Source organism: Francisella sp. SYW-9 (assembly GCF_008711465.1).
GTDB lineage: Bacteria > Pseudomonadota > Gammaproteobacteria > Francisellales > Francisellaceae > Francisella.
On the sequence record NZ_VXKQ01000007.1, the window covers coordinates 257,918 to 353,013 of the forward strand.

Genomic DNA, 95,096 nt, shown 5'->3' on the forward strand with positions numbered 1-95,096 from the left:
GCTTTGTTACTATATGATTGCTAACAGTTATTTATATTGTAACTTTATTTGACTACTACGAAACTAATATATCAGAAGTTTATTTCCAATATTCTATCCTTTATAAGTAAATCGTTAAAGTTTAAAACTAAGCCCAATGTGATTTAACTTACATAAAACAATAAACAAAAGGAAATAAAACAATGAGACAAGGTACTATTAAGTTTTTCAATACGACTAAAGGATTCGGATTCATAGAGCCTCAAGATGGCGGTAAAGATGTGTTTGTTCATATCAGTGCAGTTGAAAATTCTGGTTTAAGCTCTCTACGTGAAGGCGAAAAAATAAGCTTTGAAACTGAAGAAAACAGAGGCAAAATGGCTGCTATTAATATCAAATCTATCTAATTCTATCCCTATAAAGGATATTCTTTTCTCTTTTTTAGAGTCAAATTAATTTTTAATACTAATCACTTCGAGAAAAACAACTCAATAAGCTTTTTAACCTTTGGTTAGACAATATCCATATTTTTATAAAACATATTACTTATAGTTGAAAGGTTGTATTAAGCTAGAAAACCCTATCCTTCTGTAGTGCTAATAAGTTCAATTAATCCGATCCCCACTGTCCTTGTGTATAGCCTGGTATTTGCTGTAGTCGTGAATATAGCTCATCTGTATTACCAAGCCCTCCACCAAGACCTTTAAGTTCAAAAGACATTAAAAATGTATCTGTAAGGCCTCCTAGCAAGGTAGGTTCATTAGGATCTTGGTTTGTATAAGCACTTACTTGGTATAAGAATCTCAGAGCCCATGATTTAGCATTATATTGAACACCTACAAAAGCATTAGCTATCTGTTTTTGTTGAAAATTATAGTTCCATAATCCTGCTACTGCCCAATGGTTTGTAAGATTTAATACTCCTCCTAACGTGATAGTCTCTTGATGTGGCGGAGCAACTCCATCATCTATTTGCTGTTGTGTTAAAGAATTCCAGTCATTTGCAATATTGTTATATGAAACACTAATTACGTTCTCACTCTTATCCTTATATATTAGCGAGTAAACCTGATAATCTAAGTTGTTTCTATTAATCCTATAGTTTATCTGACCATTAAAGTATAAATCTTTTGTTATATACATATCAAAAGAAGTCATTACTGGAGAAAAAGTATCTTTTGAAAACTCATCCATCATACCAGGGTCAGGACACTTTGAATTACCTTGACATAAAGTTACTCTCCTATCTGCTAAATATAACATCTGTCCTATTTTTGCTTTAGCTAAAGCACTACCATCAGATTTATCTAACATTGAGGTTTCTAATGCATATGTGACCTGATTAGCATTATTGATCCTGTCGTGCCCTGTAAAACGGTTAACCTGAAACATCTGTTGATACTGCTCATTCTGTAAACTTGTATCAAATAGAGGGATATCCGTCTGGTCTTGATATGGAATATATGTATAGAACAATCTAGGGTGTAGTGTTTGTGTAAATGAACCTACACTAGTTGTAACATCACGATCAAAATATGCTCCAGCATCAATATTAAATATTGGAATTATACTTGTCACAGAACTATTATTAAACTTAATAGTATCTGTTGGCTTTCTTTCTAACTGATAGTAACGAATAGGTACTTCTAAAGATGGCTTTATATAGCTCCAACTATTAGTATAGTTTCCAGCAATCTTTGGCGACTCATAACCTCTAAAAGCATTCACATTTGTTCCCAATGCCGCACCAGGATCTCCTGATATAGGACCAGGTGATTTTTGGAAAAATGTATTAAGGGTATTTGCACTTACTGTTAGATAGTTTGGAGTATAGCCTTGAGATGTAACATTAAATCTCACTTCAGGTAACTTTGCATATGGTGTGTTATCAACTGTTAAGGTCGGATTTACTTTACCATAATCTAAAATTGTAATGCCTGAATTGATATAGCTATTTTTATAATCTAAATCAAACTCTCTATCAAGTAATGTTTTAGTAACTAAATCAATATTACCAACTGAAAAGTCATTATAATACTGCGCATCACTTACATAATCATATTCAAAGTTTGTCGATATACCATTTTTAAAGGCACTCTTGCTTGTCAAAGTAAATGCTCCCCTCATTTCTTGTGCCTGAAAGTCATAAGGGACTATAGATCCTTCAAACTGCTCTTGGGTATTCTCTGACATATACCTAAAAGTACCATTCTCCATCAGACCTCTTTTTGACCAAAGCACTGTATCTAGTAATAAATCATAGTTTGGTGCAAGGTTAAAATAATAAGGAATAGATATACCATAACCAACATTTGTATTTTGGAGGATACTCGGCATTAAAAATCCTGATCTTCTTTTATCATCAATAGGATGAGAATAGTAAGGTATATACAAAACTGGTATATCTTTGATTTCAAAATAGCCATTTTTTATATATGCCATATTTGTTTTAGTATCTATATCGATATTTCTCCCAGTTAATCTCCAATCATTATCATATGGACTACCTGTGGTTATATAACCATCTGATATAAGAATGTTATTTTTTTTCTTAAGAAAAGATTTACCATAACCTCTTATATAGCCACTAAAGTTTTCTTTATTATACATCCTAGTACCTGATGTCTCTCGAGCAAACCTAAAATATGTAGGTCCAGCGCTATATGTATCATCATTTAAGTTTGCGCTCAGATCTTTTGTACGTATAACAAGTCCTGTTCTTGGCTTTCTCACGACCACATTACCAATTGCCTCTATAGACTCAACCGAAGATAAATTACTATTAAATCCAACAATAGCATTCTTAGCATATATTTCTTGATTACATTGAAAAAACTCAACATTACCAGAAGCAATCAGATTTCCATCTGAATCATATTGGGAACTTTCATTAGATATCTTTGTTGCTTTGGATTTACATAGCGCCTTAGTAAATTGAGTATCGTTATTATAATACCCCCCGACCATATACGAAGGTTTACTAACCCAACCCAAATCATTAGCTAGTGCTTTTTGCTTCTGGCTAGCCTTTAACTCTTTTGCAAAAACATTCTTTGGCTTCGGCGATTTACGACAATCCCATTGGCCATCTTGACCCACAGTACATGCCCAATCTTGTTTGGTGGGATTTCCATCTGTAATTCGTGAAGCATTTGCCTGAGAAAAAAAGATAGCAAATATGAATATATATATAAGACGACTATAGGACATTTATAGGTTTGAAACAAAATTAAAAATTAAAGCAAACTTAATATTAAAATAAAAAAATAATTATTGCAAAATATTTATCTAATATATAATTAATATAAATGATGTTTCAATAATATATAAATAAATCTAATATTAATTATATATTAAAATATGCCGGCATATATTCTACTAACTCTACTTCGATGTCTTTCCACATATAGTGCATCAACTACACCTTTTCTAAGTACATTCAGCTCATTAACAAATATACTTGAGCCCAAGATAGACAATATAATGAGATGCTAACTTTATATACACTTGGAGAAAACTATTGATCTAATACTCAAGCCATAAGCTCAGGATGGAATGTATAGTAGGTTAGAATGTTAATAAATATTTAGCTATATAATATAACCAATTCGCAATACAATGGTATATTTGGCGGATTAGGTGAAGGCGTAATAAATCTGAGTGACCATACAAGTACTGACTGGGCAAACTTAGCAGGTGAAACTACTGGTGCTTGGGATGTTGCGGAGGTCTTAAATTTGAACTCTCAAAACACCCTCAAACAAGTGTTGACTATAAATATATTCAGACAATGGCCCCTAGTGATTTGATCGGATATAATGGTAGGGTATCAATATGATATGTGCTAGTTTAACTTGGTTCTTCGGCAAATAATGCTTATTCACGCTTTATCTATTCAAATATATGAATAATAAACATGTCTTTATTATGAACCGTATAAAAACATGTACATGCATACCTTCTATTTATTTGTTTTTTAGATGGATGTATAGCCATTACCCACAAGAAATCAATAACTATCAATACTCCAAAAGCACAAGATATCAGAACATCTCCTGATTGGCTAATTCTAACTCGAACACTGCAAACTTTGATGACTTTAAAGTTACAGCTCAAGATAATGGTAGAAAAGCTCATAAAACTTGCCCTACTGATATAATATTACTTATACAGGATAAACTAATCATTCTAAAAAAAGCTAGCAACCGTAACTCTTGAAGCGGTTGCAATGATTCTTTTACTATGATTGTTGCAAAAGATAACCTTAGGTAATTACAACACCATAAAGGCCAATCTTGATGGAACTATAAATGATTCATCATTTTCCAATAACATAAATGATAGTAATGCAAGCTGTATCCCTGAAAAAGACTAGCCCTCCTAGTTTTTTATATGGTATATAAATACTGTATCCTAGTACAATTAGGATTTATAATTAATATTATAGTCTTTTTAATAAAATCAGATGAATGAAATCTTAGATTGGTTACATCTCAAAAGACGCAAATGGCCAGCTAATGATAGTTATTGGGATTTAAAATTTAAGATACATACTAATCCTAAGTTGATAGATACTTTAGAAGCAGATATACAAAATGCCAAACATATATTCTCTTCTGCTAAGAAAATAAGAAAACCAAACAATCAAACATCAATAATTTGGGATGCTAAAGATTCTATCGCTCTTAAGTATTTAGCTAGAGATATCCTGGATAAATATAACTTCAATAAGTATTGCTACTCTAACAAATATCACGGAGGTGTACCAAGAGCTAGAAAAGTTCTGACTAAGCTCCTAGAAACTCATAAGTATATTTACAGATCAGATATCTATAAATTTTATAACTCTATTGATCATGAGATTCTTCTCTCAAGGATTAGACGTTTTACAACTTCTAATCAATTTAAGCTTATTGCTAGACATTTAGATAGAATACAATGGCAAGATGGTAACTATGTAGAGATTCAAAAAGGTATATCAAAATCCTCACCTCTGTCACCTGTATTAGGTTGCATATATCTAAATGAGCTAGATCAAGCTATGCAAAGATTAAATGTAAAGTATCTACGCTATGCTGATGATTGGATTATCTTAGCTCAATCAAAGCCAATGCTTAGAAAAGCTGCCAAAATAACCAAACAAATATTAAATAAATTAAAGTTAGAAGAACACCCTGATAAAACTGATTATAGAAATTTAAATAACCCAAACTCAAGGCCTTTTATATTTTTGGGTCAAGAGTTTAATTTAAATAAAAAAGTTATAAATATAACTAAAAGAATTAATAATAATTAATAGGGCTTTATGAGTCACTCTAAATATTAATAGCGACCACCGACCGACTTGATAGTAAATATAAATTATTCTGTTGTGGGGGCGGAGTAGATATAGGATAGAATGTTGGACCTCTATTCGTCTCGCTCGTTCTCTTCTTCTTGTTTAAATTCCCTATTCTCCCTCTGACTTCCTTTTTATGTGGCTTTTTTTTTTGTCCACTCATATTTTTTTTCTTCACTCTCTCTTCGTTATCAACACTGATCTACCGTTAAGGACCCTCGCCCGGACTGGGTATTAGGTATCTCGCTGTATAAGGCTGTGCCAGCCGAGAACCAATACAATGTCGTATGTGCAATTTCTTTTCCACTGCTGCTGTATCCTTTCGCTTCTATCGTGTAACTACTACCTGGATAATCATGCATTCCATTACAGCTCGAAACATGACTACCGTTAAATACATCTGCGGAGTCGGCGGCAAACCAGTGAGAGCCTTTCGAACTTACGTTATGCGTTGAGCCTCGTATAGGCCGAGCAAGAGACGGTGCGCTTGATCCATATCCATAGTAAAGTTTTACTACTGCAATATTTGAGTCTTGTACATTAACTTGATATTGATTTATTCCTACATTCGGAGGGCCGGCCCAGATGAATTCTGCGCTTGTCAATTGTAGGGGCGTGGGTGGTGCGGGTTCTGTCGGTTTAAAATTACTATTAGTTTTGGCCGTCGCTTGAGATTTTGAGTCAGTAGCCGTTAAAACTAATTTGTAACTATCACCCGATTTATTCCCAGAAAAATCAAATGTTATTGATCTGCCATCGTTAGAATCGCTTATTTCAGGAGAAACACTAATTCGGGCATCTTTACCCGCTGTAGTATCCGTGACAGCAACGTCGTAACTGAATCCTCGACTTGACCCTCCACTCGCTTTAGTAAATGTCGCTGTACACTTCATATTGTTAGTAGAACAATCAGGTACTGTTAAACTAGGAGCAGTAATCGGTCCGGGTCTATAGTTCTCTTTACTCGAGTCTTTAGATTTAGTAGTATCACCTTTATCTGTGGCAGTAAATTTTACTTGCTGTTCCCACCCAGCTGTTTCATCAGATACAGTGAATCTAACTGACAAAGGATCGGATGTTTTTGCAGGTATGGTTGTTAGGATACTCGGTTTAGGGTCGTTATGACCTGTAATAGTACTTGAATCGGATATAGTATAGTCAAACCCTTCTCCGGTACCACCACTAGCTGGTGTTAACGTTGTAGTACACGTAAACTTATTAGATGAAGCAGGTGTACATATGACGGATGAAATTGATGGTCTTATTACAGGTTCCGCACTAGGTGTTACAGTTGCGTCCGGTGAGTGATTACTTATAGCACTGGAAGTGTTATCTTCTGCAACTGCATATACAGTATGATTTCCGTCACTTTCCCCAGCAAAGTCTAACGTAATTGGAGAGGATATATCCGTGATACTTGCTTTTATTGGTTTGCTCGTATCAGCTTTATCATAGATTGCGTATGTAAATCCATTAGTGGATCCACCAGTTGCTGCAGTTATTGTAACGTTGCAGCTCATCCCCGTACAAGAGCCAGCTGTTAAACCAGGAGGATTAATTGGTCCAGGTGTATATTCCTTTGTATTCGAGTCGCGAGATTTAGAAGTATCACCTTTATCCTTGGCAGTAAATTTTACTTGCTGTTCCCACCCAGCTGTTTTATCAGATACAGTGAATCTAACTGACAAAGGATCGGATGTTTTTGCAGGTATGGTTGTTAGGATACTCGGTTTAGGGTCGTTATGACCTGTAATAGTACTTGAATCGGATATAGTATAGTCAAACCCTTCTCCGGTACCACCACTAGCTGGTGTTAACGTTGTAGTACACGTAAACTTATTAGATGAAGCAGGTGTACATATGACGGATGAAATTGATGGTCTTATTACAGGTTCTACACTAGGTGTTACAGTTGCGTCCGGTGAGTGATTACTTATAGCACTGGAAGTGTTATCTTCTGCAACTGCATAAACAGTATGATTTCCGACACTTTCCCCAGCAAAGTCTAACGTAATTGGAGAGGATATATCCGTGATATTTGCTTTTATTGGTGTGCTCGTATCGGCTTTATCATAGATTGCGTATGTAAATCCATGAGTAGATCCACCAGTTGCTGCAGTTATTGTAACGTTACAGCTCATCCCCGTACAAGAGCCAGCTGTTAAACCAGGAGGATTAATCGGTCCAGGTGTAAATGGATCGGAAGTGTCAGAATCAGCGTAATCTGCAGGTGTTGTTGCATCTGTAGCTTTCACCCTTAGAGTCTGAGGCCATCCTGCTCCATCTCCATTTGTTGTAAATGTTATAGTTTGAGTATCTGAACTATATGATTGGTTTGCTATAGCACTAACATGACTTCCACTAGTATTAATTACAGCTGTATAATTAAAGCTTCCAGAACCTCCAGCTGCTAAAGTACTCAACTTAACGGTACAGTTTAGTCCTGTACAAGTTGGTTTGCCTATAGTTGGAGGAGTAAGAGCCACATATATAGACTTAGATACAGGACCATACGTTTGATCACCATAATTAATTTCAACTTTTACTTCTCCTGATACAGGAAATGTTCCATTTGGCCCGACAACTATTTGCTTAGCCTTTTTATCAGGAGATGAACCCTCAAATTTCCAACCCTTAGGCAAAGTCCAAGTATAGTGATCTCCATCTGGCAGGTTATCTCCGGTTGCAGTTAAAGTTGTATATTTACCTACTGACACACTAGTTGAAGAAGCAGTTATTGATCGTAATTGAGGAACATCAGTAACTATATCAATGAGGGGATTAGATATAGTTTTGCTTTGATTTCCGTTACTATCAGTGACATAGAGTTTTATATTACCTTGCTTTATTCCATATTGATCATCCGCAGGGAAACTTGAAATATATAAAGTCTGAGTTGTATTATCAGGGCTTAATGTGTAATGGTCTATAGGGTAACCGTAAGGATAAACATTATGAAAACTCCAACTGTAAGTATATGGAGGCTTCCCTTTACTTACATTAGCAGTAACGGTCATACTTTTACCTACGGTAGTTGTATATGTACTAGGAGTCATACTAATAGTTGGTCCATCTTCTTCTCCATTTATATGTACTACAGTAGAAGGATGAGCTGTAATAGTATTCCCTGCCGGATCTGAAACTGTTACTGTTAACTTATTTGATGGATCAAAGTTATATCCACTATCATCGGTATTCTTTGCTACATTTAAATAAATTTCTGATCCATCAGCACTTGTATGATCAAACGTAATAGACGCTGGTAAATTATTTTCAGCCCATGTATATGTTAATGTACCAGATTGGTCCTTCCCAGGACTATAGCTAGCTTTGTATTCAATTTTATCACTACCTCCCGTATTACCAACTGGTGTTGCAGATTTTAAAGCAATAGTTCCTTGAGGAGCATTTGCCTTTCCATTTATCGTAACATTCTCAGATGATTGTATTTCACCAGGCTCATCGCCGTCGCCATCTTGTATATATACACCAAAATCAGCACCCAATAATTTTCCTGCCGTTGCATCAGGTTTAATTGTGAATACAACTGAACCTGGTAGTGTACCTCCTCCATGAGCAACAATATCTTTATTACTATCCAGACCCTTTGTATCAATTTGAACAATTGAAAAAGGCTTAGTACCTTTAACAGTAGCCAGACCATATTTAATTTTTCCAGGATTTATATCATTATAAGGTAATGCACTCGGTGGTGTAGGACTTAATACTACATATGTAATCTCAGGTAGATTAGAGGATCCATTAATTGTAAGCTTTGGCGCCTGACCTAATCCTTTATCGCCATCCGCATCCTCCGCAGTTACAGATATATCTCCTTTTGATAATGTTTGTGGCTTATCCATCCCAGATGCTGTATCATCAACATCTAAAACAAGTTTATCGCCTGATTTACTTTTTATAGAGACACCGTTCAAGCTTTTTACTTTTTCAACATCCCATTTAAAGTTACTTAAAGTAACGCCTGCTTCTCCAGAGGCAGTAAATGTAACAATTTGAGAGCTCTTCCCAGATATAAATGGCAAAATACCCGTTTTTACTAAAGTAGGTATGCCCATACTCACGGTAATTGTAGGCGTACTACTTGATCCATTGATAGCCGCTGCTGGTGCATCAACTTTAGACTTATTACCAGTAGCATCAGTTCCTATAACAGTAATATCTCCTTTAGCAATAGACAACCCTCCTGGAGCTATTTCTTTATCATTAACAGTTAATGTTAATGTCGCCGTATCTTTTCCTGCAACACTTATACCTTGCGCCTTTGATACAGTAGCCGGTACAGTCCAACTATAACTTCCTCCTACTCCGGCTCCTTGAGCTTTAAATTCAAGCTTCTGGCTAGTATTATCTGCGTCATATGGAATTTTACCTGATGCAGGGGTCATAGTTATCGTTATATCAGGCGCACTACTTGAGCCATTTATCTTAACTTCAGGTCCTGGACCTGTAACCTTATTACCTAAACTATCTTGTGCTACTACGCTTACAGCTCCATTAATAATAGATTCACCAGCAGTATCTACCTTACTATCATCAACATCCAATACAAGAACGCTTCCTTTCATACTACTACTTGACTTATCAACACTTACTCCGTCCGGAAGATTTGAAACTGCCCAAGTATAACCTAATTTACCTATAGCTCCTTTTGCTAATTTATACTTAGCAGTATATGTTACTTCTTGAACGTCTCCTGTATACAGTAAAGTCGGCTTATCTACTTTTACACTACCTGTAGGAGCTCCTGCTGAACCATTTATCCTAACACCAGGTCCTGAACCTGTAACCTTATTACCTACGTTATCTTGTACTACCACACTTATAGCACCTGCTTTAATAGATTCATAAGTAGCATCCACCTTACTATGATCAACAGCCAATACAAGAACGCTATCTTTCATACTACTTGACTTAACACTTACTCCATCTGGAAGCTTTGATTTGTCAACTGTCCAGGTATAACCTAATGTACCTGTAGTTCCTTTTGCTAAAGCATAATTAGCTGTATATGTTATTTCTTGATCATCTCCTGTATATGGTAAAATCGGCTTATCTACTGTTACATCACCTGTAGGAGCAGCTGATGAGCCAGTTATCTTAACTCCCGTATTAGCAACTCCATAGTTTATATTACCATCATTACCCTTAACACCTAGCTTTATATCTGAGGGATCTATTTCTCCAGCAGCAGCTTTAGGCTTAACTGTTAATGTGATTGTCGCTTTACCACCTCCATCATTAGTCACTGAAGCATCTGATAACTCTGATCCATATTTAGCTATTAAACCAACAGAGTCTATAGCATAATTATATGGCTCTTTACCTCCGTTAACTGTCGCTAAATATGTTATTTCTTGTGAATTAATTCCATCATATGGAACTACTTTAGAACTAGTTAATACAATACTGCTAACACTCGGAGCACTTGATGATCCATTTATCTTAACTTCAGGTCCTGGACCTGTAACCTTATTACCTAAACTATCTTGTGCTACTACGCTTACAGCTCCATTAATAATAGATTCACCAGCAGTATCTACCTTACTGTCATCAACATCCAATACAAGAACGCTTCCTTTCATACTACTACTTGACTTATCAACACTTACTCCGTCCGGAAGATTTGAAACTGCCCAAGTATAACCTAATTTACCTATAGCTCCTTTTGCTAATTTATACTTAGCAGTATATGTTACTTCTTGAACGTCTCCTGTATACAGTAAAGTCGGCTTATCTACTTTTACACTACCTGTAGGAGCTCCTGTTGAACCATTTATCCTAACACCAGGTCCTGAACCTGTAACCTTATTACCTACGTTATCTTGTACTACCACACTTATAGCACCTGCTTTAATAGATTCATAAGTAGCATCCACCTTACTATGATCAACAGCCAATACAAGAACGCTATCTTTCATACTACTTGACTTAACACTTACTCCATCTGGAAGCTTTGATTTGTCAACTGTCCAGGTATAACCTAATGTACCTGTAGTTCCTTTTGCTAAAGCATAATTAGCTGTATATGTTATTTCTTGATCATCTCCTGTATATGGTAAAATCGGCTTATCTACTGTTACATTACCTGTAGGACCCCCTTTTGAACCATTTATTCTAGCAGCTGGAGCATCTGCTTGAGATGCAATACCATCACTATCTGTTCCTATAACCGTAATAGCTCCTTCAGCAATAGACAATCCTCCTAGAGCTATTTCTTTATCATTAATAGTTAATGTTAATGTCGCTGTATCTTTTCCTGTAACACTTATACCTTTCGCATTTGATACGGTAGCCGGTACAGTCCAACTATAACTTCCTCCTGTTCCTGCTCCACTAGCTGTATATGTAAGAATCTGACTACTACTTCCTGCGTCATATGGAATTATACCTGTCGCAGGATCTTGAACTACCGTAATTTTAGGAACAGCTTTAACTGTTGCTGTCGCCATTACCGGATCCGACTCTATAGAGGCCACATCGGTAACTGTGACTGTTGATTTATATATATTGCCTTTACTTCCTGTAGCATATTTAGGAGCCTTCAATGTTATAGTTGCATCGTGAGCTCCACCTCCACTAACAAAAGTCCAACCAGTAAATCCTGACATCACCTTACTCCAATCAAAAGTATATGGTCCTCCATAACCAGGAGTGCTAAGGTTTACTGCAATTGTCAATTTTTTACCTTCAGCTACACTTCCATCTGTCCTTCCACTTGCACTTTCATACGACAACGTGAATTCTGGCTTACTTGTACTCTCAGCTATAACAGTTCCAGTAACACTTACAGGATCTGATGATACCGATGCAGAGTCACTAATTGTCATATTTGCATTATATTTACTTACTCCAAAACCTGTAGCATATTTAGGAGCCTTCAATGTTATAGTCGGATCGTGAGCTCCACCTCCACTAACCAAAGTCCAACCAGTAAATCTTGACTTCACCCCATCCCAATCAAAAGTATATGGTGCTCCATGACCAGGAGTGCCAAGGTTTACTGCAATTGTCAATTTTTTACCTTCGACTACACTTCCATCTGTCTTTCCACTCGCACTTTTATACGACAACGTAAATTTTGGCTTACTTGTACTCTCAGCTACAACAGTTCCAGTAACACTTTCAGGATCTGATGATACAGCTAATGAATCACTAACTGTCATATTAGCATTATATTTATTTACACCAAAACCTGTAGCATATTTAGGAGCCTTCAATGTTATAGTCGGATCGTGAGATCCACCTCCACTATCTACTGTCCAACCAGTAAATCCTGACTTCACCCCACTCCAATCGTAACTATATGGTGCTCCTCCAGAACCAGGTTTAATAATATCTGCTGTAATTGTCAACGTGTTACCTTCAACTACACTTCCATCTCCTTTCCCACCTGTACTGTCATATTTAATTAATACTACAGGAGGATTCTTGATTATCTTTATTGGTTCATCTAATAACACAATCTTGCTTGGATTACCTTTAACATCATGTGCTACCACTCCTATAGAATCTATTGGTATCTCACTAAACCTAGATGCATTTTTCTCTAACTGAATCTTAACTGTATTTGATGTGTTTTTAGGATCTACTATACTAAAATCATCCGCATATAAAGGTACTACTTTCCACTGATACCCTTTTGGATCCACATCTTTTTGAGGTTCAAAATCTTCTGCTGTAAGAGTTACTATTCCTCCAAAAGGTACAGTTGCAGGTACAGGAACCGCTATCCTACCTCTCTTAAGGTCACTTCCTTTTATAGCTACAGGATCTTTCGAATATACCACCTTACCATAATGACGCTTTTTATCCTTACCTATATCACTAGCCTGAACCCCAATCACCCCAGCAGGAATACTAGTTAAATTAGGATTCAACACAGTAACTGCATTATTAGCTGTCGTACTATTACCTAATCTAAAATCATCTTGGTATGGTTGTTTTATAATCCACCTATAACCATCTTGATCAACAGTTCCAGATATATCACCTTCCATAATATTTAGTAGTCTAGATGACGCCGAACCTCCTCCTACAGTAAAGTTCTTTGCATTATATATAACTGTCGAACCAGCTTTAACACTACCAGATGTCGGATCAACTTCACCTCCAGTAGGGCCTTGTGAGCTGTCATACATTGTTATATGAAGAGAACCTGTACCAACACCTTTCTCACTTACTTTTATAGATGCCGACGGTAAGACATTTTTAGATGTCTCAACTGTTACCACCTGTGCATGAGCAGGAGTTCCTTTCTTAATACTCCAGCCACTTGGCAAAGTCCATATAAAATTATTTGAAGGCTTATCTGAACTTGCTTTATATACGTGCTCCGATGAACTATTAATAGCGTCATATGTATACTCCGATGAAGTAGCAACATTAGTTTCACCTTCAACTGTCAAATGCAAGCCACCAGATGTAGATAACTTAAGTTTATTTGACGGCGGTGACTGGTCACCATTCTTATCTACAGCAACCATCTGTAAGACCATATCATTACTAAAACTCTTAAATGTATAATCTAACTTACCTTTATTACTATCATCACTTCTTGTCTGTGCTATCTGTTTATTATTTAACAACCACTTATAATAAAATGGAGAATAACCTCCTTTTGGATCTTTAGTCACCTCAAAACGACATTTTGAATGAACTGAACTACATACACCATCTGTTGCTATTGTTGGCGCACCTAAATTATTAAACTTTATTTTAGTTGATAAATTAACAGGATAAATTATATTATTAATTGATGCTTCACCTTTAACATGTACTATAGCATGGGTAGCATTTCCATCAAATCGAAGACCAGTGGGGTTACTATTTAAAGTACACTGATTGTTAGTACAACTTATTAGATTACGCTCATCTAATTCTTTCTCACTCGCAAGTGCTGCCTTACTTTGACTATTTGCAAACCACCTAATAGTTGTCTTTACATATCCATTAGGATATGGTTTAGAATAAAGAAATTGATCTGTAATCAAATCCTGCTCATATACTGCATCTAAAGGGACCAGTGTTAAACTACAAACTCTATCATTAGTACAAACATATGTTACCCTAAACATTGGCTTATCATGTTTACCACAAGCACTTAATAACAAAGCTGAAAATATTATTAAAAATAAAAAACCTAACTTAAGTTTTAGATTATTGATTAAATTATCCATATATAGTCATTACTCATTAATTTATTTAATATTACATACCCAATTTTATATTAACATAGAATTAACAATATTCAATTTAAATTTAATTATTAATAATATAAAACCAATATATATTGAATAATAATTACTAATAATAATCAGTATCAACAACCATTCACAACAGAATCAACTTTTTCCTAAAAAATCATTAAAAGCTTAAGGTATATTGTTTGGATGCTAACTTCTTTTAGTCAGAGAATGGGTATGTTAGACCAAGAAAAGAAGAAAGCAAACTAATACTAAAGATTTAGTAAGCTTAACTCAACTTTTTCTATGGCTAATCTAGAATAAAATTCTTAGAATATTTGCTAAAGTACCAAGCATTTAGACTTCTACAGACATTTCGTAACTCTCTTAACTAAGAATACAATACTATAATAGTGATCGTCCAGTTTAGAAAAACTTTAATAAAAATAAAGCATAGGTTACTTCGAGAAAAACAACTCAATAAGCTTTTTAACCTTTGGTTGGACAATATTATTTTTCTCATAATAGATACACAAATCAATGGTTTCAATATTATCAGGTTTAAGTATCTCAACTAGAGATCCTTCTTTTAGCTCTTTCTTTACAGCATAATCATGGAACTGACCAATACCCATATTTTGTAAAACACAAGCTTTCATAGCTTCAACACTATTTAAATATAAAAAAGGTTGCAATTTCTCTGCTGTATTTTCAAACCCAGGTAAAACATGCATATTACTTTTTGTTCTTATTGTATGGGTAATAAGCTTATGATTATGCATATCTTTAACTGTCCTTGGCTCACCATATCTACAAATATATTCCGGAGATGCACAGGTAAGATAAGAGGTCTGTTTATATTTACGCGAAATAATATGTTGTGGCGGTGGCCAATTAAAACCAAATGCTATATCTATTGCTGTTTGTCCAAAATTAACAGGTTGCTCCGTCAAATCTATATTAATAGTAACATCAGGATACATCTGAGTATAAGTGTCTAACTTCTCTAATAAATCAGATGAAAATAACAAAGGGTTACAAATAATATTAAGTGTGCCACTAGGATTAGCATTTATCGCAGAAATCATATTCCTAGCTATATCTAACTCACGCTTAATATTCCTACACTGCTGATATAGCCTCTCTCCCTCAACTGTAACTTTCAATCTCTTAGTTGATCGCAAAATTAAAGGAGCGCCTACCTGCTGTTCCAATAGCTTAATATTCTTACTAACAGCCGCTACTGTAATACCTAGTTTTTTAGCTGCATTTGTGAAACTACTCTCTTCAACAACTGTTAGGAAAACTTCAAAGTGATCTAATGATGGCTTCAAATCTGGTGTTTTTAGCATAATACCTCACTCTTTTTAACTTTTAGTTAACTATGTTTAACTTTTTAAGCTCTTATTAATCTTAAGTTAAAAAGATATAATAATCAAAGTAAAGTTAAAACTTAGAAAAAATTATAAATTTTAAGGAGTAATCACAATGAACATAGTATTTGCAATAATTTGTTATTTAATAGTTCCTATGTCTGGCTTATGTATTGATCTATATGCACCATCTTTACCAGCAATTAGTTCTGCATTTGGTACACCTGAGGTTCTTGCAAAATATACGATCTCATTTTATCTACTTTCATTCGCTTTCTTTCAGCTATTTGCTGGACCTGTGACAGATAGCTTTGGTCGTAAAAAGCCTATAATCGTATCACTGATAATCTTCATAATTATCTCTTACTTAATGACATTAACAACTAGTATGACTGTTTTTATGGTATATCGTATACTACAAGGTGTGTGTATAGCATTTGTTGGAGTATCTGCTAGAGCAATTATTCCTGATATTTTTGAAGGTGCTCAATATAAAAAAATGATAAACTATATGACTATCATCTGGGCATTGGGTCCTATTATTGCTCCTTTCATAGGTGGCCATTTACAACACTACTTCGGTTGGAAATCATGTTTCTACTTCTTTAGTATATATGGAATTTGTGTACTACTTTTGGTCACCTTTATCTATCGTGAGACAGCTAAACAAACACACAAAATGTCTTTAGGCAAAGCCTTCTCAAACTACTATGAGATGGCTACTCATAACCACTTTGTTCTTGGTACACTTTGCATTGGACTACTTTATTCATTCCTTGTGATATTTAGTACAGTAGGAGTATTTGTTATAGAAGATACTTTACATTACTCAGCAATTACTTTTGGAAATATTGCACTATTAATGGGCTTTGCTTGGTTCTTAGGAAATATGGCTAACAGATTTTTACTACACCTAAGTGAAGATTTTAATAGAATGAAGTTAAGCTTAGCTGTTAGCATATCTGCAATATCTTGCTTAATACTAATGATTATTAGCATCCTCTTGCCAACTAGCATTGTAGCGCTAGCAGTATTTATGTTTATTGCATTCTTCTTTGCAGGAATTGTTTTCCCTAACTTCTTTGCTCTATGTATTGGTCTATTTAGTCATATTGCTGGTAGTGCAAATGCATTAATGGGTTCATTCTTTATATTTTTAACTAGTATATTAGTATTTATATTTGGCCTAGTGCATATTCATACAATCCTAGCTTTAGCTTCGATTATATTTATACTATCGCTAGTAAGCTTTATATTAATAAAACTTTTCTTTGCTTTAGAATTAAAAAAATAATGCTTATCTCACAAGAAATATTATAAATATCTTACTCATTAATAATCTACAAAGCCTAAAGCAATATCTTTCTCATAACTTTCAATAAACTTTCTACCATTACTTCTAAAAACTGACAAAGCCATCATATATGTACTTTTCTAAAAGAAACAATACTTCATAAAGACTAAATACCCATATATTAATAGATACAATATCTCAAAATCATCAACTCTTTGACTCTAATTTCATAAGTTCTGATAAAACATTCCTATTTATAGTTGCCTGATTAATATAGTCTTTATCCTCACCATTTTTGAGCCACATTTCTTCTGCAGCCTCAAGAGATTCATTATCATAAGCTTTAAACTTATCTACTTTAAGTTTAGCAATTCTCTTATCTTCACCCAGTCGAACTAATGTCTCAACAGCTGCAGAACTTGCTGATTCAAAGGTTTCTCTAATAGTATAGTTAGCCCCGGCATTCTTAAGTTCATACACATGATGTCTATCCTTTGCTCTTGCTATAATAATAATTTCTTTCTGATGCCTTCTGATCATAGATACTAAATCTATTTGACCATCCCTATCATCAATAGCAGCCACAAAAACTTTTGCTTCACGCGTACCTGCTGAGATTAAAAGCTCGGGATTCAGCGCATCTCCATAATAGGCAATATTTCCATATTTACGAAATGTCTCTATCGTATTTATATCGTTATCAAGAATTACTGGGTTATAATCATTTGCTTTTAATACACGTGCTATTATTTGTCCAAACCTTCCTGCTCCAGCAATAATAACTTTACTACAATGTTCGATATTATCTGCATCACGATTATTTTGATTTTGGCATATAGGTAGAATAATTTTCTCATATAACATAAATAATAGAGGTGTTAATAACATAGATAAAATAACTATTAAAGTAATTATATCGACTGTATTACTAGGAATTAATTTGATAGTTAAAGTAAAGCTAAGTAATACAAAAGCGAACTCTCCTCCTTGAGTTAGAGATAAGCTAAATAGCCAAAAATTTGATTTATCAAACTTATATATCTTTGCTATGAACATTAGTACAAGCATTTTACTAGACATCAGTAGAAAAACTCCTAAAAGAACATACTCCCAATTTGTAACTAAAATGTGGAAACTTATACTGGCTCCTATAGATATAAAGAACAACCCCATTAGAAGCCCTTTAAATGGGGATATCTGGCTCTCTATTTCATGACGATATTCACTTTCTGAGAGTATTACACCAGCAATGAAAGCTCCTAATGCGGGAGATAAACCTAAATAATTCATAAATATAGAGACACTAATGACTATTAGCAATACTAACCCTGTAAAGATTTCCGGAAGCTTTGTTTTTGCTATATATCGAAAAATATGGCGCAATAATAACTTACTTACAATAATCATTATTAATATAGTTATAAATATTATTATTGCATGTATTACTGGTGAACTTACTATAAAGTTATTATGGTGACGATCTATAGAAACAACTGTATGTTTAAGAATTAATAAAGGAAGTATTGCAAAAATAGGTATTACAATAATATCTTGACTTATAAGCACTGATAATATTGATTGTCCAGCCTTTGTATTGGATTGTCTTGCCTCTTGAAGACTTTGTAAAACAATTGCAGTTGAAGATAATGATAAAATTAGTGAAATTGCTAATGCTTGGTTCCAAGATATATTAAATATAAAAATACAAATAAAAGTCAATAATACTGTAGATATAATTACTTGTAATCCACCTAAACCTATTAAGCTATAACGTAATTCCCACACCTTCTTTGGCTTTAGCTCTATCCCTATTAAAAACATCATCATAACAACACCAAATTCTGCAAAATGTTGTATTGACTCAACGTTATCGTGTATTAATCCAAAAAGAGGTCCAAGTAATACACCCGCTATTAAATAACCTAAGATAGAACCTAATTTAAGTCTTTTTGTAATAGGAACAACGATAATTGCGAAAAATAAAAATAAAGTCGCTTCTGTTAGCATAACAAATATAAATATATTATTTTCAATATTTATTAATTATAGATTTAACCGTTATATTAATCTATTAGCTACAGCTTTAAAGAGAAAATAAAAGTTTAAATTGTTTTTATATATCTATATGCAAAAATATAGGCAATCAAACCTAAGATCATACTTCCTAAACTTTGACTTATTAAAATACCTTCAGCACCATAGAGACGTGCTCCAAAATATACAAAAGGTATAGTAAAAATAGTCGCCTTTAAGAGGTTAATTATAAAAGAATAAAATGACTTACCTAGATTATTAAATGTTGCATTCGCTATAAAACCTGCTCCAACAAGAATATAGCTTATAGACACGAAATGGGTAAACAAATACATAAGCCTAGCAGCATCTCCAGTTAGGTTAAATAAATAAACTAGATAATTATTTAAACATAAGAGCACTAAAGATACTAAAATTACAACTACAAGAATAAATAAAAATGATTGCACTAATGTTTCTTTAACTCTTTGAATATTTTTTGCTCCCAGATTTTGACCTATAATTGATCCTATAGCCCCTGATACTGCAAAAACCATAGCAAAAGCTACTGGAGATAACCTACCTATCACAGACATCCCAGCAACTGCAGAATCCCCATACTTTGACATTTCCGAAATAGTATAAGCAGTTCCTATAGGGGTAGTTATATTTGTTAATATTGCAGGCAGTGCTATTTTTGTTATAGGTGATAAGGATTTTTTAAAACTATTAAAGTTAAAAGTTAGAGATACTTTATATTTAATTAATAAAGTAAAAAATGCTACTAATAATATTGTAATTCGTGCAAATACAGATGCTATAGCAGCCCCCTTAACATTCATAGAAAATGAAAATATAAAAATAGGATCTAATACTGCATTGACTAGACCTCCTAGTAAAGTAGAGCACATTGAAAACTTAGCATCTCCAAATGCTCTCAATGCTGTGCTAGAAGCTATTCCAAGTGCTAATATTGGGAAAGAAGGTATTAAAATTTGTAAATATTGAGTTGCAAACTCTAAGGTTTTTCCTTTTGCTCCTATAAGCATCAACAAGTTTGGTATGTAGAACCATATACAAATAGCGATAGGTATTGTAATTATCAAAGTCACTAAATAAATATTAATTAAGTAACAGTTTGCTAAATGCTTTTTACCTTCACCAATTGAACGAGATATTAATGCCCCCATAGCTATACTAATACCTATTGCTATAGATGTCGTGAAAAAAGATATAGTTCCTGCATACCCAACTGCAGAAGCTAATTCAACTTCTCCAAGTATACTAAGAAAAAACATATCTAATAGATCAACAATAAATATAGCTATAAGACCTATTGAAGTACTTAAAGACATAATAATGACATGTCTTAATGTAGACCCTTGTGTAAACTTTGCTTTACTCTCTTCTTGTAAGCTTTCAGCAGCTACAGCTGCACTTTCTTCTATAGGTTTTTTACTTAATAATATAGTCATGTAGAATTAACATTAATATAATGAGTATTTTGACAATAATTTAAGACATACTATCAAAACCTAGTTGAAAATTCTAATAAAACTCATACACTATATTTATCTCAGTATTTAGCATAATATCTTTATATAGTCGATGATTACGTATGCTCTACTCAACTGTCAGACGTTTTAGTCTCAAAGCTACTGCAACCACTGTTACAGATGACATAGCCATTGCTAAAGATGCAATTACAGGACTAAGCATAATACCAAAAAATGGATATAAAACTCCTGCAGCAACAGGTATGCCACAGATATTATATATAAATGCTCCAACTAAAGTTTGCTTAATATTAGTAATAATTTTCTTTGAAAGGATAATTGAGTTATTAATATTTTTCAGCTCTCCAGAGGTCAAAGTAATATCAGCACTTTCTATAGCTATATCTGTACCATTACCCATGGCAAAACCAACATCTGCTTTCACTAAGGCTGCTGCATCATTGATACCATCACCAACCATACCAACTTGGAATCCTTGTTGTTGTAGATCATCAACAAATTTAGTTTTATCTTCAGGCATTGCACTAGCAAAAACCATATCATTATCAATTCCAACTTCTTCAGCGATTACTCTTGCTGTATGCTCATTATCTCCTGTAACCATTGCAACTTTAAGACCAGATTTTTTAAGTTGAGATATAACTTCTTTACTCTCTTTTTTGACAGGATCCTTAACAGCAAAAATCGCAGCTATCTTATTATTTATAGCAAAGATTATAGGTGTTGCACCTTGGTTAGCATAGCCATCTAAAACCTGCTCAACATTATCATCTATATCTACGTCATTTTCTGACATTATCTTCATATTACCAATAAGAACATCAGTTCCTTCAACTTTTGCTGAGATACCTTTGCCTGAAGTTGTCTCAAAATCACTTGCCACTAAATTTTTATTATATGCTTTACTATAAGTACTTAAAGCAAGTGCAAGTGGATGTTCAGATTTTGCCTCAACTGCATAAAGATGACTTAAAACTAAGTCTTCATCTGCAATGAAATGACTATTTGTAACTGCAGGCTTACCTTGTGTAACCGTCCCAGTCTTATCCATAACAATATGTGTTAAATTACTAACATTTTGCAACACTTCACCATTTCGAATCAAGATACCATATTCTGCAACTTTACCCATACCAACCATCATTGACATTGGTGTTCCCAGACCAAGTGCACAAGGACAAGCTACAACTAAGACAGCTATCCCAGCAGTTATCGCTAAAGGTAGGCTAAAAAAGCTCCACACTATAAATGTAAATACTGCAATAGCAATAACCACTGGTACAAATACAGCTGTAACTTTATCTACTATCCTAGTAATTTCTGGTTTTGAGCTTTGTGCAGATTTAATAAGCTCAATAACATTTGCTAAAGCTGTCTCATCTATAGATTTAGTCATCTTGACTCTTAAGCTACCATTTTGGTTTATAGTTCCAGCAAAGACTTTATCATCTACTTTTTTACTAACAAAGTCTGACTCACCTGTTAGCATTGATTCATCAACACTAGCTTTACCATCAATAACCACACCATCTACTGGAATCTTTTCACCTGGGTAGATAATGATAGCTTGTCCTACTTTTAATAGTTCTAATGGTATATCAACTTCTGCATCATCATGGATCACATGAGCATTTTTAGGCTGTAAATGAATTAGCTTTTCAATAGTCTCAGATGCTCTACCTTTTGATTTGATCTCCATGGCATGACCAATATTTAGAAATCCTAAGATAAGAACACTAGTATCTAAAAAAACATGTAGCATTTGCTCAGGTAAATAAAACTCAAATAGTATGACAATAACAGAATATATCCAAGCAGCTCCAGTACCTAATGCAACTAAAGTATCCATATTTGAAGATAGATGTTTTAGTTGTCGCCAAGTCCCTTGATAAAAACGCTTCCCGGAATAAAACATAACTACAGATGTGCCAATAGCTAATATAATCCAGATTATAAGTCTTTCGATACTATCATTATTTGAAAAATATAAAATACTATCTTGGTTTTCTGAATGCATTTGGATAGCCATAAGAATAGCACCCGCCACAAATGCAACTATTGCTTGTTTGATACTTGTTCTGATTTCCTTTTTAGCTCTATCTATATCTCTAGTTTGTGATTTTTTCTCTAGAACTCCTGGCTTACCTATTTTATCTAAAGTGGCAAAGACTTCGGTAACATCCATACTACCTTCGATCTCTAATATCTTATCAACAATATTAACGCTAACCTTCTCAACACCAGCAACCACTTTCAAAGATTTCTCTATCTTTGCTACACAACCAGAACAAGAAATTCCCTCAATAAAAATACGATATTTACTACTACTTTTTTCTTGCTGCTGTAGTTCTCCAGGATAGCCAATCTCTCGTAACTTATTTTGTATAGGGTCGGTCAAAGACTCCTCAGCTTCAACAAATACACTTTTATCAACAATATTTGCTTTAACACTACTAACACCATCTATACCTAGCAAAGCCTTCTCTATCTTTGCTACACAACTTGAGCATGACATTGATTCAACGATAAACCACATAACAATAAAACTTAAGCATAATAATCAATATACAAATTATTGTAGATAAAATATTAAGACAATACAATTAACTTGAAATAATAGATCCTTATATTGTTAATCCGAAAGGAGTTTGTCATTCTACGATACTGAATCAAGTTCAGCACAGGCTTTGATCGTAGAATCTAATTTTGAGACTTATTATGAGCAGATCCTATGATCACACTTTGACTCCGTGGTTACTGAGCGACCGGAGAGGATGACAAAAAATTTTCAAAAGATATTAGGATTAACTATATATCTAAGCTATCTAAATATTTAGCTATATCATAAACAGTATTCTGTGCTGAAACCTTATCTGACTTAGCTGAAATCTTTAGATAATTATACACACCAGCTATGGGAGCGCCTCCTAAAGGCCTACTTGAAGGTATTTGTCCATAAAACACAAAATCTACTCTTTTAGGTTTAAACTTTTGAATATTTTCTAAAATATTCTCAAAACTAATCCTTGGCATAAATACTTTTCTACTATTTAAAATATAGTACCAGCTATTACTAAAGTATGAGTAGTTATCAACATCATATTCTTTGGGTGCATGGTAAAAAGTCTGTAAACCTAGAAAACTTAGAGAACTAGGATTTTCTATAAATTGCGCTCTATATAGTGCATGTAGAGCAGTATTCACACAGTCGTAAGAAAGTCCTCCTGTATCCCCAGAAATACGCATATAATTAAGATCTTTATCAATGACATTTTTCATTTTTTTAATTTTTAGTTTATCAACCCCATATATAATAAGCGTATATGTTGGTCTGTAATTTTGTTGACCTTGAGATAAACTCCCAAAATAATCCATATATGAAATTTTTGCAGGAATCACCATCTTCTTATTTTTAGTTGTATAAAAATTAAAAAGATCAAAATTTCTAAGCATATTATTATCGATAGTAGCTTCACCTAAAACAAAGTGTCCCCCCACAGTAGCGAAATCATCACCTTGTCGTCCCGACAAACTAATTATCAAAGCTCTATCATTATTTCTGACTTTAGCATTATTAATTAGTGTGGCTTTAAATGGCTGTAAATTTTGACTCAACTTATCCTTCATTAAGGTTTCAGTGATAAACTTTTGATAATTTTTATCCAAAAGGCTTTTATATTTACTGTTAATTGGAAACTTCTCACTCATATTATCAAAAATATTACTTAGCAATATAGCTGATATATGTAAATATCCACCATCTGAACTTCCAATAACATTAACTTGCTTATTTATATAATAATCTATAGACTTTTTATCAAAATGATTGCCTCTAAAATCAATTCCATAAAGGAACTTAACTGGGATCTTACTATCAGATGACGTTACTATAAATAATTTTTCACCTTCTGCTACTAACTTTCCACTAAGCCTAATACTGCCACTTATTGAAGATGGTACCTCATTAAGAAACAAAGTGTTTCCAGTTATTTTAATGTAGTTATTAACAACAACTAAGCTACACAGAGACATTAAACTTTTTGACTCTTCTATAGTTTCTTTATCACCCTTTAAATTAAATTTCTTATCTTTAGTTACAAGTAAAAACTTCCCATCCTGGATATTTAATTTACCTACTAATGCCCATGTTTGGCTAGTAGTTACAAATACAAATAATAAGCAAACAAATATTTTAACTAAAGCTCTTGGCTGTATACTTTTCTTAAACCGGTTAATCATTCATGAACAGGAGACACTCGAATTTGTCAGCATATAATATCACAATTAGAAAAAATATATACTAGTAACAAACCAATTATATATCTTTAGCTGTAAAGGATACTCTTAACACCTAAATACTGACACATCATAATAGGCGATAGAACTTACCTATTAATCAGACTTATTACTAAAATATTTATAAGAAAGCTTAAATACTACTGGACTAAGCAACAGTAATGCTACTAAGTTTGGTACTGCCATAAGCCCATTTAAAGTATCTGCTAATAACCAAACAACATCAATTTTAAGTACAGCTCCAACAGGGATAGCTACAATCCATAAAATACGAAATGGTATTATAGATTTAATTCCAAAAAGAAACTCAACACAACGTTCTCCATAGTAACTCCAACTTAAAACTGTTGTAAATGCAAAGAAAATCAATCCTAAAGTAACTACCCAGCTACCAAAACCAGGAATTAAAGTATCGATTGATTCTGAAGATAAACTTGCTCCATTAAGACCACTATTCCATTGACCAGATAGAATTATCACAAGAGCAGTCATTGTACAAATTACAAGAGTATCGATAAAAGTCCCAAGCATTGCTACACATCCTTGCTTAACAGGACTATTTGTTTTAGCCGCAGCATGAGCGATTGGTGCTGAACCTAAGCCTGCCTCATTTGAAAATACTCCGCGAGCAACCCCCATCTGAATAGCAAGCATCACCCCTGCTCCAGCAAACCCTCCGGTTGCAGCTGTAGGAGTAAAAGCATTATCAAATATAATATAAAATGCACCAGGTAATAATTTGAGATTTAATAAAATTGCAATTGCACAACTCACAAAATATAGAATAGCCATAATTGGTACAATCTTACTAGCAACCTCTGCAATTCGTTTAACTCCCCCTAATAAAACTGTTGCAATAAGAATAGCGACAAAAATACCTGTAATATAATCTGGAATATATAAGTTTTTCTGTACCACATCTGCCATTGAATTAACTTGAACCATATTACCAATACCAAAACTAGCAACTGATCCAAATATTGCAAACAGTACACCAAGCCACAGAAATCTTTTACCCAAGCCGTTTTTAATATAATACATAGGCCCTCCAACATAAGAGCCTTTTGCATCTACTTCACGATACTTAACTGCTAAAACTGCTTCAGAATATTTTGTTGCCATACCAACTAGAGCTGTACACCACATCCAAAAGACAGCACCAGGTCCACCTATTGCAATAGCTGTCGCAACACCAGCAATATTTCCAGTTCCAATAGTAGCTGATAAAGCTGTCATCAATGCTTGAAAAGGCGTTATTTCACCATCATCCTTATTTTTCTCTTTACTAAAAAGTAATCTAAAAGCAAAAATGATTTTTCTCAAGGGTAAAAAGCATAACCCCAGCATTAAGAATAAACCTACACCTACAATCAACATAAGCATCTGAGGCCCCCAGACATAGCTATTTACTATTTCAACTGTCTGCTGAAACAAGCCTTTTTCCATAGCATTATTTCCTCCAGAAATTCTCTTTTAGGTTATAGTTTGCTTAAATATCTTTAGCTGCAGATAATGCACTTATCATCTCAGAAGTTAGATTATTAAAACCTTTAGGTGAGTTTGGTGTAAATATCACATTTGATTTACCAGATTTAGTCATATTTTCTAGAGTATCTAAATACTGATACATCATAACCAAAGATGATATGTACTCTGAAGATATATTATCCCCAGCGCCTTCTTTAACATCCTCTATAGAAACACGCAAACCTCTGGCTATTGCTTTACGCTGCTCAGCGATACCCTCACCAAGAAGTTTCATTGATTCTTTTTGACCTTCAGCCTCTTTTATCTTTATAAGCTTTTCAGCCTCAGCTTTTGCCTTTGTAGCTTCAAGCTGCCTTTGAGCTGCATTTATCTCATTCATGGAGCGTTTTACATTCTCTTCTGGATTTATATCAACGACTAAAGATTTAATAATTGTATAACCATAAGTACTCATCTCTTCAGAAAGTTCTTTTTTGATATCTAACGCTATTGCATCTTTATTCTCAAAAGACTCATCCAAACTCATACGAGGTAATGATGATCTAATCACATCAAACACATACGACTCCATCTGTGCTCTAGCATTTGTAAGCTTATAAAATGCATCAACCGCACTAGCTTCCTCTACCAAAAACTGAACTGATACTTTCATATGTACAAACACATTATCTCTAGTCTTTGTCTCAGCCATTATATCTAGTTGCTGAACTCTCAAACTAACTCTACCAGCAATTCTTTCAATAAAAGGTATTCTAAAATTAAGACCTGCTCTTTGAATTCTTACAAACTTTCCAAATCTTTCTATAATATTGACAGACTGAGTCTCTACAAGGCTTATTGATAAACCTAGCAAAATAATCAATACAACAATTATAGGTACTAACCAAACCATAAACATCTCTTATCTCCTTTTATTTGCTATTCTACTGAGGAAAATCAACAATTATTTTATAATCATCACTCTTATTCTTTTGCCAAACAAGCAAATCATGACCTGTAGCTACTTTACCAGTAGGACTAGTCCATATAAATTTCAATATTACTAACTGATGATTCTTATCAATATTTCTACAATATTGATAATTAAGTTTCAATTTACCAAAATTTCTTTTACCTGAGCTATTTGTAGCAAAACCATCAACGTAATGCTTTAATACTTTAGCTTTACTTCTATACGGTTTGCCACCACTCATATATATAAAGTCATCATCATAAAATGAAACTAACTTATTAGCATTGGCTGAGTCCCAAGCTTTCTCCATCTGCACAGCTTGATTTTTTATTGCATCAAAACTTTTATCACCACAGTCTCCAGTTGCATACATATTCATCACTATAAATAATCCCACCATCAACAAACATATTTTTTTCATTAACATCTCTCTCCTAATTTAACAATGACAATACAACTATATCTTTTTTCAAAATTTTTGGATTACTTTCAAATGGTCTAAAACACTCAAAGTGTAATACTACTTTATAAGGCACTTTCCTAAATTTCTTAGTAAGCTTTAATTTAAAATTATCCATGCCACCCCACTTTGAATTTTCGATATCCACACTCTCATGTGAATAACCAACATCATCAACATAATCATAATCTGGTGGTACAAGAAACCATCTATATCCATCCGTTGAGTCTACCGGCAGTTCAACATTAAATGTATAGTGCTTTTCATCTAGAACTATGGGCTTTGTATATAACTTATCAATCTCTGACTGAGTCATATCTGCTAAAGCCAAAGAAGGTACAAGTACAATTAAAATACCTAAAACTCTAAATATCTTCAGCATATTACAAATACAAACTTATCATATAGGTAAAATTATTATACAATTACAGCTGTTACAAATATACATATTAGTTTTAAATAAAATGGCATTAGAAAAATTTGAACTAGAATTAGTTTCTTTTAAAGATATTACAGATAATGTTAGACACTTCGTTTTCAAAAGGACAGATGGCAAACCGCTTAACTTTATCGCTGGGCAGTTTATTACATTCATGTTTGATGGAGATGACGGAAAGGTTAAGCGTCGTAGTTATAGCTTAGGCTCTCTTCCTTCTGATAATATGCTTCTAGAAATTGGTATCACTTATGTAAAAGACGGTATTGCTTCTGAGACATTCTTTAATATGGAAGTTGGTGGTAAAGCAAATGCAATGGGCCCAGCTGGTAGACTGATTCTAAAAGATGAAGATGTTAGGAAAATAATCTTAGTAGGCACTGGTACAGGTATTGTCCCTTATAGATCAATGTTTCCTGAGCTATTAGAAAGAGCCGATAATGTTGAAATACACATACTACTTGGCTGCCAGTATCGTAAAGATGCTCTTTATCAAGAAGACTTTATCGAATTTGCTAAAAAACATGAAAATATTCACTTCAAACTTTGCCTAAGTAGAGAAACTCAAGATCTTAAAGATTATGAGATCTCTGGCTATGTGCAAAACCAATTTGAAAAAATAGGACTAAACCCTGAAACAGATGTCGTTTATGTTTGTGGTAATCCAAATATGATTGACCAATCATATGAAATGCTAACAAATGCAGGTTTTGGTCCTAAAAGTGTAAGAAGAGAAAAATATATTTCTTCTAATTAAGCTTGATACTATGAATAACTTAGGCTAAAATGTTCAAGCTATTCTATCTAAAGGATATGGTGCTTAGATGAAATAGTCTAAGTGGCGATGTCAGATTATAAAAATAAGGAAATTAATAAAATGAGACAAGAAATTCATCCAAAATATACTGAAGTAACGGTAACTTGTAGTTGTGGTAACTCTTTTGTTACAAAATCAACATCTGGTAAAGAATCTATGGGCATAGATATTTGTTCACAATGCCACCCATTCTATACTGGTAAGCAAAGAATCGTTGATACTGCAGGCCGTGTTGATAAGTTCAAAAAGAGATTTGGCGGAATCAAGAAAGTATAATTTTACTTTTATTAGATTCAAAAATATTTATATTTTATGACCAACCAATATAATAGGCAAAAGTTATAAATATCCAAGAAACAACATACATAAATAAGATAAAGGGAACTATAGCTTTTAACCAATCAGTATAAGAAACTCTTGCTATAGCTAGCATGGCTAATGTGCCCCCAGCTGTTGGAGATATCATATAAGTAAAACCATCACCAACCTGGAAGGCTAAAATCATTAACTGCCTTTTCATCTCAACCATATCTGCAACAGGTATTAGTATAGGCATTGTTGCCATTGCCTGCCCAGATCCACCTGGAATAAAGAAATTTACAATACTTTGAACAAGTGTCATTAAGACAGCTGATAATGCCGCTGGAATATAACCAAGAACATCTGCAAGACCATAAACTATAGAGTCAATTATATGTCCTTCTTTTAAAATAACTTGGATCGCAGCAGCTAAACCAACAATCAAAGCCCCTGGAGTAACTTTAGAAGCTCCTTCCATCATCAACTTAATATAATAATTTGGAGTATATCTACATATCGCAGCAACAATTACAGATACAATCAAAAATACAGCTGCTATCTGATTTATATACCATGGCATTCCTAGTATTGATTGACCCTTAGAGTTCGTCATTCCAGAGAGTATCGAGCAAATTGCTATTACGGCAATACCTATCACAAAAATACCAATAACCAAAGAATCTCTTAGAGTCATATGATAATCTTCAATATTTCGTGATAATAATATCTCCTCATCATCGTTCTTATGTTTTGGTGCAACAAATTTTGCAATATAGAATCCTAGAAACGTTAATGCTAGCAAAACCATAACTGTTCTTAAACCAGCTCCTGAGAATAATGGCAAATGGGCAATCTGTTGAGCTACTCCAATCGTATAGGGATTTATTGGTGATAATGCAAAACCGATTCCAATTCCACCAATTGCAATACAAACTCCTATAACTCTAGACAACCTAAGAGCAGAAGAAATAATCAAAGCAACAGGAACTAATGCTATATTATTTTCATAACCAACAGCAATACCAAAAACACCATAAATATAAGTAGCTAAGAAAATAAGTAAAGTTTGTCTTTGAAAACCTATATGTTTAACTACTGTACCAATGCCATTTTCTAAAGCTTGAGATTTATCAAGAATATGAAATAATCCTCCAGCTATAAAGACTATAAATAAATATTCAGAAGCCTTTTCCAGCCCTTTTGGAATAGCTTCAAAGATTCCAAATAAGCTTACTCCATGACTAGGTAAATGGTGAAAAAATGCTGCATTAGTAGCACCATTACCACTATTTAAATTTTTTGCAAACTCTCCAGCAGGTATAACATACGTTAAGATTGCAGCTAATACTATGATAAAAAATATCACAACCATTGGATCATTTATCTTTTGATACCACCTTATATTATTTACTTCTTTTTGCATTTTTTTCTCCTATCCTGAATAATTAAAGTTTTCCAAAAACTCTTGTATTACTCTAGCAGCAATCAAAGCATCATTATAATCAATATCTTCTTCATGATGATGACTTAAACCATCTTTACAGCGTAAAAATAGCATACTAATAGGAGTAAGATTTATCATTGCAAGTCCATCATGGCCTGCTCCACTAAACAAAGAAAAAGGTTGCTCACCTACCTCTTCAATTGCTGTTAAAAGTTGCTCTTGCATTTTTTGATCACAAAATGGTCCTTTCATTTCATAGTTCTTTTTATAAGATATTTCCACATTATAATCACTCATCACATCCTTAAGGAAATCTGCTATCTGCGTCATAGCACTCTCTCTAAGATGATCATGTGGAGATCTTATTTCTATAGTCATATCTACACTATCAGGAATTACATTCACCGCATTAGGTGAAACATTAAGTTCCCCAACAACTCCAACCAAATCATCTGTCTTTTTAAATAGCTGATCAGCATATCTAATAATCTCTGCTGCCGCAACTAATGCGTCTTGACGTAAATGCATAGGAGTTGTTCCAGCATGATTTGCCTTACCTTGAATATGTATCGCATATCTTTGTATTCCAGTTATCGCTGTTACTACTCCAACAGGTAAATTCTTTTGTTCTAGAACCGGACCTTGCTCAATATGGGCCTCAAAGAAACCTAAGATATCATCTTTATTTCTCTTACACTTCTCAAGATCATCTGGATTTGCACCAATTTCTTTAAGAGCATCATAAATGCTAATACCTTCTTTATCTACTGCAGACAAAGCCTCTAAACTAACATCACCATTTAAAGCTTTACTACCTAACAGTGTCTCTGGAAAACGAATTCCCTCTTCATCACCAAATGCTACTAACTCAATACTATAATCAAGCTCTATGCCATTATCATGCATCTTTTTTAAAACATATAATGGTAATAAAACTCCTAAAATACCATCATATCTACCACCTTCAATAACGCTATCTTGGTGAGAGCCTATAATTAATGTTTTTGATGTCTTCTTTCCTTGTTTTCTACCAATAACATTACCTATTGCATCTAGATGTACTTCTAGTCCTGCCTGTTGCATCCATTCCTTTATAATAGGAATTATCTTTTTATGCTCTTGACTACAAAATAATCTTGTAACTCCTTTTTGTGATGAGCTAAAACTTGCAGCGATATCGAAATACGTTTTTAATTCTTGCGCAGAATAATCTATTTTCATAATTTAAATCCTTGTTTTTCTAATTTATAGAGCTAGGCTAGCCAGCTTTAGAAGGGTTATTAACTGTAGGAATTGCTTTGATAAATTTGTTGTAGTTAGTATCTGTATAATGAGAATATAGTTTTTTTATATCAGATATAATATTTGAAGAATAATCCATTCTTAAATCACATGGCGGGTGCTCATCACTAACAACTCTTATTGCTATAGACAATGCTCCTTGTTTATCACCTCCAGCTAATAATCCAGCCTCTAACGAAGCTATTATTTGCTCTACTAAGCTTTGACTTTCTGTTCTTATATATGTTTCTACCATCCTATTTAAAACTTCTCTGCTAACTAATCTATTACCAGCAACAGCTAAATTTTTCTGCAAAATATGACCACAAAAATCATCGTTACTATCTCCAGTCCAGCCTGCAGTATTTCCTAGTTTATCCATTAGTATAAATTGTCTAAATCTAGAGTTTTTATCTTGAGATATAACTTTATCCAGACATTCACTAACTGAATTCTTATCTAATAGATTTGACGCCCAATACGGATAAAGGTAGTTTGTATAAAAACCTTGAGTAGCTGCCACTATCTTATTAGTTTCAACATACGGAACAAAGCCTCCTACAGCAACAGAAGCTGTAACAGTCCCTACACCATATTGGTTACCTTTTTTTGCAATTATAGAATAAGTCAAAAGAACATTCTTTTAATAAATTATAGTTTAAATATATCTATGCTATCTTTAAATGTCCAGAAACTGTATATAGCAGAAAAATAAGAATATTGAAAAAACTTAGATTAGCAGCAGTCTTTTGATGACTCGTAATATCTATTAATATACTCATCTAGAGAAAGACTATCGCTCTCTAAAAGCTCTTTCTCAGCAATAACAGATTTAGTTACTTGTTCTTTTAATTTAGATTCTACCTCTTCAGAAATTTTAGAGTTTCTAAGCTCTTTAGATACATTTTTAGAAATTTCTAAAGCTAAGTTTTTATACCCTTTCTGCTTTGCAATATCAACTATTCTAGCTGATGGTGTTTTAGATACATCTAATACTTTTTGTTTTTCAACCCTAACCGCATCTAAATACTCTTGAGGCATTTTTTTAGCTGTATTTTCAATTTTTTCAAATAGCTCTAGAGCATAATCTTTTAATAAAGTTTCATTATTATTACAGCTAATTTTGCAAAGTTTAAGTTCCGGATTACGCCCATCTATAGCAACAGCTGTTAGGTTTTGTTTAGCTCGTTTTATAGCGCTTTTATTATAACGCCTACCTTTTTCTTCAAAACATGTCATAAGCATTGCTTCTACAAAAAGAGCTGTATTCTTACTTATGCCATTTATTGCAAAAGGATCAACATCTAGAACTCTAACTTCTATATACTCGACCCCTCCCATAGATAAAGCACAAGCTGGTCTTTGACATCTTTGTGTAGCTTGTTTTGGTCTAATCGCACTATAATACTCATTCTCTATCTGTAGGATACTTTCATTTAACTGTATTCTTTCGCCATTAGAATTATACAAACCTATAGCTTTATACTCATCAAATATATCATCAGTAGCTTGTATAAGGTCTCTTACATATGATTTAACATCATTATAAGATATTGCTAAATCTTTTTGTGCCGGACTTGTATAACCAAGATCACTCATTCTAAGGCTTGTTGCATATTTACCTACATAAAATTCCTCATCTAAGTCTACTAAATAGTCTGGCTTATTTTTTACAGAAGTTTTTGCACATATTGGACTAGCTCCAAATAAATACGGTAGCAACCACATGAACTCAAAATAATTATTTATAATATCAAAATAAACATCAGAAAAAGAAATATTATTTTGATCTGCTTTAATCTGAATCAACTCCTTATCAAAAGAAAAATTATAATGAATTCCAGCAATAATCTGCATTACCTTACCATATCTGACAGATAAACCTTTACGATAAGTTTGCTTCATCCTTCCTGAATTAGATTCTCCGAAATCAGCTTCTTGAATTTCACTCTCACTTGCAGATAAAGGCATACTAGTATTTAGAGTTATCTCATCATCGTTCATATTCTGTAATGTAAATGCCCCTAAAGTCTCCAACTCAGAAAAAACATCATCCATACTAGAGTGTGGAGATGTGATCAACTCAAGCAAATTCTCAGAAAAATCAACTGTTATACTATCATTAGTTAGCTTATGACCAAGCTTATAAGGATGATGTGAATGAGCTAATCCTCCATCAATTTTGATACGTAAAGTTTCTCTCTCTATACCACGAAGGTTATTATTTTTTTTAAAATCGTGCATTACTAATCCTACATAATTACCTAAATACAAGTATAAACTAATCAGCAAATAATTTTTAGGAATCTGTTACTTTTAATGATCTAAATGTTCCTAAAATAGTTATCACACTTATATATACCACAAAACCAACTAATACAATCAAGCAAATATTTTTTAGTCTTTCAAACATTGAAAGTCCAACCCAATAGCTATCACTTAGATTAAATAGCTTTAATACAAAAACCATAAGTATAGTCGCGATTATTATTCTAATTAAAATAGTGATTGGTAAACAAATTATCAAAAACTTTTTAAGATTAAAATCAGCTAATGCCATAAGCTGAGTAACTAAGTTAATAAAAGCTACAGCTGAACTAACAAATGCCAGATACATAAAAGCATATTTATCATTCGCAAATAAAGATACAACAACTAAATCTAAGCCTATACTAAGAATTAAACACACAAGGCTTATATAAAAAACTATCGAAGTTCTATTTTGAGTATATAGTGCAGATACTACAATTCGCACTATTACAAAACAAAATAGTGAAAGTAAATATCCTAACATTGCTAAATAAGTAAAATCAACATCTCTAAAACTAAAATGTCCATAATAAAACAATGTAATAACAATAGGTTTCGCCAATATGTACAATCCTATAACTGCAGGGATTGCTATTAGCAATGTTAACTTCACAATCCACATAAAGGTTTGTATAAACTTATCATTATCTGTTTTACATTTTGTCAAATATGGAATCATTACTACAGCTATTGCGGTACCAAAAACTCCATAAAGAAACTGGTTTACCCTATCTGCATAATATAACCAAGCTAAACTCCCTGATATCAAAAAAGAAGCAAAAAAAGTTTCTATTAAGCCATTTATCTGCAATATTGCTGTACCAAAAAAAGCACTTGGTAGTTTTTTTAGAAAAACTCTTGATCTAATATCTTTTAATAAAAAAATATCTCGATTAAATTTTAAACTTCCAACTAACTTATATAGTGCATAAAAACCTATTAATATCTGAAGTATACCGGCTAATAAAACACTATATGCCACACTACAAATAGAAATACTCAAATATGGTGAAGCTATTATTCCTATTATCATCACTATATTTAAAACTATCGGTAAAAGTGATGATACAAAATAACGACTATAACTATTTAATATTGCAGATATAAGCCCCATCATACTATTAAAAAGTATATATGGTATCATAATAACAAACATATCTCTGACAAGTTGATGAGAGTTACCTTTATCTACAAATCCATGGGCATATATATCTACCCATAAATTACTAAATACAATTAAGAATAATGTAATTATTAACATCATCAAAGCTATAAAATATAGTATAGTTACAATAAATCTCTTATCTCTAGTGTTTAATTTCCGATTTAAATAAGGATTTACAATCTGAGTCAATGCTCCAGATGAGGTAACTTTACGAATAAACTCAGGGAATCTAAAAGCTATAAGGAACGCCTGTAAGCTAGAGCTACTACCAAAAAAACTTGCTAATAGCAAATCTCTAACAAAACCTAAAGTTTTTGATAAGAATAAAAAGAAAGAAACTATGAAACTATTAGAAAAGAATTTCTTCATCTTATAAATAAGATTTATCTATCTTTATGAGTTCTCAGTTGGTTTCTTTTGCCAGCTGTTTTGGAAATTTTTTACTTTTTTATTAGCTTGTGCTAACTCTTCTTGAGATAGTTTAATCTTAGCTAATTCAGCTTGCGCAATACTTAAACCTTTATCAGATAAATTAGGACGACAGTATGCATTAAACTGATTCCAGAAGTTAAGAGCAGGCGTCTTATATAATGATATTGCTTGGCTTAAATACGCATATTTGTCAATATTACTATCAGATAACTCAGCAGCTATAACAAACGCTGGAGCATATGGTTGTTCTATAGCTTCTTGCACATATTTCTTCGCTGATTTCTTATCACCTTTTACAATATAAGCTTTCGCCAAACCTACTTCTACTGGCGAGATATGGTCTATTTTATAAGCCATTTTATACCATTTAAGTGCTTCATCTACATTTTTAGGTAGATCTCCTTCACCAGTAAAGAAGGCATCACCAATAAATGTTTTACCTTGAGATATACAATAAGGATATCTATCAATGAAACTTTGTTCATTATTAATCAAGAATGAGCTACGAGCTTCTAAACTACCATTTGCTATAGCTAATTTATACCACTTATATGCTTTTGCAAAGTTTGGCGCCGGAACACTACCTGCTCTTACATAAAAGTTCCCTAACTGATTCTGAGCAATTGCATAACCTAATTTAGCAGCACCGATAATATATTCCAAGCCTTTTTGTTGATTAATTTTAATATCATTAGAACCAAAATAGTATAGTTCCCCAACTAAATACAATAAGTAAGAATATGACTTCTTATCATGTGCTGGAATACCATTTTTCTTATAAAAATCTATTGCCCACAATGCATCGTTTAAAGCATCTTTATCATTCTCATCAAGCTGAATATACGCCTCTGCCAACAGTCCTGTAGCTCTAGCATCAGTTTTATTATAGGGCTGACATGTTTTTAAAACATTACCATAGTCTTTATCAGCTCCACTTTTATAACACTGCTCTAAAGTTGCATATGACGAGCTAAAAAATAGTACAGATAAAAAAGCAACTATCAACTTGGCCTTCATTTTCTCTCCTGTAATCTGAAATTGAGTTTTCGCATAAACTATAAAATAATATAATATCAATATATTATTTTTTTAACACATTTTTTACGCAGATTATCTAGCAAAACTCTACAACCCTACCCTCAGGTATATATTTTATAAGGATTTCAGCCGCTTTTTTCGGTAAAAAACCCTTAGCTTTTTCAGGCCATTCAACAAAACATATGCTATTTTCATTAAAATAATCTCTAGCACCAATCCACTCAAGTTCCTCTGGATCTGCTAGTCTATATAGATCAAAGTGATAAATATTAAATTTATCAAACTGATAGTCTTCAACTAAAGTATATGTTGGACTTTTAACATTTCCTTGATAACCTAAAGACTTTATAACTCCTTTAACAAAAGTTGTTTTACCAGCACCCAGATCTCCATATAAAAACACTACAGTTCCAAACACTAGTTCTTTAGCATATTCTTTAGCAAGCTCAAACATTTGCTTTTCGTTTTTAACTATTTTGCTTTTCATACTCTTTTATAAATTCTCCAGCTAAAACAAATGACCCGAAAACTACAGTTACAGTACTTTTCTTTGATAAATAAATACTGCTTAAGTCTTTATTATAATCAACTCTAACAATATCTTGTTCTCTAAATCTTTGCTTGATCTCCTTTATATCTAACGCTCGTGGATCTATGTATTTAAGATCAACTACTTCCCATTTATAAATATATCTTTTAGCTATAGATATAATCTCTGAGATATCTTTGCTCGCTAAGATTCCAAATATAGCTTCATATCTAATCTTTTCAATACCAAATTTAGCTTCTAGCAACTTAAACAAATGAATTACCGAAGCTGGATTATGCGCAACATCTACAATCACATAGCTTTTATTACTCTTATCCTCTTTGAGTAATTTAAATCTTGCATTTGCTCTTATATCATCTAACTTAGGAATATAGCTAATTTGCATTCTATTGAAAAGATACTCTGCTATACCCATTGCAATATTATAACTATGCGTAAAGCATTCTTTAGAACTACAATCATACTTATCACTATAGATTATCGCTTTTGCTGACTCTGCATATTCATAGACGCTATTAGGCATCTTTGAACCAAGAAATAATGGTATATCTTTTCTTGATATAGCTACCTTTTCAAGACCTATTTTATCTAACGTATCACCTAAAAGTTCACAATGATCAAAATCAATATTTGTTATAGCTGTTATATCAGGATCCATTATATTTGCAGCATCAAGACGCCCACCAATACCGACCTCAAGAATTAAATAGTCCACATCAGCTCTCTGCGAATACATACAAGCACATAAGAACGCTATTTGGTAATACGATAACTTATAATCACGTGTTATTTCCTCTAGTCGCTCTAATAGTTCTAGTAGACCACTATCACAAATAGGTTTTTTGTTTAGAGAAATTCTTTCATTAAATTTAAATACATGAGGAGATGTATGGCTTAAGACTGATTTATTATTAGTAGTTAATAATTCTTCTAACATTGCTACTGTAGTACCTTTACCATTAGTACCAGCAACAGTTATAATCTTGAATTTCTTTCTAAAATTAAATCTATCTAATATAAATAATAAATCGCGTGAGCTACATGAAAGAGCATCGTTATTAGCCATGATTTTAGCTATTTTTACTTCGACACTCATTTTTTTGATATATTAAGCTTGTTCTTCTGCTTTATGTTCTAAGGCTTGAGAATGGTTTATTTTTGTAAGATTTGGCATTAACTTATCTATTATTTTAGAAACTTCACTTCTTAAATTTCTTCTATCAACAATCATATCAACCATACCTTTTTCTACTAAGAACTCACTTCTTTGGAACCCTTCGGGTAGTTTCTCTCTAACCGTTTGCTCAATAACCCTAGGTCCAGCAAAACCGATTAATGCTTTTGGCTCAGCAAGATGAACATCACCCAACATCGCTAAAGAAGCTGAAACTCCACCAGTAGTAGGATCTGTTAGAACAACCAAGTACGGTAGTTTAGCCTCGGCTAACTTTTGTAATGCCGCACTTGTTTTCGACATTTGCATAAGTGAAAACAAAGACTCTTGCATTCTAGCTCCACCACTGGCTGTAAAACAAATAAATGGAACTTTCTTCTCCATAGCAAGTTTAACACCTCTAGCAAACTTCTCACCAACAACAGAACCCATCGAACCACCTAGAAACATAAAGTTAAACGCTGCAGCAACCATAGGAAAACCTTTTATAGTTCCATCCATAACAACTAGTGCATCTTGCTCTTCTGTTTTCTTTTGCGCTTGAGCTAATCTATCTTTATAAGTTTTGGTATCTTTAAACTTAAGCATATCAACTGGAGCAATATTAGCAAAATGCTCAGTTGTACTATCTCTATCAAAAAAAATATTCAATCTATGTCTCGCCGAGATTCTATAGTGATAGTTACAATGTGGACAAACTGATTTGTTATTATGTAGCTCTTCAGAGTATAGTGTTACTTGACAGCTTGGACACTGACTCCAGATACCTGAAGGCATGTCTTTTTTCTGTGCATTTGTACCTAAACTTCTGCTTATTACTCTTGTTAACCAACTCATTCTCTTATCTCCTCCAAAAAATTAAGACTAGATGCAGTTTTTTAGCTAAAAATCTCTATATCACTAAAGAAATATCTGATTTCTTGAGCTGCAGTATCTTCAGCATCAGAACCATGAACAGCATTAGCATCTATACTGTCTGCAAAATCAGCTCTAATTGTACCGGCATCAGCTTCTTTAGGGTTAGTAGCTCCCATCAACTCACGGTTTTTAGCTATTGCATTTTTGCCTTCCAAAACTTGAATCATTACGGGACCTGAGATCATAAACTCAACTAATGCGCTAAAAAAAGGTCTATCTTTATGTACAGCATAGAAGCCCTCAGCTTCTGCTCTTGATAATTGCTTCATTTTAGATGCTACTATTTTTAAGCCTGCTTTTTCAAAACGACTATAGATTTCTCCTATCACATTCTTTGCAACAGCATCAGGTTTAATTATAGATAAAGTTTTTTGTTTACTCATTTAGTATTCTCCAATATTTTATTAATTCAAATTATAGCACTTTTATTCATGAAATATCAAAACTAGGCGTTAATTATTAGAATTTTCGATAGCTGCCTGTATATATGACTCAAACAACTTATGACCATATCTCGGTGTTGAAGTAAATTCTGGATGAGCTTGGCATGCTATAAACCACTTATGCTCTGGTATTTCCGCAAGCTCCATTAAGTTATTATCTTCAGATCTACCTGAGAAAATTAATCCAGCTTGTTCAAGTTTTTCTACATAATTATTATTTACTTCATATCTGTGACGATGTCTTTCGACGACCTCATTAGACTCATATATTTCTTTAGCACGAGAGCCATCTTTTAAGACACACTTATACCCACCCAGACGCATTGTACCGCCTAAGTCTGAGTTATGTGTTCTTTGATGAATAGTTCCATCTTCTGCTTGCCATTCAGTTATTAGTCCTATAACTGGATTTTGAGTAGTAGGATCTAACTCACTTGAGTGAGCATCCTTTAATCCAAGTATATTTCTTGCATACTCAACTACAGCTAGCTGCATACCTAGACAAATACCCAAAAATGGAAGATTATTTTCTCTAGCATATTTAATTGAAGTGATTTTACCTTCGGCACCTCTACTACCAAATCCACCAGGTACTAAGATCGCATCAACCCCATCAAAATATGATGAAACATTTTCATCTGTAATATTTTCAGAATCTACAAACTTAATTTTTACTTTTACACCTTTTTTATAACCTGCGTTATATAATGCTTCATTTAGAGATTTATATGCTTCAGTTAAAGATACATATTTACCAACCATAGCAATTGTAACTTGGCCTTTAACATTTTTAATAGTATCTACAACACCTTGCCACTCTGATAGATCTGCCTCATTAGTGTTTAAGTTTAAAAGCTCTACTAATTTAGCATCAAACTTTTGCTGATTATATTTAAGAGGCACTTCATAGATAGTTTCTACATCCTCAGCTGTAAAAATACAATCTTGATCAACATTTGTAAAAAGAGCTATTTTACGCTTTTCATTCTCATCGAATCTCTGTTCGCATCTACAAACTAAAACATCTGCTTGTATACCAATTCCTCTTAACTCTTTAACAGAATGCTGTGTTGGCTTTGTTTTTAATTCACCCGCTACTCTTATATATGGCAGAAGTGTCAAATGAACAAACAAAGTTCTATTTCTACCAAGCTCTATTCTTAACTGCCTAATAGCCTCTAAGAATGGTTGTGATTCAATATCACCCACAGTACCACCAATCTCAACAATAGCTACATCAACATCATCAGCAATCCCCATACAAACTCGTCTTTTAATTTCATCTGTAATGTGGGGAATAACCTGGATAGTCGCTCCAAGATAGTCGCCTTTACGCTCTCTTTTTAAGACACTCTGGTAAACTCTACCAGTTGTAAAGTTATTTGCCTGAGTCATTTTATTACGGATAAAACGCTCATAATGGCCAAGATCTAAGTCTGTCTCTGCACCATCTTCTGTAACAAAAACCTCACCATGCTGAAGAGGACTCATTGTACCTGGATCGACATTAATGTATGGATCAAGTTTCATCATAGTTACATTTAAGCCACGACTCTCTAAAAGAGTTGCTAAAGAAGCCGCTGTAACACCTTTACCAAGTGAAGATACAACCCCACCTGTAACAAAAATAATCTTAGTATTTGAATTCATCAGAACACATGAAAATATAAAAAATCATGGAACATAATAATAACATTTTTCCTAAAGTGTTGCTATTTGAAAATAGCTTAATTAGCAAGATTTATTATTATATAAAGAAAATTTATGAAATCTAACTCTTTAAGAAAAGGCTCATAATATGATTTTTCTATTACTAAATTAGGTTTAGTAAATAGTTCCTACTAAAATGGACTCATTCATCAAATGAATAAATAATAAGTTTATAAAATCGTTAATCTAGAGATTAAAATATTAATATCCACATCAATACTATTATGATATCTATTAGGTTATTTTTCTAGCATGTCAAATATTAGTTAACAGTTGTTAACCAATTACTTAATGTAAATAGTTATATAATGTAAACATAAAAATAGTTTAAAGAAGTTAAACAATGAATAATTCTGGATATAACACATATAGACATCTAATAAGAGAGGGAAAGGGAACAACACTAACCTTAATTTAATTAGATCTCTTCTATCAAGTTTATTTGTTAATGTTCTTTTTAGTTATTAAAAAATCCTCTCGTCTTTTCAGACAAAAGAGGTTGTATCTTCTTTTACAAATACGGGTGAGTTATGAAATTGAAATTTGATTTTTTTATTGGTGCATTAGTTACTATTATGTGGGGGTTCAATTTTTGTATTATTGAGCTAGGTCTTAAAGACTTAGATCCTTTTATTTTAATATTATTACGCTTCTTTTTTTGTTTTTTTCCTATTATTTTCTTTATTAGAAAACCTGAAGTCTCTTGGTTTGCAATTATCATTTATGGTGTTTTATTTGGTGCCGGCTTATGGTGGATGGTAAGTTTTGCTATATATGAGGGGCTATCTGTTGGTATCTCATCAGTTTTCCTACAGTTTGCAGTTTTTTTTACTATTATTTTAAGCTTTCTTATATTAAGTGAAAAAATCAGCAAATCACATATATTTGGAATGATTATTTCTTTAATAGGCTTATTAATAATAATTTTTAGTTCAAAAGAACATTCAACAATAGAGGGGATTCTTTTAGTTTTATCAGCTGCTCTTTCGTGGGCACTCTGTAACATTATTGTTAAAATTACAAAACCTTCAGATATGTTTGCATTTATTATCTGGTCAAGTTTGTTTTCCACTATAGCAGTCCTAATAATAACTATTATAGTGAAGGGTTATAATGTAATTTTGCTTATACCAAATGAAATAACTCTAAGATCTTCCTTTTCTGTTCTATTTCAATCATATATCACTACTATTCTAGGATATTACATTTGGAATAATTTAATGAAAAAACATCTAGCTAGCTCAATAGCTCCTTTGTCACTTTTAACTCCTCCTGCAAGTATTATTTGTGCTTATATCTTCTTTGGAGATACTTTATCTATCAGCCAAATAGTTTCTGTTATTATAGTTATATTTGGTATATCTATTTTTTTTAATTTACAACAAATATTATTACTAAGACCTAAGAAATAATTACAACGGGGTAGAACATAAGTTCCAAGCTACCTCATTTAATAAATAGAAAGTATAAGTTAAGCTATGTAAATACTTATCAAGTTGTTAAAAAGTCTCTCAACTATTCAAAGAAGTTTGTTTTTTTAGAACATCTACTTTTTTAAAAAAAAGTTATCTGAGATAACATTTGATTCTTTATATAAGCTTACTAGTAATGATGTGAGCCTAATTATTAGTGATTCTATAGCTTATAAAGAAAAACTTTTAGATTTCTTGTCTTTATTAAGATTATATCAAGTCACAAACTTATCATGGATTGGAGTCATAGGTGAAAATAAGTTTCAAGTAGCCACAAGCAATATTAATATTAAAACCTGATTAAACTATAAAATTAACAGTTTTAAAAAGTTAAAACATATTGTCATTAACAAGGCTTATATATTTACTTTCACTATAGAAAATGATCCTAGGGAAATTAAAACTTCTCTTAAGGTAATGTAACACTGTAAAGGAATAGCTATAATTTTCTGATATTGCATTAAATAGAAATTTACAAGATATTATTAGAGCTAGATTTGATACTGATTTTTATAACTTAATCCAAGCTTGATCACCATATATACCATCTGGTCTATAGGCAGGTACTGAACACCAATCTGTATATGGCCAGCCTTTACATTCATATATTGAGCTACCAACCTTAACTTTATCTCCAGCCTTATACTTAGTACCCGCAACATATTCACTAGTATCAGCAGAGGTTCCCGTAAGCCTGATCTTCATATCTTTCTGCCAAATTGGTGCTCCTTGAAGAACACTACCAATAATAAGGTCATACTCACCTGGTTGCAGATTATTAGCAGTTAATGACAAGTCATATGTCTGCATAGGATCTATTTGTATATCTCTCTTATCGTATACTGCTTTGCCATTACTATCTTGCAATGTTACAAATACATTTGTTTTATCAGATGCATGTGACATAATCTTCGCTGCTATATTTACTGAACCATTTGAGCTTAGATCATATTGATCTTCAAAGCCCATTAAATGAAGTTCATTTTTAAGATGATGTGCTCCTTGATAATACTGGAAGCTAATATCACTATACGGCTTCGCTGCAACTTGATAAATACTAACAAGCTCATCATTTGGCACAACGTCACCATTATTATCCTTAACTCCCGCCATAATGCTACCGTCAAGTTCTTGTGTGCTAATCTGATTAATTTTGGCAGTCATCTCTTTAATTAAATCATTTGCAGACATACCTCGAGAAACTGTTACAAGATCATACTCTTTCATTACCCCATCTTTAGAGGCTTGTAAAATCACTCCGTCTCCTTCGCGAACATTATCTTCATTAATTGTGAAAGTATTCATTTTAATAGGAAAACGATCAGATGGATTTGTTTGCTCATGATCTCTAATATACTCCCATGGGCCCCATTGAGTAGCTCCTGGAACCTGACCTGGGTTTACCCACCATTTGCTAGCATAAACCTTTCCTTCATAAATAACTTCTGTACCACGATCTGGATAGCTTTTATTTGGGTCATATTCTTGCAACCCACCTGTGCTACCTCCATTATCAGTACCTCCGTTATCAGTACCTCCGTTATCAGTACCTCCGTTATCAGTATCCCCACTTGGTAGTATAACTGTTCCAGCTGGATGTGCATCTGTAAAATCGACATCTATAACATTAAGGAAACTAGCTGCAGTATCTCCAACATTCCATTCAGCAGCAAGAACTTGATATCCTGTCCTTACTGGCAAATCACAAGTCATGGTGAACTTACTATTAGCATCAGCTGGATGTGCATTGGTAAAATTAGGACTTGGATTATAGCAGTTTAATGATTGTGCCTCAAAATCACTTCTACTTAATGGCATGTTTGGATTCCAATCAGGTTTTGTTATCCAGACTCTAAATGATGCTGGAGAAACTGTCCAATGAGATGCTGTAAAATGCCATCTGATTGTTGTCGGGCCAGACCTAACAACAGTTTTAGCCCACCTACTTGCTGTCTGCTCAGAAAGAGCTGCACTAAGTCCAGCTCCTCCGACTTGATCACCCATAGAACCATTTTCAAAACTGCCATCTACAACTTCAAATGACTGTGGTTCATAAAGAGATATATTACCACACCCTTGATTTACACGTTCATTACATAAAAGAGGACGTCCTTTTGGTGTTTCAACATATGCATGCGAATACGCTTGTGAAGTAGCTAACAAAGCTAATCCTGTTAAGATTGTTATTTTTTTTAGTCTCATGATAAGCTCCTTATCTAAATTTATCTCAAGAACTCTAACTTTAAACACCCACATTGTCATGCTACACCAATAACTCTATAAATAAAAATATGCCAGAATATGACTATTTTGGATAACTTGGGAAGACATTTTTCTAATTCTTAATAAATGTTGAAGAATCATAAAAAAACTTTTTCAAGGTAAAATTAATCTAGACTTAACACTCACTTTTTTTGCAAAAAAAACTTGATTTAAAAAAAAAATCATCCGCCAACATATAAGAAAAAAATATAGATAACATTTTTCCTATATTTTTTTTATATCAAAAATTCTCTATTTATCACAATAAGAAGTAAGCACTTACCTAGACTTGTTTAATATAAAAGAAAGATATTAAACAATAGATATGATAAAAATAGTAAATCAAACGCTAGAACTATAAAGAATTGCTATTTTTTAACTTCCTTAATTTTACAAGTTAAGTTATACATATCACCACCAACTTTATAAACTACAGCTTTTGCATCACCACTAGGAAGAGGACACTTAACATAGTCTGATTTATTATTACCATGTGATGACGTGGCTTTACTCCAAGGTAAGATAGTTACCTGCTTGCCAGGATGCATACCCAATGGTGGTAATACTTTATGACGATATGCAGGTCTTAGAGAATCATTAGGGCCTACAACATAGTAAGGAGTATTTGATACCAACTTAACAGCTACATTATCTAAATTAGCCGTATCACCACCACCATTACCAGCATTTGGATCAATAAGCTTAATCTTCATATCTTTCTGCCAAATATCAGCACCATCTATAAGACTAGAGATAATAAGATCATAATCTCCAGGTTTTAGATTATCAGCCGTTAATGATAAGTTATATGTATCCATCGGTGATATTTGAATATCGTAGTTTTGATAAACTGCTTTACCACTACTATCTTGTAACACTACATGAACATTTGCCTTATCAGAACCGTGAGACATGATCTTCGCTGTTATATTAACTGATCCATTTGAATTTAGATCATATTGATCTTTGAAGTCCATCAAATGAAGTTGATTTTGAACATGATTATTTCCTTGGATATATTGGAAGCTAACATCAGCATATGGTTTAGATGCTACTTGATAAATACTTACCATCTCATTATTAGGTACAACATTACCATTAGCATCTTTAACACCAGCTATAATATTGCCTCCAAGCTCTTGAGAGCTAATCTCATTAATCTTTGTAGTCACCTGTCTGATTAGATCAGTTCTAGTCATGCCATTAGAAACTGTTACAAGATCATAACTTGTCAATACTCCATCTTTAGATGTTTCTAATACCACTCTATCTCCAGTACGAACTCCTTCTTCACTAATTGTGAAAGTGTTCATATTAATTGGGAACCTATCATTTGGTGTTGGCGTACCACCGTCGTGATCTCTTACACGCTCCCATGAGCTAGCCATATCAGGAGGTGTTCCTTGACTCCACCATTAGAATCATCGCCAGGTTGTATTACAGTACCGACAGGATAATCATTAGTAAAATCAACATCTATAACATTGAAGAAACTCATAGAGGTATCACCAACATCCCATTCAGCAGCTATAACTTGATAGCCTGTTCTTTGTGGTAAGTCACAAGTAATTGTAAATTTGTCTCTACCATCATTAGGAAAACTATTTACAAAATTAGGAATAGGATTGTAACAATTTAATGGTTGAGATTCAAAATCCTCTCTAGTTAAAGGCTTGTTTGGATCCCAATCTGGTTTCGTTATCCAAAATTTAAATGATGTTGGAGAGGTCGTCCAGTGTGCTGCAGCAAAATGCCATCTAAAAGTTGTAGGGCCAGACCTAACAACTGTTTTTGCCCATCTACTTGCTGTCTGTTCTGCTAAATCTGGACCAAGACCTCCACTACCAACTTCATTACCCATAGAACCGGATTCAAAATTACCATCTCCTACCTCAAATGATTGAGGCTCATATAACGACCTAACATCACATCCATCATTCACCTTATCTCTACAAAGAGCAGGACGCCCTTTTGGTGTATCAACATATGCATGTGAATATGCTTCAGAACTAACAAATAAAGCTAGTCCAGTTAATAATGCTATTTTTTTAAATTTCATTGATATGCTCCTTACCTATATTATTCAAACAACTCAGGTTCAATCCCTGCACCTTCAGTATTACATAAACAAAAATAAGAATAAAAAGCAGTGAAAAAATAATATATTTTTAATAATTCATAAAGATTACCTTAAAGTACTCCGTAAAATATACGTTAATCAATTTTAGTCTTCTTATCTATATTTAATGTTGTTTTAATAAAGATAACTCTGTTATAAAAACATATTGACATTCCAACTTTTAACAACGGTGATAAATAAGAAAATATTATTAACATATATATTTTAATATTTTTTTTATATTAATTTTGATAGTACATTTCGATAAATTAATTGCTAATTAATATCCAATTTACTTATAAATACTGATAATCTAAATAGAAAGTTAATAATTTTTTTCTACAAATGAAAAATACCAAAAAAATCCAAATGCCTGATACATTAGTAATTCTATTTTGTATCGCAATACTTGTGGCTATTGCTAGCTACTTTATTCCCGTAGGTAAATTTAATGTAAAAAATGTTCAGTATACTTCTGATGGACAAACTCATTCAAGAAGTGTACTTATTGCAGATAGTTTTAAATTCAAATTAGACTCTAAGGGTACTCCAGAAGCTAATCCTGTAAAAATATTTGCCAAAGATAGTTCTGAGAACAGAGGTTTTACAAGCTTTATCTATGATGGTATGACATCCGGTTCTAAAGATGGAGGTGCTGTTGCTATAATTGCCTTCTTACTGATAATTGGTGGCTCATTTGGTATATTACTTAGAACAAAAGTAATTGATCAGTCAATACTACGTGTAGTAAACAAATTCCAAAATAATAAAATAGTTCTACTGCCAGCTTTATGCTTTATTTTCTCATTAGGTGGAGCAGTATTCGGTATGGGAGAGGAAACTATACCCTTTATAATGCTACTAGTTCCAATTTTTGTACTTATAGGTTTTGATGCTTTTACATGCGTAGTAGTAATATATTTAGCCACTCAAATAGGATTTGCAACATCTTGGATGAATCCTTTCTCTGTAAGTATTGCTCAAGGTATAGCTCAAGTTCCGATATTATCTGGAAGTATATTTAGAATAATCATGTGGTTAATATTTACTTCATCAATAACTATTTTTGCTATTATCCATGCTTTAAGAATACAGAAAAATCCAAAGTTATCTCCAATGTATGAACATGATAACTTATATAGAAACTCTGATGAGCACTCCTTAGAGTTAACACAAAAGATGTGTATTTATTCTTGGTTAATACTAGCAAGCTTAGTAATAACTATAGTTTGGTTAGTCTATGGTGTTGTTAAATTTGGCTATTATTTACCAGAAATTGCTACACTATTTACTATATTGGGTCTTGTAACAGGATTTTTTGCAATAGTTGGTAAAGTAAATGGCATGACTCTAAATACAATACTAGATGCATTTAAAGATGGAGCAAAAGCCTTACTACCGGTTTGTTTAATTATTAGTTTTGCCTATGGTTTGATTTATCTAATGGGCGGTTCAAACCCTGAACATTACACTATGCTAAACTCTATTCTCCACTATGCTTCAGAGAGTCTATCTGGCACTAACCATTATGTCTCAGCATTAGGAATGTTCTACTTCCAATCTATCTTTAACTTTTTTGTAACTTCTGGATCTGGACAAGCCGCTTTGACAATGCCAATTATGTCACCTCTAGCAGATTTAACCGGTATAAGCAGACAAATAGCAGTCTTAGCATTTCAGCTTGGAGATGGATGGACACATTGTTTAATGCCAACATCTGCGACTTTAATGGCTGTATTAGGTGCAGCAAGAGTACCTTATGGGCTATGGTTGAAATTTATTTTCAAATTTTACCTATACCTTATGATTCTAAGTTCAATTATGATAGCTCTTGCTGTCTATATTGGTTATAACTAATCTTTGATCAAAAGCATTCTGATATTTAAGAACTCGCACTTGCTACCAATTCAACACAATTGTGAATAATTATTCACATTAAATATTTGTCATCATATTATTTTCTGATAAAATGAATAAAAATTCAAAATAAGAAAGAGTGATACATGTCTGAAAAATATCAAAAAGTTGCAAGCCATGAAGCAAAAAAAGGAGACTTCAAACGTTGTCTTTTACTTTATTCTGGTGGCTTAGATACATCTGTAATGCTTAAATGGATCCAAGAAGAATATGATGTTGAAGTTATTGCGTTAACCATAGATATTGGCCAAGTTGCGGATAACCTAGAACAAATAAAGCAAAAAGCCATCGATTTAGGGGCTATAGATGCTGTAGTATACGATGCCAAAACTCGTTTTGCAGATGAAGTTATAAGCAAAGCTATCAAAGCAAATGCTGATTACCAAGGAGGCTATGCTCTTTCTACTCCTTTAGGTAGAGTTATTATCTCAGAGATAGCTATTGAGGTTGCTAAAAAATATAACTGCCAAGTTGTTGCTCATGGTTGTACAGGCAAAGGTAATGACCAAGTTCGTTTTGAAAGCTATCTAACTACATTAGATGAGAATATAAAAACAATCGCTCCAGTAAGAGAATGGGGAATGGGAAGAGAACAAGAGCTAGAATATGCAGAGAAACATAATATCCCAGTTAAGCAACAGAAAAGTAAACCCTACTCTTACGATGAGAATATGTGGGGCAATACTGCAGAAGGTGGTGAAATAGAACACTCAAACCTTATTGCTCCTAAAGAAGCTATCTTACAGTGGTGCAAAACTCCTGAAAACGCTCTCGATAAGCCACAAAACATTAACCTAGAATTTGTCGAAGGTATACCTGTAAAACTAGATGATGAATCAATGCCTTTAGCTAAGCTAATAATGCAATGTAATAAAATAGGTGGCGAACATGGTGTTGGAGTGTTTAATCTTATTGAAGATAGATTGATCGGTCTAAAAGTTAGAGGTATCTATGAAAACCCAGGTGCTAGCATTATTATAGCCGCCCACAAAAAACTAGAACAACTTGTCTCTACTCGCCAAGAGAATGAGTTAAAGACATTTATGGATAACAAATGGGCTTATCTTGCTTATGCCGCTGAATGGTACAATCCTGTGATGAATAATATTCTTGCATTTATCGAAGAACAAAATAAAAAAGTAACAGGAAAAGTGACTGTATCATTATATAGAGGTAATATAGAAGTAGTAGCAGTCGAATCACCTTTTTCTATGCTTAAACCCGAGTTAGCAACTTTTGAAGCTGGTGGAGATTTATTTAACCATAATGCTTCAGCTGGGTTTATAGAGCTACATAGTCTAGCTCAGCGTACAGCATATTCAATAATGAAAAATAAGAAATAATTATGAGTAAAAAACTTTGGCAAACTGAAACAGATAAACTCTTACCTATAGTTGAAAAGTACACTGTAGGGCAAGACTATATTCTTGATCAAAAGTTACTTAAATATGATATTCAAGCTAGCTTGGCTCATGCAAAAATGTTGCTAAAAATGAATGTCATTAGTAAAGATGAGCTTTCATTACTAACCAAAGGTTTAGATGAGATAAAAGAGCTTGCAGCTAAAGGTCAATTTAAAATAACTCAAGATCAAGAAGATGGACATACTGCAATTGAGCAATATCTTTGTAAAAACTATGGTGATGTTGGTAAAAAAATACATACTGGTAGAAGCAGGAATGATCAATCCCTAGTAATGTTACGCCTTTTTATGAAAGATAAACTGCAGCAACTAGAAGAAACCATACATGAAAATATCCATACTTTACGAACTAAAGCTAGTAAATACGTAAACACTCCCATGCCTGGCTATACACATATGCAAAAGGCGATGCCTACTACAGTTGCTGTATGGCTAGGATCTTTTGCTGATGCATTAGCTGATGCCTTACTTTTGATATCTACTACAAGCAAAATTATTAATCAAAATCCTCTAGGCTCAGCATCTGGATTCGGTATTGATAATTTCAAGCATGATAAAGATTACACAACTGAGCTACTAAGCTTTAGTAGAACTCAAGAAAACCCTATATATTGCGCTTTTTCTCGAGGATATTTTGAAAAGCTGATTTTACAAACCCTATCAAACCCTATGAGTATTTACTCAAGATTTGCTAATGATATGATGCTTTTCACCATGTCTGAGTTTAATTATTTTAGTTTGGATAATTCATATACTACTGGATCATCGATTATGCCACAAAAGCGTAATTATGACTTATTTGAGATTATGAGAGGTAATGCAAAACTTTATCAAGGCTACCTACAGCAGATCACATCTATAATTGATGGCGTACCTAGTGGCTATAATCGTGATTACCAACTGACAAAAGCTCCTTTCTGCCAAGCTATAGAACTAATAGAAGATACCATTTTGCTATTCGACTCAACTGTAAAAAATCTAAAAATTCATAGTACAGAGTTAAATCAAGCAATGACTTCTGATCTCTATGCTACTGAAGAAGTTTATAAACTTGTCCAGCAAGGATTAACTTTCCGTGATTCTTATATAATTATTAAAGAAAAACTTAATAAATAGTTCATCTTTTTGTTAAAGATATATGTATATCTACTTGAAAAGTTTATAATACAGCATAATTTTTTTGATAATTATTAAAATTTGGTGGTCTACTAGTAAAAACCATCGAGAATAACTGTATAGTTAACTCAAATAAAACCATTTTGTCATCCTATACTCGATCATAGGGCTTATTGGTTATATACTTAAAAATGAAACTCTATGATCAAGTTATAGAGTAGTATATTTCTTTTGGGTTAATATAGGTATAAAAAGATATTAGATAGTATAGATATAAGTTTATCTATTTAAGGAAAATATTATGGACAAATCAGATATTTATAATGATTTAAGACAACTTATTCTTAGCAAAGAATTCTCTTCACAGAACGAGATATGTGATACTTTAGAACACTTAGGTTATAGTGCTAGCCAATCTAAGGTTAACAGAATGCTAAAAAAACTAGGGGCTATTAAAATCAAAAATGAGAAAAACACTTTAGTTTATAAGATACCTAATGAGCCTGCTCCACCAATAATGACTGATAATATTTCATCTTTAGTCATTAATGTTAGTGCCAATGAAGCGGTAGTTGTTATTGATACAGCGCCAGGAGCAGCACAGTTAGTGGCAAGAACATTAGATTATAATAAGAATAGCTTTGGGATAATTGGTATAGTAGCCGGAGATGATACAGTTTTCGTTGCTCCTTCAACAATAAAAAATATAAATAAACTAAAAATCAATGTAGAAAAATTCCTATTCTCTCAGCCTTAAATCTTTTATTATCTGTATCACTTCCAAAATAGTCTCTTTACTTATAGTTAATGGTGGTAAAAATCGAATAGTATTATTCCTGGTTTTTACAGACAACACCCCCAAACTTAAAAGCTCTTGATAAAAATTCTCAAAATACTGCGGATATATTTGTAAAGCGATAAATAAGCCTTTTGCCCTTATTTCTTGAATATATTTAGAATTTACTTTTTTTAGTTCATCTACAAATAAGCTTCCTAAAGCACCAGCTCTCTCTGCTAAAGCTTCTTCATCCAAAATGCTAAGAGACTTATGCGCTATAGCAGAAGCTAAAGGATTCCCTCCAAAAGTACTCCCATGATCACCAGGGTGCAACACTTCCATAAGATTTTCTTTACCAAGAAATAATGAAATTGGTAAGACTCCTCCCCCTAAAGATTTGCCTAATGTCATGCCATCTGGATCTAAGCCATAATGCTCTTTAGCAAAATTTCTACCAGTACGCCCCATACCTGTTTGTATCTCATCTAAAATAAACAACACATTATTCTTTTTACAAATTTCTTGGCACTTATATAAATACCCTTCATCTGGAATAACAACTCCACCCTCACCTTGGATAGGTTCAATAATTATTGCTGCTGTGTTTTTTGTAATAGCTTTTTCAAGAGCATCTAAATCATTAAAAGGTATTGAAATAAAACCTTGTGGCATAGGGCCAAACTTATCTTTATACACAGGATTCGATGATGTACCTATTGCAGTTATTGTTCTACCATGAAAACTATTATCAAAAGTTATTATCTCTGCTAAACCATCTGGGATTTGCTTTTTAACATACCCCCACTTTCTAGCTACTTTTATAGCAGTTTCTATAGCTTCAGCACCACTATTCATAGCTATAGCTTTATCCATATTTGTTAATTTGCAGACTTTTTTAAATAAATTTGCCAATGGCTCATTATGAAATAATCTTGGGACAACTGAAATTTTATTTGCTTGCTTGAATAATTCTTCTAGAATCTTAGGGTTATTATGACCAAAATTTACTGATGAAATCCCTGTTGCCATGTCTATATATTGTTTACCTGTGTCATCATACACATAAGCATTATCCCCGTTAACTATTGCTATAGGTGCAGGTAATATAATATTTGCACCATATTGCTTTATTGTATTAATTGTTGTCTGCATCGCTTATCTCCCACTTAAATACCAACTAATTATAGTTGAATAAAAAAATATTAAATTGACATAATTATAAATATTTATTCTTTTTTAGTAAATAATTATTCACTTTTTATTTTATTAATGTTAAGCTACTTATCAAACGCAAATTTATAAGATAAAACCATGACGTGGAAAATGTGTATAGCAGGTGCAAATGGCTACACCGGTCAACTTCTTAAAAAGCTAATAAATAAACACCCTAACTTCGAACTAGTTGGAAGCCTAGGAATATCACCACAAGAAGACAAAACATATACATATACCTTAGATAGCATAGGCACAAAAAATTTTGCTATAGATTTCCTACTTCTCGCAACACCAGCTGATATTTCTATTAATATCTTAGAAAAATTACAAACAAAGAATATTAAAGTTAAAGTCATTGACCTAAGTGGAGCTCTTAGACTAGATAAAAATCTCTTAAAATTATGGTATAACTTATCTCACTCTATCGAAGGACTCGAACATGGTGCTAAATATGGACTTTCCCCATATGCTAACTTTGATGAAAATGATACTATAATAGCAAATCCTGGATGCTATGCGACATGTGCATTATTATCACTACTCCCCCTACTAAAACATAAGATAGTAAAACCTAACAATATAATTATAGATGCCAAATCAGGAGTCTCTGGAGCTGGGAAAAAACCTAGACAAGATCTAATGTTCTCAGAGATGCTAAATAACTTTTTTCCATATAAGATTGGCAAGCATCAACATATTCCGGAGATTCTAAAATCTTTAGCAGAGTTTAATATTAATGAAGATGAATTTTATTTCAACACAAGTATGTTGCCTGTTCATTCAGGTATTTCTATGAGCATTTATGCAGATCTTAATTTAGATAATCAAGCTTCGAAAGAGGATATTAGAGATTTAGTCAGTGATGCTTATAACAAAGAATATACTGACTATCCTTTATTTAAATTTATTGATATTGCAGCAACAACGAACTCAGAAGCATCATCATTTTTATCAATTAAAAGTGTTGTTGGCACACCTAATACTCATTTAGGTTTTATATTAAAAAACAACAAAATCATAATTTTTTCTTTTATTGATAACTTATTTAAAGGTGCTGTTACTCAAGCGATTGAGAACTTAAACAACTATTACGGGCTTCCTATAACCACAGGATTATAAAAAAGGAGATAGATATGGAGAGCTTATTTAGAACAAAATTACCAAAAGGATTTTTAGCAGGTGGTGTAAATTGTGGTGTTAGGCTCTATCGTCCAGATCTAGGAGTTATAATCTCCGAAGATAACTGTAAAGCTGTGGGAGTTTTTACAAAAAATAAATACAAAGCCGCTCCAATTAAATATTGCATGAATTTATTACCTGCAGATAATATCAAAGCAATAATTACAAATAGTGGTCAAGCTAATGCTGCTACAGGAGAAATAGGAGATAAACATAATCAACAAGTAGTTGATTGTTTAGCGACAGAACTAAACTTTTCATCAGAGCAGATTTTGATCGCCTCCACTGGTGTTATTGGCCAGCAAATGGCTATTGATAAAATAACATCTGCGATACCAAAACTAGTAAATAGCCTATCGAATATTGCTGATAAATTTGCGATCTCAATACTAACTACAGACTTACTACCTAAATCAGTCTATAAGAAAATACAGCTATCCACAGGAGAAATCACTATTACCGGAATTTGCAAAGGTTCTGGAATGATCAATCCAAATATGGCGACAATGCTTGGATATTTTCTAACAGATGCTGATATAGATATTCAACTAGCTCAAGAAATCCTTAAAGAATCAAGTGATAACAGTTTCAATATGATTTCAGTAGATGGTGATATGTCTACAAATGATTGTGTATTTATGCTAGCAAATGGCGCAAGTGATGTAAAAGTCTCATTGAAAGAGGATATAAAGATATTCAAAGAAGCATTGCATGAAATAGCTATTATTTTAGCTAAAAGTATTGCTCGTGATGGCGAAGGTGCAACCAAACTTATCGAAGCAAAAGTTTCTGGTCTAAATAATGTAGAGCTTTCCAAAGAGTTAGCAAAGAAAATAATTTCTAGCTCTTTAGTCAAAACAGCAGTATATGGCGAATCTCCTAATTGGGGAAGAGTTTTAGCAAAAATTGGTGAAGTTGATATAGATGAGCAAACTCTAGAAAGTTGCCAAATATTTATGCAAGGACAAAAAATCTTCGCTAATGGCCTACCTATTTTAGATGATTTAACAAATCTTAAAAATGCAATGAAAGAAGATACTGTAATTATTGATGTCACATTTTCTCAAGGAAACGAACAAGCAATAGCATGGGGTTGTGACCTAACTCAGCAGTATGTAAATATAAATGCGGAGTATTTATCATGAAAGAATTAGTAAATAAAAGAATCCTAATAAAACTAGGTGGCTCGGTGCTTGAAGATGAGAAAGTTATGAAAACCCTATGTGTTGATATAAAGAACTTAAAAGAAGCTGGTGCAGAAATAATCATTGTCCACGGTGGCGGTAAATTTATAACTAAATGTCTCGAAAAACATAACCTTCAAACAAAATTTTTAGATGGTTTAAGAGTTACCCCAAAAGAGCATATGGAGATAATTCAGATGGCTCTGTATAGAGTTAATAAAAAACTCTCACAAATGTTTAGTAGTATTAATTTAGATGGTATTAGCATCTCTGGTGAGGATAGCAACTTACTTACTTGTAGCCTAATTGACAAGGAAAAATATGGTTATGTTGGTCTAGTCAAAGATGTTGATCCTACAGTTATCCTAAAAGCTCTACCACAAGGACTAATACCTATAGTTGCAACCATTTGTCTTACAGATAAATTTGAGTCAGTAAATGTTAATGCTGATAACGTTGCATCTGAGCTGGCTATTATTTGTGATGTCGATGAGCTTATCTATATAACCGATCAAAATGGTGTACTTGATAATAATGGCAATCTAATCAAAAGCCTATCAGTAAAAGATATTTCAAAACTAATTGAAAATAAAACAGTTATTGGTGGGATGAGCATCAAACTTGACTCAATAAAAAACTTTTTAAATTGTTCAAAGAAAACCATCAGCATACTAAATGGTAATGAAGAGAAAATTTTAACAAAAAAAATATTATTTAATGCAGAAGAACTAGGAACAACTTGTGTATTTGGAGGAGGAATATGAAAAACTTATCTTTTAATCATCTACTTTCTGGAGCAGAAATAACAACTAAAGATTTTAAAAATATAATGCAAATAGCCCAAGATATGAAAACTAATCCTCAAAAATATAACAATGCCTTAAAAAATAAGATAGTTGCGTTGATTTTTGACAAACCATCTCTTAGAACTCGTTTTAGTTTTTCTGCTGCTATTATTGAAATGGGCGGCAATCTAATCGAGAGTGTTTCTGCCTCTAGAAAAAATGAGCAACCCAAAGATTTTATTAGAGTGATACAAAACTACTGTTCTGCTGTTGTGATTAGAACTTTTGCTGATAGTGATGTTGAGGAAATGGTTTCTTACTCTAAAGTTCCAATTATAAATGCTTTGACAGATTTATATCATCCTTGCCAGACATTAGCTGATATTTTAACTCTAAAAGAAGTTTTTGGTAGTTTAGACTCTCTAAAAATCGCTTATGTAGGTGATTCTAATAATATCTTATACAGTTTGTTGCTATTAGCTAATACTATCGGTTTAGAAGTACATTACGCATGTCCTGAAGGCCACAAACCAGATCAGAAAATTTTAGACCAACTCCAAGACCTAAGTATTGTTAAAGGTTTTAATGATCCTAAAGAAGCTGTCAAAGAATGTGATGCGGTATATACTGATGTTTGGTGTAGCATGGGCTTTGAACCAACGGCAGAAGATGCTTTTGTAGGATTTCAGGTAAATAAAGAACTAATGTCATACGCAAATGATAATGCTATCTTTATGCATTGTATGCCTATGGAAAGAGGTAAAGAAGTCAGCAAAGATCTTCCTGATGATAAATGTTCCGTTATTTTCCAACAAAGTTTAAATAGAAAATTTGTCCAAAAAGCTCTTTTGTATATGTTATTGGGAAATCCTGTGACAGAATAAAATATCTAAATTAAAAATCAATTTCTCGTGTCAGATAAAAAGCAATATCTTTTTCATAATACGCAGATTCATTCACAAAAATAGGATACCATTCTCCAGGCTCATTCAATAATTGAACACTGCCATCCATTAATTCAAAAACTGGATCTTGCTCATTAATTAGCTTAAAATCATTACCATTAATATTATCATGAATTACTGCGTTAATATTACCCTCATTATCTCTAGGGAAAGCAATAGCTTTAACAGGTTCATATGCTTTACAGTCTTTAACTTCTGGTAAATCATCACAGTTTGCCATCTCAACAAACTTAATAATTTCATTTAATATTTCGGTAGTTATCTCAATAGCTTGTGTATCATAAACACTTGTATGTACAGCTCCAATTTCAATAGTTAGGGACATTGGTGCAATATTATTAATCGCCACGTCTGTAATACTTTGATGCTTGATAACTCTAAGACCATCAATTTGCTCAGCCAGATATCTACATAACTTATTAACAAATGGGCTTCTACCATCAGTAATTATTGTTTTCCCAAGATTTGTAGTTGTTGTATGAAAATCAACTAGAAAATCAACGGGAGAATCTGATTTAAATCCATAAGTTTGGTTAATTTCTCGAGCCCTTTGATCTTCGTAAGTATTTAATGAAAGATTGTTTAAATCCTCAGTTGAAAAAGATCGATTTAAATCTTGATCCTTATATCTTTTACTTAATTTAAAAGCTTCTGGGTTTGATAATAAAGGTATAATTTCAAATGTTTTTGCTTTTAATGGATATTTTTTCAACCGATTAATTATATAGATACCAGTATACTCATTCCCATGGACACCACCACTAACTAGCAATTTATTTATTTTCATAAAAAATACTCATAAATTTGAATATATAGATACTGATAAGTTTACATTATAGTTTAATAAAATTCTTCTATTCTATGGCTTACCATGGAATCCATTTGATAATTTAAAGTACTACCCCGACCTGCTTCGCAGCCCACCCTTCGACACTCGAAGAGGAATATCAAACTTCAACCTTAAACCAAATTCCCCTTCAAATTTTGAAGGGGTGGCAGTCGTTAGACTGACGGGGTAGTTTTACCCAACGCTCATCAACTATTTATTCTTTCAGTCTAAGTAATTTTCTAACTTGTAAAGCAATTAAAAACCATAATAGTGTTGCTAAAACAGAAGTCAGCTTTAGAGCTAAGATAACAAATGGTTGCTTTATATCATTGGCACTGATAAATATCCCTGCAAGAGGTAAAATATTATTTATGGAATGATAAAAGACCTCAGTCCCATAATCAATAAACTGGTATTGCAAAATTACAACATTTGCTATCCAAATGAAAAACATACATATAATTGGTTTTACGAAACTAGTACCACAACCATTTATCAAATCATAGATGTTAATCAATCCAGATAAGCCTGTCCATTTTTTACAAAAACAAGGTCTACTTTTATTAGTTTTCTTATCTTCTTTAGATTCCTTTTTTAATGACTCTTTAGCTTTTGCCAACAAATAGTGTCTATGTAACTGTTGTGCCTCCATATAGGCATTATTACGATTGAAAAATTCTGCTAAACGGCTAAACTCTAGAGAATCTCCGTCAATTTTTAACAAATTATCAAAAGTTATTTTATCTATATTTAACGAGTGGCTTATTGATGATTTATCGTCGAAATATGGAATTGATTTAAGCTTGCTGTTCTCATCAGTTTCAAACTCTAAGAGTTCACTATCTAATACTTGCAAATCTCCTTTAAATCCATTTAAAGACAAACAAACATGTTTCATACTTGAAAAAATATACTTCTGCGGACCCTTAACTGTTATTTTTATTGGAGTAAAACGATGCTTTATAATTAGAATATTTAAATAATTTTCTTTATCATTTGCTAACTTGCTTTTATAAAATTCTAAATTATCTATAGTAAAATTAGGATCATATTTATATGGAATTATTTTTATATCGTCTATAATTATTTGCTTAAAATGATGATTTGGAATTTGTTTTTCATTATTATCAGTAACCTTAAACCGTAATTTTCTAAAGTTTTTTAACTCTATACTTTCAACTATTGTGGTGTATATATTCTCTTTATTATCTAAAATTATATCTAATTGATTAAACCCATTTGATGCTTCACAATGTAATTCAATAAAAACATCTTTTGAATCTGATATTTTGTAGCCTATTTTACCACAATTAATAGGGCTTAGCTTTAAGCTATATAAACCACTAAAATATTTTAAAAGATCTTGATATAAACTCTCTTGTTTATCTCTTTTAATTTCGTGCAATATTTTTTTACAATATCTTTCTTATTTATGTTTTTAGATAATTTAGAAGATATAGCTATCAAATCATTTTCAAAATCATCCTTACTTACTTTATTATTTTCTAGGAAACTGTAAGCATGTGCAGAACATTTATTATCATCATTTACATCTTCAGAGCAATAAGGGCAACAACGAGATACTTTTCTTGGATTATTAAAAATATTAAGATAAAAAGCCTTAAGCTCAGTATCAATTTTACAAGTTTTGGGCAAACCATCCCAACAAAAATCTATTTCACTATTCATAAAACGCCAAATAAAAATACCCTATACTTATAGAATACGGTATAAGTTAAAATAATAAAAATTAAGGTATAAATTTAAAAAGAAAAAATATTTAGAGAAAAACTATCTGATATATTTATTTACAAGCTTAACAAAAGACATAGGATCTTCTATTTTAGCGCCTTCAACAAACATTGCTTGCATAAGAAGTAACTCAGAAATATCACCAAATACTTCTGTATCAGCTTCATCTTTTAGTTTTTGTACTAAATGATGCTCAGCATTAAGCTCTAAGATAGGCTTCATACCCATACCAGGCATAAATGCTTGTCCAGCTTCTTCCATCATTTTTTGCATGTGTAAGCTCATACCATAGTCATTTACAACCACACAGCTTGGAGAATCAGTTAGACGCTTAGATAAACGTACATCTTCAACTTTATCTTTTAGAGATTCTTTTACTTCTTCTAAGATTTTTTTGAAATCTTTAGATTCTTTTTCAAATTTCTCTTTGTTTTCTTCTGACTCAAACTTATCAAGATCGATATCACCTTTGATAATAGACTTCATATGCTTACCATCAAACTCAGTCAATGTAGACATCATCCACTCATCGATACGATCTGACATAAGGATTACTTCAATACCTTTCTTCTTGAATGCTTCAAGTTGTGGGTTATTAGCAGCAGCCTTATGACTATCAGATGTAATATAGTAGATAGTATCTTGACCTTCTTTCATACGCGAAATATAGTCAGCTAAAGAAACTGTTTGCTTAGAGTCTCCATTCTCTGTAGTCGCAAATCTTAATAGGCCAGCAATTTTTTCTTTATTTGAGTGATCGTCAGATATACCTTCTTTAAGCACTTGACCAAAGTTATCCCAGAATTTTTGATATTTTTCTGCATCTTTATTAGCAAGCTTCTTAAGTTCACCAAGAACCTTAGAAGTTGTCGCTTTTCTGATCTTATCAATAACTTTATTATGCTGTAATATCTCACGTGATACGTTTAGTGGTAAATCAGCAGAGTCAATTACACCTTTAACAAATCTTAAATATGGAGGTAGTAATTCCTTGTTCTCCATAATAAATACTCTACGCACATATAAAGATAAACCATAATCTTTATCTCTATTCCAGAAGTCAAAAGGCTTATTCTCTGGGATATATAGTAAGCTGTTATACTCAAGGTTACCCTCAACTTTGTTATGTATCCACATTGAAGCATCTGCAAAATCATGAGATATATACTTATAGAACTCTTGATACTCTTCATCAGTTACTTCATCTTTTGATCTTAACCAAATAGCTTTAGTATTGTTTACAGTCTCATACTCATCTTTGATTGTTTGCTCACCTTTATCATCAGTTTCAACTTTTTTCATCTGAATAGGAGTATTGATACAATCAGAATATTTATGAACTAAACCTTTTAATAAGTTATGCTCTAGTAGGTCTAACTGATCTTCTTTGATATGCAGAGTTATCTCTGTACCACGCTTTTCTTTAGTGATAGTTTCTACTGTAAAGCCATTTTTCGCATCAGAAACCCACTTAGTTGCCTGAGCTTTGTCTTGACCCGCTTTTCTAGTTCTAACCGTAACTTTATCAGCAACGATAAATGATGAATAAAAACCAACACCAAATTGACCGATAAGTTCATTATCTTTACTCTTATCACCTGTTAAATTCTCTAAGAATTTCTTAGTACCAGACTTTGCAATAGTTCCAAGGTTCTCAATAACCTCTTCCTCTGTCATACCAATACCATTATCACTAACTGTAATAGTCTTAGCATCCTTATCAAAGTCTACTTTTATTGCATAATCAGTGTCACCTTCGCTTAACTCTGCATTTGAGATACTTTCATATCTTAGCTTCTCAATTGCATCAGAACTATTTGATACTAGTTCTCTTAGGAAAATTTCACGATTTGAATATAGCGAATGAATTACAAGGTGAAGTAATTTATCTACCTCAGTTTCAAAAGTATATTTTTTTTCTGACATTTTATATAACCCTCTTTTGTTATATTCATTTAAATAAAATCTATGACAGTGTATATATGAGAGTTATTATTATTTTTTCAAGAATTTTTTATTCTAATTACACTTTAAAGGCTAATTTGGCGAAGAATCTTTATTACTTTTGCATTTCTTTTTAGCAGCTTCCTCGCGTTCTTGTCGCATTTCTTCAATAAAAGCCCCACCTATTAAACCACTAGGAATAGCAAAAACTCCTATACCAAGCATCGAAAGAGCTGCTGCAATTAGTCTACCAGCCAAAGTTACTGGATACATATCACCATATCCAACTGTTGTTAACGTTGTAACTCCCCACCATAATGTTTTTGATATAGTTGAGAACACTTGTGGTTGCGCATTATGCTCTGCGTAAAACATCATTACACATGAGATTATCAATATTACAAAGATTAAACAGTATGCTACTAACAGCTCAAGATAGATTTTCTTAAATACATTAACCAATCTATTCATAATTGCTGAATTTTGAAATATTTTAAATATACGTAACAACCTAAGCACTATTAGTTCATGGGAATTCACACCAAAAAGCGCAAGTATCAATGGTAAAAAAATAGCTATAAAGTCGATAACATTATAAAATTTAAAAACAAATACTAGTTTTTTAGGCGATATAACTAATCGAATAATATACTCAATAGAAAAGATCGCGGAAAAACTAATATTAACATAGTTAAGATAATCTACATTACCATAATCTACTTGCGTTATTAAAGTTATAGAATTGATAATAACCAATATGATAATTACACACTGGTAAAGTTTTTGAGCCATATAAATAAACTAAATAATAAAAAATTATAAAGTAATTTTAGCAAATATATTTGGGATAATGAGAGTAAAAATTTAGATATTTTTGAATAAGAATTTTTGAGATATAAAAGAAATTATTCTTCGTCAGCAGCTTCTTCTACTTCAGGTCTGTCTACTAATTCGATGAAAGCCATAGGCGCTTTATCACCAAATCTGTAACCACACTTAAGGATTCTAGTGTAACCACCAGCTCTTTCTGCATAACGAGCACCAAACTCTTCGAAAAGTTTAGTTACAGCTGCTTTGTTTCTTAAGAAGTCAAATGCTTGTCTTCTTAATGCGACTGATTGTGCTTTAAACTCATTAGAATTTACATCTAACTCGTTTCTTAATTTATATTCTCTTTTAGCTAAAGTAACTAAAGGCTCAACGATAGTTCTTAATTCTTTAGCTTTTGGTAAAGTAGTTTTGATAAGCTCATGATTGATCAAAGAAGCTGACATGTTTTTAAACATAGCTTTTCTATGACTACTAGTTCTACCAAATTTTCTACCTTGCTTATGATGTCTCATAGTAATTACTCCTTTATAGTTAATATTATATGATTACTATACTATTATTTATTTTCCTTCAACTAATTCTCTAAAGTTATCAATCTGAACACCTAGAGATAAGCTGTTATCTATCAATATTTGTTTAATCTCATTTAGAGATTTTTTACCTAAATTAGGTATCTTCATAAGTTTAGACTCACTATATTGAACAAGATCGCCAAGATACTTGATGTTCTCAGCTCTTAAACAATTAGATGATCTTACAGTAAGCTCTAAGTCATCAATTGGTTTAAGAAGTATAGGATCAATATTAGAATCTAATAAAGCATCTCCAGTTTTACCATTGCTAGGTACTTTAAGAGATACAAAAACTGACATTTGCTCACAAAAATATTCTAAAGCTTTTGTAACAGCTACTAGTGGTTCTACAGTACCATTTGTTTTCAAAAATACTTCTAGAACATCACTCTCGCCATTATCAATTACTTCAAATGCAACTCTTTTGATTGGGTTATAATCTGCATCAACAGCTATATCACCAATTCTGTCTAGTTCAATTGGTACAGCTGAAAGTATCCCTACATTTCTGCCATAATCAACTGTTGCAACTAAACTGAACTCTCTTTGATTTGTCAAAGTAGCTATAGGTTGATCTTTATTTATAATCTCTACACCTTGAGTTGTCTTAAAGTCACCAGCCGTAACAACACCTGTTTTATTAACAGATAACTCTAGCTCAACACCTTCGATGCCATTGTCAAGTTTGATTGCTACTTTCTTTAAGTTAGAAACGATTTCGACAACATCTTCTTTGACATCTTCTAAAGCAGAATACTCATGCAATACATCTTTAATATTTACTTTAATAATAGATGCACCAGGAAGAGAAGATAATAAAACCCTTCTAATAGAGTTGCCAAGGATATGAGCCATACCTTTTTCTACAGGAGAAAGCTGTACTTTATATCCTAAAGCACCTAAATCCTCTTTAAGCTGTATATTAGGTAAAAATTCTTGGTTTGAATTATTATTACTCACTAAAAAATCTCCTTGAAATAAAGGCCATAAAGAGCCACTAAAGATAATAAAATATTATTTATTATTACTTAGAGTAAAGCTCGATGATTAATTGTTCATTTATGTCTGATGATAGCTCAGATCTATCTGGAGAAGCTTTCATAGTACCTTCTAATGAATCAGTATTTACATCGATCCAAGAAAGTTCTTTTCTGCTTTTAGCAAGCTCAACAGCATTTTGAATTCTTAATTGTTTTTTAGCTTTCTCTCTTACTGCAACGATATCACCAGCTTTAACTTGAGCAGATGGTACGTTACAAGTATGTCCATTAAGAACTATACCTTTATGAACAACAAGCTGTCTAGCTTCTGCACGAGTAGCAGCAAAGCCCATTCTATAAACAACATTGTCTAATCTTGATTCTAATAGTTCTAATAAAGTAGCACCTGTGTTACCTTTTCTTCTATTAGCTTCAAGATAGTATTTTTTGAACTGACCTTCTAAAATACCGTACATACGACGAACTTTTTGCTTTTCTCTTAACTGTAAACCATAGTCAGAAAGACGCGCTCTTCTTGCTCCATGTTGACCTGGTGCAGTATTCATTTTGCATTTTTCGTCGTTAGCTTTTACGCCACTTTTTAAAAATAAGTCAGTACCTTCTCTTCTAGAAAGTTTACACTTTGGTCCTAGATATCTAGCCATTATTTATTTCCCTTTAAAATATTAAACACGACGTTTCTTAGGAGGACGACAACCATTATGAGGTAATGGAGTCACATCTGTTATACTTGATACTTTTAGGTTCTTAGCGTTTAAAGCTCTAACAGCTGAATCTCTACCTGAACCTGGTCCTTTTACTAAAACATCTACATTTTTAACACCATATTCTAGAGCCATATCAGCTGCTCTTTCTGCTGCAACCTGAGCAGCGAAAGGTGTACTTTTTCTTGAACCTCTAAAGCCACTACCACCAGAAGTTGCCCAAGATAAAGCATTACCTTGTCTATCTGTGATAGTCACTATAGTGTTATTAAAAGATGAGTAAATATGAGCAACTGCATCAGTAACTACTCTTTTTACTTTTTTCTTTGATGATCTAACAGACTTAGCCATATAATCTACCCTTTAATCTTTATAGTTATAATTGTATTACGCCTTGATTGGCTTTCTTGGACCCTTACGAGTACGAGCATTAGTCTTCGTTCTTTGCCCTCTTACAGGAAGGCTACGACGATGTCTTCTACCTCTGAAGCAACCTAAGTCCATAAGTCTTTTTATGTCCATAGAAACTTCACGACGCAGGTCACCTTCTACAGTATATTTAGCAACCTCTGTTCTTAAGGCTTCAACTTGCTCATCTGTTAATTCTTTGATTTTAACAGTCGGATCTAGTTTACAAGATTCACATATTTGTTGTGCTCTTGTCTTACCTATTCCATAAATTGAAGTTAATCCTATTACTGCATGTTTATGAACAGGAATATTAACACCAGCTATACGAGCCATCTAATTCACTCCTAAATAATTATTCTTAATTTATTTGCTATCAAAGCAATTTAGTAACTTGCTAGGATAACTTTTTAAAAACAAATAATCAAGCTTTATTTAATTTTGCTTGACTGATTAACCTTGTCTTTGCTTATGTCTAGGGTCTGTACATATCACACGAACTACTCTGTTACGCTTGATAACTTTACAGTTTCTACACATTTTTTTAACTGAAGCTCTAACTTTCATTATATTTCTCCAAAAAATATTTCTCTATTTTCTCTTACCGCTAAGATTTGCTTTTTTCAGTAAAGAATCATATTGTGTTGACATCATATGAGATCTAACTTGAGCCATAAAGTCCATCATCACAACTACAACAATTAGTAAAGATGTTCCACCGAATGTAAATGATAAACCTTGTGCAAAGAATTTCACTACAAATATCGGTAATAAACATATAGCTGTAATATATAATGAACCAACTAAAGTCAATCTTGTCATAACTGCATCTATATACTTAGCTGTCTGCTCACCAGGTCTTACACCCGAAATATAAGCGCCAGATTTCTTTAAGTTATCCGCCGTCTCTTTTGGATTAAATACTAATGAAGTATAAAAGAAACAGAAAAATATAATAGTCGCAGCAAATACTACTGTATAAACTATACTACCTGGTTGTAGCATCTCAGCAACATTAGCTAACCAGCCTAGTGAATTATAGTTAGATAACCAACCGATTAAAACACCTGGAACCATAAGTATAGATGAAGCAAAAATCGCTGGGATTACACCAGCCATGTTTAACTTCAAAGGCAAATGACTTGTCTGAGCAGCAAACATTTTTCTGCCCTGCTGTCTTTTTGCATAATTCACAGTAATTTTTCTCTGTGCGCTTTCCATAAATACTACAAATGCTATTACTAACAATAGAAGTATTAAAAGAACCCAAACAGATAAATATGATATTACATGTTGATTTGCCTGAGATAGAGTGTTTGATATTTCAAATGGAAGATTTGCAATAATACCCGAAAAAATTAGTAGTGAAATACCATTTCCCACACCTCTTTCCGTGATTTGCTCACCCAACCACATCAAAAACATACTACCAGTAGTAACAGAAACAATAGTCGTTAAATAAAATAACGGCATATTATGTGTTGTTACTAAACCATCTTGATGCAGAACAAATGCAACAATACCAAATGATTGCACTACCGCCAAAGCAAGAGTAAAATATCTTGTATACTGAGTGATTTTTTTCTGACCCGATTCACCTTCTTTCTTCAGCTCTATAAACTTAGGATATACAGCTGATAACATTTGAAAGACAATCGATGCAGAAATATAAGGCATCACACCCAAAGCAAAGATACTCATTTGAGTAAGAGCGCCACCAGAGAACATATTAAACATGCTCATCAAACCACTTGTTGATGAGTGTTGATTTGAAATAATTTGAACTAATTTTGTAGGATCAATGTTAGGGATAGGAATATATACACCTAATCTAAACACTAATATAGCAACAACTACAAAAATTAGTCTTGATTTTAATTCACCTGTTGTACCAGAAGCACTATTAAACTTTGACATATCTTTAAATCTTACTCTACTTTACCACCAGCTTTTTCGATAGCTTCTTTAGCACCTTTTGTGCAAGCTATACCCTTAAGGTTAACAGCTTTTTGGATTTCTCCAGAAGCTATTACTTTTGCTGTTTTAATATCTTTTCTAATAAGACCAAGATCTTTTAAAGTATCTAGAGTTACTTCATCAGCAGCTACATGATTTAACTCATGAAGTCTGATCTCAGCAACAAATCTCTTAGACGCAGAAGTGAAACCAAATTTTGGTAGTCTTCTTTGTAAAGGCATTTGACCACCTTCGAAACCTACCTTATGGTAACCACCTGAACGTGCTTTTTGACCTTTGTGACCCTTACCAGAAGTTTTGCCTAAACCACTTCCTATACCACGACCAAGCCTTTTTGGAGCGCTTTTTGAGCCAGCAGCAGGAGCAATTGTATTTAATTTCATTTGATACTACCCCTCTATCTTAACCATATAATATATTTTATTAGCCATACCACGGTTTGCTGGAGTATCTAATACTTCAACTGTGTGGTTGATCTTTCTTAAACCTAAACCTCTAGCAGATGCTATATGGTTTTGCTTACGACCAATCAGGCTTTTTACTAAAGTAACTTTAAATGTTTTAGCTTCGCTCATTTTAATTACCCCTGAATCTCTTCAACAGACAGGCCTCTTTTATCAGCGATCTGTTCTGGTGATTTAATTTTCGCCAAGCCTGAGATTGTTGCTCTAACAACGTTTACAGGATTAGTTGAACCATATGTTTTTGCTAAAACGTTATGAACACCAACAGCTTCAAATACAGAACGCATAGCACCACCAGCAATAATACCAGTACCAGCAGATGCAGGCTGCATAAACACTTTTGAAGCACCATGGTTAGCCATAGTAGCATACCATAACGTATCGTTATTTAGATTCACTGATACCATGTTTTTCTTAGCGTTTTCCATAGCTTTTTGGATAGCAACAGGCACTTCTCTTGATTTACCTCTACCTACACCAATTTTACCTTTACCGTCACCTACTACAGTTAGTGCGGCAAAGCTCATGATTCTACCACCTTTAACTGTCTTAGAGTGTCTTTTAACACTAACTAACTTTTCAATCAGCTCTTCGTTCTTTTTTACTTCATTAGACATAATGAATAATCATCCATATTTTATTTATTAAAACTGTAGACCATGCTCTCTAGCAGCTTCTGCTAAAGCTTTAACACGTCCATGATATCTATATCCAGATCTATCAAAAGCAACTTGCTCGATACCTTTGTCTTTACATCTGTTAGCAATAACTTCGCCAACGATTGCAGCAGACTCAACATTTCCAGTATATTTACATTTTGCTTTAACATCTTTCTCTACAGTAGACGCAGAAGCTAATACAGTAGAACCATCACCTGAGATTACTTGAGCATATACATGCTTAGGTGTTCTATAAACACAAAGTCTAGTATGCCCTAATTCTCTTAGCTTAATTCTAGTACGCTTACTACGATTTAAACGAGCAGTTTTTTTATCCATAATAATACTATCCTTTACTACCTACTTCTTCTTAGCTTCTTTCTTAGCTACATATTCGTCTTCATAACGAACACCTTTACCTTTATAAGGCTCAGGCTTTCTATAGTCTCTAATTTCAGCTGCTACTTTACCTAAAAGCTCTTTATCAGCACTTTTAAGAACGATTTCTGTAGGAGCTGGAGTCTCTGCAGTTACGCCTTGTGGTAAAGCATAAACAACTGGGTGAGAAAAACCTAATGTAAGATTTAATTCACTACCTTGAGCTTTAGCACGGTAACCTACACCTATAATTTTTAGCTTTCTTTCAAAACCTTTACTTACACCTTCAACCATGTTGTTTAGGATAGCTCTTGCAGTACCTGATTGGGCAACTGCATTTTTACTATTATTATTAGGTGTAACTGTTGCTTCATTATCTGCAACATTAAAAGTCACATCAGTAGAAAAAGTTTTGTTTAAAGTAGCCTTAGCTCCTTTAACTTCTACCTGATTGCCAGCAGCAACATTAACTGTAACACCGCTTGGGATAGCAACAGGCTTTTTACCTATTCTTGACATATCAAATCTCCTTGCTAACTTAAGCTACGTAGCCAATTACTTCGCCACCAACACCAAGAGCTCTTGCTTTTCTATCACTTACTAAACCTTTAGAAGTAGAGATAATAGCAACACCAAAACCACCATATACTGTTGGTAAATCTTCGTGAGACTTATATATTCTCAAACTTGGTCTAGAAACTCTTTTGATCATCTCGATCACTGGAGTACCAGCATGATACTTAAGCTCAATTTCTATAGAAGGATGACCAGCAGCAGTTGTACCTTTAGCACAGCCTTTAACATAGCCTTCTTTAACTAAGAAGTTTGCGATTTCCATTTTCATCTTTGAAAATGGTACAGAAACAGCTTCCTTTTCAGAAGAAAGACCATTTCTGATTCTTGTAAACATATCCGCGATAGGATCTTGCATACTCATAACTTAAAATTCCTTATTACCAACTAGCTTTCTTCAAACCAGGAACATCTCCTGCCATTGCATACTCTCTAAGCTTATTACGACATAAGCCAAACTTTCTGTATACAGCATGTGGTCTACCTGTTACTTTACATCTTCTTTGTACTCTAGAAGCTGAAGAGTTCACTGGTAGTTTTTGCAGTTTAATTTGAGCTTCCCATACTTGTTCTTCAGTAGAATTTACATCAAGAATAATAGCTTTAAGCTCAGCTCTTTTTTGAGCATATTTAGCTACTAGTTTTTCTCTCTTTAATTCTCTCTGAATCATTGCTTTTTTCGCCATTTAAAACCCCAATTTAGATTAAGACTTAAAAGGAAAACCGAATGCTTTAAGCAAAGCCTTTCCTTGGTCATCATTTTTAGCTGTAGTAGTTATCGAAATATCTAAGCCTCTGATTGAGTCAACTTTATCATAATCAATCTCAGGGAAAGAAATTTGCTCTCTCATACCTAAGCTGTAGTTTCCTCTACCATCAAATGACTTAGCACTTAAACCCCTAAAATCTCTAATTCTAGGAATAGCTATTGTTATAAGTCTATCTAAAAATTCGTACATACGCTCACCACGTAAAGTAACCTTACAACCGATTGGCCATCCATCACGGATTTTAAAACCAGCAATTGACTTTTTAGACTTAGTAACAACAGGCTTTTGACCAGCAATAGCTGTCAAATCATTTAATGCAAAAGTCATAATCTTTTTGTCTTTTGCAGCATCACCAACACCCATATTAAGAGTAATTTTCTCAATAGCAGGCACTTCCATTATATTATCTACATTAAGCTCGTCTTTTAACTTAGCAACAAGCTCTTTTTGATAATGATTCTTTAATCTTGCCATAAAACTTAGTCCTATAAGTCTACAAGCTCGCCATTTGATTTAAAGTAGCGAACCTTTTTCTCATCAACAAACTTGTAACCCACTCTATCAGCTTTTTCAGTAGCTGGGTTAAAGATAGCAACGTTAGAAGCATCTACTGGAAGTTCTTTTTCAACAACTCCACCTTCAACACCTCTATTTGGGTTAGGTTTAACGTGTTTTTTAACAACATTAATACCTTCCACTAAAACCAAAGAACCACCTTTAGCGAATGCCTTAACAACGCCTCTGCGACCTTTGTCTTTACCAGCGATAACGATTACATCATCGCCTTTTTTTAATCTATTCATTACTTACACCTCAATAAATAACTATAATACTTCTGGTGCTAAAGATACGATCTTCATAAACTTCTCAGTACGAAGTTCCCTTGTTACAGGGCCAAAGATACGAGTTCCCATTGGTTGCCCGTTAGCATTTAGTAGCACGGCAGCATTGCCGTCAAAACGAACTTTAGAACCATCCTTTCTGCGCACACCTTTAGCTGTTCTCACAACTACAGCATTATATACAGATCCTTTTTTAGCCTTACCTCTTGGAGCAGCCTCTTTCACAGTTACTTTAATCACATCACCAATAGATGCATATCTGCGATGAGAGCCACCCAAAACTTTTATACACTCAACTCTCTTAGCGCCACTGTTATCAGCAACTTGGAGTTCTGTTTGCATTTGAATCATACAAATAACCCTTATTTATTATTATATAAGACTGCTCGTGGATTTTTGCAGTCCGATAAATATACCAATAAACAAAAATAAAATCAAATTTATTATTTTTCTCTATGGATAATATCTACTAAACACCACTTCTTAGTTTTTGAATATGGCTTAGTTTCTTTGAACTTGATAACATCGCCCTGCTTACATTCATTCTTTTCATCATGAACATAATACTTAGTAGTTTTCTTAACGAACTTACCATATAAAGGGTGCTTAACGTATCTTTCAGCTCTTACTACTACAGTCTTATCCATAGCAACGCTAGAAACTTTACCTTCTAACAATCTAATTTTATCGCTCATCTTTAACGGCACCTATTTATTCTTTTCTGATATTATTGTATTTATACGAGCAATATCTCTTTTAGCACTTTTAAATAAGTGATTCTTTTTTAATTGCCCAGTACCCTTTTGCATACGAAGAGAAAATAATTGTTGCAATAACTCAATTTTCGCTTCTTGCAATTGGTCAATACTTTTACCTCTATAATCTTTTAAAGTATCATTTCTTTTCATTACATCACCTGCTTTTCAACAAAAGTTGTCTGCACTGGCATTTTAGCTGCTGCTCTTGCAAAAGCTTCACGCGCTAACTCTTCTTTAACACCAGTAATTTCATATAGTACACGTCCTGGTTGAATTTGAGCAACCCAATATTCAACTGAACCTTTACCTTTACCCATACGAACTTCAAGAGGCTTTTCTGTAATAGGCTTGTCTGGGAAGATTCTTATCCAAACTTTACCACCACGCTTAATATGACGGTTAATAGCTCTTCTTCCTGCCTCTATTTGTCTAGCAGTGATTCTGCCTCTAGATGTTGCTTGAAGACCAAACTCACCAAAGCTTACTTTATTACCTCTGTGAGCTAAGCCTCTATTACGCATCTTCTGCTGTTTACGAAACTTTGTACGCTTAGGCTGTAGCATTATCTAGCTCCTTTTTTATTATTTTTCTGATTCGTTTGACCAGGAAGGATTTCACCTTTATAGATCCAAACTTTAACACCGATAATACCATAAGTAGTTAAAGCTTTTGATGTAGCATAATCTACATCAGCTCTGAATGTTTGTAGAGGAACTCTTCCATCTCTAGCCCACTCAGAACGTGCGATCTCAGCACCACCTAAACGACCACTTACCATGATCTTGATACCCTTAGCACCTGACTTCATAGCACCTTGCATAGCTTTTTTCATAGCTCTTCTGAACATTACTCTTTTCTCTAATTGTTGAGCAACACTATCAGCTACTAATTTAGCATCTATTTCAGGCTTACGAACTTCTTCAATGTTGATTTGAACAGGAATACCCATCAACTTATTAACTTCTGAACGAAGCTTTTCAACATCTTCACCTTTTTTACCAATTACAATACCAGGTCTTGCTGTATGAATTGTAATCTTAGCATTTTGAGCAGGTCTCTCAATCTGAATCTTACTAACTGCTGCTGAAGCAAGTTTTTTATGCAAAAACTCTCTAACCTTAATATCTTCATTAAGCTTAGTAGCGTAGTCAGAAGAGTCAGCATACCAAGTTGAGTTATGCTCTTTTACTATGCCTAATCGAATTCCATTAGGATTTACTTTTTGACCCATTTTTACTACACCTCTTAATTTTTCTCAGCAACTTTCACAGTAATGTGTGAAGTTCTTTTTAAAATACGATTACCACGACCTTTTGCTCTAGCTTCAAAACGCTTCATAGTAGGACCTTCATCAACGGATACTGTTGAAACAAATAAAGAATCAACATCCATACCGTCATTATGCTCAGCATTTGCAACAGCAGAGTTTAAAACATCCTTGATTAGAACCGCTGCTTTTTTGTTACTAAAAGTCAAAAGATTAATAGCTTTCTCTACAGGTAAACCCCTGATTTGATCAGCAACCAATCTACATTTTTGCGCTGAGATTCTTGCAAATTTTAATTTAGCTTGTACTTCCATGTATATAACCCCAACTATTTCTTCTTAGCTTTTTTATCAGCTGCATGACCACGATAGTTACGAGTTACTGCAAACTCTCCTAGCTTATGACCTACCATTTCTTCAGTCATAAGAACAGGCACGTGCTGCTGACCGTTATGTACAGCTATAGTTAAACCTATCATATCTGGCACAATCAATGATCTTCTTGACCATGTCTTGATTGGCTTTTTAGAATTACTTTCTTGCGCTTCAAAAACCTTCTTTAAAAGATGATGATCTACAAAAGGTCCTTTTTTTAATGAACGAGGCACAACCTTCTCCCTAATTACTTACGTTTTTGAACAATCAACTTATTAGAACGCTTATTTTTACGCGTCTTATAACCTTTAGTAGGCATACCCCATGGAGACACAGGATGTCTACCACCTGAAGTTTTACCTTCACCACCACCATGTGGGTGATCTACCGGGTTCATTGCAACACCTCTAACTGTAGGTCTTACACCTCTCCAGCGCTTAGCACCAGCTTTACCTAAAGATTTTAAGTTATGCTCAGAATTAGATACCACACCTATAACCGCTCTACAATCTAAAAGCACTCTTCTCATCTCACCTGATCTTAGACGAATAATTGCATATGCATTATCCTTACCAACCAACTGAGCAAAAGTACCAGCACTTCTGATCATTTGCGCACCTTTTTTAGGCTTCATTTCGATATTGTGAATAACTGTACCTAGAGGGATGTTTCTAAGTGGCATACAGTTACCAACAGCAATATCAACTCTTTCACCAGAAACTACAGACATATCTTTCTTTAGTCCTTTAGGAGCAATGATATATCTTCTTTCACCATCCGCATATAAAACTAAAGCAATGTTTGCACTACGATTAGGATCGTACTCGATTCTCTCAACCCTAGCAGCGATATCATCTTTATTTCTTTTGAAATCAACTACACGATAGTGTTGCTTGTGTCCGCCACCGTGATGACGCACTGTAATTCTACCAGTATTATTTCTACCAGCTTTTTTACTCTTAGCTTCTACCAAACCCTTGAATGGCTTACCTGTATGTAATTCTGTATTCTTTACGCTCACTACGTGGCGACGGCCAGGTGAAGTAGGTTTAGCTTTTTTTATTTCAATCATGATTATAAACCTTCTTTATAATTACTCTGCACCAACAAAATTGATATCATGTCCTTCAGCAAGCTTCACATAAGCTTTTTTCCAAGCTTTTGTTTTACCTTCAACACGACCAAATCTACGCGCCTTACCCTTAACATTAAGGATATTCACAGACTCAACTTTAACTTCAAAAAGCTGCTCAACAGCATTTTTCACATCTAGCTTGCTTGCAAATCTTGCAACTTCAAACACGATCGTTGAGTTTGCATCTGAAAGACCATAAGTTTTATCAGAAACATGAGGTCTTATTACAGTTTTTAATAATTTTTCTTGAGAACTCATACTAACTTCTCCTCTATTTCTTTTATAGCTTGCTTAGTAAAAACAACGTTCTCAAAGCATACTAAAGAAACTGGATTAATTTCCACAGAATCACACACTGCTACATTCTTAAGGTTTCTAGAAGATAAGTATACATTCTCACTAAATTCTTCTACACCAACAACAAAAAGCACATCATTAACTCCTAAAGAATCAACAACTGATTTAAACTCTTTTGTCTTTGGAGTTTCTAATTTTAACTCTTCAACCACAGTCATTCTTTCTGATCTTACTAACTCAGATAAGATTGACTTAATAGCACCTGAATACATTTTGCGATTAACTTTTTGCTTATAACTCTTAGGCTTAGCAGCAAATGTTACACCACCTTTTCTGAAGATAGGAGAACGGATAGTACCCGCTCTTGCTCTACCTGTACCTTTTTGTCTCCAAGGCTTAGCTCCACCACCAGATACTTCTGATCTAGTTTTTTGAGCTTTTGTACCTTGACGAGCACCCGCCATATAAGCAACAACAACCTGGTGGATCAGAGCTTCATTATAGTCTGCTGCAAAAACACCTTCTGCAACATCTACTACACCAGCCTCTGCACCAGCTAAAGATTTCATATTTAAGTCCACAACAATCTCCGGTATTTAATATTTATCTACTAACTTTTAACAGCTGGAGTAACAACGATATTGCCACCAACTGAACCTGGAATACCACCTTTTAAAAGTAATAAACCATTTTCCGCGTCCACTCTCACAACCTCAAGAGACTGAATAGTAACATTCTCGCTACCCATATGACCAGCCATCTTCTTATTCTTGAACACTCTACCTGGAGTTTGGTTTTGACCAGTAGAACCGTGAGCTCTATGAGAAACTGAGTTACCATGAGTTGCATCTTGCATAGCAAAGTTATGACGTTTAACGCCACCTTGGAAACCTTTACCTTTAGATACGCCTCTTACATCCACTTTTTGACCAGCTTCGAATATAGTAGCTTCAACAGATGAACCAACTTCATATTCAGCAGCATTATCTATAGCGAATTCCCACAATCCTCTACCAGGCTCAACACCAGCTTTCGCATAGTGACCAGCTGCAGGTTTGTTTACATTAGAACGCTTCTTGAAACCAGTAGTTACTTGTATAGCATTGTATCCGTCTGTTTCCGCAGTTTTAACTTGAGTAACCTTGTTAGGCTCAACCTGAACTACAGTAACAGGAATAGAAACACCATCTTCAGTAAAAATACGAGTCATACCACATTTGCGACCAACTAATCCTAAAGACATTATTTAATCCTCTATTATTATTATATTAACCCTGTGATTACGATTGACCACAGAGACCTAATTAATTACATTTTTTGAGTTTTTCAAAAAAGTAACGTATATATTAGCTTAAACTGATCTGAACATCAACACCTGATGCCAAATCTAGTTTCATTAGAGCATCTACAGTTTTATCCGTAGGCTCAACAATATCGATCAATCTCTTGTGAGTTCTGATCTCATATTGATCTCTTGCCTTTTTATTTACGTGAGGAGAAATAAGAATCGTAAATTTCTCTTTACGTACTGGTAAAGGAATAGGTCCTTTAACCTGAGCCCCTGTTTTCTTAGCAGTATCAACGATTTCTTGAGTTGAAACATCGATAAGCTTATGATCAAAGGCTTTTAATCTAATTCTAATACGTTGATTATTTATAGCCATTTTAATTATATCCTTTTATTATGAGTTACGTGATTTGATGATTTCATCAGCTATGTTACTTGGCACTTCAGAGTACTTCTTAAACTCCATAGAGAAAGACGCTCTACCTTGGCTCATAGAACGAACATTAGTAGCATAACCAAACATTTCTGAAAGAGGAACTAGAGCGTTAATCACTCTACCGCTTGGATTCTCATCCATACCTTCAATAATACCTCTTCTTCTGTTAAGGTCACCCATAACATCACCAAGATAATCTTCAGGAGTCACAACTTCAACTTTCATGATCGGCTCAAGTATACACGCATTTGCTTTTTTAGCACCTTCTTTAAGAGCCATAGAAGCAGCAATTTTGAACGCCATCTCAGATGAATCAACATCATGATAAGAACCATCAAATAAAGTAGCCTTAACACCGATCATTGGATAACCAGCTAAAACACCGTTTTGCATTTGCTCTTCGATACCTTTAGCTACTGAACTAATGTATTCTTTTGGTACTACACCACCAACAATCTCATCAACAAACTCAAATGTTTTCTCTTCACCTTCATCATTGGTTTCAACAGCTAATGGCTCAAACTTAACAACAACATGACCATATTGACCACGACCACCAGACTGACGAACAAATTTACTATCTTGATCTACAGTTCCACGAATAGTCTCTCTGTAAGCAACTTGTGGATTACCAACATTAGCTTCAACCTTAAACTCACGCTTCATACGATCAACAATAATATCCAAGTGAAGCTCACCCATACCAGAGATAATTGTTTGTCCCGACTCTTCATCAGTTTTAACCCTGAAAGATGGGTCCTCTGCAGCTAATTTACCTAAAGCTATCGACATTTTTTCTTGGTCAGCTTTAGTTTTTGGCTCAACAGCAACAGAAATTACTGGTTCAGGGAATTCCATCCTTTCCAAGATAACAACATCATTCTGATCACAAAGAGTATCACCTGTTGTAACATCTTTAAGACCAATACATGCAGCGATATCACCAGCACGTACTTCTTTGATTTCTTCACGCTTATTAGAGTGCATCTGTACTATACGACCTACACGCTCTTTCTTACCTTTAACAGGGTTATAAACAGCATCGCCAGACTTAAGTACACCAGAGTAAACACGTATAAACGTTAAGTTACCAACAAACGGGTCAGTAGCTAATTTAAACGCAAGAGCTGCAAATGGCTCATCATCAGATGAAGGACGAGAAGCTGGCTCACCATCCTCTGTTTCACATTTAATAGCAGCAACTTGATTAGGAGCTGGTAAATAACGAATAACACCATCAAGAACAGCCTGAACACCCTTGTTCTTAAATGCTGAACCACAGAATGCAAGCACGATCTCATTATTAAGAACTCTAGCACGAAGACCTTCATGAATTTCATCTTCCGTAAGCTCACCTTCTTCAAGATACTTTTCCATAAGCTCTTCTGAAGATTCAGCCGCAGCCTCAATCATCTCCATACGTAACTCTTCTGCTCTATCTTGAAGCTCAGCTGGAATATCTACAAGATCATAAGTTAAACCCATATCTTCTTCATTCCACATAATAGCTTTCATTTTAACTAGATCTACAACACCTTTGAAATCTTCTTCTGCACCAATATTTAATTGAACAGGAACAACATTTGCTTTTAGTCTTGTTTTAATCTGACCACACACTCTTTCAAAGTCAGCACCAGATCTATCCATCTTGTTTACAAATACAATTCTTGGAACACCATATTTGTTAGCTTGACGCCATACAGTCTCAGACTGAGGCTCAACACCTGATGAACCACAAAATACAACAACAGCACCATCTAACACACGTAAAGAACGCTCTACTTCAATTGTAAAGTCAACGTGGCCTGGAGTATCAATAATGTTTACACGATGCTCTGGGAACTGCTGATCCATACCAGACCAGAAAGTAGTTGTCGCAGCAGAAGTAATTGTAATACCTCTTTCTTGCTCTTGCTCCATCCAGTCCATAGTAGCAGCACCATCATGTACCTCACCGATCTTATGAGAAAGACCAGTATAGAATAAGATACGCTCTGTAGTAGTTGTTTTACCTGCATCAACGTGAGCACAGATACCAATATTTCTATATTTTTCTAAAGCTGTTTTACGAGGCATTTTCTATTCTCCTATTACCATCTAAAGTGAGCAAATGCTTTGTTAGCTTCAGCCATCTTATGAGTATCTTCTCTTTTCTTGACAGCAGCACCTCTACCTTCTACAGCTTCTAGAATTTCCGCAGCAACTCTATCACCCATAGTATTTTCTTTTCTCTTACGTGCAGCATCGATTATCCATCTCATACCTAAAGTTTGACGACGCTCTGGTCTAACTTCCACAGGTACTTGATATGTAGCACCACCAACACGGCGAGACTTAACCTCAACCATTGGGCTGATGCTTTCTAACGCATTTTCAAAAACTTCAACTTCATTAGCTGAAGCATCTTTTGCTTTGATTTTATCAAATGCACCATATACAATTTTTTCTGCTACTGATTTTTTACCATCTAGCATGATATGGTTAACAAACTTAGCAACTACCTGACTTTTATATTTAGGATCAGGTAAAATATCTCTTTTAGGAGCTCTATTTCTTCTAGACATTATTACACCTTTTTCAAATGTTAAATTTTAAACACAAACTAAGACTTAGGACGCTTCGTACCATACTTAGAACGACCGTGCTTACGATTATTAACACCTGAAGTATCTAAAGCACCCCTAACGATGTGATAACGTACACCTGGTAAATCTTTAACCCTACCACCTCTAATAAGCACAACACTATGCTCTTGTAGGTTATGGCCTTCACCACCAATGTAACTTGTTACCTCAAAACCGCTCGTTAATCTTACACGAGCTACTTTTCTAAGTGCTGAGTTAGGCTTCTTAGGAGTTGTAGTATAAACTCTTGTACAAACACCTCTTCTTTGAGGACAAGCCTTCAACGCAGGAACCTTAGACTTAACAACCGATCTCTTGCGAGGGTTGTTCACCAACTGATTTATAGTTGCCATTAGTTATTATTCTCCGTTTTTTTATCAGTTTTTTGATTAAATAATTTCAAATGCTAGACAAAGGCAGTGCCTATGCAAAAATAGCATTAGGCAACAATAATAACAAAAAAGCAAAAGAAAGAAAAGAAAAAGTATTACTTATTAGATTTTCCAAAAACAGATTTAAAAGCAACATATAAATAATTGCACATAGAGTAAACCGTTAGAACCACGGCAATATATAGCATCAAGAAACCTAAAAATATAAACCACGTATTAAAACTCGCATAATCTATAGAGTGTCTAAAATCTATTGCCGGCTTAATTAAAAAGATAAATAGTGCTGCCATTTGTGCTGTTGTTTTAACTTTACCCCAGATACCAACCTTAACAACACTACGTTGACCTAACTCAGCCATCCACTCCCGCAAAGCAGATACCAAAATCTCTCGACAGATCATAATAATAGCAGGTATAGTAGCCCACCAATAAGGATACATCTCCACAAATAAGCACAGCGCTGTAGCCACAATAAGCTTATCTGCCACAGGATCCAAAAAAGCTCCAAGCTTGCTTGTTTGCTCCCACTTACGTGCCAAATAACCATCTAACCAATCAGTAGCTGCCCCCAACAAAAATAACGTAGCTGTGATCCCATGATGATGAGAAAAATCAAAATAGTAACATATCACTATAAAAGGAATTAAAGCTAAACGTCCGAAAGTTAAAATGTTAGGGAGATTAAAAAACATAAACCTAAACTCCTGTATGACCAAAGCCGCCAACAGCTCTAGCAGTCTCTTGTGAAAACTCTTCAACAACATTAAAAGTCGCCTGAACAACAGGCACAATAACAAGCTGAGCAAATCTCATTAACGGCTCAATTTCTATAATTTCTTGAGAACGATTAAAGCAAGAAACTTTCAACTCTCCCTGATAATCAGAGTCTATAAGCCCCGTACCATTTCCAAGCACCAAACCTTTTTTATGTCCCAAGCCTGATCTTGGCAAAATCATCGCAGCATAACCAGGATCGGCAACATTAATAGCTATACCAGTCCCAACAAGCTTACACTCCCCAGGATTTAAAAATACACTCTCAGAGACACACGCTCTCAAATCAACAGCTGCTGAACCTTCTGTCCCATAGCTTGGCAACTCATTTACAATTTCTTTATTTAAAAACTTAAGCTCAATATTCACAAAAACCCCTATAAAATAAACACGCCAGCAAAATACCCTAGCATCACAAATATTGGTAAGGTAGGCATATAGCCATCCAACCTATCAAGCACACCTCCATGTCCAGGCAAGATATTACCACTATCCTTAACACCTGCTATACGCTTCATCATACTTTCAAATACATCACCAACAACAGATAACACTGCAACAAGTGCTGAAATCAACACCATATAAACATACTCTAAAGGAGTTAACCCCATATACATTAAGAATATTATAGCAACTATAATAGCACAAAGCATTCCGCCTAGAAGACCTTCTATAGTTTTATTAGGACTCAACCTAGGTAACATCTTATGTTTACCAATTGCTTTACCTGTAAAGTACGCCCCACTATCAGCTGCCGCAACAACTAAAATAAACATAAATATCCATGCCACACTATTACTATGCAATATATATAAACACGCAGCAAAAGGAGTTATAGTAAATAACCCTAAAACAAGCATTTCTGTAGATGAGACAGTATTTATTTTCTCTTTCTCATACTGGCTTAGCTTAAATATAGCGTATAACCAGAATATAGGGAAAACATACTGCAGGTAAACAAAGAACTGAGAAACCACAAAAGCAGCAACTACAAATATGATAAAGTATTTGAGCATATAGTCTTGCTCAATCTTTGCCAGCTTTAACCACTCATGAGCAGACAAAATAGCCACAAGAAAAACACCAACACCAAACAAATAATCAGATGCGTATAGTAAAAAACAAAATACAACTGCTACAAGCACAAGACCTGTTATAATCCTTTCTTTCATAATTTCCTCTTATTTAACCTGCTCACCACTTTTACCAAACCTTCTTTGACGCGAATAAAAATATTCTACCGCCTTATCCAATTCCTTTTTAGAAAAATCTGGCCACATAACATCAGTAAAATACATTTCAGCATATGCCAATTGCCATAACATAAAATCACTCAAGCGCACCTCCCCACTTGTACGAATAAGCAAATCAACAGGCTCATTACCCGCTGTTAAATATTCGTCAAACATTTGCTCAGAAATATCATCCAACGATACTTTCTGATCTTGAGCATCTCTTACCACAGCTTTAACCGCTTGCACTATATCCCAGCGTCCAGCATAATCAACAGCTAACCTCAACTGCAGACCAGTATTTTGTCCTGTTAAAGATTCAGTTTCAGAAATTATATTTAGAAGCTTCGATGAAAGTCTTGTCTTATCTCCAACAACTCTCAAAGAAATATTATTTTTATGTAGCTTAGGAGCTTTATCTTTTAAGGTTTTACAAAAAAGATCCATCAAACCCTCAACTTCCTGAATTGGTCTCAACCAATTATCCCTACCAAAAGCAAAAAGCGTCAAAACTTCTATATTATTTTCAGCGCAATACTCTATTGAAGCATCAACACTAGATATAGCATTCCTATGCCCAAAAATTCTTGGCTTTAATCTACTTTTAGCCCACCTACCATTACCATCCATAATTATGGCAATATGTCTAAGAGGATTTTTCTTAGCCGAGATCATAAATAAATTATAATAAAAATTAAACTAGGTAAATAATAAGAAAGAATAGTAAGAATTACAAGAGCTAAGACATCAATATATACCAATCATCACAAACCAGACCGAATACTACTCTCAATTATTTTAACAATATTTATCATACCCTCATCATATTTACTAGTATCAACAACTTCCGAGACAGTACGTTTTGCGACAACCATACATATACAACTAGCATCCAAACCAAAGACAGAACACACTGTTAATAATGCTGAAGATTCCATTTCCAAATTTAAAACGTTAAGTTTGCGCCATTCTGCTACAGAGTTCTTAAAATGATTTCTCACATAACCACTGTAACTATCAAATCTTTCTTGGCCAGGAAAAAATGTATCTGATGATCCCGTAACTCCCGCATGGATTTCCATCCCCAAATCCCTCGCTGCCTCAAACAACTTATTATTAAGTCCAAAACTAGCCACCGCAGGATATTCAATTGGTGCATAATGGACAGATGTCCCATCAAGACGGACTGCAGCTGTAGTTAATATTAGATCACCAATATTTATATGCTCTTGAATAGTTCCACATGTCCCTACACGTATAAATTTCTTTACTCCAATCATTGCCAACTCTTCAACACCTATAGCCACCGATGGCCCACCCATACCCGTTGACATAACCAAAACATTTACTTTACCTACTTTACATAAATGCGAGGTATATTCCCTATTACATGCAATAAATTTATTGTGCTTATCCAACATATCAGCAAGGTATTTAACCCTCCCAGGATCCCCTGGAAGTATTGCAACAGTAGCATCTTCTATCACTTGTTGGCTTAACTTAGTATGATATAGAATCTCACATACAGCCACTCGTTTATTTTCAATATTATTATTTGACATTTAATCTCTCAAAAAACTCAACTCTAAGAACAATAATATTTAAGCACAACATAAAAACAATGGATGTTACTGCAGATAAAGATTAATAAGCTCAAAAAAACTTTTAAGTTTTAATAAGCCTACGATAAAGTTTTAAAATAAAACTTGCCAAAACAAGTGAAACTATAAAATAGAAAATAAACTTAGATATTTAATGATTAGACTTCCATTAAGTCTTGTTCTTTTTTAACTGCTAAAGCATCAGCTTGAGCAATCATTTTATCAGTTATTTTTTGAATATTATCTTCCGCTCTTTTTGCTTCATCTTCAGTTATTTCTTTCTCTTTAAGGAGCTCTTTGATATCACCATTAGCATCACGACGAATATTTCTAATAGAGATTCTGCCACTTTCTGTTTCAGACTTAACTAGTTTAACCAGCTCCCTTCTTCTTTCTTCGTTTAATGCAGGCATAGGCACTCTCAAAGAGTCACCCAAGTTTGTAGGGTTAAGACCAAGATCAGAAGTCATAATTGCTTTTTCAATCTGACCAGAAAGTCCTTTCTCCCATGGAGTAATACCCAAAGTTCTCGCATCTAGAACATTTACGTTAGCAACTTGAGTAATAGGAGTAGCTGAACCATAATAATCTATAGTCACATGAGCTAATATATCAGGATGAGCACGTCCAGTTCTAATTTTAGCTAAATCATCAGCTAGAACATCCAAAGATTTACTCATTCTGCTTTCAGCATCTTTTAGAATTTCATTTATCATAAAAATAATCCTTTAAAAAATTAATTAGTCTAAAGTAACCCAAGTACCATGCTTTGAATCAACAACAGCATCAACTAAAGCATTAGGCTGAGTCAAATCAAATATATATATTGGAATACCAAAATCTCTACATTGAGTAAAAGCTCCCAAATCCATAACATTCAGCTCTTTAGCAACCACCTCCGAGAAAGTGATTTTCCCAAAGCGTTTTGCATCTAAATATTTATTTGGGTCTTTATCATACACACCATCAACAGTTGTAGCTTTTAGTAAAGCATCTGCACCAATCTCAACAGCTCTTAAACTAGCTGTAGTATCAGTAGTTACAAATGGATTACCTGTACCACCTGCAAAAATCAAAACTTTACCAGCAGCTAGCGACTGATTAAACTCATGCGCACTAGCCACCTTAAGTAAACCATCAACACCCTTTGCAGAAAAAACTTCTGCCTCGACATTTTCACTAAGAAGCATATCACGTAAAGCCAAAGCATTAATCATCGTAGCGATCATACCCATTGAATCTGCAGTAGCTCTTTTGATCTTATTACCAAAATTAGCTCTACCACCACGCAGGATATTACCACCACCAACAACTATAGCGATCTCAATACTTTGAGATACAAGTGTTTTAATTTGATCTATAATAGGTTCTGCAGAATCAACACTTATACCAAAACCTTGATCTGCAGATAAAGACTCCCCACTTAACTTAAGAAGAATCCTCTTAAGTTTTAGAGGGTTTTGAGAACATTCTGACGAATCGTTAGACATATATTAACCTTTAATTTGGTTCATCACCTCTGCTGCAAAGTCTTCTTCTTTCTTCTCGATACCTTCACCAACATCTAAACGAATAAAGCTAGCTACTTTTGCATTTTTATTTTTAAGAAGCTTTTCAACTTGGATGCTAGGATCTTTAACAAAAGCTTGACCAGTTAAACTAACTTCACCAGTAAACTTCTTCATACGACCAACAACCATCTTCTCAGCAATTTCTTTTGGCTTACCAGATTGCATAGCGATCTCAACTTGGATAGCTTTTTCTTTTTCTACAACATCTGCAGGAACATCTTCAGGATTAACATACTGAGGGTTAGCAGCTGTTACGTGCATAGCAATATCTTTAGCAAGTTCTTCATCACCACCTTCTAAAGCAGCAACCACACCGATTCTACCGCCGTGAACATACGCACCTAGGTTACCAGCTTCTGTAGCTTTAACTCTACGAACTTGGATATTCTCACCAATCTTAGCAACTAAAGATTTTCTAGCTTCTTCAACAGTTTCACCAGTTGAAATTTTAGCTTCTAAAACTTCTTCGATAGTCTTTGCATTGGCAGCATGAGCGGCTTTCACAGCTTCTTTCGCAAACGCTTTAAAGCTATCATCTCTAGCAACGAAATCTGTTTCAGAGTTGATTTCAAGTAACACAGCTCTACCATCAGCAGCATAAGCTTCGATAACACCTTCAGCAGCAACACGAGAAGCTTTTTTATCAGCTTTTGCTTGACCAGAGATTCTCATCTCTTCAGCAGCTTTTTCAATATCACCTTCAGCAGCAACTAGAGCTTTCTTACACTCCATCATACCAGCACCAGTTCTTTCTCTAAGTTCCTTTACTAATTTAGCAGAAATATTTGACATTGTTCTATTATCCTTGTTTTGTTTCTTATGCTTGTTGTTGAGCTTCTACAACTTCATCAGCTTTTGCTTCAATAGCTCTATCTAAGCCTTGAGCATCGATAACAGCATCAGCAAATTTTTTCATATAGAAAGATATAGACTTAACCGCATCATCATTACCTGGGATTATATAATCAATACCTTCAGGGTTTGAGTTAGTATCTACGATAGATACAACCTTGATACCAAGCTTCTTAGCTTCTTGAATAGCGATGTGCTCTTTGTTGCTATCTATAACAACGATAGCATCAGGAATACCACCCATTTCTTTGATACCACCAAGAACTTTCTCTAACTTCTCGATAGTTCTTAAGTTTTGAAGCATTTCTTTCTTAGTTAAAGATCCAAAAGTACCGTCTTCTTTCATCTTTTCCAACTGAGCTAATCTTTTGATAGATTGTCTAACTGTTTTATAGTTAGTAAGCATACCACCTAACCATCTGTGGCTAACAAACGGCATACCACATCTTTTAGCTTCCGTTTCTATGATATCTTGAGCTTGTCTTTTAGTACCAACAAAAAGAACTTTACCACCATTAGCAACAGTTTTACCAACAAAGTTAACAGCATCTTGGAAAAGAGGAACTGTTTTTTCTAAGTTGATGATATGTACACCATGGTTAATACCAAAAATGTATTCATTCATTTGTGGGTTCCAGAAAGCTTTTTTGTGTCCAAAGTGAACACCAGCAGATAACATTTCTTTCATTAAAGACATTTTATTAATCCTTATTTATTTGGGTTATATCTAACACTTTAGACCAGCTCAAACATCGCAAAACGACACCCTTTAAGCTAGCATTATTTTGCTAAAGTGTATGATTTATTAATTAAACATTACTTATACATAAAAATATAAGCTTGCTTATTCTATCATAAGACATGCAAAAATTACAAAATTTTATTTTTGATTAGATATCGAATACATTTTGACGAAATTAATAAAAAGTTCTGCTAAAAAGTGTAAAATGCTACAATATTACAAAACTGTTATAATTAATACAAAAATATGATTTCACTAATAGTTGCATATGACAAAAACCTTGGAATAGGTAAGGAAAATACTCTAGCATGGAAGCTATCCGAAGATCTTAAGAATTTCAAAAAAATCACAGAAAATAACTATATTGTAATGGGTAGAAAAACCTTTGAATCAATTGGTCGCCCTCTTCCTAATCGCAAAAATATAATCCTAACTAGAGATAAAGAATACAAGCAAGACAAGTGCTTAATAATAAATAGCATCCAAGATATCTTAAACTTTACCAAATCAAAACCACATTATGAAATATTTATAATAGGTGGCGCGCAGATTTACAAAGAGTTTTTACAACATGCTGATAGACTATACATAACTGAAGTTGATACACAAATGAGTGATCTTGACGCCTTTTTTCCTCAATGGGATGAATCTAAATACAAACGCATAGGTCATAAAGAATTTAAAAAAGATGATAAAAATGAGTTTAACTTTACTTTCAGTGTTTTTGAGAAAAAAACAAACTAATGAGCAAATACCAAACCTACTAAAAATCATAATAAAAATGTAATATAAAGCCAAACCCACATACAAATACATTTTATTTCCATATGAAATCACATGATTTAAGCGTTGGTGAGGTTGCCAAAAGAGCTGGTGTTAAGATATCAACTCTCCACTTCTATGAAGAAAAGGGCCTAATATATAGCAATAGAAATCAAGCCAATCAAAGACGTTATACAAGAGATGTATTACGAAGAATAGCTGTCATAAAAATTGCTCAAAATGTAGGCATAAGCCTAAAAGATATAAAAATAGCCCTAAAAAAATTGCCTAATAATAATGTAGCTACAAAAAAAGATTGGCAAAAGTTTGCAACTATCCTAAATAATGAACTTGAAGATAAAATAAGGACTTTAAACAACTTAAAAAGCCTTTTACTTGGATGTATAGGATGTGGATGCTTATCTATGGATCAATGCCCAATGTATAACAATGATGACGAGCTACATAAAGATAGTAAATTAACTGGAGCAATTATTATTAATCAAAATTTATATAACGAAGACTAAAAAACTAAGATCTAAACTTACGTGGTGATATCTGATTTACGACTAGAGCTATAAAGATAATAACCAATGCAACCCATGTATTAATAGAAATATCTTCATGTGCAATTATCGCACCTATAAAAACTCCTATTGCAGGCACTAGATAATTTGTCAGCGACGCAAAAATAGGACCTGCATCATGTATCAATTTCATAAATAAGAAATATACCACCCCAGCACACATTACACCTAAAAATATCACAGCACCAATAGAGGGCAAAGAAAACCCAATATAAACACCTCGGGAAAAGAACAAACCTACAATGAATAACTGAATACTCGACATTGCTAATATGTTACGAGCCAACACTACAGGATGCAGAGAACCTCCAAACTTCCTAATAAATAATAATGAGCATGCAAAACTAGCTGCCGCTACAATAATGGCTAGGACACCCCAGAAATTAAAAGCGACAGAAAAAAGATCTGGGAAAAACAATACTATCAAGCCAACAAACCCTATGGCAACACTCAATAGCTTAAAAATGTTAAGGTTAGATTCCTTAAGTATAAATGGAGCTAAAATGGTTGCAAAGAAAGGTACAGTAGCTATAAGTATCGCAGTAATTGATGAGTCCACATATTGCTGTCCCCAAGGAATTAATACAAAAGGAACTGTTGCCTCTAGAAAACCAATAACCCCAAAAATAAACCAGCTTCGCCCTCCTCTAAGACCCATATATTTACAAATAACAAATAAGGTTATAAAACCTATAAATGAACGTGAAAAACCTATCCACACAGGTGGAATATTTTCAACAGCTATTTGTTGAAATATAAACTGTGAACCCCAGATAACTCCAATACTCAAAAGTAAAATATAATTTCTGACCACTAAAATGCTCCTTAATTAACCCTTTCTGAATGCTATTGCATCAACTTCAATAAGCATATCATCTAACGCTAATCTTGGAACAGGGATAAGAGTACTTGCCGGAAGCTTATCTTTACTCCATACCTTGAGCGCTTCTCTAGTCCACACTTTTAGTTTCTCTAAATCATGATCAACAATTAATACTGTAATTTTAGCAACATCATTAGATTTTAATCCTTGAGATTCTAAAACTAACAACAAGTTTTTCAAAGCCTCTTGAACTTGAGTTTCAAAACTGCTGCTTAATTTGTGGTTTACCCCTTCTCCACCACTCTGCCCTGAGATAAATACAATATCACCACTCCCATTAGTAGAGACTGAATGAGTATACGCGTTAACAGCTGGATCATAAATCGTACTAGGATTACAATAAGATAACGAATTTATCACCTCTTTTTCAGAATATTTCATATTTACACCTTGCTTTCTAAAAAATATAACTTGATTCTACAACCTCAAGTTATATTGAGGTCAAGTAAAAAATACACCTATTTAGAAAAAACTCTAAAGATCATATAAGATATTAAGAAGTCTATGATATTAACAACTTTCACGAAACGATTTAAAGGATTAATAACTTTTATTCATTAGCTCAACTTATTTACAAAACACAAAACAGTATGAAATTTCACTCTTCAATAAAACTAACAACCACATCATACAACTCATTAGGCCTTTCAATATAAGGCAAATGTCCAGTATTCTTAAAATTATAGTATTCAGCATATTTCATCAATTCAGAAAGTTCTCTTACATCTCTCTCATAGAAAATAACATCTTTCTCACCAGCAACTACTAATGTAGGAACTTCAATTTTGACAATCCATTTACTTGAGCTAAATCCCTCAACTGCGCAACGCTGATTTTTAAACCCAACCAAACTAAATGGATAGGGATTTGTTACTACCCGATCAACAAGCTTTTGTATTTTTAAATCACTCCTCAAAAAATCATCAGAATAAACCCATGGTAAAAATAACTTTGTTGTAACTTCAGGAGCTACTGCTTTAGAGTTTAGAACCTCATAGAAAGATTGCATAAATAAACTATAATGCCGAGATGTCTTTGTTGCCGAATTTAATATAACTACTTTCTCACATATCTCAGGAAAATCATAAGCAAACTGCTGAGCAATAAACCCTCCCATAGATGAACCAATAATAATTGCTTTTTCTATCTTCAAATAATCACAAAGAGATTTCACGTCTTGGGCCATCTGAGCAATTGAATAAGGCTCATCTGGACAACTAGTCTGTCCTGCTCCTCTATTATCAAATGTTATTACTCTATAGCCTTGCACAAGCTTGTTAGCGAACTCTCCCCATGCGTTATGATTAGCACCAAAACCTGCAATTAAAACAATAACTTGCCCACTACCTTTATCCTCATGATAAACATTAATATCATTAATTTTGACCTTAGACATCGCCCTCCCCCTATTAATATAATAGAAATAATAGTCCTATTATAATCAAAACAAGAGTTAGGTAAATATAACAATTTAAGAATACACCTAACAAGCAATTGCCCAAAACAAGATAAAGTATTTTCAAACAGGCATAAAAAAAGCCACATTGAGTGGCTTTTCAATTTGGCATCCCGTAGGGGATTCGAACCCCTGTTGCCGCCGTGAAAGGGCGGTGTCCTAGGCCTCTAGACGAACGGGACATAAGACTTTTTCAACCACTGTTTCCAGCGATATGAGGTGTATTATAATGACTTTTAAAACTTAGTCAAGCTTTTTGTTAAAAATAATCAATATTTTTAACATTTATAAAAAATTGGCTTATAGCTATCAGAAAATAACTATATAGATAAAGTTGGATATAAAATAAATTTTAAAAGAAAGCTTATTAGAAAGTAAGCATTAATGATTTTAAGCTATGCTATTTGCAAAAGTTTTCTGTCTCAATAAGAAGAAATAGCAAATTAACATCACAACAAAGAACGCTAAAATTGAAGCTACTGAGTTTAGGTCATTTATTTCTTGGAAATATGCACCTATTACAGTTAATATCATATAAAGGAAAACGCTCCACGAAGATGCAAATGCTTTTTTAACACCTTTAGCCGAACGATAATAACTTAAAGCATAAACTACAAATAATATGATATGTATAATTAATGAGAATGCTACCGCCTTAAGACCTGACTGTATTATCAGATAAGAAACTAAAAGATATACAAATCCACTTAGTATACGCCCACAAGGAACATGGAATATATCACCTTCTTTCTTCATATCAGTGTTTAATTTAACATAGGCAATAGGTATAGCAACACAGGTCAAAAGCTGGAAAACTGCAACTACAATCATAAGCTGTTGCCAACTTCTAAAGAATAGAACAATTCCTATACATATAAGTAATCCAAAGATCAATGATCTTCTAGAGAGATTAAATTGCTCATGCATTTTTGCAAAGAACTGAGGCATTTGTTTATCCTGAGCCATTCCAGTAAATATTCTACCTGCAGATCCAGCGTAAACTGTAGCTGTACCTGATGGGCTTATTGCAGCATCTATATACAAACATATTGCAAACACATTTAAGTTAAGAAGTAACATTAGCTGAGCCAATGGAGATGTGAAGTTTAGCTTATGCCAGCCATGAGCTAATAGATGGCTAGGTAAGGCGCCTATGAAAGCTACTTGCAGTAATAGATAAATAATCAAGCATATAACTATACATCCAGTCAATGCTAAAGGAATATTACGCTTTGGATTCTTAATCTCTGAACAAAAAGTTGCTATAGTTCCAAAACCATAGAATGAGTAGAAAATACCACAAGTCACAACTGCAGAGAAAACTGCTCCATATCCATATGGATTAAAACTGTCATGATACGAGACAAAGTTATGCGTATTAAATGAAGTATAAAGTAAGATTAACCCAGTAAGAACAGGCACACCAATTTTAAATATAGTCATGAAATTAGTGAACTTAGTAAGTGTCTTAACACCCCAATAATTAATCAAACCATAAATAAATATTAAAACAATCACACATAAAATACCTACATATGTAAGATCATGGTTAGAAAATATATATGGTTCTAATTTCGGATACGCCGTACTTAAATACTGAATCGTTGCTTGAGCTTCTGATGGAATAGTTAAAAGTAAACCAACCCAGTTAGATATTGCTACAACAAACCCCATATCCGGATTATGACTAATTGTTAACAATCTACCAAACAATCCTCGGACAGGTCTAAATGATGCAATCTCACCGAGTAGCAAAGATAAAATCAAAACCATCCCAGCACCGATCAACCAAGATATAAGAGATGCTGAACCAGCCTGTTTCGAAGCATAATAGGCAGCAAATAACCAACCACTTCCAATAATACACCCTACTCCAATAGCAATCGCAGAAAAGAGTCCAGGACCACTATTTACACTGTTATTTTCCATAATATTCTAGTGATTTCATTAAACAATAGTTTCTACAGTCTAACAAAAAAAATATATAACTAGATAGTTTGCTACAGCAGATCTTAAGAAATGAAAATAACAATTAGTTACTATTTATCAAAGATTATTTGTTGATAATATATTTATTGGGAATATTATTTATTGCATTAGATATTCTTGAGATGACCTTTTCTTTACCTAACAATTTCAACGTAATGCCAATATCTGGTGACTGTCCAGAACCTGTAATAGCAACACGTAGTGGCATACCAACCTTACCCATACCAACTTCACACTGCTCTGCAGTATTACCAACGATATGATGTAATTCTTGCGGATCTTGCCATTGCTCTGAGCTTAAAGCTTCAAATTTCTCTAGCGCTACTTTCAGTATACCACTAGTTGCAGCTTTAAAATGTTTCTTAACTGCTTTTTCATCATACTGAATATCATCACTATAGAAATAACTAGACTTCTCAGCAAGTTCAACTAAAGTATCAACCTTTTCAGCCATTACAGCAACAAGCTCTTGTAAATCTGGACCATTATTAATATCTAAACCTAGCTTTGAAAAATGATATTCAACTTCTGAACAAATATCTTCAAAGTTAGACTCTTTAATATAGTGTTTATTTATCCATTTAAGTTTCTCAAAGTCAAATCGTGATGGCGAAGCGCTAATATGTTCTAAATTAAAACTTTTTATCATCTCTTCAAGGGAGAAGATCTCTTGATCACCATGTGACCACCCTAATCTAACAAGATAATTAAGCATCGCTTGAGGTAAATAACCATCTTCACGATATGCCATTACATTTACAGCACCATGACGCTTAGATAGTTTCGCCCCATCTGGACCAAGAATCATTGGCACATGAGCAAATACAGGAATATCCGCATTTAATGCTTTATAAATATTGATTTGCTTAGGCGTATTATTAACATGATCATCACCACGAATAACATGAGTAATAGCCATATCCATATCATCAACAACAACACAGAAGTTATAAGTTGGAGAACCATCTGTTCTTTGTATAATCATATCATCTAGCTCTTGATTAGCTATCGAGATCTTACCTTTTACAGCATCATCCCAGCTTACTACGCCATCTTTAGGGTTTTTAAATCTTATAACAAAACTCTCACCCTCTTTAGGTACATAGCTCTCATCACGACACTTACTATCATATCCAGTTTTAAGATTATTTGCTTGTTGATATTCTCTTAGTTCATCTAACCTTTCTTTAGAACAGCTGCAGTAATATGCCTTACCTTCGACTATAAGTTGATCAATAACTTCTTTATATCTATCAAAATGCTTTGTTTGGTAGTAAGTTTCACCATCGTTTTTTAGACCTAGCCATTTCATTCCATCCAAAATTGCATCAACTGCTTCTTGAGTAGATCTTTCTAGATCAGTGTCCTCGATTCGTAGAATAAATTTACCTTCATTATTTTTTGCATATAACCAGCTAAATAATGCTGTACGCACCCCACCAACATGTAAAAACCCTGTTGGGCTCGGCGCAAATCTTGTTGTAACCATAATTAGATACCTTAGAAATAAAAATTGCTTCAAGATTAAACTAGAAGATAAATTGTTTCAAGATTTTAAGAATTAATTTAATCTTTAAAGCATTTATATAAGCTGATTATTAATGATAAATCTGTAGTTATAGCTAAATATATATGCTTTAATTGAAGAAAAATCTTCTAAAAGTAACAATGTCACAAATAAGGCAATTACAACTTAACGAAAGTGATATCGTCTTTCACCCATCTATAGGCAATAGCTATCAAGTAAATGAAGTAGCAAAAGAAATAATAGCCTTATTACAAAAAAATAAAACCACTCAAGAAATTATAGAAAATCTAAATAAAGAATATGATATCCCTGAGCAAGAGTTGTGGTAGTGTCCACTAAATTGTGTCTGTAGCTAGTCGACTTTATAATTAAGTTGAAAGAAAAAATAAAGGACTAGCTAATGAAAGATATTAACTCAGAACTACAAAGAAATATACAAGATGTACTACACTATGATAGAGGTACTGCAGTAGAAAATATTGTCAAACTGAGATGTGA

At 33.5% G+C, this 95,096-nt stretch carries 94 protein-coding genes, 1 tRNA gene and 1 pseudogene; 18 read left to right on the top strand and 78 right to left on the bottom strand.

Features of this window, described 5'->3' with window-relative positions:
• Window positions 1-182: 182 nt before the first annotated feature.
• Window positions 183-386 (top strand): cold-shock protein, encoded by a 204-nt coding sequence (locus F3D62_RS03220; RefSeq protein ID WP_150466808.1) that lies wholly within the window; start codon window positions 183-185, stop codon window positions 384-386.
• 202 nt (window positions 387-588) lie between these two features.
• Here the strand turns inward: F3D62_RS03220 and F3D62_RS03225 are convergent, their stop codons facing one another.
• Complete coding sequence (locus F3D62_RS03225; protein WP_150466809.1) at window positions 589-3,189, bottom strand: LPS-assembly protein LptD; 2,601 nt, start codon at window positions 3,187-3,189, stop codon at window positions 589-591.
• Between the two features lie 383 nt (window positions 3,190-3,572).
• Between F3D62_RS03225 and F3D62_RS12905 the strand changes: the two are divergent.
• Window positions 3,573-3,846: pseudogene (locus tag F3D62_RS12905) on the top strand (OmpA family protein); the annotation flags it as partial.
• Between the two features lie 24 nt (window positions 3,847-3,870).
• Here the strand turns inward: F3D62_RS12905 and F3D62_RS03230 are convergent.
• Window positions 3,871-4,116, bottom strand: a complete 246-nt coding sequence (locus F3D62_RS03230; RefSeq protein WP_150466810.1) for a hypothetical protein — start codon at window positions 4,114-4,116, stop codon at window positions 3,871-3,873.
• Window positions 4,117-4,444: 328 nt separating this feature from the next.
• Between F3D62_RS03230 and F3D62_RS03235 the strand changes: the two genes are divergently transcribed.
• Window positions 4,445-5,275, top strand: a complete 831-nt coding sequence (locus tag F3D62_RS03235; RefSeq protein WP_150466811.1) for a reverse transcriptase domain-containing protein — start codon at window positions 4,445-4,447, stop codon at window positions 5,273-5,275.
• A 233-nt stretch (window positions 5,276-5,508) separates the two neighbouring features.
• Here the strand turns inward: F3D62_RS03235 and F3D62_RS03240 are convergent, their stop codons facing one another.
• A complete protein-coding gene (locus F3D62_RS03240; RefSeq protein WP_150466812.1) occupies window positions 5,509-14,514 on the bottom strand; it encodes an immunoglobulin domain-containing protein in 9,006 nt (3,001 codons plus the stop codon).
• Window positions 14,515-14,978: 464 nt separating this feature from the next.
• Window positions 14,979-15,872, bottom strand: coding sequence for a LysR family transcriptional regulator (locus F3D62_RS03245; protein WP_150466813.1), 894 nt, complete (start codon window positions 15,870-15,872; stop codon window positions 14,979-14,981).
• Window positions 15,873-16,008: 136 nt separating this feature from the next.
• Here F3D62_RS03245 and F3D62_RS03250 point away from each other — a divergent pair, with 136 nt between their 5' ends.
• Entirely contained in the window at window positions 16,009-17,187 is a 1,179-nt protein-coding gene (locus F3D62_RS03250) for an MFS transporter (protein WP_150466814.1), read from the top strand.
• Between the two features lie 207 nt (window positions 17,188-17,394).
• Here the strand turns inward: F3D62_RS03250 and F3D62_RS03255 are convergent, their stop codons facing one another.
• From F3D62_RS03255 to F3D62_RS03290, 8 genes are all read right to left on the bottom strand, one after another.
• Window positions 17,395-19,194, bottom strand: a complete 1,800-nt coding sequence (locus F3D62_RS03255; protein WP_150466815.1) for a monovalent cation:proton antiporter-2 (CPA2) family protein — start codon at window positions 19,192-19,194, stop codon at window positions 17,395-17,397.
• Between the two features lie 95 nt (window positions 19,195-19,289).
• On the bottom strand, window positions 19,290-20,675 hold the full coding sequence (locus tag F3D62_RS03260) for an MATE family efflux transporter (RefSeq protein WP_150466816.1): 1,386 nt from the start codon (window positions 20,673-20,675) through the stop codon (window positions 19,290-19,292).
• Between the two features lie 148 nt (window positions 20,676-20,823).
• Window positions 20,824-23,253 (bottom strand): heavy metal translocating P-type ATPase, encoded by a 2,430-nt coding sequence (locus F3D62_RS03265; RefSeq protein ID WP_150466817.1) that lies wholly within the window; start codon window positions 23,251-23,253, stop codon window positions 20,824-20,826.
• A gap of 272 nt (window positions 23,254-23,525) precedes the next feature.
• On the bottom strand, window positions 23,526-24,956 hold the full coding sequence (locus tag F3D62_RS03270) for a hypothetical protein (protein ID WP_150466818.1): 1,431 nt from the start codon (window positions 24,954-24,956) through the stop codon (window positions 23,526-23,528).
• Window positions 24,957-25,109: 153 nt separating this feature from the next.
• Complete coding sequence (locus F3D62_RS03275) at window positions 25,110-26,459, bottom strand: alanine/glycine:cation symporter family protein (protein WP_150466819.1); 1,350 nt, start codon at window positions 26,457-26,459, stop codon at window positions 25,110-25,112.
• 43 nt (window positions 26,460-26,502) lie between these two features.
• Entirely contained in the window at window positions 26,503-27,399 is an 897-nt protein-coding gene (locus F3D62_RS03280) for an SPFH domain-containing protein (RefSeq protein ID WP_191092522.1), read from the bottom strand.
• 25 nt (window positions 27,400-27,424) lie between these two features.
• A complete protein-coding gene (locus F3D62_RS03285; protein WP_150466821.1) occupies window positions 27,425-27,874 on the bottom strand; it encodes a nuclear transport factor 2 family protein in 450 nt (149 codons plus the stop codon).
• Between the two features lie 13 nt (window positions 27,875-27,887).
• Window positions 27,888-28,229, bottom strand: a complete 342-nt coding sequence (locus F3D62_RS03290) for a protease inhibitor I42 family protein (protein ID WP_191092526.1) — start codon at window positions 28,227-28,229, stop codon at window positions 27,888-27,890.
• A gap of 148 nt (window positions 28,230-28,377) precedes the next feature.
• On the opposite strand from F3D62_RS03290, the gene F3D62_RS03295 reads away from it, so the two are divergent.
• Window positions 28,378-29,106 carry a ferredoxin--NADP reductase gene (locus tag F3D62_RS03295; protein WP_150466822.1) on the top strand — a complete coding sequence of 243 codons (729 nt, stop codon included), beginning with the start codon at window positions 28,378-28,380 and terminating at the stop codon, window positions 29,104-29,106.
• A 120-nt stretch (window positions 29,107-29,226) separates the two neighbouring features.
• Window positions 29,227-29,442, top strand: a complete 216-nt coding sequence (rpmE, locus tag F3D62_RS03300) for a 50S ribosomal protein L31 (RefSeq protein ID WP_150466823.1) — start codon at window positions 29,227-29,229, stop codon at window positions 29,440-29,442.
• Between the two features lie 34 nt (window positions 29,443-29,476).
• Here rpmE and F3D62_RS03305 read toward each other — a convergent pair whose 3' ends face one another.
• The 11 genes from F3D62_RS03305 to F3D62_RS03355 all read right to left on the bottom strand — a co-directional run bounded on the left by F3D62_RS03305 (window position 29,477) and on the right by F3D62_RS03355 (window position 41,871).
• Entirely contained in the window at window positions 29,477-30,889 is a 1,413-nt protein-coding gene (locus F3D62_RS03305; RefSeq protein WP_150466824.1) for a YfcC family protein, read from the bottom strand.
• A 9-nt stretch (window positions 30,890-30,898) separates the two neighbouring features.
• Window positions 30,899-32,131 carry a M20 family metallo-hydrolase gene (locus F3D62_RS03310; protein WP_150466825.1) on the bottom strand — a complete coding sequence of 411 codons (1,233 nt, stop codon included), beginning with the start codon at window positions 32,129-32,131 and terminating at the stop codon, window positions 30,899-30,901.
• A 37-nt stretch (window positions 32,132-32,168) separates the two neighbouring features.
• Window positions 32,169-32,822 carry a DUF1028 domain-containing protein gene (locus F3D62_RS03315; protein ID WP_150466826.1) on the bottom strand — a complete coding sequence of 218 codons (654 nt, stop codon included), beginning with the start codon at window positions 32,820-32,822 and terminating at the stop codon, window positions 32,169-32,171.
• A 104-nt stretch (window positions 32,823-32,926) separates the two neighbouring features.
• On the bottom strand, window positions 32,927-34,435 hold the full coding sequence (gshA, locus tag F3D62_RS03320; protein ID WP_150466827.1) for a glutamate--cysteine ligase: 1,509 nt from the start codon (window positions 34,433-34,435) through the stop codon (window positions 32,927-32,929).
• A gap of 55 nt (window positions 34,436-34,490) precedes the next feature.
• Window positions 34,491-36,035 (bottom strand): murein biosynthesis integral membrane protein MurJ, encoded by a 1,545-nt coding sequence (murJ, locus tag F3D62_RS03325; RefSeq protein ID WP_150466828.1) that lies wholly within the window; start codon window positions 36,033-36,035, stop codon window positions 34,491-34,493.
• A gap of 24 nt (window positions 36,036-36,059) precedes the next feature.
• Window positions 36,060-37,115, bottom strand: coding sequence for a tetratricopeptide repeat protein (locus tag F3D62_RS03330; protein ID WP_150466829.1), 1,056 nt, complete (start codon window positions 37,113-37,115; stop codon window positions 36,060-36,062).
• Between the two features lie 97 nt (window positions 37,116-37,212).
• Window positions 37,213-37,623, bottom strand: coding sequence for a tRNA (adenosine(37)-N6)-threonylcarbamoyltransferase complex ATPase subunit type 1 TsaE (gene tsaE / locus F3D62_RS03335; RefSeq protein ID WP_150466830.1), 411 nt, complete (start codon window positions 37,621-37,623; stop codon window positions 37,213-37,215).
• On the bottom strand, window positions 37,604-38,782 hold the full coding sequence (locus tag F3D62_RS03340) for a bifunctional folylpolyglutamate synthase/dihydrofolate synthase (RefSeq protein WP_150466831.1): 1,179 nt from the start codon (window positions 38,780-38,782) through the stop codon (window positions 37,604-37,606). The genes tsaE and F3D62_RS03340 overlap by 20 nt, the downstream gene beginning before the upstream one ends.
• 12 nt (window positions 38,783-38,794) lie before the next feature.
• Window positions 38,795-39,697, bottom strand: a complete 903-nt coding sequence (gene accD, locus F3D62_RS03345) for an acetyl-CoA carboxylase, carboxyltransferase subunit beta (protein ID WP_150466832.1) — start codon at window positions 39,695-39,697, stop codon at window positions 38,795-38,797.
• A 41-nt stretch (window positions 39,698-39,738) separates the two neighbouring features.
• Window positions 39,739-40,161 carry a nucleoside-diphosphate kinase gene (gene ndk, locus F3D62_RS03350; RefSeq protein ID WP_150466833.1) on the bottom strand — a complete coding sequence of 141 codons (423 nt, stop codon included), beginning with the start codon at window positions 40,159-40,161 and terminating at the stop codon, window positions 39,739-39,741.
• 69 nt (window positions 40,162-40,230) lie between these two features.
• On the bottom strand, window positions 40,231-41,871 hold the full coding sequence (locus tag F3D62_RS03355) for a CTP synthase (protein WP_150466834.1): 1,641 nt from the start codon (window positions 41,869-41,871) through the stop codon (window positions 40,231-40,233).
• Window positions 41,872-42,461: 590 nt separating this feature from the next.
• On the opposite strand from F3D62_RS03355, the gene F3D62_RS03360 reads away from it, so the two are divergent.
• Window positions 42,462-43,343, top strand: coding sequence for an EamA family transporter (locus F3D62_RS03360; RefSeq protein ID WP_150466835.1), 882 nt, complete (start codon window positions 42,462-42,464; stop codon window positions 43,341-43,343).
• A 570-nt stretch (window positions 43,344-43,913) separates the two neighbouring features.
• Here the strand turns inward: F3D62_RS03360 and F3D62_RS03365 are convergent.
• From F3D62_RS03365 to F3D62_RS12915, 3 genes are all read right to left on the bottom strand, one after another.
• Entirely contained in the window at window positions 43,914-45,605 is a 1,692-nt protein-coding gene (locus F3D62_RS03365; RefSeq protein ID WP_150466836.1) for a lytic polysaccharide monooxygenase, read from the bottom strand.
• Window positions 45,606-46,033: 428 nt separating this feature from the next.
• Entirely contained in the window at window positions 46,034-47,053 is a 1,020-nt protein-coding gene (locus tag F3D62_RS12910; protein ID WP_224732630.1) for a chitin-binding protein, read from the bottom strand.
• Window positions 47,029-47,724 carry a lytic polysaccharide monooxygenase gene (locus F3D62_RS12915; RefSeq protein ID WP_224732631.1) on the bottom strand — a complete coding sequence of 232 codons (696 nt, stop codon included), beginning with the start codon at window positions 47,722-47,724 and terminating at the stop codon, window positions 47,029-47,031. The genes F3D62_RS12910 and F3D62_RS12915 overlap by 25 nt, the downstream gene beginning before the upstream one ends.
• 405 nt (window positions 47,725-48,129) lie before the next feature.
• Here F3D62_RS12915 and yfcC point away from each other — a divergent pair, with 405 nt between their 5' ends.
• The 4 genes from yfcC (at window position 48,130) to F3D62_RS03390 (ending at window position 52,997) form a co-directional block, all read left to right on the top strand.
• On the top strand, window positions 48,130-49,641 hold the full coding sequence (gene yfcC, locus F3D62_RS03375; protein ID WP_150466837.1) for a putative basic amino acid antiporter YfcC: 1,512 nt from the start codon (window positions 48,130-48,132) through the stop codon (window positions 49,639-49,641).
• 146 nt (window positions 49,642-49,787) lie between these two features.
• Window positions 49,788-51,044, top strand: a complete 1,257-nt coding sequence (locus F3D62_RS03380; RefSeq protein ID WP_150466838.1) for an argininosuccinate synthase — start codon at window positions 49,788-49,790, stop codon at window positions 51,042-51,044.
• 2 nt (window positions 51,045-51,046) lie between these two features.
• Complete coding sequence (gene argH, locus F3D62_RS03385) at window positions 51,047-52,240, top strand: argininosuccinate lyase (protein ID WP_150466839.1); 1,194 nt, start codon at window positions 51,047-51,049, stop codon at window positions 52,238-52,240.
• 301 nt (window positions 52,241-52,541) lie between these two features.
• Window positions 52,542-52,997: an ArgR family transcriptional regulator gene (locus F3D62_RS03390; RefSeq protein ID WP_150466840.1), complete on the top strand. Its 456-nt coding sequence runs from the start codon at window positions 52,542-52,544 to the stop codon at window positions 52,995-52,997.
• Here the strand turns inward: F3D62_RS03390 and rocD are convergent.
• Window positions 52,980-54,170 (bottom strand): ornithine--oxo-acid transaminase, encoded by a 1,191-nt coding sequence (gene rocD / locus F3D62_RS03395; RefSeq protein WP_150466841.1) that lies wholly within the window; start codon window positions 54,168-54,170, stop codon window positions 52,980-52,982. The genes F3D62_RS03390 and rocD overlap by 18 nt on opposite strands.
• 159 nt (window positions 54,171-54,329) lie before the next feature.
• Here rocD and argC point away from each other — a divergent pair, with 159 nt between their 5' ends.
• The 4 genes from argC to argF are packed head-to-tail and all read left to right on the top strand — an operon-like array spanning window position 54,330 to window position 58,265.
• Window positions 54,330-55,352, top strand: coding sequence for an N-acetyl-gamma-glutamyl-phosphate reductase (argC, locus tag F3D62_RS03400; protein WP_150466842.1), 1,023 nt, complete (start codon window positions 54,330-54,332; stop codon window positions 55,350-55,352).
• 14 nt (window positions 55,353-55,366) lie between these two features.
• On the top strand, window positions 55,367-56,557 hold the full coding sequence (argJ, locus tag F3D62_RS03405) for a bifunctional glutamate N-acetyltransferase/amino-acid acetyltransferase ArgJ (RefSeq protein WP_150466843.1): 1,191 nt from the start codon (window positions 55,367-55,369) through the stop codon (window positions 56,555-56,557).
• Window positions 56,554-57,360 (top strand): acetylglutamate kinase, encoded by an 807-nt coding sequence (gene argB / locus F3D62_RS03410; protein ID WP_150466844.1) that lies wholly within the window; start codon window positions 56,554-56,556, stop codon window positions 57,358-57,360. Before argJ ends, argB begins: the two co-directional genes overlap by 4 nt.
• Window positions 57,357-58,265 (top strand): ornithine carbamoyltransferase, encoded by a 909-nt coding sequence (argF, locus tag F3D62_RS03415; RefSeq protein ID WP_150466845.1) that lies wholly within the window; start codon window positions 57,357-57,359, stop codon window positions 58,263-58,265. Before argB ends, argF begins: the two co-directional genes overlap by 4 nt.
• A 10-nt stretch (window positions 58,266-58,275) precedes the next feature.
• Here argF and F3D62_RS03420 read toward each other — a convergent pair whose 3' ends face one another.
• From F3D62_RS03420 to rpsB, 45 genes are all read right to left on the bottom strand, one after another.
• Complete coding sequence (locus F3D62_RS03420) at window positions 58,276-59,133, bottom strand: aspartoacylase (protein WP_150466846.1); 858 nt, start codon at window positions 59,131-59,133, stop codon at window positions 58,276-58,278.
• 256 nt (window positions 59,134-59,389) lie between these two features.
• Complete coding sequence (locus tag F3D62_RS03425; RefSeq protein WP_150466847.1) at window positions 59,390-60,580, bottom strand: hypothetical protein; 1,191 nt, start codon at window positions 60,578-60,580, stop codon at window positions 59,390-59,392.
• Window positions 60,529-60,864, bottom strand: coding sequence for a hypothetical protein (locus tag F3D62_RS03430; RefSeq protein ID WP_150466848.1), 336 nt, complete (start codon window positions 60,862-60,864; stop codon window positions 60,529-60,531). The genes F3D62_RS03425 and F3D62_RS03430 overlap by 52 nt, the downstream gene beginning before the upstream one ends.
• Before the next feature lie 102 nt (window positions 60,865-60,966).
• Complete coding sequence (gene htpG / locus F3D62_RS03435) at window positions 60,967-62,853, bottom strand: molecular chaperone HtpG (protein ID WP_150466849.1); 1,887 nt, start codon at window positions 62,851-62,853, stop codon at window positions 60,967-60,969.
• A gap of 111 nt (window positions 62,854-62,964) precedes the next feature.
• The gene (locus F3D62_RS03440) at window positions 62,965-63,663 is read right to left on the bottom strand and encodes an ion transporter (protein ID WP_150466850.1); all 699 of its coding nucleotides are present in this window, start codon (window positions 63,661-63,663) and stop codon (window positions 62,965-62,967) included.
• A 113-nt stretch (window positions 63,664-63,776) separates the two neighbouring features.
• Window positions 63,777-64,214 (bottom strand): 50S ribosomal protein L17, encoded by a 438-nt coding sequence (gene rplQ, locus F3D62_RS03445; RefSeq protein WP_150466851.1) that lies wholly within the window; start codon window positions 64,212-64,214, stop codon window positions 63,777-63,779.
• 48 nt (window positions 64,215-64,262) lie between these two features.
• A complete protein-coding gene (locus tag F3D62_RS03450; RefSeq protein WP_150466852.1) occupies window positions 64,263-65,234 on the bottom strand; it encodes a DNA-directed RNA polymerase subunit alpha in 972 nt (323 codons plus the stop codon).
• A gap of 64 nt (window positions 65,235-65,298) precedes the next feature.
• Window positions 65,299-65,919, bottom strand: coding sequence for a 30S ribosomal protein S4 (rpsD, locus tag F3D62_RS03455; protein ID WP_150466853.1), 621 nt, complete (start codon window positions 65,917-65,919; stop codon window positions 65,299-65,301).
• Window positions 65,920-65,940: 21 nt separating this feature from the next.
• A complete protein-coding gene (gene rpsK, locus F3D62_RS03460) occupies window positions 65,941-66,330 on the bottom strand; it encodes a 30S ribosomal protein S11 (protein WP_072711284.1) in 390 nt (129 codons plus the stop codon).
• A 36-nt stretch (window positions 66,331-66,366) separates the two neighbouring features.
• The gene (rpsM, locus tag F3D62_RS03465) at window positions 66,367-66,723 is read right to left on the bottom strand and encodes a 30S ribosomal protein S13 (RefSeq protein WP_150466854.1); all 357 of its coding nucleotides are present in this window, start codon (window positions 66,721-66,723) and stop codon (window positions 66,367-66,369) included.
• Window positions 66,724-66,840: 117 nt separating this feature from the next.
• Window positions 66,841-66,954, bottom strand: a complete 114-nt coding sequence (gene rpmJ, locus F3D62_RS03470; RefSeq protein ID WP_003017816.1) for a 50S ribosomal protein L36 — start codon at window positions 66,952-66,954, stop codon at window positions 66,841-66,843.
• Between the two features lie 24 nt (window positions 66,955-66,978).
• Window positions 66,979-68,304 (bottom strand): preprotein translocase subunit SecY, encoded by a 1,326-nt coding sequence (secY, locus tag F3D62_RS03475; RefSeq protein WP_150466855.1) that lies wholly within the window; start codon window positions 68,302-68,304, stop codon window positions 66,979-66,981.
• A gap of 11 nt (window positions 68,305-68,315) precedes the next feature.
• On the bottom strand, window positions 68,316-68,747 hold the full coding sequence (gene rplO / locus F3D62_RS03480) for a 50S ribosomal protein L15 (protein ID WP_088771937.1): 432 nt from the start codon (window positions 68,745-68,747) through the stop codon (window positions 68,316-68,318).
• 6 nt (window positions 68,748-68,753) lie between these two features.
• Window positions 68,754-68,939: a 50S ribosomal protein L30 gene (gene rpmD, locus F3D62_RS03485; protein ID WP_150466856.1), complete on the bottom strand. Its 186-nt coding sequence runs from the start codon at window positions 68,937-68,939 to the stop codon at window positions 68,754-68,756.
• A gap of 5 nt (window positions 68,940-68,944) precedes the next feature.
• Entirely contained in the window at window positions 68,945-69,445 is a 501-nt protein-coding gene (gene rpsE / locus F3D62_RS03490; RefSeq protein WP_150466857.1) for a 30S ribosomal protein S5, read from the bottom strand.
• A gap of 27 nt (window positions 69,446-69,472) precedes the next feature.
• On the bottom strand, window positions 69,473-69,826 hold the full coding sequence (gene rplR, locus F3D62_RS03495; RefSeq protein WP_072711278.1) for a 50S ribosomal protein L18: 354 nt from the start codon (window positions 69,824-69,826) through the stop codon (window positions 69,473-69,475).
• A 21-nt stretch (window positions 69,827-69,847) separates the two neighbouring features.
• Window positions 69,848-70,384: a 50S ribosomal protein L6 gene (gene rplF / locus F3D62_RS03500; RefSeq protein WP_150466858.1), complete on the bottom strand. Its 537-nt coding sequence runs from the start codon at window positions 70,382-70,384 to the stop codon at window positions 69,848-69,850.
• 19 nt (window positions 70,385-70,403) lie between these two features.
• Window positions 70,404-70,802 carry a 30S ribosomal protein S8 gene (gene rpsH / locus F3D62_RS03505; RefSeq protein ID WP_150466859.1) on the bottom strand — a complete coding sequence of 133 codons (399 nt, stop codon included), beginning with the start codon at window positions 70,800-70,802 and terminating at the stop codon, window positions 70,404-70,406.
• A gap of 16 nt (window positions 70,803-70,818) precedes the next feature.
• Complete coding sequence (gene rpsN / locus F3D62_RS03510; protein WP_072711275.1) at window positions 70,819-71,124, bottom strand: 30S ribosomal protein S14; 306 nt, start codon at window positions 71,122-71,124, stop codon at window positions 70,819-70,821.
• An 18-nt stretch (window positions 71,125-71,142) separates the two neighbouring features.
• Entirely contained in the window at window positions 71,143-71,682 is a 540-nt protein-coding gene (gene rplE, locus F3D62_RS03515; protein WP_150466860.1) for a 50S ribosomal protein L5, read from the bottom strand.
• A gap of 11 nt (window positions 71,683-71,693) precedes the next feature.
• Window positions 71,694-72,011, bottom strand: a complete 318-nt coding sequence (rplX, locus tag F3D62_RS03520; RefSeq protein WP_150466861.1) for a 50S ribosomal protein L24 — start codon at window positions 72,009-72,011, stop codon at window positions 71,694-71,696.
• A 21-nt stretch (window positions 72,012-72,032) separates the two neighbouring features.
• The gene (gene rplN / locus F3D62_RS03525) at window positions 72,033-72,401 is read right to left on the bottom strand and encodes a 50S ribosomal protein L14 (protein ID WP_150466862.1); all 369 of its coding nucleotides are present in this window, start codon (window positions 72,399-72,401) and stop codon (window positions 72,033-72,035) included.
• 92 nt (window positions 72,402-72,493) lie between these two features.
• The gene (rpsQ, locus tag F3D62_RS03530) at window positions 72,494-72,745 is read right to left on the bottom strand and encodes a 30S ribosomal protein S17 (protein WP_150466863.1); all 252 of its coding nucleotides are present in this window, start codon (window positions 72,743-72,745) and stop codon (window positions 72,494-72,496) included.
• A gap of 12 nt (window positions 72,746-72,757) precedes the next feature.
• Entirely contained in the window at window positions 72,758-72,958 is a 201-nt protein-coding gene (gene rpmC, locus F3D62_RS03535; RefSeq protein ID WP_072711271.1) for a 50S ribosomal protein L29, read from the bottom strand.
• The gene (gene rplP / locus F3D62_RS03540) at window positions 72,958-73,371 is read right to left on the bottom strand and encodes a 50S ribosomal protein L16 (protein WP_072711270.1); all 414 of its coding nucleotides are present in this window, start codon (window positions 73,369-73,371) and stop codon (window positions 72,958-72,960) included. Before rplP ends, rpmC begins: the two co-directional genes overlap by 1 nt.
• Window positions 73,371-74,039, bottom strand: a complete 669-nt coding sequence (gene rpsC, locus F3D62_RS03545; protein WP_150466864.1) for a 30S ribosomal protein S3 — start codon at window positions 74,037-74,039, stop codon at window positions 73,371-73,373. The genes rplP and rpsC overlap by 1 nt, the downstream gene beginning before the upstream one ends.
• Window positions 74,040-74,053: 14 nt before the next feature.
• A complete protein-coding gene (gene rplV / locus F3D62_RS03550) occupies window positions 74,054-74,389 on the bottom strand; it encodes a 50S ribosomal protein L22 (RefSeq protein ID WP_150466865.1) in 336 nt (111 codons plus the stop codon).
• Window positions 74,390-74,403: 14 nt separating this feature from the next.
• Window positions 74,404-74,682, bottom strand: coding sequence for a 30S ribosomal protein S19 (gene rpsS / locus F3D62_RS03555; protein ID WP_004286613.1), 279 nt, complete (start codon window positions 74,680-74,682; stop codon window positions 74,404-74,406).
• 14 nt (window positions 74,683-74,696) lie between these two features.
• Window positions 74,697-75,521 carry a 50S ribosomal protein L2 gene (gene rplB, locus F3D62_RS03560; protein WP_150466866.1) on the bottom strand — a complete coding sequence of 275 codons (825 nt, stop codon included), beginning with the start codon at window positions 75,519-75,521 and terminating at the stop codon, window positions 74,697-74,699.
• A gap of 21 nt (window positions 75,522-75,542) precedes the next feature.
• Window positions 75,543-75,842 (bottom strand): 50S ribosomal protein L23, encoded by a 300-nt coding sequence (gene rplW, locus F3D62_RS03565; protein ID WP_150466867.1) that lies wholly within the window; start codon window positions 75,840-75,842, stop codon window positions 75,543-75,545.
• The gene (gene rplD, locus F3D62_RS03570; protein WP_411961309.1) at window positions 75,839-76,450 is read right to left on the bottom strand and encodes a 50S ribosomal protein L4; all 612 of its coding nucleotides are present in this window, start codon (window positions 76,448-76,450) and stop codon (window positions 75,839-75,841) included. Before rplD ends, rplW begins: the two co-directional genes overlap by 4 nt.
• Window positions 76,451-76,491: 41 nt before the next feature.
• Window positions 76,492-77,124, bottom strand: coding sequence for a 50S ribosomal protein L3 (rplC, locus tag F3D62_RS03575; protein ID WP_150466869.1), 633 nt, complete (start codon window positions 77,122-77,124; stop codon window positions 76,492-76,494).
• Between the two features lie 103 nt (window positions 77,125-77,227).
• Window positions 77,228-77,539 carry a 30S ribosomal protein S10 gene (rpsJ, locus tag F3D62_RS03580; protein WP_040010754.1) on the bottom strand — a complete coding sequence of 104 codons (312 nt, stop codon included), beginning with the start codon at window positions 77,537-77,539 and terminating at the stop codon, window positions 77,228-77,230.
• Window positions 77,540-77,563: 24 nt separating this feature from the next.
• Window positions 77,564-79,681: an elongation factor G gene (fusA, locus tag F3D62_RS03585; protein WP_150466870.1), complete on the bottom strand. Its 2,118-nt coding sequence runs from the start codon at window positions 79,679-79,681 to the stop codon at window positions 77,564-77,566.
• Window positions 79,682-79,695: 14 nt separating this feature from the next.
• Window positions 79,696-80,169 carry a 30S ribosomal protein S7 gene (gene rpsG / locus F3D62_RS03590; protein ID WP_150466871.1) on the bottom strand — a complete coding sequence of 158 codons (474 nt, stop codon included), beginning with the start codon at window positions 80,167-80,169 and terminating at the stop codon, window positions 79,696-79,698.
• A 38-nt stretch (window positions 80,170-80,207) separates the two neighbouring features.
• Window positions 80,208-80,582 carry a 30S ribosomal protein S12 gene (rpsL, locus tag F3D62_RS03595; RefSeq protein WP_003035357.1) on the bottom strand — a complete coding sequence of 125 codons (375 nt, stop codon included), beginning with the start codon at window positions 80,580-80,582 and terminating at the stop codon, window positions 80,208-80,210.
• Window positions 80,583-80,716: 134 nt separating this feature from the next.
• Window positions 80,717-81,313 (bottom strand): CDP-diacylglycerol--glycerol-3-phosphate 3-phosphatidyltransferase, encoded by a 597-nt coding sequence (gene pgsA / locus F3D62_RS03600; RefSeq protein ID WP_150466872.1) that lies wholly within the window; start codon window positions 81,311-81,313, stop codon window positions 80,717-80,719.
• Window positions 81,314-81,317: 4 nt separating this feature from the next.
• Entirely contained in the window at window positions 81,318-81,764 is a 447-nt protein-coding gene (gene dut, locus F3D62_RS03605; protein WP_150466873.1) for a dUTP diphosphatase, read from the bottom strand.
• An 8-nt stretch (window positions 81,765-81,772) separates the two neighbouring features.
• Window positions 81,773-82,567 carry a phosphatidate cytidylyltransferase gene (locus F3D62_RS03610; protein ID WP_150466874.1) on the bottom strand — a complete coding sequence of 265 codons (795 nt, stop codon included), beginning with the start codon at window positions 82,565-82,567 and terminating at the stop codon, window positions 81,773-81,775.
• 9 nt (window positions 82,568-82,576) lie between these two features.
• A complete protein-coding gene (gene uppS, locus F3D62_RS03615) occupies window positions 82,577-83,302 on the bottom strand; it encodes a polyprenyl diphosphate synthase (RefSeq protein WP_150466875.1) in 726 nt (241 codons plus the stop codon).
• Between the two features lie 89 nt (window positions 83,303-83,391).
• Complete coding sequence (udp, locus tag F3D62_RS03620; protein ID WP_150466876.1) at window positions 83,392-84,189, bottom strand: uridine phosphorylase; 798 nt, start codon at window positions 84,187-84,189, stop codon at window positions 83,392-83,394.
• A 197-nt stretch (window positions 84,190-84,386) separates the two neighbouring features.
• Window positions 84,387-84,944, bottom strand: a complete 558-nt coding sequence (frr, locus tag F3D62_RS03625) for a ribosome recycling factor (protein ID WP_150466877.1) — start codon at window positions 84,942-84,944, stop codon at window positions 84,387-84,389.
• A gap of 24 nt (window positions 84,945-84,968) precedes the next feature.
• On the bottom strand, window positions 84,969-85,718 hold the full coding sequence (gene pyrH / locus F3D62_RS03630; protein WP_150466878.1) for a UMP kinase: 750 nt from the start codon (window positions 85,716-85,718) through the stop codon (window positions 84,969-84,971).
• 3 nt (window positions 85,719-85,721) lie between these two features.
• Window positions 85,722-86,591, bottom strand: coding sequence for a translation elongation factor Ts (gene tsf / locus F3D62_RS03635; RefSeq protein ID WP_150466879.1), 870 nt, complete (start codon window positions 86,589-86,591; stop codon window positions 85,722-85,724).
• A gap of 25 nt (window positions 86,592-86,616) precedes the next feature.
• Window positions 86,617-87,348: a 30S ribosomal protein S2 gene (rpsB, locus tag F3D62_RS03640; RefSeq protein WP_150466880.1), complete on the bottom strand. Its 732-nt coding sequence runs from the start codon at window positions 87,346-87,348 to the stop codon at window positions 86,617-86,619.
• 291 nt (window positions 87,349-87,639) lie between these two features.
• Here rpsB and F3D62_RS03645 point away from each other — a divergent pair, with 291 nt between their 5' ends.
• Window positions 87,640-88,137 carry a dihydrofolate reductase gene (locus tag F3D62_RS03645; protein WP_150466881.1) on the top strand — a complete coding sequence of 166 codons (498 nt, stop codon included), beginning with the start codon at window positions 87,640-87,642 and terminating at the stop codon, window positions 88,135-88,137.
• An 83-nt stretch (window positions 88,138-88,220) separates the two neighbouring features.
• A complete protein-coding gene (gene soxR / locus F3D62_RS03650; RefSeq protein WP_150466882.1) occupies window positions 88,221-88,682 on the top strand; it encodes a redox-sensitive transcriptional activator SoxR in 462 nt (153 codons plus the stop codon).
• A 4-nt stretch (window positions 88,683-88,686) separates the two neighbouring features.
• Here the strand turns inward: soxR and F3D62_RS03655 are convergent, their stop codons facing one another.
• The 6 genes from F3D62_RS03655 to gltX all read right to left on the bottom strand — a co-directional run bounded on the left by F3D62_RS03655 (window position 88,687) and on the right by gltX (window position 94,559).
• The gene (locus F3D62_RS03655; protein ID WP_150466883.1) at window positions 88,687-89,556 is read right to left on the bottom strand and encodes a DMT family transporter; all 870 of its coding nucleotides are present in this window, start codon (window positions 89,554-89,556) and stop codon (window positions 88,687-88,689) included.
• A 15-nt stretch (window positions 89,557-89,571) separates the two neighbouring features.
• Window positions 89,572-90,006 (bottom strand): RidA family protein, encoded by a 435-nt coding sequence (locus F3D62_RS03660; protein WP_191092523.1) that lies wholly within the window; start codon window positions 90,004-90,006, stop codon window positions 89,572-89,574.
• 217 nt (window positions 90,007-90,223) lie between these two features.
• Complete coding sequence (locus F3D62_RS03665; RefSeq protein WP_150466884.1) at window positions 90,224-91,021, bottom strand: alpha/beta fold hydrolase; 798 nt, start codon at window positions 91,019-91,021, stop codon at window positions 90,224-90,226.
• 166 nt (window positions 91,022-91,187) lie between these two features.
• Window positions 91,188-91,263, bottom strand: a tRNA-Glu gene (locus F3D62_RS03670).
• Window positions 91,264-91,471: 208 nt separating this feature from the next.
• A complete protein-coding gene (locus F3D62_RS03675; RefSeq protein ID WP_224732632.1) occupies window positions 91,472-93,010 on the bottom strand; it encodes an APC family permease in 1,539 nt (512 codons plus the stop codon).
• A gap of 124 nt (window positions 93,011-93,134) precedes the next feature.
• A complete protein-coding gene (gene gltX, locus F3D62_RS03680) occupies window positions 93,135-94,559 on the bottom strand; it encodes a glutamate--tRNA ligase (RefSeq protein WP_150466885.1) in 1,425 nt (474 codons plus the stop codon).
• 179 nt (window positions 94,560-94,738) lie between these two features.
• Between gltX and F3D62_RS03685 the strand changes: the two genes are divergently transcribed.
• Complete coding sequence (locus tag F3D62_RS03685) at window positions 94,739-94,927, top strand: PqqD family protein (RefSeq protein ID WP_150466886.1); 189 nt, start codon at window positions 94,739-94,741, stop codon at window positions 94,925-94,927.
• The last annotated feature ends 169 nt before the right edge of the window (window positions 94,928-95,096 follow it).

What these genes read in the sequence shown, in the direction of transcription:
- F3D62_RS03235 (WP_150466811.1), top strand. Translation starts at nt 4,445, where the DNA reads ATGAATGAAATCTTAGATTGGTTACATCTCAAAAGACGCAAATGGCCA.
- F3D62_RS03285 (WP_150466821.1), bottom strand. Translation starts at nt 27,874, where the DNA reads ATGAAAAAAATATGTTTGTTGATGGTGGGATTATTTATAGTGATGAAT.
- F3D62_RS03340 (WP_150466831.1), bottom strand. Translation starts at nt 38,782, where the DNA reads ATGAGTGTCGAAGTAAAAATAGCTAAAATCATGGCTAATAACGATGCT.
- F3D62_RS03440 (WP_150466850.1), bottom strand. Translation starts at nt 63,663, where the DNA reads ATGGCTCAAAAACTTTACCAGTGTGTAATTATCATATTGGTTATTATC.
- argF (WP_150466845.1), top strand. Translation starts at nt 57,357, where the DNA reads ATGAAAAACTTATCTTTTAATCATCTACTTTCTGGAGCAGAAATAACA.
- rpsK (WP_072711284.1), bottom strand. Translation starts at nt 66,330, where the DNA reads ATGGCTAAGTCTGTTAGATCATCAAAGAAAAAAGTAAAAAGAGTAGTT.
- rpmE (WP_150466823.1), top strand. Translation starts at nt 29,227, where the DNA reads ATGAGACAAGAAATTCATCCAAAATATACTGAAGTAACGGTAACTTGT.
- F3D62_RS03380 (WP_150466838.1), top strand. Translation starts at nt 49,788, where the DNA reads ATGTCTGAAAAATATCAAAAAGTTGCAAGCCATGAAGCAAAAAAAGGA.
- accD (WP_150466832.1), bottom strand. Translation starts at nt 39,697, where the DNA reads ATGAGTTGGTTAACAAGAGTAATAAGCAGAAGTTTAGGTACAAATGCA.
- F3D62_RS03290 (WP_191092526.1), bottom strand. Translation starts at nt 28,229, where the DNA reads ATGACTCAGTCAGAGATTGATAAGTTATATACAAAGCCCATAGTTCTA.
- rpsM (WP_150466854.1), bottom strand. Translation starts at nt 66,723, where the DNA reads ATGGCTCGTATAGCTGGTGTTAATATTCCTGTTCATAAACATGCAGTA.
- pyrH (WP_150466878.1), bottom strand. Translation starts at nt 85,718, where the DNA reads ATGTCTAACGATTCGTCAGAATGTTCTCAAAACCCTCTAAAACTTAAG.
- rocD (WP_150466841.1), bottom strand. Translation starts at nt 54,170, where the DNA reads ATGCAGACAACAATTAATACAATAAAGCAATATGGTGCAAATATTATA.
- F3D62_RS03610 (WP_150466874.1), bottom strand. Translation starts at nt 82,567, where the DNA reads ATGAAAGAAAGGATTATAACAGGTCTTGTGCTTGTAGCAGTTGTATTT.
- F3D62_RS03675 (WP_224732632.1), bottom strand. Translation starts at nt 93,010, where the DNA reads ATGGAAAATAACAGTGTAAATAGTGGTCCTGGACTCTTTTCTGCGATT.
- F3D62_RS03420 (WP_150466846.1), bottom strand. Translation starts at nt 59,133, where the DNA reads ATGAAAATAAATAAATTGCTAGTTAGTGGTGGTGTCCATGGGAATGAG.
- F3D62_RS03240 (WP_150466812.1), bottom strand. Translation starts at nt 14,514, where the DNA reads ATGGATAATTTAATCAATAATCTAAAACTTAAGTTAGGTTTTTTATTT.
- F3D62_RS03365 (WP_150466836.1), bottom strand. Translation starts at nt 45,605, where the DNA reads ATGAGACTAAAAAAAATAACAATCTTAACAGGATTAGCTTTGTTAGCT.
- F3D62_RS03310 (WP_150466825.1), bottom strand. Translation starts at nt 32,131, where the DNA reads ATGAAAATAGATTATTCTGCGCAAGAATTAAAAACGTATTTCGATATC.
- F3D62_RS03360 (WP_150466835.1), top strand. Translation starts at nt 42,462, where the DNA reads ATGAAATTGAAATTTGATTTTTTTATTGGTGCATTAGTTACTATTATG.
- soxR (WP_150466882.1), top strand. Translation starts at nt 88,221, where the DNA reads ATGAAATCACATGATTTAAGCGTTGGTGAGGTTGCCAAAAGAGCTGGT.
- pgsA (WP_150466872.1), bottom strand. Translation starts at nt 81,313, where the DNA reads ATGTTTTTTAATCTCCCTAACATTTTAACTTTCGGACGTTTAGCTTTA.
- uppS (WP_150466875.1), bottom strand. Translation starts at nt 83,302, where the DNA reads ATGATCTCGGCTAAGAAAAATCCTCTTAGACATATTGCCATAATTATG.
- secY (WP_150466855.1), bottom strand. Translation starts at nt 68,304, where the DNA reads ATGTCAAAGTTTAATAGTGCTTCTGGTACAACAGGTGAATTAAAATCA.
- F3D62_RS03390 (WP_150466840.1), top strand. Translation starts at nt 52,542, where the DNA reads ATGGACAAATCAGATATTTATAATGATTTAAGACAACTTATTCTTAGC.
- htpG (WP_150466849.1), bottom strand. Translation starts at nt 62,853, where the DNA reads ATGTCAGAAAAAAAATATACTTTTGAAACTGAGGTAGATAAATTACTT.
- murJ (WP_150466828.1), bottom strand. Translation starts at nt 36,035, where the DNA reads ATGAAGAAATTCTTTTCTAATAGTTTCATAGTTTCTTTCTTTTTATTC.
- rplN (WP_150466862.1), bottom strand. Translation starts at nt 72,401, where the DNA reads ATGATTCAAATGCAAACAGAACTCCAAGTTGCTGATAACAGTGGCGCT.
- rpmJ (WP_003017816.1), bottom strand. Translation starts at nt 66,954, where the DNA reads ATGAAAGTTAGAGCTTCAGTTAAAAAAATGTGTAGAAACTGTAAAGTT.
- argJ (WP_150466843.1), top strand. Translation starts at nt 55,367, where the DNA reads ATGGAGAGCTTATTTAGAACAAAATTACCAAAAGGATTTTTAGCAGGT.
- F3D62_RS03265 (WP_150466817.1), bottom strand. Translation starts at nt 23,253, where the DNA reads ATGTGGTTTATCGTTGAATCAATGTCATGCTCAAGTTGTGTAGCAAAG.
- rpsN (WP_072711275.1), bottom strand. Translation starts at nt 71,124, where the DNA reads ATGGCGAAAAAAGCAATGATTCAGAGAGAATTAAAGAGAGAAAAACTA.
- rpsH (WP_150466859.1), bottom strand. Translation starts at nt 70,802, where the DNA reads ATGAGTATGCAAGATCCTATCGCGGATATGTTTACAAGAATCAGAAAT.
- F3D62_RS12910 (WP_224732630.1), bottom strand. Translation starts at nt 47,053, where the DNA reads ATGGCTAGCTCATGGGAGCGTGTAAGAGATCACGACGGTGGTACGCCA.
- rpsE (WP_150466857.1), bottom strand. Translation starts at nt 69,445, where the DNA reads ATGTCTAATGAAGTAAAAAAGAACGAAGAGCTGATTGAAAAGTTAGTT.
- frr (WP_150466877.1), bottom strand. Translation starts at nt 84,944, where the DNA reads ATGATAAATGAAATTCTAAAAGATGCTGAAAGCAGAATGAGTAAATCT.
- F3D62_RS03685 (WP_150466886.1), top strand. Translation starts at nt 94,739, where the DNA reads ATGTCACAAATAAGGCAATTACAACTTAACGAAAGTGATATCGTCTTT.
- rpmC (WP_072711271.1), bottom strand. Translation starts at nt 72,958, where the DNA reads ATGAAAAGAAATGATACTTTAAAAGATTATAGAGGTAAAAGTATTGAC.
- F3D62_RS03230 (WP_150466810.1), bottom strand. Translation starts at nt 4,116, where the DNA reads ATGAGCTTTTCTACCATTATCTTGAGCTGTAACTTTAAAGTCATCAAA.
- F3D62_RS03295 (WP_150466822.1), top strand. Translation starts at nt 28,378, where the DNA reads ATGGCATTAGAAAAATTTGAACTAGAATTAGTTTCTTTTAAAGATATT.
- rplB (WP_150466866.1), bottom strand. Translation starts at nt 75,521, where the DNA reads ATGATTGAAATAAAAAAAGCTAAACCTACTTCACCTGGCCGTCGCCAC.
- F3D62_RS03645 (WP_150466881.1), top strand. Translation starts at nt 87,640, where the DNA reads ATGATTTCACTAATAGTTGCATATGACAAAAACCTTGGAATAGGTAAG.
- argH (WP_150466839.1), top strand. Translation starts at nt 51,047, where the DNA reads ATGAGTAAAAAACTTTGGCAAACTGAAACAGATAAACTCTTACCTATA.
- yfcC (WP_150466837.1), top strand. Translation starts at nt 48,130, where the DNA reads ATGAAAAATACCAAAAAAATCCAAATGCCTGATACATTAGTAATTCTA.
- udp (WP_150466876.1), bottom strand. Translation starts at nt 84,189, where the DNA reads ATGTCAAATAATAATATTGAAAATAAACGAGTGGCTGTATGTGAGATT.
- F3D62_RS03220 (WP_150466808.1), top strand. Translation starts at nt 183, where the DNA reads ATGAGACAAGGTACTATTAAGTTTTTCAATACGACTAAAGGATTCGGA.
- rpsB (WP_150466880.1), bottom strand. Translation starts at nt 87,348, where the DNA reads ATGTCTTTAATGAAAGAAATGTTATCTGCTGGTGTTCACTTTGGACAC.
- F3D62_RS03330 (WP_150466829.1), bottom strand. Translation starts at nt 37,115, where the DNA reads ATGAAGGCCAAGTTGATAGTTGCTTTTTTATCTGTACTATTTTTTAGC.
- fusA (WP_150466870.1), bottom strand. Translation starts at nt 79,681, where the DNA reads ATGCCTCGTAAAACAGCTTTAGAAAAATATAGAAATATTGGTATCTGT.
- rplE (WP_150466860.1), bottom strand. Translation starts at nt 71,682, where the DNA reads ATGGCAAGATTAAAGAATCATTATCAAAAAGAGCTTGTTGCTAAGTTA.
- F3D62_RS03255 (WP_150466815.1), bottom strand. Translation starts at nt 19,194, where the DNA reads ATGCTAACAGAAGCGACTTTATTTTTATTTTTCGCAATTATCGTTGTT.
- F3D62_RS03280 (WP_191092522.1), bottom strand. Translation starts at nt 27,399, where the DNA reads ATGTTTATGGTTTGGTTAGTACCTATAATTGTTGTATTGATTATTTTG.
- F3D62_RS03305 (WP_150466824.1), bottom strand. Translation starts at nt 30,889, where the DNA reads ATGCAAAAAGAAGTAAATAATATAAGGTGGTATCAAAAGATAAATGAT.
- F3D62_RS03225 (WP_150466809.1), bottom strand. Translation starts at nt 3,189, where the DNA reads ATGTCCTATAGTCGTCTTATATATATATTCATATTTGCTATCTTTTTT.
- rpsL (WP_003035357.1), bottom strand. Translation starts at nt 80,582, where the DNA reads ATGGCAACTATAAATCAGTTGGTGAACAACCCTCGCAAGAGATCGGTT.
- F3D62_RS03260 (WP_150466816.1), bottom strand. Translation starts at nt 20,675, where the DNA reads ATGACTATATTATTAAGTAAAAAACCTATAGAAGAAAGTGCAGCTGTA.
- tsaE (WP_150466830.1), bottom strand. Translation starts at nt 37,623, where the DNA reads ATGAAAAGCAAAATAGTTAAAAACGAAAAGCAAATGTTTGAGCTTGCT.
- rplO (WP_088771937.1), bottom strand. Translation starts at nt 68,747, where the DNA reads ATGAAATTAAATACAATTGCTCCTGCTGCTGGCTCAAAAAGCGCTCCA.
- rpsC (WP_150466864.1), bottom strand. Translation starts at nt 74,039, where the DNA reads ATGGGTCAAAAAGTAAATCCTAATGGAATTCGATTAGGCATAGTAAAA.
- rpsQ (WP_150466863.1), bottom strand. Translation starts at nt 72,745, where the DNA reads ATGAGCGATAAAATTAGATTGTTAGAAGGTAAAGTTTCTAGCGTTGCT.
- F3D62_RS03270 (WP_150466818.1), bottom strand. Translation starts at nt 24,956, where the DNA reads ATGATTAACCGGTTTAAGAAAAGTATACAGCCAAGAGCTTTAGTTAAA.
- rpsG (WP_150466871.1), bottom strand. Translation starts at nt 80,169, where the DNA reads ATGTCTAGAAGAAATAGAGCTCCTAAAAGAGATATTTTACCTGATCCT.
- F3D62_RS03665 (WP_150466884.1), bottom strand. Translation starts at nt 91,021, where the DNA reads ATGTCTAAGGTCAAAATTAATGATATTAATGTTTATCATGAGGATAAA.
- F3D62_RS03275 (WP_150466819.1), bottom strand. Translation starts at nt 26,459, where the DNA reads ATGGAAAAAGGCTTGTTTCAGCAGACAGTTGAAATAGTAAATAGCTAT.
- rplR (WP_072711278.1), bottom strand. Translation starts at nt 69,826, where the DNA reads ATGGATAAAAAAACTGCTCGTTTAAATCGTAGTAAGCGTACTAGAATT.
- rplQ (WP_150466851.1), bottom strand. Translation starts at nt 64,214, where the DNA reads ATGAGACATCATAAGCAAGGTAGAAAATTTGGTAGAACTAGTAGTCAT.
- argC (WP_150466842.1), top strand. Translation starts at nt 54,330, where the DNA reads ATGACGTGGAAAATGTGTATAGCAGGTGCAAATGGCTACACCGGTCAA.
- F3D62_RS03660 (WP_191092523.1), bottom strand. Translation starts at nt 90,006, where the DNA reads ATGAAATATTCTGAAAAAGAGGTGATAAATTCGTTATCTTATTGTAAT.
- F3D62_RS03250 (WP_150466814.1), top strand. Translation starts at nt 16,009, where the DNA reads ATGAACATAGTATTTGCAATAATTTGTTATTTAATAGTTCCTATGTCT.
- rplP (WP_072711270.1), bottom strand. Translation starts at nt 73,371, where the DNA reads ATGCTACAGCCTAAGCGTACAAAGTTTCGTAAACAGCAGAAGATGCGT.
- gltX (WP_150466885.1), bottom strand. Translation starts at nt 94,559, where the DNA reads ATGGTTACAACAAGATTTGCGCCGAGCCCAACAGGGTTTTTACATGTT.
- rplF (WP_150466858.1), bottom strand. Translation starts at nt 70,384, where the DNA reads ATGTCAAGAATAGGTAAAAAGCCTGTTGCTATCCCAAGCGGTGTTACA.
- rplD (WP_411961309.1), bottom strand. Translation starts at nt 76,450, where the DNA reads ATGAAATCTTTAGCTGGTGCAGAGGCTGGTGTAGTAGATGTTGCAGAA.
- rplW (WP_150466867.1), bottom strand. Translation starts at nt 75,842, where the DNA reads ATGAGTTCTCAAGAAAAATTATTAAAAACTGTAATAAGACCTCATGTT.
- rpsD (WP_150466853.1), bottom strand. Translation starts at nt 65,919, where the DNA reads ATGGCTAGATATCTAGGACCAAAGTGTAAACTTTCTAGAAGAGAAGGT.
- F3D62_RS03245 (WP_150466813.1), bottom strand. Translation starts at nt 15,872, where the DNA reads ATGCTAAAAACACCAGATTTGAAGCCATCATTAGATCACTTTGAAGTT.
- F3D62_RS12915 (WP_224732631.1), bottom strand. Translation starts at nt 47,724, where the DNA reads ATGAAATTTAAAAAAATAGCATTATTAACTGGACTAGCTTTATTTGTT.
- tsf (WP_150466879.1), bottom strand. Translation starts at nt 86,591, where the DNA reads ATGTCAAATATTTCTGCTAAATTAGTAAAGGAACTTAGAGAAAGAACT.
- rplX (WP_150466861.1), bottom strand. Translation starts at nt 72,011, where the DNA reads ATGAATAGATTAAAAAAAGGCGATGATGTAATCGTTATCGCTGGTAAA.
- F3D62_RS03430 (WP_150466848.1), bottom strand. Translation starts at nt 60,864, where the DNA reads ATGAATAGTGAAATAGATTTTTGTTGGGATGGTTTGCCCAAAACTTGT.
- rplC (WP_150466869.1), bottom strand. Translation starts at nt 77,124, where the DNA reads ATGTCTTTAGGATTAGTTGGTCGCAAATGTGGTATGACTCGTATTTTT.
- argB (WP_150466844.1), top strand. Translation starts at nt 56,554, where the DNA reads ATGAAAGAATTAGTAAATAAAAGAATCCTAATAAAACTAGGTGGCTCG.
- rplV (WP_150466865.1), bottom strand. Translation starts at nt 74,389, where the DNA reads ATGGAAGTACAAGCTAAATTAAAATTTGCAAGAATCTCAGCGCAAAAA.
- F3D62_RS03355 (WP_150466834.1), bottom strand. Translation starts at nt 41,871, where the DNA reads ATGAATTCAAATACTAAGATTATTTTTGTTACAGGTGGGGTTGTATCT.
- gshA (WP_150466827.1), bottom strand. Translation starts at nt 34,435, where the DNA reads ATGCACGATTTTAAAAAAAATAATAACCTTCGTGGTATAGAGAGAGAA.
- rpmD (WP_150466856.1), bottom strand. Translation starts at nt 68,939, where the DNA reads ATGAGCGAAGCTAAAACATTTAAAGTTACTTTAGTAAAAAGCCTGATT.
- ndk (WP_150466833.1), bottom strand. Translation starts at nt 40,161, where the DNA reads ATGAGTAAACAAAAAACTTTATCTATAATTAAACCTGATGCTGTTGCA.